At 70.2% G+C, this 104,127-nt stretch carries 97 protein-coding genes and 2 pseudogenes; 36 read left to right on the top strand and 63 right to left on the bottom strand.

Features of this window, described 5'->3' with window-relative positions:
* Positions 1-1,105: 1,105 nt before the first annotated feature.
* The 4 genes and pseudogenes from BM290_RS41580 to BM290_RS47795 all read left to right on the top strand — a co-directional run bounded on the left by BM290_RS41580 (position 1,106) and on the right by BM290_RS47795 (position 5,649).
* Complete coding sequence (locus BM290_RS41580) at positions 1,106-1,591, top strand: transposase (RefSeq protein ID WP_093621478.1); 486 nt, start codon at positions 1,106-1,108, stop codon at positions 1,589-1,591.
* A 16-nt stretch (positions 1,592-1,607) separates the two neighbouring features.
* A pseudogene (locus tag BM290_RS50425) lies at positions 1,608-2,652 on the top strand (IS256 family transposase); the annotation flags it as partial.
* Between the two features lie 1,613 nt (positions 2,653-4,265).
* Positions 4,266-4,859: pseudogene (locus tag BM290_RS41565) on the top strand (hypothetical protein); the annotation flags it as partial.
* 487 nt (positions 4,860-5,346) lie between these two features.
* Complete coding sequence (locus tag BM290_RS47795) at positions 5,347-5,649, top strand: hypothetical protein (protein WP_143134131.1); 303 nt, start codon at positions 5,347-5,349, stop codon at positions 5,647-5,649.
* A gap of 9 nt (positions 5,650-5,658) precedes the next feature.
* On the opposite strand, the gene BM290_RS41560 is transcribed toward BM290_RS47795, so the two are convergent.
* Together BM290_RS41560 and BM290_RS41555 are read right to left on the bottom strand one after the other, a co-directional pair.
* The gene (locus tag BM290_RS41560; RefSeq protein ID WP_373871109.1) at positions 5,659-6,621 is read right to left on the bottom strand and encodes a D-alanine--D-alanine ligase family protein; all 963 of its coding nucleotides are present in this window, start codon (positions 6,619-6,621) and stop codon (positions 5,659-5,661) included.
* 8 nt (positions 6,622-6,629) lie between these two features.
* Positions 6,630-7,943, bottom strand: a complete 1,314-nt coding sequence (locus tag BM290_RS41555; RefSeq protein ID WP_093621475.1) for an aminotransferase-like domain-containing protein — start codon at positions 7,941-7,943, stop codon at positions 6,630-6,632.
* Positions 7,944-8,097: 154 nt separating this feature from the next.
* On the opposite strand from BM290_RS41555, the gene BM290_RS41550 reads away from it, so the two are divergent.
* The gene (locus BM290_RS41550) at positions 8,098-8,760 is read left to right on the top strand and encodes a GNAT family N-acetyltransferase (RefSeq protein WP_093621474.1); all 663 of its coding nucleotides are present in this window, start codon (positions 8,098-8,100) and stop codon (positions 8,758-8,760) included.
* On the opposite strand, the gene BM290_RS41545 is transcribed toward BM290_RS41550, so the two are convergent.
* The 8 genes from BM290_RS41545 to BM290_RS41510 form a co-directional block, all read right to left on the bottom strand.
* Positions 8,757-9,905 (bottom strand): N-acetylmuramoyl-L-alanine amidase, encoded by a 1,149-nt coding sequence (locus BM290_RS41545; protein ID WP_093621473.1) that lies wholly within the window; start codon positions 9,903-9,905, stop codon positions 8,757-8,759. The two genes, BM290_RS41550 and BM290_RS41545, sit on opposite strands and share 4 nt — an antisense overlap.
* 90 nt (positions 9,906-9,995) lie before the next feature.
* A complete protein-coding gene (gene trxA, locus BM290_RS41540; RefSeq protein WP_093621472.1) occupies positions 9,996-10,319 on the bottom strand; it encodes a thioredoxin in 324 nt (107 codons plus the stop codon).
* A 15-nt stretch (positions 10,320-10,334) separates the two neighbouring features.
* Entirely contained in the window at positions 10,335-11,294 is a 960-nt protein-coding gene (gene trxB / locus BM290_RS41535) for a thioredoxin-disulfide reductase (RefSeq protein ID WP_093621471.1), read from the bottom strand.
* Between the two features lie 125 nt (positions 11,295-11,419).
* Positions 11,420-12,256 carry a hypothetical protein gene (locus BM290_RS41530; protein WP_093621470.1) on the bottom strand — a complete coding sequence of 279 codons (837 nt, stop codon included), beginning with the start codon at positions 12,254-12,256 and terminating at the stop codon, positions 11,420-11,422.
* Positions 12,253-12,933, bottom strand: coding sequence for an RNA polymerase sigma factor SigM (sigM, locus tag BM290_RS41525; RefSeq protein WP_239143887.1), 681 nt, complete (start codon positions 12,931-12,933; stop codon positions 12,253-12,255). The genes BM290_RS41530 and sigM overlap by 4 nt, the downstream gene beginning before the upstream one ends.
* Before the next feature lie 69 nt (positions 12,934-13,002).
* The gene (locus BM290_RS41520) at positions 13,003-14,544 is read right to left on the bottom strand and encodes a protein kinase family protein (protein WP_239143886.1); all 1,542 of its coding nucleotides are present in this window, start codon (positions 14,542-14,544) and stop codon (positions 13,003-13,005) included.
* Between the two features lie 223 nt (positions 14,545-14,767).
* Positions 14,768-16,498 carry a murein biosynthesis integral membrane protein MurJ gene (gene murJ / locus BM290_RS41515; protein ID WP_093621467.1) on the bottom strand — a complete coding sequence of 577 codons (1,731 nt, stop codon included), beginning with the start codon at positions 16,496-16,498 and terminating at the stop codon, positions 14,768-14,770.
* A 50-nt stretch (positions 16,499-16,548) separates the two neighbouring features.
* Positions 16,549-17,415, bottom strand: a complete 867-nt coding sequence (locus BM290_RS41510; RefSeq protein ID WP_239143885.1) for a hypothetical protein — start codon at positions 17,413-17,415, stop codon at positions 16,549-16,551.
* Between the two features lie 58 nt (positions 17,416-17,473).
* Here BM290_RS41510 and BM290_RS41505 point away from each other — a divergent pair, with 58 nt between their 5' ends.
* The gene (locus BM290_RS41505) at positions 17,474-18,907 is read left to right on the top strand and encodes a CCA tRNA nucleotidyltransferase (RefSeq protein ID WP_093621466.1); all 1,434 of its coding nucleotides are present in this window, start codon (positions 17,474-17,476) and stop codon (positions 18,905-18,907) included.
* On the opposite strand, the gene BM290_RS41500 is transcribed toward BM290_RS41505, so the two are convergent.
* The gene (locus BM290_RS41500) at positions 18,904-20,061 is read right to left on the bottom strand and encodes a WD40 repeat domain-containing protein (RefSeq protein WP_143134130.1); all 1,158 of its coding nucleotides are present in this window, start codon (positions 20,059-20,061) and stop codon (positions 18,904-18,906) included. The two genes, BM290_RS41505 and BM290_RS41500, sit on opposite strands and share 4 nt — an antisense overlap.
* Positions 20,058-20,570: a SigE family RNA polymerase sigma factor gene (locus BM290_RS41495; protein WP_093621464.1), complete on the bottom strand. Its 513-nt coding sequence runs from the start codon at positions 20,568-20,570 to the stop codon at positions 20,058-20,060. The genes BM290_RS41500 and BM290_RS41495 overlap by 4 nt, the downstream gene beginning before the upstream one ends.
* An 85-nt stretch (positions 20,571-20,655) precedes the next feature.
* Here BM290_RS41495 and BM290_RS41490 point away from each other — a divergent pair, with 85 nt between their 5' ends.
* Positions 20,656-21,111 (top strand): methylated-DNA--[protein]-cysteine S-methyltransferase, encoded by a 456-nt coding sequence (locus tag BM290_RS41490; protein WP_093621463.1) that lies wholly within the window; start codon positions 20,656-20,658, stop codon positions 21,109-21,111.
* Between the two features lie 50 nt (positions 21,112-21,161).
* Here the strand turns inward: BM290_RS41490 and BM290_RS41485 are convergent, their stop codons facing one another.
* Together BM290_RS41485 and BM290_RS41480 are read right to left on the bottom strand one after the other, a co-directional pair.
* The gene (locus tag BM290_RS41485) at positions 21,162-22,241 is read right to left on the bottom strand and encodes an inositol-3-phosphate synthase (protein ID WP_093621494.1); all 1,080 of its coding nucleotides are present in this window, start codon (positions 22,239-22,241) and stop codon (positions 21,162-21,164) included.
* Between the two features lie 23 nt (positions 22,242-22,264).
* A complete protein-coding gene (locus tag BM290_RS41480; RefSeq protein ID WP_093621462.1) occupies positions 22,265-22,885 on the bottom strand; it encodes a PadR family transcriptional regulator in 621 nt (206 codons plus the stop codon).
* Positions 22,886-23,043: 158 nt separating this feature from the next.
* Here BM290_RS41480 and BM290_RS41475 point away from each other — a divergent pair, with 158 nt between their 5' ends.
* The 3 genes from BM290_RS41475 (at position 23,044) to BM290_RS41465 (ending at position 28,004) form a co-directional block, all read left to right on the top strand.
* Positions 23,044-23,511, top strand: a complete 468-nt coding sequence (locus BM290_RS41475) for a DUF5318 domain-containing protein (RefSeq protein ID WP_093621461.1) — start codon at positions 23,044-23,046, stop codon at positions 23,509-23,511.
* Between the two features lie 451 nt (positions 23,512-23,962).
* Positions 23,963-26,329, top strand: coding sequence for a transglycosylase domain-containing protein (locus tag BM290_RS41470; RefSeq protein WP_239143884.1), 2,367 nt, complete (start codon positions 23,963-23,965; stop codon positions 26,327-26,329).
* A 142-nt stretch (positions 26,330-26,471) separates the two neighbouring features.
* On the top strand, positions 26,472-28,004 hold the full coding sequence (locus tag BM290_RS41465; protein ID WP_093621459.1) for a glycosyltransferase family 87 protein: 1,533 nt from the start codon (positions 26,472-26,474) through the stop codon (positions 28,002-28,004).
* 15 nt (positions 28,005-28,019) lie between these two features.
* On the opposite strand, the gene BM290_RS51165 is transcribed toward BM290_RS41465, so the two are convergent.
* Positions 28,020-30,716: a hypothetical protein gene (locus BM290_RS51165; RefSeq protein ID WP_425319654.1), complete on the bottom strand. Its 2,697-nt coding sequence runs from the start codon at positions 30,714-30,716 to the stop codon at positions 28,020-28,022.
* 154 nt (positions 30,717-30,870) lie between these two features.
* Here BM290_RS51165 and BM290_RS48845 point away from each other — a divergent pair, with 154 nt between their 5' ends.
* Entirely contained in the window at positions 30,871-31,581 is a 711-nt protein-coding gene (locus tag BM290_RS48845; RefSeq protein WP_177320114.1) for a hypothetical protein, read from the top strand.
* On the opposite strand, the gene BM290_RS41445 is transcribed toward BM290_RS48845, so the two are convergent.
* On the bottom strand, positions 31,555-32,331 hold the full coding sequence (locus tag BM290_RS41445) for a deoxyribonuclease IV (RefSeq protein ID WP_093621458.1): 777 nt from the start codon (positions 32,329-32,331) through the stop codon (positions 31,555-31,557). The two genes, BM290_RS48845 and BM290_RS41445, sit on opposite strands and share 27 nt — an antisense overlap.
* 128 nt (positions 32,332-32,459) lie before the next feature.
* On the opposite strand from BM290_RS41445, the gene BM290_RS41440 reads away from it, so the two are divergent.
* The 5 genes from BM290_RS41440 to rplI all read left to right on the top strand — a co-directional run bounded on the left by BM290_RS41440 (position 32,460) and on the right by rplI (position 35,432).
* Entirely contained in the window at positions 32,460-33,455 is a 996-nt protein-coding gene (locus BM290_RS41440; protein ID WP_093621457.1) for a hypothetical protein, read from the top strand.
* A gap of 294 nt (positions 33,456-33,749) precedes the next feature.
* The gene (rpsF, locus tag BM290_RS41435) at positions 33,750-34,040 is read left to right on the top strand and encodes a 30S ribosomal protein S6 (protein WP_014448192.1); all 291 of its coding nucleotides are present in this window, start codon (positions 33,750-33,752) and stop codon (positions 34,038-34,040) included.
* 65 nt (positions 34,041-34,105) lie between these two features.
* Entirely contained in the window at positions 34,106-34,687 is a 582-nt protein-coding gene (locus tag BM290_RS41430; protein WP_093621456.1) for a single-stranded DNA-binding protein, read from the top strand.
* A gap of 41 nt (positions 34,688-34,728) precedes the next feature.
* Positions 34,729-34,968 carry a 30S ribosomal protein S18 gene (rpsR, locus tag BM290_RS41425; RefSeq protein ID WP_007073789.1) on the top strand — a complete coding sequence of 80 codons (240 nt, stop codon included), beginning with the start codon at positions 34,729-34,731 and terminating at the stop codon, positions 34,966-34,968.
* Positions 34,969-34,982: 14 nt separating this feature from the next.
* Positions 34,983-35,432: a 50S ribosomal protein L9 gene (rplI, locus tag BM290_RS41420; protein ID WP_043529634.1), complete on the top strand. Its 450-nt coding sequence runs from the start codon at positions 34,983-34,985 to the stop codon at positions 35,430-35,432.
* Positions 35,433-35,615: 183 nt separating this feature from the next.
* Here rplI and BM290_RS41415 read toward each other — a convergent pair whose 3' ends face one another.
* On the bottom strand, positions 35,616-39,155 hold the full coding sequence (locus BM290_RS41415) for a hypothetical protein (protein WP_143134129.1): 3,540 nt from the start codon (positions 39,153-39,155) through the stop codon (positions 35,616-35,618).
* 366 nt (positions 39,156-39,521) lie between these two features.
* On the opposite strand from BM290_RS41415, the gene BM290_RS41410 reads away from it, so the two are divergent.
* On the top strand, positions 39,522-42,299 hold the full coding sequence (locus BM290_RS41410) for a replicative DNA helicase (protein ID WP_275413311.1): 2,778 nt from the start codon (positions 39,522-39,524) through the stop codon (positions 42,297-42,299).
* A gap of 338 nt (positions 42,300-42,637) precedes the next feature.
* Here the strand turns inward: BM290_RS41410 and BM290_RS50420 are convergent, their stop codons facing one another.
* The 5 genes from BM290_RS50420 to BM290_RS41385 all read right to left on the bottom strand — a co-directional run bounded on the left by BM290_RS50420 (position 42,638) and on the right by BM290_RS41385 (position 48,640).
* Positions 42,638-42,976 carry a YbaB/EbfC family nucleoid-associated protein gene (locus BM290_RS50420; RefSeq protein ID WP_239143883.1) on the bottom strand — a complete coding sequence of 113 codons (339 nt, stop codon included), beginning with the start codon at positions 42,974-42,976 and terminating at the stop codon, positions 42,638-42,640.
* A gap of 431 nt (positions 42,977-43,407) precedes the next feature.
* Positions 43,408-44,160 (bottom strand): nucleotidyltransferase domain-containing protein, encoded by a 753-nt coding sequence (locus BM290_RS41400; protein WP_143134128.1) that lies wholly within the window; start codon positions 44,158-44,160, stop codon positions 43,408-43,410.
* A gap of 301 nt (positions 44,161-44,461) precedes the next feature.
* Entirely contained in the window at positions 44,462-44,848 is a 387-nt protein-coding gene (locus BM290_RS41395) for a TFIIB-type zinc ribbon-containing protein (protein ID WP_093621451.1), read from the bottom strand.
* A 1-nt stretch (position 44,849) separates the two neighbouring features.
* Positions 44,850-46,151 carry a glycosyltransferase 87 family protein gene (locus BM290_RS41390; protein WP_093621450.1) on the bottom strand — a complete coding sequence of 434 codons (1,302 nt, stop codon included), beginning with the start codon at positions 46,149-46,151 and terminating at the stop codon, positions 44,850-44,852.
* Positions 46,148-48,640, bottom strand: a complete 2,493-nt coding sequence (locus BM290_RS41385; protein ID WP_093621493.1) for a putative bifunctional diguanylate cyclase/phosphodiesterase — start codon at positions 48,638-48,640, stop codon at positions 46,148-46,150. Before BM290_RS41385 ends, BM290_RS41390 begins: the two co-directional genes overlap by 4 nt.
* A 385-nt stretch (positions 48,641-49,025) precedes the next feature.
* Here BM290_RS41385 and moaC point away from each other — a divergent pair, with 385 nt between their 5' ends.
* The 4 genes from moaC to BM290_RS41365 are packed head-to-tail and all read left to right on the top strand — an operon-like array spanning position 49,026 to position 51,670.
* On the top strand, positions 49,026-49,517 hold the full coding sequence (moaC, locus tag BM290_RS41380; RefSeq protein ID WP_093621449.1) for a cyclic pyranopterin monophosphate synthase MoaC: 492 nt from the start codon (positions 49,026-49,028) through the stop codon (positions 49,515-49,517).
* On the top strand, positions 49,490-49,990 hold the full coding sequence (locus tag BM290_RS41375) for a MogA/MoaB family molybdenum cofactor biosynthesis protein (RefSeq protein WP_093621448.1): 501 nt from the start codon (positions 49,490-49,492) through the stop codon (positions 49,988-49,990). Before moaC ends, BM290_RS41375 begins: the two co-directional genes overlap by 28 nt.
* 16 nt (positions 49,991-50,006) lie before the next feature.
* Entirely contained in the window at positions 50,007-51,224 is a 1,218-nt protein-coding gene (locus tag BM290_RS41370; protein ID WP_093621447.1) for a molybdopterin molybdotransferase MoeA, read from the top strand.
* Positions 51,225-51,253: 29 nt separating this feature from the next.
* Positions 51,254-51,670, top strand: a complete 417-nt coding sequence (locus BM290_RS41365) for a molybdenum cofactor biosynthesis protein MoaE (protein ID WP_093621492.1) — start codon at positions 51,254-51,256, stop codon at positions 51,668-51,670.
* A 279-nt stretch (positions 51,671-51,949) separates the two neighbouring features.
* On the opposite strand, the gene BM290_RS49330 is transcribed toward BM290_RS41365, so the two are convergent.
* From BM290_RS49330 to BM290_RS41340, 4 genes are all read right to left on the bottom strand, one after another.
* A complete protein-coding gene (locus BM290_RS49330; protein ID WP_239143882.1) occupies positions 51,950-53,647 on the bottom strand; it encodes a glycosyltransferase family 87 protein in 1,698 nt (565 codons plus the stop codon).
* A gap of 181 nt (positions 53,648-53,828) precedes the next feature.
* Positions 53,829-54,338: a DoxX family membrane protein gene (locus tag BM290_RS41350; RefSeq protein WP_093621446.1), complete on the bottom strand. Its 510-nt coding sequence runs from the start codon at positions 54,336-54,338 to the stop codon at positions 53,829-53,831.
* 27 nt (positions 54,339-54,365) lie between these two features.
* A complete protein-coding gene (locus tag BM290_RS41345; protein WP_093621445.1) occupies positions 54,366-55,571 on the bottom strand; it encodes an AAA family ATPase in 1,206 nt (401 codons plus the stop codon).
* Between the two features lie 91 nt (positions 55,572-55,662).
* Positions 55,663-56,250 carry an LppU/SCO3897 family protein gene (locus BM290_RS41340; RefSeq protein ID WP_093621444.1) on the bottom strand — a complete coding sequence of 196 codons (588 nt, stop codon included), beginning with the start codon at positions 56,248-56,250 and terminating at the stop codon, positions 55,663-55,665.
* Positions 56,251-56,530: 280 nt separating this feature from the next.
* Between BM290_RS41340 and BM290_RS41335 the strand changes: the two genes are divergently transcribed.
* Positions 56,531-57,037, top strand: a complete 507-nt coding sequence (locus tag BM290_RS41335) for an A24 family peptidase (RefSeq protein WP_239143881.1) — start codon at positions 56,531-56,533, stop codon at positions 57,035-57,037.
* On the opposite strand, the gene BM290_RS41330 is transcribed toward BM290_RS41335, so the two are convergent.
* Positions 57,024-60,161 (bottom strand): UvrD-helicase domain-containing protein, encoded by a 3,138-nt coding sequence (locus BM290_RS41330; RefSeq protein WP_093621489.1) that lies wholly within the window; start codon positions 60,159-60,161, stop codon positions 57,024-57,026. The two genes, BM290_RS41335 and BM290_RS41330, sit on opposite strands and share 14 nt — an antisense overlap.
* Before the next feature lie 65 nt (positions 60,162-60,226).
* Positions 60,227-61,567 carry a metallophosphoesterase gene (locus BM290_RS41325; RefSeq protein WP_177320113.1) on the bottom strand — a complete coding sequence of 447 codons (1,341 nt, stop codon included), beginning with the start codon at positions 61,565-61,567 and terminating at the stop codon, positions 60,227-60,229.
* Positions 61,568-61,799: 232 nt separating this feature from the next.
* Between BM290_RS41325 and BM290_RS41320 the strand changes: the two genes are divergently transcribed.
* The gene (locus BM290_RS41320; RefSeq protein ID WP_093621442.1) at positions 61,800-62,600 is read left to right on the top strand and encodes a VOC family protein; all 801 of its coding nucleotides are present in this window, start codon (positions 61,800-61,802) and stop codon (positions 62,598-62,600) included.
* 37 nt (positions 62,601-62,637) lie between these two features.
* On the opposite strand, the gene BM290_RS41315 is transcribed toward BM290_RS41320, so the two are convergent.
* The 4 genes from BM290_RS41315 to BM290_RS41300 form a co-directional block, all read right to left on the bottom strand.
* Complete coding sequence (locus BM290_RS41315; RefSeq protein WP_093621441.1) at positions 62,638-63,198, bottom strand: DUF6939 family protein; 561 nt, start codon at positions 63,196-63,198, stop codon at positions 62,638-62,640.
* A gap of 113 nt (positions 63,199-63,311) precedes the next feature.
* A complete protein-coding gene (locus BM290_RS41310; protein ID WP_093621440.1) occupies positions 63,312-63,554 on the bottom strand; it encodes a MoaD/ThiS family protein in 243 nt (80 codons plus the stop codon).
* Between the two features lie 5 nt (positions 63,555-63,559).
* Entirely contained in the window at positions 63,560-64,579 is a 1,020-nt protein-coding gene (moaA, locus tag BM290_RS41305) for a GTP 3',8-cyclase MoaA (protein ID WP_239143880.1), read from the bottom strand.
* A gap of 67 nt (positions 64,580-64,646) precedes the next feature.
* Positions 64,647-65,531 carry a fructosamine kinase family protein gene (locus BM290_RS41300; protein WP_093621438.1) on the bottom strand — a complete coding sequence of 295 codons (885 nt, stop codon included), beginning with the start codon at positions 65,529-65,531 and terminating at the stop codon, positions 64,647-64,649.
* A 56-nt stretch (positions 65,532-65,587) separates the two neighbouring features.
* Between BM290_RS41300 and BM290_RS41295 the strand changes: the two genes are divergently transcribed.
* Positions 65,588-66,088 carry a GNAT family N-acetyltransferase gene (locus BM290_RS41295; RefSeq protein WP_093621437.1) on the top strand — a complete coding sequence of 167 codons (501 nt, stop codon included), beginning with the start codon at positions 65,588-65,590 and terminating at the stop codon, positions 66,086-66,088.
* Positions 66,089-66,200: 112 nt separating this feature from the next.
* Complete coding sequence (locus BM290_RS41290; RefSeq protein WP_093621436.1) at positions 66,201-67,181, top strand: DUF4192 domain-containing protein; 981 nt, start codon at positions 66,201-66,203, stop codon at positions 67,179-67,181.
* A gap of 8 nt (positions 67,182-67,189) precedes the next feature.
* On the opposite strand, the gene BM290_RS41285 is transcribed toward BM290_RS41290, so the two are convergent.
* Both BM290_RS41285 and fdhD read right to left on the bottom strand, forming a co-directional pair.
* Positions 67,190-68,818, bottom strand: a complete 1,629-nt coding sequence (locus tag BM290_RS41285) for an alkaline phosphatase D family protein (RefSeq protein ID WP_093621435.1) — start codon at positions 68,816-68,818, stop codon at positions 67,190-67,192.
* 38 nt (positions 68,819-68,856) lie between these two features.
* Positions 68,857-69,687 carry a formate dehydrogenase accessory sulfurtransferase FdhD gene (gene fdhD, locus BM290_RS41280; RefSeq protein WP_093621434.1) on the bottom strand — a complete coding sequence of 277 codons (831 nt, stop codon included), beginning with the start codon at positions 69,685-69,687 and terminating at the stop codon, positions 68,857-68,859.
* 82 nt (positions 69,688-69,769) lie between these two features.
* Between fdhD and mobA the strand changes: the two genes are divergently transcribed.
* The 3 genes from mobA to BM290_RS41265 all read left to right on the top strand — a co-directional run bounded on the left by mobA (position 69,770) and on the right by BM290_RS41265 (position 71,780).
* Positions 69,770-70,369, top strand: a complete 600-nt coding sequence (gene mobA / locus BM290_RS41275; RefSeq protein ID WP_275413310.1) for a molybdenum cofactor guanylyltransferase — start codon at positions 69,770-69,772, stop codon at positions 70,367-70,369.
* Positions 70,366-70,605 carry a DUF6457 domain-containing protein gene (locus BM290_RS41270; RefSeq protein WP_093621488.1) on the top strand — a complete coding sequence of 80 codons (240 nt, stop codon included), beginning with the start codon at positions 70,366-70,368 and terminating at the stop codon, positions 70,603-70,605. The genes mobA and BM290_RS41270 overlap by 4 nt, the downstream gene beginning before the upstream one ends.
* Before the next feature lie 92 nt (positions 70,606-70,697).
* On the top strand, positions 70,698-71,780 hold the full coding sequence (locus tag BM290_RS41265) for a T3SS (YopN, CesT) and YbjN peptide-binding chaperone 1 (RefSeq protein WP_093621433.1): 1,083 nt from the start codon (positions 70,698-70,700) through the stop codon (positions 71,778-71,780).
* Here BM290_RS41265 and BM290_RS41260 read toward each other — a convergent pair.
* On the bottom strand, positions 71,777-72,238 hold the full coding sequence (locus BM290_RS41260) for an Lrp/AsnC family transcriptional regulator (RefSeq protein WP_093621432.1): 462 nt from the start codon (positions 72,236-72,238) through the stop codon (positions 71,777-71,779). The genes BM290_RS41265 and BM290_RS41260 overlap by 4 nt on opposite strands.
* A gap of 68 nt (positions 72,239-72,306) precedes the next feature.
* On the opposite strand from BM290_RS41260, the gene ddaH reads away from it, so the two are divergent.
* Both ddaH and BM290_RS41250 read left to right on the top strand, forming a co-directional pair.
* A complete protein-coding gene (gene ddaH / locus BM290_RS41255; protein ID WP_093621431.1) occupies positions 72,307-73,137 on the top strand; it encodes a dimethylargininase in 831 nt (276 codons plus the stop codon).
* 52 nt (positions 73,138-73,189) lie between these two features.
* Entirely contained in the window at positions 73,190-73,753 is a 564-nt protein-coding gene (locus tag BM290_RS41250) for a bacterial proteasome activator family protein (RefSeq protein WP_093621486.1), read from the top strand.
* A gap of 614 nt (positions 73,754-74,367) precedes the next feature.
* Here the strand turns inward: BM290_RS41250 and BM290_RS41245 are convergent.
* From BM290_RS41245 to BM290_RS41230, 4 genes are all read right to left on the bottom strand, one after another.
* Positions 74,368-75,162: an HAD family hydrolase gene (locus BM290_RS41245; RefSeq protein ID WP_093621430.1), complete on the bottom strand. Its 795-nt coding sequence runs from the start codon at positions 75,160-75,162 to the stop codon at positions 74,368-74,370.
* Positions 75,162-75,971, bottom strand: coding sequence for an HAD family hydrolase (locus BM290_RS41240; protein WP_093621429.1), 810 nt, complete (start codon positions 75,969-75,971; stop codon positions 75,162-75,164). The genes BM290_RS41245 and BM290_RS41240 overlap by 1 nt, the downstream gene beginning before the upstream one ends.
* Before the next feature lie 108 nt (positions 75,972-76,079).
* Positions 76,080-77,333: a serine--tRNA ligase gene (serS, locus tag BM290_RS41235; protein ID WP_093621485.1), complete on the bottom strand. Its 1,254-nt coding sequence runs from the start codon at positions 77,331-77,333 to the stop codon at positions 76,080-76,082.
* Between the two features lie 55 nt (positions 77,334-77,388).
* Positions 77,389-78,057, bottom strand: a complete 669-nt coding sequence (locus BM290_RS41230) for a hypothetical protein (RefSeq protein ID WP_143134127.1) — start codon at positions 78,055-78,057, stop codon at positions 77,389-77,391.
* Between the two features lie 68 nt (positions 78,058-78,125).
* On the opposite strand from BM290_RS41230, the gene BM290_RS41225 reads away from it, so the two are divergent.
* From BM290_RS41225 to BM290_RS41215, 3 genes are all read left to right on the top strand, one after another.
* Positions 78,126-78,554, top strand: a complete 429-nt coding sequence (locus tag BM290_RS41225) for an OsmC family protein (protein ID WP_093621427.1) — start codon at positions 78,126-78,128, stop codon at positions 78,552-78,554.
* Positions 78,555-78,621: 67 nt separating this feature from the next.
* Entirely contained in the window at positions 78,622-78,963 is a 342-nt protein-coding gene (locus BM290_RS41220) for a metallopeptidase family protein (protein WP_177320118.1), read from the top strand.
* A 42-nt stretch (positions 78,964-79,005) separates the two neighbouring features.
* Positions 79,006-79,743, top strand: a complete 738-nt coding sequence (locus BM290_RS41215) for an AIM24 family protein (protein ID WP_093621425.1) — start codon at positions 79,006-79,008, stop codon at positions 79,741-79,743.
* A 6-nt stretch (positions 79,744-79,749) separates the two neighbouring features.
* Here the strand turns inward: BM290_RS41215 and pheA are convergent, their stop codons facing one another.
* From pheA to BM290_RS41190, 5 genes are all read right to left on the bottom strand, one after another.
* A complete protein-coding gene (gene pheA, locus BM290_RS41210; protein WP_093621424.1) occupies positions 79,750-80,691 on the bottom strand; it encodes a prephenate dehydratase in 942 nt (313 codons plus the stop codon).
* 45 nt (positions 80,692-80,736) lie between these two features.
* Positions 80,737-81,312: a hypothetical protein gene (locus tag BM290_RS41205; protein WP_093621423.1), complete on the bottom strand. Its 576-nt coding sequence runs from the start codon at positions 81,310-81,312 to the stop codon at positions 80,737-80,739.
* Positions 81,313-81,336: 24 nt separating this feature from the next.
* Complete coding sequence (locus tag BM290_RS41200) at positions 81,337-81,723, bottom strand: ACT domain-containing protein (RefSeq protein ID WP_093621422.1); 387 nt, start codon at positions 81,721-81,723, stop codon at positions 81,337-81,339.
* 83 nt (positions 81,724-81,806) lie between these two features.
* A complete protein-coding gene (locus BM290_RS41195; protein WP_093621484.1) occupies positions 81,807-82,268 on the bottom strand; it encodes a PAS domain-containing protein in 462 nt (153 codons plus the stop codon).
* 74 nt (positions 82,269-82,342) lie between these two features.
* Complete coding sequence (locus BM290_RS41190; RefSeq protein WP_093621421.1) at positions 82,343-83,059, bottom strand: hypothetical protein; 717 nt, start codon at positions 83,057-83,059, stop codon at positions 82,343-82,345.
* A 260-nt stretch (positions 83,060-83,319) separates the two neighbouring features.
* Here BM290_RS41190 and BM290_RS41185 point away from each other — a divergent pair, with 260 nt between their 5' ends.
* The gene (locus tag BM290_RS41185; protein ID WP_093621420.1) at positions 83,320-84,504 is read left to right on the top strand and encodes an arginine deiminase; all 1,185 of its coding nucleotides are present in this window, start codon (positions 83,320-83,322) and stop codon (positions 84,502-84,504) included.
* A gap of 54 nt (positions 84,505-84,558) precedes the next feature.
* Here BM290_RS41185 and BM290_RS41180 read toward each other — a convergent pair whose 3' ends face one another.
* The 9 genes from BM290_RS41180 to BM290_RS41140 all read right to left on the bottom strand — a co-directional run bounded on the left by BM290_RS41180 (position 84,559) and on the right by BM290_RS41140 (position 93,128).
* Positions 84,559-85,434: a DUF5926 family protein gene (locus BM290_RS41180; RefSeq protein WP_093621419.1), complete on the bottom strand. Its 876-nt coding sequence runs from the start codon at positions 85,432-85,434 to the stop codon at positions 84,559-84,561.
* Positions 85,435-85,504: 70 nt separating this feature from the next.
* Positions 85,505-86,629 (bottom strand): sensor histidine kinase, encoded by a 1,125-nt coding sequence (locus BM290_RS41175; protein WP_093621418.1) that lies wholly within the window; start codon positions 86,627-86,629, stop codon positions 85,505-85,507.
* A gap of 84 nt (positions 86,630-86,713) precedes the next feature.
* Positions 86,714-87,505, bottom strand: a complete 792-nt coding sequence (locus BM290_RS41170) for a glycerophosphodiester phosphodiesterase (RefSeq protein ID WP_239143879.1) — start codon at positions 87,503-87,505, stop codon at positions 86,714-86,716.
* A complete protein-coding gene (locus BM290_RS41165; RefSeq protein WP_093621416.1) occupies positions 87,502-87,837 on the bottom strand; it encodes a rhodanese-like domain-containing protein in 336 nt (111 codons plus the stop codon). The genes BM290_RS41170 and BM290_RS41165 overlap by 4 nt, the downstream gene beginning before the upstream one ends.
* Positions 87,838-87,858: 21 nt before the next feature.
* Positions 87,859-88,977: an LCP family protein gene (locus tag BM290_RS41160; RefSeq protein WP_239143878.1), complete on the bottom strand. Its 1,119-nt coding sequence runs from the start codon at positions 88,975-88,977 to the stop codon at positions 87,859-87,861.
* Positions 88,978-89,126: 149 nt separating this feature from the next.
* A complete protein-coding gene (locus tag BM290_RS41155; protein ID WP_093621414.1) occupies positions 89,127-90,311 on the bottom strand; it encodes an LCP family protein in 1,185 nt (394 codons plus the stop codon).
* A gap of 139 nt (positions 90,312-90,450) precedes the next feature.
* Positions 90,451-92,127 (bottom strand): solute symporter family protein, encoded by a 1,677-nt coding sequence (locus tag BM290_RS41150; RefSeq protein ID WP_093621413.1) that lies wholly within the window; start codon positions 92,125-92,127, stop codon positions 90,451-90,453.
* On the bottom strand, positions 92,127-92,486 hold the full coding sequence (locus BM290_RS41145) for a DUF485 domain-containing protein (protein ID WP_093621483.1): 360 nt from the start codon (positions 92,484-92,486) through the stop codon (positions 92,127-92,129). The genes BM290_RS41150 and BM290_RS41145 overlap by 1 nt, the downstream gene beginning before the upstream one ends.
* A gap of 117 nt (positions 92,487-92,603) precedes the next feature.
* The gene (locus BM290_RS41140) at positions 92,604-93,128 is read right to left on the bottom strand and encodes a flavin reductase family protein (protein WP_093621412.1); all 525 of its coding nucleotides are present in this window, start codon (positions 93,126-93,128) and stop codon (positions 92,604-92,606) included.
* Between the two features lie 72 nt (positions 93,129-93,200).
* On the opposite strand from BM290_RS41140, the gene BM290_RS41135 reads away from it, so the two are divergent.
* Positions 93,201-93,446 (top strand): hypothetical protein, encoded by a 246-nt coding sequence (locus BM290_RS41135; RefSeq protein WP_177320112.1) that lies wholly within the window; start codon positions 93,201-93,203, stop codon positions 93,444-93,446.
* Here the strand turns inward: BM290_RS41135 and BM290_RS41130 are convergent.
* Positions 93,422-94,165 carry a GntR family transcriptional regulator gene (locus BM290_RS41130; RefSeq protein ID WP_093621411.1) on the bottom strand — a complete coding sequence of 248 codons (744 nt, stop codon included), beginning with the start codon at positions 94,163-94,165 and terminating at the stop codon, positions 93,422-93,424. The genes BM290_RS41135 and BM290_RS41130 overlap by 25 nt on opposite strands.
* Positions 94,166-94,248: 83 nt before the next feature.
* Here BM290_RS41130 and BM290_RS41125 point away from each other — a divergent pair, with 83 nt between their 5' ends.
* Positions 94,249-94,500, top strand: coding sequence for a hypothetical protein (locus tag BM290_RS41125; protein WP_239143876.1), 252 nt, complete (start codon positions 94,249-94,251; stop codon positions 94,498-94,500).
* On the opposite strand, the gene BM290_RS41120 is transcribed toward BM290_RS41125, so the two are convergent.
* The 9 genes from BM290_RS41120 to BM290_RS41080 all read right to left on the bottom strand — a co-directional run bounded on the left by BM290_RS41120 (position 94,501) and on the right by BM290_RS41080 (position 104,039).
* Positions 94,501-96,102, bottom strand: coding sequence for an ABC transporter permease (locus BM290_RS41120; protein ID WP_239143875.1), 1,602 nt, complete (start codon positions 96,100-96,102; stop codon positions 94,501-94,503). It abuts the gene before it with no gap.
* Positions 96,093-96,875, bottom strand: a complete 783-nt coding sequence (locus BM290_RS41115; RefSeq protein WP_093621410.1) for an ABC transporter ATP-binding protein — start codon at positions 96,873-96,875, stop codon at positions 96,093-96,095. The genes BM290_RS41120 and BM290_RS41115 overlap by 10 nt, the downstream gene beginning before the upstream one ends.
* 57 nt (positions 96,876-96,932) lie before the next feature.
* The gene (locus BM290_RS41110; RefSeq protein ID WP_093621409.1) at positions 96,933-97,598 is read right to left on the bottom strand and encodes a hypothetical protein; all 666 of its coding nucleotides are present in this window, start codon (positions 97,596-97,598) and stop codon (positions 96,933-96,935) included.
* A gap of 61 nt (positions 97,599-97,659) precedes the next feature.
* Positions 97,660-99,282, bottom strand: coding sequence for a sodium/solute symporter (locus BM290_RS41105; RefSeq protein ID WP_093621408.1), 1,623 nt, complete (start codon positions 99,280-99,282; stop codon positions 97,660-97,662).
* Entirely contained in the window at positions 99,279-99,668 is a 390-nt protein-coding gene (locus BM290_RS41100) for a DUF485 domain-containing protein (RefSeq protein WP_093621407.1), read from the bottom strand. The genes BM290_RS41105 and BM290_RS41100 overlap by 4 nt, the downstream gene beginning before the upstream one ends.
* A gap of 31 nt (positions 99,669-99,699) precedes the next feature.
* Positions 99,700-101,124: a DUF4153 domain-containing protein gene (locus tag BM290_RS41095; protein WP_239143874.1), complete on the bottom strand. Its 1,425-nt coding sequence runs from the start codon at positions 101,122-101,124 to the stop codon at positions 99,700-99,702.
* Between the two features lie 162 nt (positions 101,125-101,286).
* On the bottom strand, positions 101,287-102,348 hold the full coding sequence (locus BM290_RS41090; protein ID WP_239143873.1) for a HAMP domain-containing sensor histidine kinase: 1,062 nt from the start codon (positions 102,346-102,348) through the stop codon (positions 101,287-101,289).
* The gene (locus BM290_RS41085; protein ID WP_093621405.1) at positions 102,345-103,028 is read right to left on the bottom strand and encodes a response regulator transcription factor; all 684 of its coding nucleotides are present in this window, start codon (positions 103,026-103,028) and stop codon (positions 102,345-102,347) included. Before BM290_RS41085 ends, BM290_RS41090 begins: the two co-directional genes overlap by 4 nt.
* 270 nt (positions 103,029-103,298) lie before the next feature.
* Entirely contained in the window at positions 103,299-104,039 is a 741-nt protein-coding gene (locus BM290_RS41080) for a LytR/AlgR family response regulator transcription factor (protein WP_093621404.1), read from the bottom strand.
* Between the last annotated feature and the right edge of the window lie 88 nt (positions 104,040-104,127).

The following is a 104,127-nucleotide window of genomic DNA, read 5'->3' as shown; positions in this document are numbered from 1 at the left end:
CGGGGCGACGGGGCGACGGGGCGACGGGGCGACGGGGCGACGGGGCGACGGGGCGACGGGGCGACGGGGCGACGGGGCGACGGGGCGACGGGGCGACGGGGCGACGGGGCGACGGGGCGACGGGGCGACGGGGCGACGAGGCGACGAGGCGACGAGGCGACGAGTTGTTGCCTCGACACGGATGAGCCCCTTTCCGGCGGTGCTAGCGAACCACGATTGCTCTACGCCTGGTCTTCGCAACAGGCGGGGCTGATCGAGCAGTGGGAGCCGACTAGCCGGCGGGTCTCGGGTAGTTCGGCAGTTGTCATGCATTAGTTCGGTGGCACAGCGGCTTGCTGGCTCTTGGCAGCTGCGTGCAGCCCTGCGTCAGGTTGACGAGGGATCGCGATCTCCTCGTTTCACGTGAAACGAGGACGTGCCCGGTGCTCGCAGGTTTCACGTGAAACGGAAGACTAGCGAAGTGGGTTCGATCCTCTCGCTCATTGCATTACGGGGACCCCAAGAACCAAGCGCGACCCAAGGGAAAGGGTGATCCTTGGCCAGCAGGATTCGAAGCCTTCTAGACGGACCAGAACTCCCTTCACTGGCAGGTGGGGCTCCTCGCCTGGGCGGGATCGGCGGGGCGGCGGAATGATGGCGGGTGAGCCCTACCGCGGCTGGCTATCGTGCTCCGCTGTCGTGGGCTCATAGCTTCGGCGTGATCCACTCGGCCGGTGTGAGGGCACCGGTTCGTACGGGGCGACCCTGGCCCGGTTCCGGCGCGGTGAGGGCGTGTCGGTGATCGAGGTCAACCGGCCGGATCGCGCCAAGCGGCGGCAACGGGGAAAGAGCGACACCGTCGACGCCGAGGCCGCCGTTCAGGCCGTCATCAGCCGGCGAGCAACTGCCGTGCTCCAAGAACGGCGACGGACCTGTCGAACAGATCCGCGTCTACAAGGTCGCGAAGGACTCGGCGGTCAAAGCCCGCCGCCACGCCATCAACCAGATCAAGGCGATCCTGGTCTACGCCGATCCTGCCCTGCGTGAGGAACTGGCGGGCCTGGGAAGGCTGGCGCTGATCACTCGTTGCGTGAGCCTGGACGAACGAGCTGCGGCACCGACCGCGGTGAGACGCACGCTGTCGCGGCTGGCCCGCTGGATCAAGGCTCTGGACTCCGAGATCGCGGGCCTGCTCGCCCGGATCACCATGCAGATCGAGCAGACCGCGCTGGCACTGCTGGAGCAGTACGGAGTCGGCGCCGACAGTGCGGCCGTGCTGCTGGTCACCGCCGGCGACAACCCTGACCGACTGACCAACGAGGCCGCCTTCGCAGCTCTCTGCGGGGTCAGCCCGGTCGAGATGTCGTCAGGGAAGACCAGCCGGCGCCGCCTCAACCGCGGCGGCGACCGACAGGCCAACGCGGCACTCTTCCGCGTCGTCATGACCCGTCTGCGCGACGAACCACGCACCCGCGCCTACCTGACCCGCCGCACTACCGAGGACCGCACCAAACGCGAGATCATGCGCTGCCTCAAGCGGTTCCTGGCCCGCGACCTGTTCCGGATTATCCATGCCGCACTCATGCCCGCAACACCCATGATCACCACTTGACGAACATAGGGGCTTCGGCTTCAGCCACCGCGAACTCGACACCCGTGTATCGGCACGATCGACGTGGCCGTGCCGAAACTGCGGTCAGGCTCATACTCTCCCGAATGGCTGTGCTCGAACGTCGTAAACGGGCCGAGGCTGCGCTGGTCAGCGTGGTCGCCCCTGCAACCGCTCGGTGTCTCGACCCGGCGGATGACAAACTCGTGCAGACGCTCGGCATCACCAGCCTGTCGAAGTCGCAGGTCTCCCGGATGGCCGCCGACCTCAGGTCCACGCCTTCCCAACGAGGCCGCTGGGCGAGTTCGGACAGTTCACGTTCGTCGCCGCCGACGCGCTGACCATGAAGGTCCGCGAACAGGGCCGGGTCGTCAACGCCGTCGTGCTCGTGGCGACCGGGGTCAACGCCGACGGTCACCGCGAGGTCCTCGGCGTTGACCCCGGTCGCCACCTGCGAGACCAAGCAAGCCTGCAACGCGTTCTTCGCCGACCTGGTCGCCCGCGGCTTGACCGGCACCCTGCTGGTCACCTCGGACGCCCACGCCGACCTGGTCGACGCGATCGCGGCGAACCGGCCCGGCACGTCCTGGCAGAGATGTCGCACCCACTTCGCCGCAAACCTCATGGCCGTGACCCCGAAATCGGCGTGGCCGGCAGTCAAGACGATGGACATTCGGTCTATGACCAGCCCGATCCGGAATCGGTGCATGCCCAGTTCGACAAACTCCTCGACACCACCACCGGTAGTCTTCCGAAGGTGGCCGCCTACCTCGATGCCGCCCGCGCGGACCTGCTGGCGATCACCGGCTTCCCGCAGCCATCTGGCGCCGATCCGGTCGAATAATCCCAACGAGCGCTTGAACGAGGGGATCCGCCGCCGCACCGACATCGTCGGTGCCGCACCGACGACGTCGGGGATCTTCCCCGACCGCGGCGCCGTCATCCGCCTCGTCGGCGGTTTGGCCGAACAACACGACGAATGGACCGACGCCCGCCGCTACTTCGCCCTCGACATCCTCGCCAGAGCCCGCGCCACCACCACCGGCACCGGCCAATCCGAACTGGAAACCGCCCACAACCTCTTACCAGCACAGCTTGAAGATCAGCCGCTAGACCACTTCCAGGGGCTTGACCTCGGCTGGGCCCTTACTCGCGCTACCGGAGTTACCGCGCTGCTGAGTGTGCACGACCCCGATGGTTCGTGACGGGTGCTTGTCGTATTGCGTCTGAGGCGCGTCCGGCACAACGGGAACAGGACGGCCATTGTTCGCGTGGCCGCTGACTGGCGTGTCGAGTCTCCCTTCGTGGCCATGCGGAGTAAAGGCCCGGATATCGGCTGCTGATGGATGAGGCGTCAGCTGACGCTAGACGGCGGTGTCCGGAACCGGGCGCGATCCGTAGGCAGGTGCGCGTCGCCTGGATCCGGGCCGAGTTTGCGACGAAGACGATTTGGCTCCACCGGTACGGGCGTGTGGGTGATGTCTCGGTCGCGATCATCGAGGTGATCTCCAGAGGGGGCCTTGCGCTTCAAATGCTGGAACCACAAGAGATGACGAGCCTTGCGGACGCCTCTCAGGCGGCCTTCTCGTTGCTGTGGTCCTGAGTGGCAGCGTGCCTGGCCTGATGGCGGGCGAGCGACAGAAACAAGTGGTGTCGGTGGTGAGCGCCGGTACTTCGGCTGCGTCGGCCGTGCTGGCGGCCCTCTGCACCTGGCTTGGCGGATGCGGCTCAAAGGCTGGTCTGGCCGAATTCTGGTGCCGCTTCAGGCCCCGGGACGATAGGCGAGCCGTTGAACGTGCAGCCGCAAGCACGGTGATACGCCGCCGTAGCCGCTGGTCGGAAGCAGCGACCGAGCTGAGCAGCGCGCCAGCTCGAGTCGATAGCCAACTTGAGTGAAGGTCGAGTTGGTTGAAAGGTCCACCGACTGGCGGTCGATCCGTCTTGGTCTTTAGGCCGGCGAGTCGGCCTATCCCTTGTGTGCGCCAGCCGTCGAGGGGGATGGCTCTCACATCGGAGTCGTCCTTCCCTCGGCGTTACGGAAACCATCCGGGTAGATGTCATACCTGCCGCTGGTAAGCCCGCTGACCCCGGTTGACGGCCGAGGTGAAGCGGCTTCGGCTTGGTCAGTGCTGTATCGGATTCGACCGCGGAGGATTGAGGCGAGACGGACTCGGTGTCCGGCAAGGAGTCGCGTGGCAGGGTGCGGCTACGACCGAAGACACGGATCGGATCGCGGGTTCTGTCACTTCGTAGGCCGGGCTCAGGCGAGGTTCGGAACGGGCGGGGCTGCCGGCCGATGAGCGCTCTTCGGCCGGGCGCTGCCGCTCGTGAGCTTGGATGGGTCATGGTGGCAGACATGCGTGAGGGCCACTATCCACAACCTGTGTGTTGCGCCTGTTGATTCTGGGGCCGCTGGTGTTTCACGTGAAACGACGCCGATGTTGTGAGGGCCGTCCACGGGTCTATCCACAGGGTGCGCAAGCGTTCTACGTCGTGTTTCACGTGAAACGAGGGGGGCTGTGGATAACTCCTGTGGATAACTTGGGGACGGGTGTGTGGAAGGACTCATTTTCATGGGTGTCGACATGGCGAGAGTCCCTCCGTCGTGCGAAATTGACCCGGGACAGCCGCTCCCGAGCTGGGCTAAGGTCACGTCGTGTCTGAGAACACCGCCTCCCTGCCTGACTTCACACGTTGGCCGTCGTTCCCCTTCGAGGGGGACATGCGAGTCAAGAAGCTCGCCCCGCCGGTAGATGTGGAGCCCCCGCGGAGCGGTGAGGACGGGTCCGAGTGTGTGGCGTGTGGGACGCCGGACAGCTCGTACATCTGGGTCAGTGAGCGATGGCGGGTTCGCGCCATGGACCGGCCCACCGGACTGCCGATGGTTTTGATCCTGGAGTGTCGCTCGCACCTCGATCTCGGTGACCTGCCGAACCTCCTGGCCGCTGAGCTCGGCGTCATGACGGTTCGGCTCGAGAGGGCCATCCGGTCGCTTGACGGTGTCGCCCGGGTTCACGTGAATCGCTGGGGCGACGGTTCGGCGCACCTGCACATGTGGTTCTTGGCTCGGCCGTACGGGCGCCTGCAGTTGCGGGGTACTTTCCTGTCGCTCTGGGATGACATTCTGCCGGTGATTCCCGAAGCTCAATGGCGCGAGAATCTGGCGCTCGTCGCCGCCTGGCTGGCAGATTTCGGGGGTACGGCCAACGCCGAGCCGGCGCACATCGAATGGGAGTCGCCGGCCACGATCAACGTCCCCGACAGCATGGAAGCGGATCCGGATGGTGGCCGGCGTCCCGCAACGCTCGGCGACGTGGAGGCGGCAGAAGCCTAGGGAACCGGTGGTTCTTGCCTGGACGGACGGCGGCGAGCGGATGCGGCCCGAGTCAGTCCGCGAGCTGTATGGGGCTGAGGCCCTGGAGGCGTTGGCCGCGAAAGGCACAAACCCCGGACCACGGGCGGCAAGTTCGGGCAGGACACGAACTTTGGGCCGCGTGATTCGGGAGGCGTGGACCGTGGGGCTGAGCCCAAGGAAGGTGGACCATGGGGCTGAGCTCAAGGAAGGTGTGAATCCAGGGGACATGAGGCGCAACACGCAGGGACTGGAAGCCGCGGGGCCATAGTGCGGGCCGCGAGACGGGCGGTAGCACGGTGGACGCGCACTGCGGGATCGGAAGCGGTGCGAGACGGAATCCGCGGGACCCCACTTGGAGAGAGGCGCGGACTTCGGGGCCATAGGCCGCGGAGAGCGAGCTGCAATGCCGCAGCAGAAAGTCGGAGGCGGGAAGTCAGGAAGCGCGAAAGCCACGGCCTACGAGAAGACGGAACCGCAAAAGACCGAAGGACGCGCCGGCCTTCCGGACCGCCGACCGAATGAGGGCCCGGCAATGATCCGCCGACCGAATGAGGGCCCGGCAATGATCCGCCGACCGAATGAGGGCCCGGCGATGATCCGCCGACCGAACGACGGCCCGGCGATGATCCGCCGACCGAACGACGGCCCGGCGATGACCCGCCGACCGAACGACGGCCCGGCGATGACCGCCGAGCCCGTCACGTGAAACCGTTGCTCAATCCCCCCGCCGGGCGACCGCCCGCTCCACCAGCGAACTCAGCACCGCCCCCAGATCAACCCCCGCAGCCTGCACCGCCAACGGCAGCAACGACGTCTCGGTGAGCCCCGGCGACACGTTGCACCCGAGCACGTGAGGCTCACCGTCAGCGGTGACGATCACGTCGATGCGGGACAGGTCGCGCAACCCGAGGGCTTTGTACGCCGCAACCGCCGTCTCCGAAACCCGCCCCGCGACCGCCGGCGACAGGCGGGCCGGCACGTGCCAGGTGGTCAGGCCAGCCGTGTACCGGGCCGCATAGTCATACACCCCGTCCCGCGGAACGATCTCCACGATCGGGAGGGTCACCGGCCCGTCGCCTCGGTCGATGATGGAGACCGCCACGTTGGTGCCGGTCACATACTGCTCGACGAGGGCTGTCGAGTCGTACGCGAAACATCCCACCATCGCCGCCGGCAGGTCACCGGCCTCCCGGACCACCGCGGCCCCCAACCCGGACCCGCCCTGCGCGGGCTTGACCATGAGCGGCAGCCCCAGCCGGTCGACGATCCGGTCGAGGACGGCGACGGCGCCGAGCTCGGAGAACCGGTCGTGCGGCAGCGCCACCCAGTCGGGTGTGGGGATCCCGGCTTCGCGCAGCATCGACTTGGCGGACGGCTTGTCCCAGGCGAGCCGGGCCGATCGGGCGTCGGCGCCGACATAGGGCACCCCGCACAGGTCGAGAACCCCGCGCAGCGACCCGTCCTCACCGGTGGCGCCGTGCAGGGCGATGACGACGGCGTCGGGCGGGTCGGCCTGGAGGGCGGGCAGCAGGGACACGTCGGCGTCGTGGAGTTCGGCGGTCAGGCCGGCGGCCCGGAGCGCGTCGAGCACCCGGCGACCGGACCGCAGGGACACGTCCCGTTCGTAAGACAGCCCGCCGGCCAGGACCAGAACTCGCAAGTCGTCACGCGTAGCCATGCTGGTGATCATGCCAAGTCGGGACCGGGAGCGTCCGCAGCGGCCGGGCCACGACGGCGCTGATGTCCCGGCTGAAGGCCGGCTTCGCCGAAGACGGCGCGCATCGCGAGCTCCTGCTCCATCACGCCGGACAGCCGCCGCACGCCCTCACGCAGCCGCTCCGGGGCGGAGAAGCTGTAGTTGAGCCGCATGTTGCCCCGCCCGGTCCCGTCGGCGTAGAAGCCCGTCCCGGGCACGTAGGCGACCCGCGCGGCGATGGCCCGCGGCATCATCGCCTTCGAGTCGAGGCCCTCGGGGAGGGTCGCCCAGACGAACAGGCCGCCGGTCGGCCGGGTCCACGTGGTGCCGGCCGGCATCAGGTCCTCCAGGGCGCTGAGCAGCGCGTCCCGCCGCTCCCGGTAGATCTCCCGGTAGACCTTGATCTGCTCGCGCCACGGCATCGTCGACAGATACTGCGTGACGGCGGCCTGCGCGAACGCGCTCGGGCACAGCACGTTCGCCTCGCTCATCATGACCAGCTTCTCCCGCACGGCGTGCGGCGCCAGGACCCAGCCGACCCGCAGGCCCGGTGCGAAGGTCTTGGAGAACGTCGAGCAGTAGAAGACCCCGTCCCGGCGGCGGGCCCGGAGCGGCAGCGGGGCGTCACCCTCGAAGGACAACATGCCGTACGGGTCGTCCTCCACCACCAGCAGCCCGGCGCGCTCGCAGATGTCGAGGATCTGCTCGCGCCGCTCCTCCGAAAGGGTGACACCGGCGGGGTTCTGGAAGGTGGGGATCGTGTACAGGAACTTCGCTTGCCTCCCTTCCCTCGCCGTGGCCCGGATTGCCTCCTCCAGCGCTGCCGGGATGAGGCCCTCGTCGTCCATGGCCACGTGCCGGACCTGTGCCTGGGCGGCCTGGAACACGCCGAGTGCGCCGACATAGGTCGGCCCCTCGGCGAGCACCACGTCGCCCGGGTCCAGGAAGAGACGGGCCAGGAGGTCGAGGGCCTGCTGGCCGCCGACGGTGACCACGACGTCGTCGGGGGACGCGTTCGTGATGCCGGACAGCGACATCACCTCACAGATGCGCTCGCGCAGGTCGATCGTGCCCTGGCCGATGCCGTACTGCAGGCTGGTGGCGCCCTGCTGGGCGGCCAGCTCGCCGAGCATCTCGCCGACGGCGTCCAACGGCAGGGCGGCGATGTACGGCGAGCCGCCGGCCAGCGACACCACCTCCGGCCGGCTGGCGACGGAGAACAGGGCCCGGATCTCCGATGTGGTCATCCCGCGCACCCGTCGCGCGTACCGATCGGTGTAATCGTCCTGAGTTGTACCGGTCATGCGAATCACCTCTTCAAGTTGAGACTGAGAGCGATCCTAATGCCGCCCGGCACTTGCCCGACCTGCTCCCGTTCATGGTGGTTCCGACGTAGGATTCGCCAGGGGCGCGGCGGCGTCCGGTCCATGCCCGTGAGCGAAAGCAAGGGGTCGGCATATGTCGCGACGCCTGGTCAATCTCACCCTCGACACGCTCGAGGACCTGCCCCGGCCCTGCCGGCAGTGTGTCTATTGGGAGCTTGACCCGGTCTCCGCGGAGCGGGCCTGCGCCACCGGCGATCCAGGGCTGGAGAAAGAGGCCTGGGTCTCGCAGACGCTGCTGGAGTGGGGCTCGTGCGGCAAGTTGGCGTATGTCGACGGCATGCCGGCCGGATTCGTGATGTATGCGCCACCCGCCTACGTGCCGCGGGGCATGGCGTTCCCGACGTCTCCGGTGAGCGCCGACGCCGCCCTGCTGACCACGGCCAAGGTGGTGCCCGCCTTCGCCGGCGGCGGCCTGGGCCGGATGCTGGTCCAGGGGGTGGCCCGTGACCTCACCAAGCGCGGGGTGAAGGCGATCGAGGCCTTCGGTGACGCCAAACCCGACGAGATCAGCGAGGAGCCGGCCTGTATCGCGCCGGTCGACTTCTTCCTGTCGGTGGGCTTCAAGACGGTCCGCCCGCACCCCCGTTATCCGCGACTGCGGCTGGAGCTGCGGACGGCCCTGTCCTGGAAATCCGACGTCGAGTATGCGTTGGAGAAGCTGCTCGGCTCGATGAGCCCGGAGACCCTGCTGCGCCCGGTCCGCCCGGTGACAGCAACGAGGTCCGCCGAGAACTAAACCTTGTCGGCCAGAGCGAGCCGCAGTTGGCGGACGTCGATCGAGCCGGTGGGGACGTCGCGCTCCACCGGGAAATACATCCGCTGCACCGCGGCGAGCAGCGCCTCGACGATCTGCTCGCGGAACATCGGGTCGATCAGCCGCTCACGGTCCGCCGGGGACGTGAGATAACCCAGGTCCACCCGAACCGTGGGCATGCGGGTGAGCCGCAGCAGATCCCAGGTCTTCGCATGTGTACGGCAATCGTGCATCCCGGTCCGCACCACGATCTCCCGCTGCACCAGATTGGCCAGCCGCTCGCCCACCGTGGAACTCAGCCCGTTGCCGGTGCCGTAGTGGTACGTCGCCACCCCCTCGGCCGCCTCGGACGTGTGCCCGTCGAGATGCAGGGAGATCAGCAGGTCCGCGCCGAGAGTGTTGGCCAGGGCGGCCCGCTCGGCGCCGCTCATCGGGGCGGCCGGCGAGGGGCCACGGGTGAGGTGCACCCGCATGCCGGCCGCGGAGAGCCGGCCCTCGAGCCGTGACGCCAGGTCGAAGACGAGGTCCGCCTCGTTCCACCGGAGAGGCCCGTCGGGCACCAGGACCCCGGTGTCGTCGCCGCCGTGGCCCGGGTCGATGACGATGGTCTTGCCGACCAGGTTGGGACCGGACTGGCGGAACGCCTCGGCCTCACGCAGCCACTGTGGGCGGCCGCCGACGACTTTACGGCCGAGGCGGCGCAGCGCCTTCATCGTCTGCGGGCCACAGGAGCCGTCCTGGACGAGACCGACCTCGCGCTGGAACTGGGCGACCGCACGCGCCGTCCGGGCGCCGTAGACGGCGTCGGGGCGGCCGGTGTCATAGCCCATCTCCAGGAGCCGCTCCTGCAGGGCGCGCACGTCCTCGCCGACCAGGGCGTCGGGAACCGAATGGAAGAGCGCCCGTGACCCGAGACGCCAGCGGGCCGCGTCGAGAGCGCCCCACGTCTCGTCGCCGACCAGGCCGTCGACGCCGAGCCCACGGCTCTGCTGGAAGGCCCGCACCGCGGTCTCCAGCGCTTCGTCGAAGACGTCGGGCTCAGCCTCGGCCAGCAACTCCAGACCGACCAGGATCGACCGGATCTCGGAAACTGCCACGCCGGTGTCTCCGCGTCGGATGGACCGCACTCACGACTCCCTAGGGCGAGAAAGGACGACCTCCCGGAGAGTACGCCCCGCGACCCAACACCGATCGCGGGGCGTTCACAAGAGAGGGTTCTACAGCGCCGACTCGATGAAGTTGACCAGGAAACTCTTCGGCTTCGCGCCGGCCACCGAGTTGACCCGCTCGCCGTCCTTGAAGATGGTCAGCGTCGGAACCGACATCACCTGGTAGGCCATCGCGGTCTCCGGGTTCTCGTCGATGTTGACCTTGACGATCTCCACCTTGTCACCCATCTCGGCCGCGATCTCGGCGAGCAGCGGGTCGACCTTCTTGCAGGGCACGCACCACTCGGCCCAGAAGTCCACGAGGACCGGCTTGTCGGACTTCAGCACATCGGTGGCGAAGGTGGCGTCGGTGACCACCTTGGTTGCTCCCACGAGGACCTCCCGGTCTTACAGCTCTACGAATGAAGCGATGAAGCGCTCGGCGTCGAGCGCCGCGGCACAGCCGGTGCCGGAGGCGGTGATGGCCTGCCGGTAGGTGTGGTCGACCAGGTCGCCGGCGGCGAACACGCCGGGGATGTTGGTCCGGGTGCTGGGCGAGTCGACCTTCACATAACCCTCGTCGTCCAGCTCGACCTGGCCCTTGAACAGCTCGCTGCGCGGGTCGTGGCCGATCGCCACGAACACGCCGGTCACGTCGAGAACCTTGGCCTCGCCGGTCTGCACGTTCTTGACGCGGGCGCCGACGACCTTGCCGTCCTGGCCGAGGATCTCCTCGACCACCGAGTTCCACTCGACCTTGATCTTCGGGTTGTCCAGGGCCCGCTTCTGCATGACCTTGCTGGCCCGGAAGCTGTCCCGGCGGTGCACGATCGTCACGGTCTCGGCGAACCGGGTGAGGAAGGTCGCCTCCTCCATCGCCGAGTCACCGCCGCCGACCACCACGATGTGCTGGTTGCGGAAGAAGAAGCCGTCACAGGTGGCACACGACGACACGCCGTGGCCGAGCAGCTCCTGCTCACCGGGGACACCGATCGGACGCCACGCGGAGCCGGTCGCCAGGATCACGGCCCGGGCGAAGAACTGCTGGTCACCGACCCACACCGTCTTCAGGCCCTCGGTGCCGGGCTCGGTCGGCCGGTCGCCCAGCTCGACGCGGGTGACGTCGTCGGTCAGGAACTCGGCACCGAATTTCTCCGCCTGGGCCCGCATGTTGTCCATCAGCTCGGGACCCATGATCCCGTCGCGGTGGCCGGGGAAATTCTCCACCTCGGTGGTGGTCATCAGGGCTCCACCGGAGTTCACACCCTCGATCACCAGGGGGTTGAGGTTGGCCCGGGCCGCATACAACGCCGCGGTGTAGCCCGACGGTCCGGACCCGATGATGATCAGATTACGGACCTCGTCCACTGCCGACTCCTCAATCTGTCTCGTCGCACGCTTTTAGGTCGGCGACACTGCACGCTAGAACGTCTTGCCAGGCATCCGCCATTCCCCGGGCACGGCGGGTGTCCGACCTCACGCGGGGATTCTCGTCAGCGTACCGGCACGCGCTCCAGCTCGTCCGCGCCAGCACCGGGTGTGCCGCACCGGGGGCCCACCGCCCACACCCAGACGCCGTTCGCCGCGGAGAATCGCACGATCAGCGCCGGAGAACCCTCGAACCGGGCATAATCCATGAACTCCACCGAGATCACCCCACCACTGTTGGCCCGGGTGATCTCGTCGACGCAGGCGGCGACGTCGGCCGGCATGACCGGGAGATCCTTCTGGGACGCCTGCGTCTCGGCGCCGGGAGCGGCCGCCGGCACCTGCGCCGACCCGCCCATGCTGCGTATCTGGCCGGGCGCGGCCTGGGCCAGCGTGCTCTCGGTGTAGTCGGCGTCGCTGCGGGTCGCACCGCCCATCGCCTCGCCGCCGGCGACCATCGGCGCGTTCTCCGAGGTCGCCATGTCGGCCCCGGCGTCCGACGCGTCCGACATGAGGAACGCGTTGACCCCGAAACCCGCGAACGCGACGGCTGCGGCGGCCACGGTCAGCGGCGCGACCCACCGCCGACGGCGCCGGGCCTTCTCCAAATCAACAACCTTCGACGGTACGGGCTCGGCCTCCCCGTCCGGCGCAAGAGGCGTCCTGAACAACCCCTCCAACCGGGCCGCCAGATCGTCGGGCATCGGCTCCGGCTCGAACTCACGCAACACACCGCCGACAGCGATCATCGCGGGCTCCAGCGCCTCGTAGGCGGCCCGCCAGGTCTCGTCGGTGGCCACCAGACCCGCCACACGCTCCTGATCCGGGGTGCCGTCCAGAGCGCCACCGACATAGTCGGCGAGCAGGTCGATGTCGACCCCCTCGAACTCGGCGCCCGTCACCGCGGCTCCCTCCGTTCGACTCCGGTCGGCAGCGGGCCCGCCGCGTCCGACCCGGATGGGACGGTCCCGCCGTCACTCCGGTTCCCCCGCAGATATCCCAGGGTCATCGCCATCCTGGCGCGACCCCGGGCGCATCGGCTCTTGATGGTGCCCTCCGCCACACCGAGCATCTCGGCCGCCTCGGCGACGCCGTAGCCCTGCACGTCCACCAGCACGATCGCGGCCCGCTGCTCGAACGGCAGAGCGGCCAGCGCGTCCCGGACGACCAGCACGGTGTCCTGGTCGGGGGCGGGCGCGGCCGGCTCCGGCCCGGTCGGGCGGTCGTCGTCACGGTTGCCGTCCGGCAACGGGACGGTGGGGTGGGCCTGCCGGCGGCGCATCCGGTCGAGGCAGGCGTTCACCACGATGCGGTGCAGCCAGGTCGTGACGGCCGCCTCGCCGCGGAACTTGGCCGCGTTGCGGTGCGCGTTGAGGAGCGCGTCCTGGACGGCGTCGGCGGCCTCCTCGCGGTCGCCGATGGTCCGCAGAGCGACCGCCCACAGCCGGTCCCGATGGCGGCGGACCAGCTCGGCGAACGCCTCCGGGTCACCGCCGACGTGGGCGCGGATCAGGTCGGCGTCGCTCGGCGCGGATTGTCCCGCCCCGAGCGGGCCGGCCGATGCGTCCCGAGAAGTCACGCCAGCAATCTAAGCCATCGGCAGGGCGCGGCGTCCTAGGGTGCGGACACGGAACCGCCCCGGAGCGGATCAGTACCCGGACAGCTTGATCTCGTTGACGCTGACCTTGTAGCCGGAGCCCTCGTCGCTCGGCGGCAGCGAGGTCAGGAAGACCAGCACGTACTGGTATTTCTCGTCCGGGTTGAAGCCGCTGAACGCCGTGGTGGTGCCGGTGCTCTTCTCCGGCTTCTCATCACTGAGCGACTTGAAATCCTTGACGAGTTTCTTGTCGCCCTCGCTGTTGTCACCGAAGTCCTTCGACCCGGTACGCACGTCGATCGTCGCGCCCGGCGCCGAGGTCAGCACCTGCACCTCGGACAGCGACCGCGGCTGACCCAGGTTGATCAGGATGCCCATGCCGTCCTTGAGCCGGCCGAACGGCGCGCTGTTGTAAGTCTGCGTCTCCCAGGCCGTGTCGGGATCGCCGTCGACGGTGTATTTCGCCTGCTCGCTGTCGGACCGGTCGCCGGTGGGCGGGTCGACCATACGCACCATGTCGGCGGTGAGCTTGATCTGCTGCGGCCGGGGCGCGGGCGGCTGGACCGAACTGTCGCCCGCGTTCGTCGGCTGGGCGGCCGGGTTGTTGCCCGAGTCGGTCGAGTTGCCGGTGTTGTTGATCGCCCGGATGCCGAAGATCAGGCCGATGATCGCGATGACGATCAGCGCGCCGACACCGACCAGGATCTTCGGGGCGCTGCGGATCGGCTCGCTGGACGAACCGGCGCCGGCCTGCACGAAGCGGAGCGGACCGACGTCCTCGTACTCCTCGTCCTCGGCGGCGGCGTCCAGCCGGCCCAGCTCGGCGGTGAGCGCGTCGGAGCCCGGCGCGGCCACCCGGCGGTCCAGCAGGTCCATGGTGAGGTCGTCGAGATACGCCGGGATGCCCGCGCGGATCTGGCGCGGCGCGGCCGGATTGCCGGCGCTGTCCCGGTTGGCGTCGGGCAGAGCGGAGCGGCCCACCTCGGTGTGCGGCCAGTGGCCGGTGAGCGCGAAGTAGAGGACACCGCCGACCGCCCGCACGTCGGACTCGGTGCTGTCGGCCGCGTCGGCCCGCGCGTCGGCCAGGACCACCCGGCCGTCGTCGGCGATCAGCGTGCTGCCGGGATGCACGTTGCCGTGCACCATGCCGGTGGCGTGCACCGCGGTCAGCGCGTCGGCCACCGAGTGGGCGATGGCGATCGCCCGGGCCGGGTCGAGCGGGCCCTCGGAGGCGACCAGGTCACGCAACGACTCGCCGTCGACCCACTCACGGACCACGTAGGCCCGCTCCTGCTCGTCGATCGCGTCGTAGACACCGACCAGATTGGGATGGATCACCCGGCTCGCGGCGACCGCGGCCTGCAGCATCTCGACCGCGGAGTCGCCGCCTGGATGCCGGAGCACCATGGCGACCGGGCGACGGAGGATCACGTCGATGCCGCGCCACACCTGCCGGCCGGCACTGTCATTGTTGACGTGCTCTTCCAGCTGGTAGCGCTCGGCCAGAACCTCACCGGCGGTGGGGGCACCGAAGGTCAAGACCGGTCCGGCCTCGTCGGCCGCGGTCTCGTGGCCTTCGCCGACCTGGGTCACCAGTCCTCCCTCGGTGGTGCATTCCTCGGTGCTGAACTCCCCGGGCAGCCTCGCGGCGCTCGGGACAGCGGGATCCCGCACATGCCGACACCGACCATACCCGTACAGGGCCATGCTCTGGCAGGTCGTCCCCCCGGCGCGGCATCGGCGCCCAGAGGCACGAACGGGACGAATCGGTGTCTGATCAGTCCGGAATCACCTGTTCAGGACGGGTGCCCGATGATCAGCGGCCGATCTTCCGGCGGACCATGCCGACCACCTGGCTCACTTCGGCGACACGCAGCAGCAGCGCCATGACCAGGTAGGCGATCAGGATCACCGTGCCGCCGACGGCGAGCTGCACGATCGCCTCGACCCGGCCGTCCGGCGCGCCCGCGCCCGGGAGCAGCCGCGTCACCAGGAACGCCAGCACGCCGGCGACACCGGCCGCGATCGCGACCCGCACCAGCGACGACGCCACCGAGCTCAGGTTGAGCCGGCCGATCCGGCGCCGCAGGACGGCCAGCGAGATCACCGCGGCCAGCAGGTACGACACGCCGTTGGCCGCGGTCATCCCGGCCGCCGTCAGCGACTGGTCGAGAAACTCGGCGAGCACGAAATACCCCGCGATCCGGACCACCACCACGGGCACGTTGATCAGCGCGGCCTCCTTGTTGCCCTGGAGCGCGTAGAAGACGTTGGTGCAGAGGATGCTGATCGACAGCGGCAGGATGGCGAACGCCGCCACGGTCAGGACCGTGCCCATGGCCAGCGCGTCCGCGTTGGTGATCCGCCCGCCCGCGAAGAGGATGACCGCGATCGGCCCGCCCAGCACGGCGTAGGCCACCACGACCGGGGCCAGCGCCGCGGAGACCAGTTTGATGCCCCGGTTCAGGTCGTCACTGACCTCGGCGAGCCGGCCCTCCGCGGCGGCCGCGCTCATCTTCGGCAGCAGGGCCGTGATCACCGAGACACCGATGATCCCGTGCGCCATCATCGTCAGCAGGAAGATGTTGTTGAACGCCAGAGCGCCCGGATTGTCCGTGCTGCCGGCGCTGTTCAACGCCCGGACCAGCGCGAAGACCGAGAGCTGATTGACACCGACGTAGCAGAGCGTCCAGCCGGCCAGGTGACCGATCTCGCGCAGCCCCAGCTCCCGCGGCGCCCACCGCCACGCCCAGCGGAAACCGACCTTGCGCAGAGCCGGCAGCAGGCCGATCGCCTGGACCACCATGCCGACCAGAGTCCCGGCGCCGATCAGGATCAGCTCGCCGGCGCTGATGTTCTCCGGGGTCAGGTCCTTGTCGGTGCCGAAGACCAGCAGGAACACCCCGCACACCGCGATCACCACGATGTTGTTGAGGATCGGCGCCCACATCGGCGCGGCGAAATGGCCGCGCACGTTCAGCACCGCGCCGATCAGCGCCGACAGGCCGGTGAAGAAGATGATCGGCAGGATCAGGTAGGAGAAGTTGGTGACCAGCTCACGGAAGTCCGCCGAGGTGTCGTCGCCGCTGGTCTGGATCGCAGTGATCAGCGGGGCCGCCAGCACCACCAGGACCGTCGCCACGCCGAGCGTGACCACGGCGAAGGAGAGCAGTCGCTGGGTGAACTCCTGGCCACCGTCCGGATCGGCCTTGCGCCGCCGGACCAGCAGCGGGATCAGCACGCTGGACAGGATGCCGCCGAGCAGCAGCTCGTAGATCTGCCCCGGCAGGAACTGGGCGCCGGTGTACGCGTCACCGACCGCCTCACCGAGAACCATGCCGATCAGCGCGTTACGGACGAAGCCGATCACCCGGCTGACCAGACTGCCGATCGCCATGATCGCGCTCTGCCCCGCCGTGCTGCCGACCTCGTCGTGCCCGGGCTGCTCCGGCGCCTGGTCCTCGACCGAGACGACGGTCACGCCCTCCTGGGCCGGAGGCCGGCCATCCGGTGCCGCGTGCGTGCTGCGGTACAGGCCGCCGTTCACCCAAGCCTCCAGAACCCTGCCGATGTTGCAGCCACCATAAAGCGCAAAAGTCACACGTGGTGACGCAGGAGGGTCCCTGGTTCCACACCGGCCAGGGTCTCCACCATCCAGCATGCCTCCAGCGGAACCAGAGGCTCACTCAACGCATCCAGCACCGTCGGGTGATCACAGCCGGCCTCGGTCAGCGCGCTGAGCAGAGCGGGCACCCCGGCCAGGTCACCGGAGTCGGCGATGCGCCTGGCCAGGGGGCGTGTGCCGGCATACGTGACCTGAGTCGGGATCCTTGTCAGCACGGAGCTCGTACGGCGTACCAGATCCGAAAGGTCCTCATGGGGGAACCGCTCGCCCACGCGAACCTGGAGCCGCGCCCGGGCCGGCGCGCTCAACGCCGCGACCGCGGCCTCGTCCAGCACCTGCGGCGACGGCACCGGAGGCGCCGGCCACCACCGATCGTCGGCGAAGAGCGGCAGCGGCGCCTGCTCGGGCCCGGAGGGCTCGGCCGCCGGGACCTCCCGGCGCAGGGACCGGTACGCCGCCTCGCGCACCGCGGCGATCTCGGCCGGATCGTCATCGTCGCCGGCCGGAGCGAACGGCGACAGCAGCGCCGTCACCAGCCCCGGATGCGGCAGCAACGGGTCGGCGAGCGCGATCACCCGGGCGAAGGACTCCAGCTCCCACCAGTGCAGCGCGGCCGGGAACGGGCCCTCGACCGGCGCCCAGCCCATCGACACCGGCTCGCTGGAGGCGGGGCGGCGCAGCCCCAGATATCGGTCGCCGCCGGGCAGATCGATATCCAGAGTCAGCGAGTAGCCGCCCACCACGGGGAAAGAGATGTGCAGCTCGCCGCTCTCCGCCACCTGACCGGTCCAGAAGTCGGGGTCCTGGGAGAGGCGGCGCAGGGCCTCGGAAACCGGCATGCCGCCCATCCTGCCCGGCGACAACACCTCGTGCCATTCCGGATACCCTGGTGACCCCATGTCTTCTGTGTTGAACGACGCCCAGCAGAAAGCGGTAGCCGAGTTGCTCCGCGTGTCCCCCGTCGCCGATGAGCTCGGGCGGCGGTTCGCCGACGCCGGGCACGAGTTGCACCTCGTCGGCGGGTCGGTCCGCGACGCGCTGCTCGGCGCCCTCGGCGATGACCTCGACTTCTGCACCGACGCCCGGCCCGAGCAGACCCTCGCCGTGGTGGCCGGCTGGGCGGACGCGATCTGGGAGACCGGGCGCGAGTTCGGCACGATCGGCATCCAGAAGAACGGCCTGCGGATCGAGATCACCACGTATCGGGCCGAGGCCTACGACGGGGTGACGCGCAACCCGGTGGTCTCCTACGGCACGTCGCTCACCGACGACCTGTCCCGGCGTGACTTCACCATCAACGCGATGGCCGTGTCGGTGCCGGGGCACGAGTTCACCGACCCGTTCGGTGGGTTGCGTGACCTTGCGGCTCGGGTGATCCGTACCCCGTCGGCGCCGTCGATCTCCTTCGGGGATGATCCACTTCGGATGCTGCGTGCTGCCCGGTTCGCGGCGAAACTCCGTTTCACAGTGGACGAATCGGTCGTCACGGCCATGCGGGACATGGCCGCTGATCTCGACCGGATCACCGCGGAACGGATCCGGGACGAGTTCACCAAACTGATGTCCGGCGCCGACCCGATCGCCGGCCTGCGCCTGCTGGTCGACACCGGGCTCGCCGACCGCTTCCTGCCCGAGATCGCCGGGCTCAAGCTGGAGATCGACGAGCACGCCCAGCACAAGGACGTCTACGAGCACACGCTGATCGTGGTCAGCAACGCGATGCGGCTCGAAGGCGACGAGGGGCCGGACTTCGTGCTCCGGATGGCCGCGCTCATGCACGACATCGGCAAGCCCGCCACCAAGGCGGTCGGCCGTGACGGGCGGGTCAGCTTCCACCACCACGAGGTGGTCGGGGCGCGGCTCACCAAGCAGCGCATGAAAGCCATGAAATACCCCAAGGACGTGACCTCCGAGGTGGTCGGGCTGGTCGCCCTCCACCTGCGCTTCTATGGGTACGGCCGGGGCGAGTGGACCGACTCGGCGGTGCGCCGCTACGTGACCGACGCCGGCCCGCTCCTGAGCCGGCTGCACAAACTGACCCGTTCCGACGTCACCACCCGTAACCGGCGCAAGGCCGCCCAGCTCGCCACCGACTACGACGCGCTCGAGGAGCGGATCGCCCGGATCGCGGCCGAGGAGGACCTGGCGAAGGTCCGCCCCGACCTCGACGGCAACGCGATCATGGAGCTGCTCGGGGTGCCGCCGGGCCCGATCGTCGGCCAGGCCTGGCGCCACCTGAAGGAGCTCCGGCTCGACCGTGGGCCGCTGGATCGCGACGAGGCCGAGGCGGAGCTCCTGAAGTGGGCCCGCTCCCAGGGCCACATCGCCTAGTTGCGGGCCACCTCCACGGTCATCTCAGCGGCGAACTGGGCCGGCATCCGGAACTCCTCCAGCAGCGTGCCGTCGGCCGCGTAGAGCTGGGCGAACGAGCTGCCGTAGCCGAGGATCCGGCCGTCGGAGAGGTAGATCGCCTTCGGCCCGGCCATCAGCTTGCCCCGCGGAACGCCGGTGACCGCGTCCACTACCCGGATTCCCTGCTCCTCACGGATGAGCACCGAGCCGCCATCCGGGAGCCAGGCCTGGTTGCCGACCGGCACACCCTTCATCGGGATGATCCGTACCCGGGCGCCGGTGTCCGCCGAGTAGACGGCCACACTCTCGATCCGGTCCGGGATGTCCTCGCCCCGTGGCTCATTGAGGTCCTCTCGCGGAACCGCGAACTCCCGGCCGTTCGGGAGCCAGCTGAACGAGCAGAGGTCGGAGCAGCGCGGCTCGATGCCAGGGTCCTGGAACTCGCGGAGCTTCCTGGTGCTGGTCTCGTAGACGGCGAAACCGTCCTCGGTGGGAATCAGCAGACGGGACCCGTCCGGCGACCACACCGGGTCGCCACCCACTCGTGAGTACGCGTCGACGTTCAGCGTATCCAGCCGCCTGCCTCTGGCATCCAGCACAACTATCTGGTTCCGGCTTGCCTCCGCGGCGAACCGTTCACCGTCGGGGGAGACCGCCAACACGTCGCTGTCGGGTGACATCGCCGCCAGGCTCCGGTCGAACGGAAGTTTCCGGTATCCGGCGGCGCCCCGGTCCAGCGACAGATAGGTGTTGGGACCCGAGGTCTCGGCGCCGTCCACGATGACCGTGCTCGGGATGGTGATCATGGTGACGACCGCGTCACCGGGAAGCCGATAGGGCTCCTTGATCGAGAAGTTCGGCAGCTGCGTGGCGCTCCGTCCGGCAGTGACCGTCGGAGACGGCTCGACCGGGGCCGGCTGCACCACCGGTGTCTGGGGCATCTGCCGCAACCAGGCGTACGGGACGGTGACCCCCGACAACAGGACCAGAGCGAACGCTCCAGCCGCGGCATGCCTGCGCCGGCGGATCCGGCGGCCCTGGGTACGGGCCGCGCCGGCGAGGTCGAAGGCGTGCGGAGCGTCGTCGGCGAGGTCGTGGACGGCGTCGCGCAAGGTCTTCTCCAAGTCCCTCATCGGGCTCCTCCCACCGACGTCATCCGATCGCCGACCATGTCGCGCAACTTCGCCAGAGCCCGGGACGCCTGGCTGGCCACCGTGCCGGGCCGGCAACCGAGGGCCTCGGCGGTCTCGTCCACCGAGCGGTCCTCCAGGTAGCGCAGCACCAGCACGGCCCGCTGCCGGGCCGGCAGCGAAAGCAGGGCGTCACGGACCGCCAGACGGTCGGTGACATCCTGGTCGTGGTGGCGCTCGGCGGCCCGGTCCGGTACGTCGGCCACGAACACCTCGTTGCGGCGGGCGGAACGGCGCCAGGCCGATGCCCGGTCGTTGTAGATGATCTTTCGTACGTACGCCTCGGCATCACTGTGAATCCGCGGCCATCGGGCGTACGCCTTGGCCAGCGCACCCTGCACCAGATCCTGCGCGGACTCCCGATCGCCGGTCAGCGCATGCGCGATCCGGAGCAGCGCCTGCCCCCGTTCCGCGACGAATGCGGTGAACTCGTCCTCGAGCGACTGCTTCACCGGTCACCTCCGCCGTACACGACGCCCGGGGGATCCAGATCTTTGCATGCCCGTACCGGCCGGTTTCCGGGGCAGACTGGAGCGCATGTTCGTCATCGAGTCGCCGATCGGGCCGCTGGGCCTCGTCGTCGACGGCCCGACCGTGGTGGGTGTGCGGTTCGCCGCCCGGCCCGGGCCGTCCACCGACCATCCCGCGGCCGGGCAGCTGCGTGCCTACTTCGCCGGGGAGCTGACCGACTTCAGTGTGCCGTTCGACCTGCGCGGCGGTTCCGAGTTCGAGCGGGCCGTGTGGGCGGAGATCGCGCGTATTCCGTACGGCGAGACCGTCACCTACGGGGCGATCGCCACCGCCCTCGGCGACCCGGGAGCGGCTCGCGCGGTCGGCACCGCCTGCAACCACAACCCGATCCCGGTCATCGTGCCCTGCCACCGGGTGGTCGGTGCCGGCAACAAGATGGTGGGCTTCGGCGGTGGCCTCGACCGCAAACGCATCCTGCTCGAGCTGGAGGCCGCGGTCGCCCTGCAACGGGCCTGGAGCTGAATCAGGCCGGCCCCTCTGCGGGAACCGGCCTGATATTCGCGATCAGCGTGTCAGCGCTCGATCTCGCCCTTGATGAAAGCCTCGACCGACGCGTGGGCGTCGTGGTCGCTGTACTGCACGGGCGGGGACTTCATGAAGTAGGAGGACGCCGAGAGGATCGGGCCGCCGATGCCGCGGTCCTTCGCGATCTTCGCGGCGCGGACCGCATCGATGATCACGCCGGCCGAGTTCGGCGAGTCCCACACCTCGAGCTTGAGCTCGGCGTTCAGCGGGGTGTCACCGAAAGAACGACCTTCGAGGCGGATGTACGCCCACTTGCGGTCGTCGAGCCACGGCACGTGGTCGGACGGGCCGATGTGCACGTCGCTCTTGATCATCTCGTGCGGGATCTGGGAGGTCACCGACTGGGTCTTCGAGATCTTCTTGGAGACCAGGCGGTTGCGCTCCAGCATGTTCATGAAGTCCATGTTGCCGCCGAAGTTCAGCTGGTAGGTGCGCAGCAGCTCGACACCGCGGTCCTCGAACAGCTTCGCCAGCGCGCGGTGCACGATGGTCGCGCCGACCTGGCTCTTGATGTCGTCGCCGACGATCGGCACGCCGGCGTCGGCGAACTTCTGCGCCCACTCCGGGTCGGAGGCGATGAAGACCGGCAGCGCGTTGACGAACGCGACACCCGCGTCGATGGCGGCCTGCGCGTAGAACTTGTCGGCCTCCTCGGAGCCCACCGGCAGGTACGACACGAGGACGTCGACCTCGGCGTCACGCAGAGCCTGCACGACGTCGACCGGCTCGGCCGTCGACTCCTCGATGATCTCGCGGTAGTAGGTGCCCAGGCCGTCGAAGGTCGGGCCGCGCTGCACGGTGACGCCGGTCGGCGGCACGTCGGTCAGCTTGATGGTGTTGTTCTCGCTGGCGACGATCGCCTCGCTGAGATCCATGCCGACCTTCTTGGCGTCCACATCGAACGCCGCGACGAACTTCACATCAGATACGTGATAGTCGCCGAAGGTCACGTGCATGAGACCCGGAACGCGGTCGTTGGGGTCGGCGTTCTTGTAGTACTCCACGCCCTGCACGAGGGACGAGGCGCAGTTACCCACACCGACGATGGCGACGCGGACGGAACCCATCGCGTTTGCCTCCTTGTTGTTCATCACGGCCGGTCCAGGTGCGGACGCGGTGGTTCTGGGTTGCTCTCCGCACGTTGACTCTCCGCACGCTGGCGGAAGGCGGGGGTGCGGCCGGAGCGCTCATTACTGATCAGCTCTTCCAGCCAGCGGACCTCGCGCTCGCACGCGTCGAGACCGTGGCGCTGAAGCTCCAGGGTGTAGGCGTCGAGACGGTCGGCAGCCCGGGCCAGGATCTCGCGCAGCCCCTCGCGACGCTCCTCGATGCGCCGGCGACGGCCCTCCAGGATCCGGAGCCGGGTGGCGCGATCGGTGCGCGAGAAGAAGGTGAAGTGCACCCCGAACCCGGCATCGTCATACGTCTCCGGGCCGGTCTGGGTGAGCAGGTCGGCGAAGTGCTCCTTGCCCTCCGCCGTGATCTTGTAGACAACCCGCCCCCGCTTGCTGGTCATCGGGGGAATGATGTCGCTGGCGGCCTCCGCCTCACTGATCCAGCCGGCGAGCTTCAGCCGCTTCAGAGTGGGGTAGAGAGTGCCGTAACTGATCGCGGCGCGCAGCGTGCCGAGTTTGGTGGCGAGCTCCTTGCGTAGCTCGTACCCATGCATCGGGGCCTCCTGCAGGAGACCGAGGATCGCCAATTCAAGCACTGGCCCTCCCTCGAACTGTGTCCCGATGTATCGGCTCGATACATCGCAACCGTAGATCGGCACGTTCAAGTCCGCAACTTACCCATCCTGTGGAGTCGCCACGCCACGCTGTGTGATGACTGTCGCCGTGGGAGCGGGGACCGCGTACTCTCTTCGCCATGCGCACGCAGCGGCAGGTTGTCGACTACTCGCTACAGAGGCGGGCAGTCCTGCGTGACGTCAAAAACGGCCGGATCGGCACGCTCGAAGTCTGTGACGCGTCTCCGTACTTGAGAAACGCCGCGACCTTCCATGGCGAGCCGACCGACGAACGGTGCCCGATCTGCCGCCGGGACAACCTGACACTGGTGCACTACGTCTATGGCGACGAGCTCAAGCAGTCCGCTGGTCAAGCCCGGAAATTGGCCGAGCTGCCCGTGCTGGCGATGACGCTGCGTGAGTTTCAGGTCTTCGTCGTCGAGGTGTGCCGCTCCTGTGCGTGGAACCACCTGATCGAGAGGTTCGTTCTGGGCCGTGACGGCCTCAGCACAGAAGAGATGTTGCACACCGACGTTATGGTCTCGTCCGGTGGAGGGGGATCCCATCGGACAGGTCAGTCGTCACACAGCGGGGAGGGCCGGCGATGAACCGGATCGATCTCGCTAACGTGTACGAGTTCGAGACCGGAACACGGTCATCGCAGACACATGACATGGGGGCTGCCGGGACCGCAGCCCACAACGCCCGCTCGTGGCGCAGCGTTGGAAAGGCTCGTCCGGGCCTTCTGACCGCGCCCCCGCGACCGGTAGGTGTGAGGGAATGAACGCGTACGGCGAATCGCAGTCCGCACGAGCCCGGGTACAAGTGCCCGGGCCGTCCGCTGCTTCCACGCCCGGCGACGGACCAGGTAACGAGGGCAAGCCCGGACCGGACGCCTACCGGCGTCCATCCGGCGCAGCCTCCGTTCCGGGGTCGTCGGGGCGGGCGTCGGTGGGCTCTGCCTCCGCCGCCAGGGCATCGGTCGGCTCGGCATCCGTAGGCTCGGCGACCCCCGGTCGTGCCTCCGTGGGCGCCGCCTCAGTCGGCGGTCGTGCCTCGGTGGGTTCGGCCTCCGTCGGTGGGCGCGCCTCGGTGGGCGCCGCCTCGGTCGGTGGCCGCGCCTCCGTGTCGCCGGGTGGACCCGGCGGCCCTGGTGGCCCGGGCGGGCCCGGCGGCGGTGGCGGATCGGGCGGCTCCGGTGGCAGTGGCGGCAAGAAGGGCCGCAGCAAGGCCGACAAGAAGTACCGGCGTGCCAACATCCTGACCGCGGCCGCGGCGGTGCTGGTCATCATGCTCGGCGTCGGCATCGTCGGTGGCACCTACTTCTTCGACGACGTGAAGCTGCCCCCGCCTCAGGCCGAGGCGCAGATGAACACGATCCTGCTGTCCAACGGCTCGGTGCTGGAGAAGACCGGCTCGCCCCGGATCAACGTGCCGTACCAGCAGATCAGCGAGAACATGAAGAACGCCGTCATCGCCGCGGAGGACATGAACTTCCGTAGCCACAACGGTATCGACATGAAGGGCATCGCCCGCGCCGCGTGGAACAACTTCACCGGCGGCGAGCTGCAGGGCGCCTCCACCATCACCCAGCAGTACGCGCGGTACGTCGCGAAAGAGAAGGAGATCAGCTACAGCCGGAAGCTGCGCGAGGCGGTCATCGCCCGCAAGCTGGAGTCGGAGTACTCCAAGGACGAGATCCTCGGCATGTACCTGAACTACATCGACCTCGGCCGTGGCAAGTACGGTGCCGAAGCGGCGGCGCAGGGCTACTTCGGCGCCTCGGTGATCAAGGGCTCGAAGAACGAGATCACGCCCTACCAGGCCGCGGTGCTCGCCTCGATCATCAAGCAGCCGTACCCGACCGACACGTTCCCGGGCTACGACCCGGAGACCAGCCGCGTGGAGTCCGAGAAGCGGTGGGAGTACACGCTCGGCAACATGCTCAAGCTGGGCGCGATCACCCAGAAACAGTGGGACGAGCGCAAGTTCCCGACCGCCAAGCCGATCAAGGGCAAGACACAGGCCACCGCTGAGAACAAGCCGGTGGGTATGGTCACCCGCCACGTGATCTATGAGCTGCACAAGCTCGGCATCACCGACAAGATGCTGGAGCAGGGCGGCTACACGGTCACCACCACGATCAACCCGAAGGTGCAGGCGGCTGCGGAGAAGGCCGGCTCCAAGGCGAGCAAGACATCTCCGATGTACAAGCAGAAGGACAGCTACCAGGCCGCGGTGGTCGGCATCGACCCGAAGAGCGGCGAGGTGCTCGGCTACTACGGCGGTGACAACCCGAACGGGATCGACTACGCCGGCTACATGGACGGGGAGGGCAACGGTGTCCCGGACGACGGTGGCCAGTCTCCCGGCTCGACCTTCAAGATCTACACGCTGGCCGCTGGTCTGAAGGCGGACTACTCCTTCGACACAGTCTGGGACGTGAACAAGGAGAAGCCCGAGGGCGGGAAGATCAGCAACGCCGGTGCGGACCCGGGCGCGATCTGTGGTGGCCGGGGTGCCTTCTGTGACCTGGAGACGGCGACGATCAAGTCGTACAACTTCCCGTTCTACTGGATTGCGGACGAGCTCGGCCCCAACAAGGTCATCGAGGCCGCTCGCGATGCCGGCGTCGAGACGATGTGGACCGACCAGGGTAAGAAGGTCGACCTGAACGGCAAGCTGGGCAGCCAGTTCCACACCGAGGTCGCCTTCGGCCAGTACCGCGTCCTTCCCCTGGAGCACGCGCAGGGTGTGGCCACGATCGTGAACTCCGGCGTCCGGCACGACGCGCACTTCGTCAAGCAGGTGAAGCAGCGCGACCCCAAGACTGGCGAGGAGAAGACCCTCTACACCGCTCCGCAGAAGGGCAAGCGGGTCTTCGACGAGGCCCAGATGTCGAACCTGCTCGGCGTCATGAAGGCGATCCCGAAGGCGGCCAACAACTCGATCAGCGGTCGCGAATCGGTCGGCAAGTCCGGCACCTGGGAGATCGAGGTCGACGGCCAGAGCCTGAACGGTGACACCTGGTTCGTCGGTGGCATCCCGCAGTTGGCCGCTACCGTCTGGGTCGGCGGCGCCAAGGGCCGCGTATCGCTGAAGGAGAAGGACGGCGGACCGATGTTCGGCTCCGGCACACCTGCCGCGATTTGGGAAGAGTTCATCGAGACCGCTGCCGAGGCGATGAAGTGGGACGCCGAGAAGTTCCCGGAGCGCATCAAGACCGGTGATGACAGCAAGGGCAACGGCACCAAGCCGGTCGTGAACACGCCGACCGGCCAGGACCCGAACAGCCTCTTCTGTCAGCTGCAGCCCACGAACCCGCAGTGTGCCGGAGCCGGCAACAACAACGGCGGCGGTAACAACAACGGACCCGGCAACAACAACGGGCCCGGTAACAACAACGGACCCGGTAACGGCGGATAGCGACCCTGACTGATGAGCGGCGTCCATCTCGTGGAGATGGGCGCCGCTTTGTCTTGGCTGCACCTGTGTGTCTGATGAAGATCGGTGTGCCGGACGTGGCCGGTCACCCTTCAGAGCCACGTATGCGGCATGATGCCAAGACATGAGCGCCCTACCGCCCACCGATCGGCCTGACGTCTCGAGCGCGACCTCGGACGGCTTCGTGCGCGGACTCTCCGAGGCGATCGGCGGGCCACTCGGCGCTCACGCCGTCCGTCCCGACGCCCGGCCCGGCCGCTTCTGGACCGCCCAGCGGATCGTGATGGCGCTGGCCTGCCTCGTCCTGGCGCTCTCCTGGGTGCAGAAGTCGCCGTGCATGGACGGCAACTGGCAGAAGAACGTCCAGTACACGCGGTACTGCTACACCGACGTGCTGGCCCTCTACTTCGCCGAAGGACTCAACGAGGGCAAGGTCCCCTATCGGGACCACCCGGTCGAATACCCGGTGGTCACCGGATACTTCATGGGCGCGCTGGGGCTGCCGGTGCATTCGTACGGGGAGACCCACCCCGACATCAACCAGGGCAGCTGGTTCTACAACATCAACGCCCTGGTGCTCTCGATCCTCGCGGTGCTCAGCGTCGGCATCATCCTGGCCCTGCGCCAGCGACGGCCCTGGGACGCGGCGATCTTCGCGGTCTCCCCGATCGTCCTGGTCACCGCGACCATCAACTGGGACTTCCTGGCGATCGCGCTCTTCGCCGTCGGTCTGTATCTGTGGGTGAAGCGGTATCCGCTGTGGGCCGGCGTCCTCTTCGGCCTGGGGGCGGCGGCGAAACTGTGGCCACTGTTCATCCTCGGGCCGATCCTCATCCTGGCGTTGCGTACCGGGCGGATCTGGGCTTTCGTCAGCTCGTTCCTGGCCGCCGGCGTCACCTGGCTCCTGGTGAACCTGCCGGTCATGATCCTGTGGCACGACAGCTGGCTGCGGTTCTTCCGCCTCAACGACGAGCGGCCGGTCGACTGGGGCACGTTCTGGTACATCGGCCGCTACATCGACAGCAAGTGGAACTCGGGGAGTCCCGGCGACCAGGGGCCGTTCCAGTGGCTCAGTGACCACGTCCCCACGCTGAACTACCTGTCGTACGGGCTCTTCGGCCTCTCCTGCCTGGCGATCCTGGTCCTCGGCCTGCTGGCGCCGCGCCGCCCGCGTCTCGGGCAGCTCGCGTTCCTCGTCGTGGCCGCGTTCCTGATCTTCAGCAAGGTCTGGTCCCAGCAGTACGTGCTGTGGCTGCTGCCGCTGGTGGTGCTGGCCCGCCCGAAGTGGGGCGCGATCATCGCGTGGACGATCGCCGAGATCGGCTACCTCGCCGCCTTCTACGCCGAGCTGATCGGCGCGAACGCCACCGCGGTCATCCCCGAGGGGACGTTCGTGCTCGCCTCGACTCTGCGCCTGGTCACGGTGGCCGTGCTCTGCGGTCTCGTGGTGCGGGAGATCTGGCGGCCCGAGCTGGACGTCGTCCGGGAGAGCTACGACGGCGCCGACCCGGATGCCGGGCCGCTGGACGGGCCGGAGCACCCTTGGATCACCGGGTTGCGGCGGTCCCTCGGCATGGGGCCCTCGGATGAGGCTCCGGCTCCGCCCGCCGTGCCGATCCACAAGGCCGAGCCGACGTCACCGCTGTCCGCCGGCTGATCCCCTTCCCGCCGGTCAGTTGAGGTAGAAGACGACGGCGCCGGGGACGTCCTCGCGCCGGATGTCGAGGTTGTCCACCGGCAGGTCGCCGGCGTCCTCCCACGAGGTGCCGGCGATGTGGTCGGTCAGCAGCACCACTCGGCGGACGCCGATCGAGTCCAGATAGTCGATGCTGGTGGCGTCGGGGAAGCCGGCGACCTTGGCACGTAGTTCGCTCTGTCCCTGTGCGCCGAAGCCGCCCCCACCGTTCGCCATGTCCTGGAACTTCGTGGTGCTCCAGAGCTGGACGGTCTGGTCGGTGAGTTCGGCTGTCGGCAGCACCAGCATCGGGCCCGCCACGGTACGCATGGCCTGCGGCTGGGGTGGCACGATCGGGTGCGCTGTGGTGTTCCAGCCTTCCAGCACCACCAGGAACAGTGGGATCAGTGTGGTCAGGCGCAGCCACGGACCCGGCCACGGTGGGATGCGCAGCGCCGCCATGTGCTCGGCACGCCGGACGAAGTCGTCGACCGCTCCGGCGGCGAGAATTGCCAGCAGCAGCGTCACCCACAGCATCAGGCGGCCCGGGATGCGCAGGTCGAACGAGGCCGGGAAGTGCCCGAAGAGCGGCAGGTAGGTCCAGCGGCCGTCGAAGAACGACGTGCCCAGGGTGAAGATGATCGCCACGGCCAGCCCGGTCAGCAGCACCAGCCGGTGCCGGAACCGCCAGATCGACAGGAAGAGGCCGGCGAGCGCCAGTGCGTACAGGACGAAGCCGGGCAGCAGTGACATCTCGGCCGCCCATCCGAGAGTGGAGCGGGGCGTCTCGTGAGCGGCGCCCCAGATGCGCGACTCGGCCGGGCCGATCAGCAGGCTGTGCACCGGCGGCGAGAAGAAATCGATCTCCTCGAGGCGGGAGCCGCTGTCGTCGACCCGGATGTACGGCACCGCGATCAGGATGGCGGTCGCCGCGAAGATCGTCGCACCCATGATGTTGATGTTGGTCAGCAGCACTCCGACGAGCGGATTCCAGCGGGGTTTCCGCCGCACCGGAACCGGCCGCCGGAAGAACCGCAGCCAGCTCTGCTTCCGCGGGGGGCTCGCCGCCCCCTCCGATTCCACAGCCGGCTGGATCGCGGTGTCCGTCTTGCCTGCCTTCGCGCCGGCAGCCTCCTTCACAGCCGTGTCTCCGGAGGTCGCAGCCGTGTCTCCGGACTTCACGGCCGTGTCTCCGGACTTCGCAGCGTCTGTCGCGGCGGACGCCGGCGCGCCTGCCTTCTCGCCAGGAGTCGGGGGGCCGGCGGGGACGGCGCCGTCCCGTGCGCCAGATGCGCCCTTGTCGGAGGTCGTCGTGCCGGGTGCGGTCGCCTTTTCTCTCTCGCCGGATGCCCCTGGGCCGGGTGTGGCCGTCGGGTCTTCCTTGCCGGATGCCGCTGCGCGGGGTGTGGCCGTCGGGTCTTCCTTGCCGGATGCCGCTGCGCGGGGTGTGGCCGTCGGGTCTTCCTTGCCGGATGCCGCTGCGCGGGGTGTGGCCGTCGGGTCTTTCTTGCCGGAATTTGCGGTGGTGACAGCGGCCGCGTCGGGAGTGCGGCCAGGCGGAGGCGATGCGAACGCCGCCGTCTCGTCCTTCTTGTCCGGCGTAGCGGCAGCGGGCGCGACTCCCACTTCTTTGTCGCCGGACGCCGAACCAGGGGCCGCACCGCTGGTGGAATCTTTTCCGTCAGCCGTGGCTGGTGCTGAGGGCCGGCTCTTCGTGCTGAGCGCGGCACCGCCTGTGTCGGGCGCGGCGGCTCGTATCGCCGCGTCGGCCTGCTCGCCGGGAGGTGTGGTGGTGAGCGCGCCCTTTGTGCCCGGCGCCCCGGTAGGGGCAGCAGTGCCAGGCTCTGCGCTGGTGGCCGCAGTGCCTGGCGCCGGAGCAGGGGTGGCAGCGCCCAGCGGTGGGCCGGTCAGGGTGGCGGCCGCGTCCTTCTCGCCCGGCACCGGGGCGGTCAACGCGGCCACCTCACGGCGGTCCTTCTTCTCGCGGCGGTAGCGGAGGAAACCGCGGACGGCATGGAACGCCGAGGCGATCATCAGGGTGATCAGGAGCAGAGCCAGGACGTACGCGAACGGGACACCCAGCGAGAAACCAAGGGTGAGTTGCCAGATCGCGACGATCCAGCCGCCGATCGCCCACAGGCCGCTGCGGCGCTCGGGGCGGAAGCCGTGCCGTAGTGAGTAGCCGTGGCCGCGCGCGAGCATGGCGAGCGCCAGGGGGATGCCGCCGGCCGAGATGATGTCGAGGTGGCCCTCCTGCGCCAGCCGCCACGGGGCGTAGGCGAACGCGACCGCCGCTACCGCCGCCCCCGTGCGCCGGGCGCCGAGCTGCCGCACCAGGGCGTAGGCGCCGATCACCAGCAGGGCGTGGGCCAGCACGAACAGCACGTTGTAGCGCAGAATGGCCGCGGCCGGGCCGGTGCCGATCATCCCGGCCAGCGCGTAACCGAGGAGGCTGTCGCCGAAGGCCAGGCCGTCGGTCGCCGGGAAGTAGGCGTTGGCCTGCCACAACCGCACCGGATCGGTGATCAGGATGTGCCCGATCCAGGACACCTGCCAGGCCTGCCGGGACGGATCGCCGAGGTCCTGCGGGAGGGTGTGCATCGGGTAGCGCAGAGCCGGCCATGTCATCGCCACGGCCAGCAGGCAGGCGGAATAGATCAGCAGGGCGTACTCATGGATGAAACCGCGTAGCACCGCCCGGACTCCACGACGGAGACGGCCCGGTCGCTGATCCTGGGTCTGAGCGAAAACGGTCCAGGGGTCCGGTGGGGCACCGGGCGGCCGGCTGGACGGGAGGGCCTTGCGTGGCCGGGACTCGGCAACGGTCTTCAGTGGACCGTCACCCGAGTTGTCGGAGGAGATTGTCGCACCGGAGCCGGCCGACGCTGATTTGCCGGGTTCGTTGATCTTCGAGCGGTCCGCCTTGACTTCTTCGCCTGAATTGTCCAGGTCAACAGCGGTCTTTGTGGTGCCTGAACTGTCAGTCGCCATCCGCGCCGACGCGCCGGACGCAGCGTCACCCGAAGCGGAAGGCATGGCCTTCGCCGAGCCGGCGCCAACGGCCGGCGGCACCGCCGACGTCTTCTTCCGCAGAAGTCCGAATCGGCGGCGCGGAGTCCCCGGTCGCGGACCAGGCGACGCCGACCCTGCGGCCCCGAAGCCGGTCCCGGACGCAGATCCGGAAGCGGACGACGGCGTGGATGAAGGAGAAGACCCCGACCCGGACGGCGGCGTGGGAGAGGACGCGGTCCCAGATCCGGACGGCGGCGTGGATGAAGGAGAAGACCCCGACCCGGACGGCGGCGTGGGAGAGGACGCGGTCCCAGAAGCGGACGGCAGCGTCGAGGAAGTCGCGGTCCCAGGGGCGGACGGCGGCGTGGAAGCAGGCGCGGTCCCAGGGGCGGACGGCAGCGTCGAAGAAGGCGCAGACCCGGAGGTGCCTGCGGGCGCAGGAGAAGAACCGGAAGTGGGCTCGGAAGCGGACGCGATCGGTTTCGGCTGCTCGGTCATGACCCTCCCCGGAGGCGGTGCGTCAGTTGCCCGCCCGCTCCCGCAGTAGGGCGATGTCAGCGGCCTGCCCGTCGATCCCGCCAGGCGTCTCCACAATGGCCGGAGCGCCGGACGCACGGATGGCGGCGACCACCAACTCGGTGTCGATCTTCCCATTACCGAGGTTGTCGTGACGGTCCTGACCCGAGTCGAATCCACCCTTCGAATCGTTGGCATGGATCAGATCGATGCGCCCGGTGATCGCCTTGACCCGGTCGACGATGCCCACCAGATCCTCCCCGCCGGCGAAGGCATGGCACGTGTCCAGGCAGAACCCGGCGCCGAACGAACCCACCGCGTCCCACAGCCGGGCCAGGGCGTCGAACCGCCGGGCGCACGCGTTGTCGCCACCCGCCGTGTTCTCGATCAGGACCGGCAACGGCAGGCCACCGTCGCTCTCCGCATACTCGAAGGCTTTCCGCCAGTTGGCGAAACCGGCCTCGAGGTCGGCGCCCGATCCGACGTGGCCACCGTGCACGATCAGGCCTTTGGCGCCCAGCTCGGCGGCCGCGCGGGCGTGGGCCATCAGCAGCTTACGGCTCGGGATGCGGATGCGGTTGTTGGGCGACGCGACATTGATGATGTACGGCGCGTGCACATACACCTCGATGTCGGAGGCCCGGATCCGATCGGCGTCCGCACGTGGCTTGGGCGAGTTGTATTTCTGTGGGTCGGTCAGGAAGAACTGCACGGCCTCGGCGCCGCGGGCGGCGGCCTCGGCCAGCGGGTCGGCGGAATCGACGTGGGCTCCGATGCGCATGGGACGAGCCTACGACGCGGGTACGACGCTTTCCCTCCGCGTCACCGCGCTCCACAGCGAGTCGTTACCTCCATTGATCTTTGCTGACGGATGCCGGCGCGAGCCGGTGTTGAACTGGGGGATGGCGCATGTCACGGCAGTTCCGATACCGGATGGCGGCGCTGGGGCTGAGCGCGCTGCTCTTCGGTGCTCCACTGCTCGCGAACGGGACGGCGAGCGCCGACCAGTTCGAGGCCGACGACCGGCAGGTGAGTTTCGGCGGTATCGGCATGTTCGGGCTGTCCTGCGGCTCCCGGCCGAGTGTCGAGGCGATGACGGTGCCGGCCAGCAGCGTGGTCCGGTTGATCAACCAGACCGGGCACGACGCCCAGCTGCGGCTCGCCGGCGCGCCCCGGGGCATCGTGCCGGCCGACGGGACCGCCGACGTGGTCTTCCGGCGGGGGACCACGGTGGTGCAGCTCACGCCGGAGTGCTCGTTCGGGGACGACGCGCTGCCGATCCTGATCACCGCGGCGCCGTCGGCTTCGTCCCAGCCGCCCGGCCCGATCCCGGCGCCGGCGAACGGTGGCGACTCGACGATGATGTCGCGCCCCGCGACCGGGTCCGGCTCGTCCGCGCGTACCTCCGGCTCGGTGCTGCCGGACTCGATCGCTCCGCTGGACGAGCCCACCCGTACCACCGCGAAGGACTCTCGGCGCGTAGCGCGCAAGGCCGCCGAACGACGGACCGCGACGGCCAGGCGGGCCTCGACCGCCGCGGCGCAGGCGCCGAGGGGCGTCAGCCCGAGGATCAAGAGCAAGAGCTTGCGGGGTACGGCCGGAGTCGGCGTTCCCGCGTTCGAGGGCATGCCTGCGGGCGGCCATGAGCCGGCGGTGCCGCCCGTGCCTCCGCCGGACGTGTCGGAGTCGCCGTCGGCCGCGGACGGTGGTGTGGCTGCCCCGTCGACAGCGGCCGGTCCGGGAAGTTTCGACGCGGCTCAGCCGGTGGCCTCGGTCGGGCGGATCGAGGACGGACATCCGCTGGGCCTGCTGGGGCTCACCGCGCTGGTCTGCATCCTCGGTGTAGCAACCGCGGCGATTCGGGCAATCGTGTCGCAACGTGCATCACGTACAAATCTGGCGTAAGCTCTTTTTTGAAAGCTCCGCGGGGCGTACGCGTCCAACCTCATCGGTGTGGTCGTTCCTCCCCAGGTCCCACCCAACGAATCGGGCCGGACGCCCCGCGGCTCTCTACCGGCGACCTCGTCCCACGGACGGGGTCGCCGTTTTTGGGTCGGAAGCCCGGCCTGGGTATGCTGGCTCGGTTCGCAGTGTGTCCGCCGTGGGCTCCTATCGCCTACGGCTTTCTTCTGCGAGCGACACAAGACCTCCTGCCACGGAGAGACCGTGGCCGCCTAGCCCACAGGAGGTGAGAACGTCTTGCGTCATTACGAACTCATGGTGATCCTCGACCCTTCGCTCGAGGAGCGCACCGTTGCTCCGTCGCTCGACCAGTACCTGAACGTGATCAGGACCGCGGGTGGCTCGGTGGAGAAGCTCGACGTCTGGGGCCGTCGCCGGCTCTCGTTCGAGATCAACAAGAAGGCCGAGGGCATCTACGCGGTCGTCGACCTGCAGGCGACGCCCGAGGCCGTGGCCGAGCTGGACCGTCAGCTCCGCCTCAACGAGTCCATCCTGCGCACCAAGGTCATCCGTCCCGAGACCCGCTGAGCCGTTTTTGTCAGAGGGTCCTGAGACCCTTTGCATCAACGACCCGAGCGGCGAGGAGAAGTTTCATGGCTGGAGAAACCGTAATCACGGTCGTTGGCAACCTGGTCAACGACCCTGAGATGCGTTACACCAACTCGGGCGCGGGTGTCGCCACGTTCCGCATCGCCTCGACGCCGCGGACGCTGGACCGGCAGAGCGGCGAGTGGAAGGACGGCGAGGCGCTCTTCCTCACGTGCAACATCTGGCGTGAGGCCGCCGAGCACGTCGTCCAGTCGCTGCAGCGCGGCGCCCGGGTGATCGTGCAGGGCCGGCTGCGTCAGCGGTCCTACGAGACCAAAGAGGGCGAGAAGCGCTCCGTTTTCGAGCTCGAGGTCGACGAGATCGGCCCGTCCCTGCGCTACGCCACGGCGACGGTGCAGAAAGCGGTCCGGTCCGGCGGCGGCGGTGGCTTCGGCAACTCCGGAGGCGGCTTCGGCTCCGGTGGCGGTGGCAACCGGCAGTTCGGCGGCAACGGTGGCAACAGCGGTGGTGGCGGTCGTGGCAACAGCAACGACTTCGACGACCCCTGGGCCACGGCTGCGCCGGCGTCCGGCGGCCGCTCCGGCGGTGGCGGCAACTCCTCGTTCGACGACGAGCCTCCCTTCTAAGCCCCTCAGGGCTTTCCAGATCACCAACAGGAGTTTGAGCAATGGCTAAGGCTGCGGCGCTTCGCAAGCCGAAGAAGAAGGTGAACCCGCTCGACAAGGACGGGATCACCTACATCGACTACAAGGACACCGCTCTCCTGCGGAAGTTCATCTCCGACCGCGGCAAGATCCGTGCCCGCCGCGTCACCGGTGTGACCTCCCAGCAGCAGCGGCAGATCGCCCGCGCGGTCAAGAACGCCCGTGAGATGGCGCTCCTGCCGTACACGGCGACGGCGCGCTGAGAGGGGGCACCGAGATGAAGATCATCCTTACCCAGGAGGTTTCCGGCCTCGGCACCCCCGGCGACATCGTCGAGGTGAAGAACGGTTACGGCCGCAACTACCTGCTCCCGCAGGGGTTCGCGATCCAGTGGACCAAGGGCGCCGAGAAGCAGGTCGTCGTGATCAAGCGGGCCCGCGAGGCTCGTGAGATCCGTGACCTGGGCCAGGCCAACGAGGTCAAGGGCCAGCTGGCCGGCCTCAAGGTCACGCTGAAGGCGCGCTCCGGCAACGGTGGCCGTCTGTTCGGCTCGATCACCCCGGCCGAGATCGTCGACGCCGTCAAGGCCGCCGGTGGTCCCGCCCTCGACCGTCGTCGTCTCGAGCTTCCGGGTCACATCAAGACCACGGGCTCGTACAACGTGCAGGTCAAGCTCCACCCCGAGGTGACCGCGACGTTCCCGGTGAACGTGGTGGCCGCCAAGTAGTCGTCGTACTACGCCGAAACGGCGCGCCGGGCCCTCGCCCGGCGCGCCGTTCTCGTTGCGGCTGCCGGCCACGGCCTGCGGCCTCGGGATGACCGCTGCGCCGGGCGGCTCGAAGTCCAGCGGGATGGATGCGGTGCTGGGTGGCTTACGGCGCAGGTGGATGGCTGCGGCGTGCCGGGAGGTTCAGCTCAGGCTGTTGCCGGTGATGGCCGAACTCAGCACGGTGGCCAGGCCGCCGCCGACCACGGCCGCGGCCAGGCCGACGCTCGCCGATTTCCAGGCCGTCGTGGCGGTCCGCAGGCCATACGCCACCAGCATGCTCAGCAGCAGCGCGATGCCGAAGCCGGGGGCGGCGTCGGCCAGCGTGTCGAAGGCATGACCGCTCTGACCGCTGTTGACCACGAAGATGCCGATCACGAAGAGGACGACCGGCACGCCGTACCACGCCACGGTGTAACCGACCGCGGCCAGCGGGCTTCCGGTGTCCTCCTGCTCCTCGTCCTCGTCCTCCGGGTCGAGCAGATCGTTCTGCTTGTTCAGGAGGAAGTCGCCGCCACCCATCGGGCGACGCTCGTAGGAACCGGTCCCCTGGAAGGCGCCGGCGCCCCGCCGAGGCGGCCAGGACGTGTCCTCCTCCACCGCGACGCCACCGGCGCCCGTGGCGCCCGGCGCGGCGATCACCGAGGTGGCGCTCAGGGCCAGGTTCGACGATCCATCGACCGCGGCTGAACCGCTTGGCCGAAAGGGAGGAAAGTCCGACGTGCTGTAACGGTGGGACTCGCCCTCGGCCAGCTCACTCTGGCGGGACAGCTCTCGGCGCCAGTCGGTCTCACCGTCCTGCCCGGCGCCTCGGTAATCGGCCCCGCGCCGGCCGGCGCGTTCGGCAGCGAGCCAGTCCGCCAGCGGCGGACGGTCGCCGAAGCCGCCACCCGAGGGCGGCGGAGGATCGTCACGGTCACCCCGGCCACGCCGGGACGAGGTGTCGGTCAGCGGGTCCGGCCAGCGACCGGAGAGGTCACCGGAGACCTGGGCGCTGCCGTACGCCGGTTTCTGCTGCTCGGCCCAGGCCGGCCCGGACGTCGGCGCCGAACCGCCCGCGGGCAGGGCGCGAGCCGACCCGAAACCGGGGCGACGCTGCGGCTCCGGCGGCTGGTCGTAAGGCGGCTGGTCGTAGGGTGGCTGGTCGTAGGGCGGCGGGTCGTAGGAGGACGGCTGAGTCGGGATCCCCTGACCGCCGCCATACGCCGGACCGCGCTGCGGCTGCTGCTGACGCTCCTGGTCGAGCCAGGACGTCTCGGATCCGGCGCCACCACCGTAGCCGGGCCGCTGCGGCGACTGCCGTTGCTGGCGCTCCTGATCCAGCCAGGACTGACCACCGGCGGGCCGCTGTGGGTCGGGCCGCTGCTGGCGCTCCTGGTCGAGCCAGGACGGGCCGCTGGCCGGCGCGGCGGGCAGCTCGCGGGCACCGTACGCCGGCTGTTGCTGTGCCGACGGACCGGCCGGAAGCTCACGCTGACCGCCACCGTATGCCGGCCTCTGGGGCTGGGCCGAAGGCCCGGCGGGAAGCTCCCGTGCGGCGCTGCCGAAACCACTGCGCGGCGCCTCCGCGCGCGACTGGCCGTAGCCATCGACCGGAACGTCACGCCGGCCACCGCCGTACTCCGGCTCCTGCCGGCGCGGCTCGTCCCGGTAGGCGCGGCGGCGCGGCTCCGGCTCGCCCGGCTCGGACCACTGCTGTGGCCCCGGCCGGCCGTCCTCACGCGGATGGCCCGAGGCGGCGTAACCCGAGGCGGGATAGCCCGGCCCGGAACGGCCGGTGTCGCCGTAGCCCTCCGGCTCGCCACCGGGGCGACGGCTCTGCCGGGACTGGCGCGGCTCGGGCGGAACCTGCCACGCCTGCGGGCTCAGCGGCTCCTCAGCGGGCCGGGAAGGCTCGCCGGCCCGTCGGCGGCCACCGGAGTACCCCTCGGCGCGGAACTCCTCCTCAGCGCGGCCACGACGCCCGGGACGGCCCTCGTCGATCGGCGCGCTCCCGGCGGACCAGCCGCCACCGCTGGTGTTGCCGGCCGGGATCGAGCTGCTCGGCAGCGGCCCACCCGGCACCCCACCGGCCGGCTCGTCCCGCCGCGGCATGCGGGCGGGCGGCTCCGACTGGTCTTTCATCGACTCCCGACGGGCCGCCTCGGCACGCCACGCCAGGACTCGCGGATCGTCCTCGGCACGGCTCCATTGCCCGGTGTCCGGGTCGCGGGTCCAGTTGCTGGTGTCCTGGTCGGCATCCCAGGAAGCGGTGTCCTCACGCCAGTTCGTCGTGTTCGCGTTGTACCGCCGGCGATCCGTGCCGCCGCCACGCCGGGCGCCCGGCTCCGGACGGCCCGGCTCGGGGCGGGACTCCTCGGCCTGCCGCCGCCGGTCACGCCGGGACGGCGCCTCGGATCGTGCGCCCCAGGCGGGCTGCTCGTCCTGATCCTGGACGACGGGGATGCTGCCGGTGTCGGTGTGGTCGGCCCAGTTGTCCGCCGCCGACCCGCTCGACCAGCCACTGCCGCCGGACGGCGCCGGATCGGCCTCCGCAGCACGCCGGCGGCCGACCCGGGTGGGCCGGTCACCGTAGCCCGCGTCACGACGCCAGGCCGCCCGATCGTCCTCACGGACCAGGTGACGGGCGTCGTCGGCGGCGGAGCGCTGCCAGCCGGGCGCGTCGGCGCGCTCCCAGCGGGTCATGCCGGTGGTGTTCTCCCCGGGGCCGGGGCGGCCGGGATCGCTCCAGGTCGAGCCGGTGGAGGCCGCGGTCGACCAGGTCCCGGCGCCGGTGTCGGCGGCGCGGCGGCGCGACGGGGTCTGCGGCTGCTGCCAGGAGGGCGCCTGCGGCGTCGGCGCGGACGGCTGCTGCCACGAGGGTGTCTGCTGCGGCTGCTGCCAGGACGGCGTCGAGGCGGCCGGGGTCTGCGTGGACGGCTGCTGCCAGGTCGGCATCTGCGTGGACGGCTGGCGCCACGACGGCGTCTGCTCGACCGGCGTGGTCGCCGCCGGCAGATCGGGGCGGCGCTGCCAGGACGACGACGTCTCCGGGTCGGTGCGCCGCCAGGACGGCGTCTCGGTGGCCGGCTGCCGCCAGGACGGCGTCTCGGCGGCGGGCTGACGCCACGAGGGCGTCTCGGCGGCGGGCTGACGCCACGACGGGGTGCCGCCGGACTGGTCGGTCGGGGGTGACTGACGCCACGACGGGGTCTCCCGATCGGAGCCGGTCTCCCACGCGGTGCCGGGGATCGACGGTTTCTCCCGCTCGGCGGCCTCGTCCTCGGCGCGCCACGCCTCGGTGGTGGACCGCCAGACGTGCGAGCCGGTCGACGAGCGCCACTCGGTGGTCTGCCGCCAGCGGGCGCCGGTGGCCCGCCACTCGGCGGTCTCGGTGCGCCAGCCCACACCGTCGGCCGGGAAGGTCGGGCGACCGGCGGGGGTGACCTCGGAGGACCACCGGTTCACCGGCTCGATGGCCTGGCCACCACCGCCGTAGGGCTCGACCTCGGACTGCTGGGCCCAGTCGTCGGCCCGGCGCTGCCAGGCCAGGGCCTCGTCACTCGGCGCCATGCTTCCGGTGTCGGTCAGTGAGGCCCAGCGCGACTCCGGCTCCTCGATCTCCGGCTCCCGGGTGGGCCAAGAACCCGCAGCGCGCCGAGGGCGCGACATGCGGGTCCCGTAGTCCCACTCCCGTTGGTCCACCTGGAAAGGGTGACGTGCCCGAAGCGGAACCGCAACGCCTCAGTGCGACTGCTTGCTCACCCGACTAGCTATTTCCGCAGATCCTGACTTGTTTCTGCCCTCCACAGGTGGGGACGACGAATCCCCTGCTCGGGTTCGTTGCTCCGAGAGTTGTCCACACCGTGTGCACAGGGCTACCCACAGAGTCACCGGAGATGTCCACAGGTTGTCCCAAGACTCGTCCACCACGGCAGTTGGGCTGGTGGCGGCGGGGTTCGTACAGTGGTCCAGCCTTACGAGCCGACTTCGACCTTCTGCGAACCACTGAATCCCGTACGGGATCAGTCGAAGGGGTTGTAACCGAGACGGTTCGACCGTGAGGCGGCCATGGCCGAGTGGAGGGGGAGACCGGTGTCGATCACCGACGACGCGAGGCCCGAGTCACGGCCGCCGTCCCAACCCGGCTCCGGTGGTGGCAACTCCAGCGGAGGCGGGGGCAACAAGGGCGGCGGCGGCAACAAGGGGGGCGGCGGTGGATTCGACGGCGGATCCTTCGACAAGGCGCCACCGCAGGACGTCGCGGCCGAGCAGGGTGTGCTCGGCGGCATGCTGCTGTCCAAGGACGCGATCGCCGATGTCGTCGAGATCCTCAAGGTCAACGACTTCTACCGGCCGGTGCACGCGACGATCTTCGACATCATCCTCGACCTCTACGGCCGCGGTGAGCCGGCCGACGCCCTGACCGTCGCGGCGGCCCTGGCCGACCGGGGTGACCTGCAGCGGATCGGCGGCGTGCCCTATCTGCACACCCTGATCGAGAGTGTGCCCACCGCGGCGAACGCGTCCTACTACGCCCGGATCGTCTCGGAGCGCGCCATCCTGCGCCGTCTGGTCGAGGCGGGCACCAAGATCGTGCAGCTGGGTTACGGCACCGGAGGCAACGGCGGCCGTGACGTCGACGACATCGTCGACCTGGCACAGCAGGCCATCTACGAGGTCACCGAGAAACGGGTCAGCGAGGACTTCGCGGCCCTCGGCGACATGCTGCAGCCCACCCTCGACGAGATCGAGGCGGTCGGTGCGGCCGGCGGTGTGATGACCGGCATCCCGACCGGCTTCCAAGACCTGGATCGTCTGCTCAACGGTCTGCATGCCGGCCAGCTGATCATCGTGGCCGGTCGTCCCGGTCTCGGTAAGTCGACGGCGAGCATGGACTTCGCCCGCAATGCGGCTATTCAGTACGGTCACGCCAGCGCGATCTTCTCGCTCGAAATGAGCAAGATCGAAATGGTCATGCGTCTGCTCTCCGCCGAGGCGCGTGTGCCGTTGCACACACTGCGTTCCGGCCAGCTCTCCGACGATGACTGGACCAAACTCGCCCGGCGCATGGGCGAGATCAGTCAGGCGCCGATCTTCGTCGACGACACGCCGAACATGAACCTGATGGAGATCCGGGCCAAGGCGCGCCGCCTCAAACAGCGGCACAACCTGCGCCTCCTGGTCATCGACTATCTCCAGCTGATGTCCTCGCCGAAAAAGACCGAGAGCCGTCAGCAGGAGGTCTCCGAGCTCTCCCGTGGTCTCAAACTGCTGGCCAAGGAGATCGAGTGCCCGGTGATCGGCGTCAGTCAGCTGAACCGTGGCCCCGAGCAGCGGACGGACAAGCGCCCCCAGCTGTCCGACCTGCGTGAAAGTGGCTGCCTCACCGCCGATACCCGCGTATTGCGTGCCGACACCGGTGCGGAGACGACGATGGGTGAACTCTTCGCGACCGGGGCCCGAGACGTGCCCGTCTGGGCGCTCGACGAGCGGTTGAAGTATGTCCGTCGCCACCTGACCCACGTCTTCAGCACCGGAGAGAAGCCGGTTTTCCGTATGCGGCTCGCGTCGGGTCGAGAAATTCGTGCGACCGCCAACCATCCGTTCCTGACCTACGACGGCTGGACTCCGCTCGGTGAGCTGTCCGTCGGTGGCCGGATCGCAGCCCCCCGTCATGTCTGCGCACCCGAGCAACTCACCCAGTGGGACGACCGGCAGGTGATCCTGCTCGCCCACATGATCGGTGACGGCTCGATGGTGGCACGGCAGCCGATCCGCTACGCCAGCATCGATGAGGCGAACCTTCAGGTGATGACCGACGCCGCTCGGTATTTCGGGATCACCGCCGTCCGTGATGAGTATGCGGCTGCGAGGTGCACCACCCTCCGGCTGCCGGCTCCCTACCGGTTGACTCATGGACGCCGGAACCCGATTGCGGCTTGGATGGATGGTCTCGGGCTTTTCGATAAACGAAGCCACGAGAAGTTCGTCCCGGATGAGGTCTTCGCCCTGCCGAAAGAGCAGATCGCGCTCTTCCTGCGTCACCTGTGGGCGACAGACGGCTCGGTCTGGGTTCGCCCACCAGGCAAGAACGGCCCGGTGGGACAGGTGTATTACGCATCCACCAGCCGGCGCCTTGTCGATGATGTTGCGCGGCTTCTGTGGCGGTTCGGTATCCAGTCTCGGATCAAGACGGTTCGCAAGAGCGGCTACCGCGACGGCTATCACCTCTATGTGTACGGCGTCGCCGATCAGGAGGCGTTCTGCCGAGTCATCGGTGTGCACGGCGCGCGAGGTGAGACAGCCGAAGTGCTACGCCAGAAGTTGTTCGACATGAAGGCGAACACCAACGTCGACACGATTCCGCGTGCGGTCTGGGAGCGGGTCAGGGACATCATCGACGAGCGCGGCATGACGCACCGCGAATTCGCTTCCGCGATGGGGACCCAGTTCGCTGGAAGCGCTATGTGGAAGAGCAACCCGTCCCGGGACCGTATCGCGCGGGTCGCCCGGCTCCTGGAGGACAATGAGCTGGAGATGCTCGCCACCAACGATGTGACTTGGGACGAGATCGTCGCCATCGAACCGGATGGGGTCGAGACGGTCTATGACGCCACGGTCGCCGGCGCGCACAACTTCGTGGCCAACGGAATCGCCGTGCACAACTCGATCGAGCAGGACGCCGACGTCGTGATCCTGCTGCACCGTGACGACTACTACGACAAGGAGTCGCCACGCGCCGGCGAGGCCGACTTCATCGTCGCCAAACACCGAAACGGCCCGACCGACACCATCACGGTGGCGGCGCAGCTGCACCTCTCACGGTTCGTCGACATGGCGATCTGAAAGCCCTTTTTCGTACGGTCGGGAGCGTTCCACAACCGCATCCGAGTCCGTTTCGGGCCTACCCCGCGGCGTCTGCGTAATGCGTGGCCCCAAGGCGGCTCACGCGCGTACAGGAAACGGCGACATTTCCGAAAGGCACAGGTTCGTCGTCACTGAATGCCGGAAAAAGGGATTGTTGCCGGGCGCGGCATCGAGGGTGGGAACCGCGGCCCGGCGCGGGAGCGTGGACCGGTGACCCTGGGATGGGGGCCGGCGGTCCGAAGACTGGTTTCTCGGTGAAGGTCGAGCTGAACAGACGTATCGAGCCCGGTTTCACATGGGGGATCGTGCCGGCGTGATCAGGCGCCGTCGGTGGAGCGGTGGTTGGCGACCAGCTGCTCGATCTGGCGGGACTTGCCGGCCGAGGCGTGCTGGACGGTCTCCACGATGATGCGGGCGAGGGTGTCGACCGGCCATTCCCGGCAGGCGTCCTGGTTGAGCCGCAGGTCGACGAGGCGGCCGTCGGCGTCCACAGTGGCGCGGACCTCGCCGGTCTCGGACTCGGCGCTCACCTGCATGGTGGCAACACTGCGCTGAAGTTCGTCCACTCCGGAGCGGAGTTCCTCGTATCGGCCGTAGATGTCTTCCAGATCGGTGCGCAGAGTGGGGTCGGACGCACGATCAGCGGTTTCAGTCACGGTTCTTCCTCCGTTCGCCGCGACAGGGGGCGGACGTGAGAATACCCAAGATCGGCGACGTTGCGTATTCCGGTAACTTCGTAACGCACACGAAAAGAGAGGCTTATCGAAATAGCTCACTTTTAAGTGACGATACGGTTCCGCCTTGTGACTACCAAGAGTGAGTAAGAACACGTCCTCGAGGTGGGCTTCACGGAGACGCACGCGAGTTCCCGCAGCTGGACCCGGCACTGTGGAGCTTCGGTCCGAACGGAGACATGACGCTGCGTATCGGAGGCGCGGGTTGTGGGCGCAGAAAATTATGGGTGGACCCGGCTTCCCACGGTGGAGATGAGCCCGCAGGGGAGCCGCTCCGGCGGTCGGCCGGGGGCCGCTGTCGGTCATGGCATCAGCCGTTGACCTGGTCGGCCGGGAAAGAGCCGGCGGCGAGGTCAGTTCGTGGGTCGAGCCTTCGGCGGTGAGGGCGCGGCGGGGTCCTCGCCCTCCAGCCGAAAGCCTTCCTGCAGTGGGCCGCCGGTGTGGTTCAGGATGGCGAGTATCGCGGTCACCAGTGGTTCGCGGTTGCCGTCGGTGAGGGCGGACTGCTGGGCGGACATGAGCTGAGCCGGTAGGGCGGGGTCGAGTTCGGCCAGTCGGCGGGGCAGCCACTTGCCCCGGGCTGACCAGCGGTTCTCGGCCAGGAGCAGCAGGTCTGAGGCGGCCAGGACGAGGGTCGCGGCGAGGAAGGCGATCTCGACCGGGTCGGCGCAGCCGCGCAGGTCGTCGAGCAGATCGGTGACCAGGTAGCGCTGGAAGGCGAGCGTGTCGGCAGCCGGTGCGGGCGGGCCGGCGGCGAGAAGCTCGGTGGCCTCCGCGCGGTAGGCCCCGGCCCGGCCGTCGGCTTCGATCAGCGTCACGCCCTCGGCGACCATCCGCAGAAGTGGGGTGCGCCGGTGGGAGATGTTCTGCTGCCAGTAGTGCCGGAGAGACGTCGGCGTGTACACGAACCACTCGACCAGCTGACCGTCGTGTCGCAACGTCTCCCGGAACGAGGCGGGCCTTCCGTCCAGGACGACGACGATGTCCAGATCGGACCACGGGGTTCGGCGGGCGGTCGGCGAACTGCCGCCGAGGAACGCCGCGTGTGCTTGTGGGAACCGGTCCGCCACGAGCCGGGCAGCCAGGGCAGCAGGATCATCCGACACGGATCACACCGTGCCACATCACCGAGCGCGAGAGGCCGGTGGCCCGGCGCGGGGTGCCGCAGAGCCGGCAGGCACACGGCCCGGCCGGCGGCGACCCGAGGGTGCCGGGCAGGCCACGACGCCGTCGGTGAGGAGACAAGGTGACTGCCTCCTCACCGACTGCACGGCCTCGTCACGCAGCCCGGTGCCTGGGCCGGTTCCGTTTCGTCACCGCTGCACGACGGGGCCGGGTGGCTGGGCCTGGTCCGGTTCGTTGTCGGCTGCGCGGAGGAGCGAAGCGGAGCTGGGTGGCGTCGCAGGCTCAGTCGAAGAGGTCGTGCAGGAAACTGCGACGGCGGTAGTGGCCGTGGTGGCCGTAGCCGCGCCGGTAGTGGCCATGGTGGCCGTAAGCCGGGACGGGCGGCGGGTAGGCGTGCGGCTGCGGAGCCCCATACGGCGGCGGGGGCGGTGGGGGCGCGTAGCCGGGCTGGTGCATCGGTGGGGCCGGGGGAGCATGGGGGGCGGGCGGCGGCGGGGGAACCTGGCCACCGGACGGGGCGCGGTTGTAGCTGGCCTCGGCAGCAAACAGCTTCTCCAGCTCACCACGGTCAAGGAAGATGCCGCGGCACTCGCTGCACTGGTCGATCGTGACGCCGCTGCGCTCGTAGACCCGCATCTCGCCGTGGCACTTGGGACACGTCATATGCATTTCAATGACGGTACAAGGCCGTGTCATGCCGTGGGGCCGAAGAACCTGTGTCCTTGCTGAGTGCCGGGGCGAAAAGCAGCAGAGCGGCGGGGTAGAGCAGGTAACCGAAACGTGTCGTCGGCATCAGCAGGATCGCGGTGAGGAGCCCGTAACCGCAGAAGAGGGCGGCGGCGCGGGCCGTTCGTGGCGGGCGGCGCAGCAGCAGGATGCCGATCACGGCGGCGGCGAGGACCAGCAGGCCGGCGGCGATGTAGCGGCCTCCGGGGAGCGACTGGGAGATCAGGTATCCGGGGAACGGGGACTGGGCGGGGCTGGTGACCAGGCCGTGTCCCATCGGGAAGCGGAGGACGTTCTCGATCAGGGCGTCCGCGTCCACCAGCAGCGGCGGCAGCAGGGCGAGCAGTGGCAGGCCCAGGGCGCCGGGGAGCAGGCGACGCCACGATCCGGTGACGACCGCGTGCACGATCAGGACGGCGACCACGGGCAGGGCGAAGAGCTTGCAGGCGGCGGCGGCGCCCACGGCCACGCCGGACCAGCCGGGACGGCCGGTCGCGGCCAGAGCCAGGGCCAGCAGGCACAGGGCCAGGACGGGGATGTCGTCGCCGCCGGTGGCGAGGGTCAGCGCGGTCACCGGCAGGACGGTGGCGGCCTGGATGGCCCGCACCAGCGCGGGCGACACGGGCACGCCCGAATCGGGGCGAGGGGCGGCGGGGGCCTCGGCCTGGGATACGGGGGCGGTCGTGCGGGCCGGCTGGAAAAGGGGGCGCGTGGACCGTACCGCTGAAGGGGTTGGCAGAGACCGGACGAGGGTGACGGCCGCGGCAAGGGTGACCACCGCGGTGATCGCGAACCAGACGCGGGCGTCGGTGAACCAGTGGTCGCCCGTCAGGGCGCGCGGGACGCCGAAGAGCGACATTCCGGGCTGATAGGGGCGATAGCCCAGCAGGCGCTCGTCGAGCGGGATCGCAGCGATCTCGGTACGGCTGAGGTAGGGCGTGCCACTGTGCAGCAGCGATTCGCCCATCTGCTCGACGACCAGCACCTCCTCCTGGGCCCGGTCGGTACGCCCAGCGGCCCGCTGCACCGACTGGATCACCAGCGGCAGCAGGGCCACCGCACCCCAGGCCGCCCAGGCCAGCAGGTCGCGACGCCGCACCAGATAGACCAGCAGAGCCGCCGCCAGATAACCCCACGCCGCCACCGCACCCCACGCGCGATGCGGCAGCAGTGTCGAGGTCAGTGCGGTGACCAGCGCGAAGACCGCAGAGAGGGCGTAGAGGGCCAGGTCCAGCTTCTTGGTCACGCGGGCAAGTTTGGCAGACGGCGCGCCGACAGGCGGACCACCGAACCCTCGTCGTGCAGAGCCGCCGCGAGCATGCCGGGCCGGCCGCCGGAGCCGCGTTGCAGCATGCCGGCGAAGCGTGCCGCGGAATAGGGCCGGGCGAACAGGTGACCCTGGCCGGCGATGCAGCCGAGGGCCCAGAGCGCGCGGCGCTGCGGCTCGCTCTCCACACCCTCGGCGACGACCGTCAGATGCAGGTTGCGGGCCAGGTCAACGGTGGTCCGGACGACCGCGGCGGCCTCGGCGGACGTCTCCACCGCGGCCACGAACTCGCGGTCGATCTTGAGTTGGTGCACTGGGATGCGCGACAGCACCGAGAGCGACGAGACGCCGGTGCCGAAGTCGTCGATGGCCAGCCGCACGCCGGCGTTGCGCAGCTCGGCGAGGGTGCGCTCGACCACGTCGAGCTGACTGACGGTGAGGGTCTCGGTGAGCTCCAGGACCAGCCGGTCGGCGGGCGTGTCGTGGCGGGCGAGCCGGGCCAGCACCGCGCCGGGGAAGGTCGGGTCCAGCAGGCTGCGCGGCGACACGTTCACCGCGATCGGCAGGTCGAACCCGGCGTCGCGCCAGGTCTGCCGGGCGATCAGCGACTGCTCGAGGACCGCGTCGGCGAACGCCGGCAGCTGACCCGACCGCTCGACCGTTTCCAGGAACCGGACCGGGCTGAGACTGCCCTGGTCGGGGTGGTGCCAGCGGGCCAGCGCCTCGGCCGCCAGGACCTCGCCGGTGCCGAGATCGACGATCGGCTGGAAGTCGACGGTGAACTCGTGCTCGGCGACCGCCCGGCGCAGCTCACCGGTGAGCATCAGCCGTTCCAGATCGGCGGTGTCCCGGGCGTGCGCGTAGACGACGATCGGCTCGCCGGCACGTTTCGCCTGGTACATGGCGATGTCGGCGCGGCGCATCAGCTCCTCGACACTGCCGGTGCCGGCCGCCAGCGCGATGCCGCCGGCCGCCTCGACGGTCAGTCGCATGCCTTCGACCTCGATGGTCGCGTCGAGGGTGGCGAGCATCCCGGTCGCGCGGTGCCCGGCCAGCGCGGGTGTGGGCAGGCCGGTCAGCAGCACCGCGAACTCGTCACCGCCGAGCCGCGCCACCAGGTCGCCGGGATCGGCCGAATCCCGCAAGCGGGCCGCCACCTCGCGCAGCACCTGGTCGCCGGCGGCGTGGCCGAGCGTGTCGTTGACCTCCTTGAAGTGGTTCAAGTCGATCAGCAGCAGGGCGAACAGCCCCTGGCCGGTGGAGCGGAACACCTGCTCGGCCTGCTCGTACAGCCGGCGGCGGTTGGCCAGGCCGGTCAGCGGGTCGTGGGTGGCGGCGTGCGCGTTCTCGGCGGCGATGCGAGCGAGTTCGGCGTACGCCTGCGCGTTCCGGATGGCGGTGCACACCGCCGACGCGAACGTCCGCAGCTTGTACTGCTCGACCTCGGTGAGCCGGACCGTGCCACCGAACCGCAGGCGCAGCACCCCGACCCGGACGCTGCCGTCATGCGCGACCAGGTCGACCGACGTCTCGTCGGGCGGGGTGACTCCGCCGGGCGGGCGCGGGCCGTCGGCGAGGACCTGGGACGCGGTCGCGCGAACCGTCCGCCCGGCCAGGTCGATCGCGGACTCGGCGGCCGAGAAGATCTGCGCTGCCCGGGTGGTCGCCGAGTGCAGGACCTGGGTGAGGTCGACAGCGTTCAGCTCATCGGTCGCCTTGGCGAGGCGCTGCCAGGACTCCCGTTCCTCCCGGGTGCGGACACTGCGGGACTGCCACAGGTGCATGCAGAGCACAACGAGCGGGACGACCAGCAGAATCCAGGCGCTCGCCCCGGTGGCGAGGACGCCGACGACGAGCAGAGCGGCGGCGAGCTCACCGAGATAGCAGATGACCTTGCTGGTCCAGTGGTGGAAGGCGACCTTCCACACGCTGGTGCCGGTCGCCAGCGACAGCACCGGGGCGAAGATGACGTGGTCGACGACGACGAAGGTGACCAGCGCCAGAACGATCGGCAGGGCCGGAAGATCGGGGCGGGTCAGGTCAGGCTGCACCCCGCAGGCGAGGAAGACAGCGGCCGCCGAGCCCGAGGTGAGCGCTTCCTTGGCCACCGCGAAGGTCGATTTCTGCAGGCCACGCCAGTCGAGGATGCGGATCAGGGCCATCGCGGCGACGGCGCAGAGGATGACCCAGGGCGCGGGGAAGAGCACCAGGCCGATCAGGACCGGGATCTCGCCCCAGGTGGTGCTGTCGCCGCTGGACAGGACCCGGACGTAGACGCGGACCCGATTGGCGACCACCAGCGAGCCGCAGAGAACGGCCAGGGCCAGGGGATGCGGCGGAGGGCCGGGCAGGAGCGCGGCGTAGACGGCGAAGCCGGCGGTGGTGCAGAGCCCGGAAACGACGACGAGACCGACGAGTGGCCGGAGCCACTGATCGGTCACGTTGTCGTCGCTTCGGTCGCGAGTCATGGGGTCCTTGTCGTAGCCGAGCGCGATGGTCTCGTCGCTCAAGGCACAACGTAATTCATATCCGTCTGTCCGCGCATCTGTCGGTTTCAGAGCCACTCTTGGTTGTTGGCCATGGCCATTTCCTCCGTTTTTGTCCGTGCCGTCCTGACACGACAGAAGTTAGGCTTAGACCGTGCCGGTTTCCAGTGGATCGTGTCGCTATGCGCAGAATGCGACAATAGCGTGACGATTCGTTACGGACAGTTTCTGAATGGGGACTCAATGCGATGGGAATCGCTGCGGCCGGGCATCCAGAATTCCATTTTCCATAGCCGCCGCAGCATCGCTGAGCAGTGTGGACGGCGTGTGAAGCGAATGCGGCAGCGTTGCGAACTAAGCTCCCGGTATGCCCCAGGAAAGCCAGCTCACTCATGTCGATGAGACGGGCGCCGCGCGGATGGTGGACGTGTCCGCCAAAGCGGTGAGCGACCGCCGCGCCGTCGCCGCGGGCCGGGTCCGCACCACCACCGACGTCGTCGATCTGCTGCGCCGCGACGGCCTGCCCAAGGGGGACGCGCTCGCGGTCGCCCGGCTCGCCGGGATCATGGGTGCGAAACGGACACCGGATCTCATTCCGCTCTGTCACCCGATCGGTCTCCACGGCGTGAAGGTGGAACTGGAGGTCACCACCGACACCGTGGAGATCACCGCCATCACCAAGACCGCCGACCGGACCGGCGTCGAGATGGAGGCCCTCACCGCGGTCGCGACGGCCGGCCTGGCGATGATCGACATGATCAAGGCGGTCGACCCCGCGGCCAGCCTGGAAGCCGTCCGGGTGCTGCGCAAGGAGGGCGGCAAGACCGGAGACTGGGTACGCCCGGAGGACCGCCCGTGACCATCAGGGCCAGAGTCGTCGTCGCCTCGAACCGGGCGGCCGCCGGGGTCTACGCCGACACCAGCGGCCCCCGCCTCGTCGCCGGGCTCCGCGAGCTGGGCTGTGATGTCGACGACACACCGGTGGTCGTACCCGATGGGGAGCCCGTCGCCGAAGCCCTCCGTGCCGCGGTCGCCGACGGTGTCGACGTCGTCCTGACCAGCGGCGGAACCGGCGTCACCCCGACCGACCGCACCCCCGAGGCGACCCGTGGCCTGCTCGACTTCGAGATCCCCGGCATCGCCGAGGCGATCCGTGCCCACAGCCGTGACCGGGTGCCGGCCGCCGCGCTGTCCCGTGGGCTCGCCGGCGTCGCCGGGCGCACCCTGATCGTCAACCTGCCCGGCTCGACCGGCGGCGCCAAGGATGGCCTGGCCGTGCTCGGCCCGCTGCTCGCTCACACGGTGGACCAGATCCGTGGTGGCGACCACTGAGCGTTAGGCTTTCCCGGTGACCGAGTCGACCCCTGTGGACTGGGAGCTGGCGCGCACACTCGCCTATCGGGCGGGCCGTGACGCGGCCGGTGGCGCGGAGGAGATTCCGCTGGCCACGGCCGACGGCCGGACCCTTGCCGAGCCGCTGCGTGCCCTCACCGACCTGCCCGCCTTCCCGACGTCGAGCATCGACGGATGGGCGGTGCGCGGGGCCGGGCCGTGGCGGCCGGTCGGCCGGGTGCTCGCCGGCGGGACCCCGCCACCGCTCACCGCGGACGGCGAGTGCGTCGAGATCGCCACCGGCGCGATGGTGCCGGACAACGCGACCGCTCTGATCCGGATCGAGGATTCGGTCACCGCCGCTGACGGGCGCGTCTCCGGCGAGCCGCGCGCCATCCCCGACTGGCGGCTGCCCGGCGAGGAGGCACACCGCGGCGAGGAGCTCTTCCCGGCCGGCGCCGCGGTGGATCCGGCAGTCATCGGCGTCGCGGCCACCTGCGGTTACGAGACCCTTGCGGTACGGTCGGCGCCCCGAGCGGCCCTGCTCGTCTTCGGTGACGAGCTGCTCACCAGCGGACCACCCGGCGCGGGCCGGGTCCGCGACTCCCTGGGGCCACAGGTGCCCGGCTGGCTGCGGCGATACGGCGCGACAGTGGAGTCGGTGCACGGCCCGGTCAAGGACACCCTGACCGCTCATCTCGACGCCATCCGTGCCGCTCTGGACACCGCCGACCTGGTCTGCACCACCGGCGGCACCATGCACGGGCCGGTCGACCACCTGCATCCGGCGCTGACCGAGCTCGGCGCGGAGTACATCGTCAACACCGTCGCGGTGCGACCCGGCTTCCCGATGCTCCTGGCGCGCGTGCCCGGGCCGGACGGGCGGCCCCGTTTCCTCGCCGGTCTGCCGGGCAACCCGCAGTCCGCGGTGATCGCCCTGGTCACGCTGGTCGCGCCGCTGCTCGCCGGGCTCCAGGGCCGGGAGTTGCCCGCGCTGCCGTCGGTCACCGCCGGCGCCGAGGTGGCCGGCCGTGGCGGGTTCACCCACCTGGCCCTGGCCGCTCTCGACGCCTCCGGGCGGACCGCCACTCCGGCCGGTCATGTCGGGTCGGCAATGCTCCGAGGGCTCGCCAACTCGCACGGTTTCGTCGTGGTCCGGCCCGGCACCCAGGCCGCCGCCGGAGACACGGTTCCCTTCCTGCCTCTTCCTCTGATGCCCGGGGAGCGCCCGTGACCACTCCTGCAGATGTTTCCGTCCCCGGTCTGGTGGCATTGACCGCGGTCGTGGACGAGCCACTCGACCTGGCCGCGCACGAGGCGGCCGTCGCCGACCCGCGGGCCGGTGCGGTCGTCTCCTTCCAGGGCGTGGTCCGCGATCACGACCACGGCCGGGGTGTCACCCTCCTCGAGTACGAGGGGCACCCGACCGCCGCCGCGATCCTGCGCGAGGTGGCCGAAGAGATCGCCGCCGACCCGGCCGTCTACGCGGTCGCCGTGTCGCACCGGATCGGCACGCTGCAGATCGGTGACGTGGCCCTGGTCGCCTCGGTCAGCACGGCCCACCGGGCGGCGGCGTTCGCCGCGTGCGGCCGGCTCGTCGACGAGGCCAAGGCGCGACTGCCGATCTGGAAGCGTCAGGTCTTCCGCGACGGCACCGAGGAGTGGGTCAACTGCCCCTGACCAGGGTCAGCCGCCTGGGGTGGTGGGATGGTCGGCCGCTTCGGGGCTGGGAGAGGCCGCCGGTCAGCCGCCTGGGGTGGTGGGATGGTCGGCCGCTTCGGGGCTGGGAGAGGCCGCCGGTCAGCGGCCTCCGGGTGATGGGACGGTTGCCCGGTCGGTCGCTTCGAGGCCGGGAATCGCTGCCGGTCAGCTGACTCAGGAGGGGATGCCGCGCCGGTCGGTCGCCTCGGGGCCGGGGGAACGCTGCCGGTGAGCTGACTCGGCAGGGGATGCCGCCGGTCAGCCGCCTCGGGGTAGGGGGATCGCGGCGCGGCGGTGTGGTGCGGAGCGGCCCGCCGGCAGGGCGGCGGGTGCTCCCTGGCGCCACGGCAAGGCGTTGACCAGCAGGATCAGGGCAAGGGCCGGCACGTTCCAGCGCAGCGCCCAGCCCGGCGCCGTGACCAGGAGCAGGTAGCCGACGGCGGCCGCGGCCAGATGCCCGGTTCCGGTGCGGCGGATCCAGCGTGACGGACGGGCCGGGCGCAGACTCAGCCGCCGGCGCAGACCGGTGTCGGCGAGGATCAGGACGGCGGGGAGCAGCCACAGGCTCTCGGCGGGGGTGGTCACCGGGCCGGCGACGGCAGCGGTCAGGCCGATCAGGGTGAAGGCCGCGACCTCGTCCCCGTCTTTGTGGGCGGAGCGGGCGCGGATCAGGCCGACGGCCACGATTAGGATGCCGAAGGCGAACCACACCAGGACCGGTGGGGCGGGGAAGCCGTACAGCCGGGCCATCATCCCGGCCAGGGACTGGTTGTCGACGTCGCTGACGGGGGCGGGGCGGGCCAGCTCCCACATCGTCGTGCCGTACCAGGTGAGGGTCTCGGTGGGCGCCACGGCCAGCATGCCGACGATGACCAGCGCGGCGGTGGCCAGGGCGGTGAGGGCGGCCCGTCGCTGACGTGTGACCAGCAGATATCCGACGAAGAGCAGGGCTGTCGCGCTGAACGTGACGGCCAGGCCGGTGCCGACGCCGGCCCACGATCCGCTCGCCGCGAGCCGTTTCCACCAGTTTCCGGACGGTTCGATCTCGCGGCGGGAGCGCTTCGACGATTCGCCATGACGGGCGTCGCTGGAGACGTGACGAGCGTCGCTGGAGACGTGTCGAGCGTCGCTGGAGACGTGGAGGGCGTCACCGGGGACGTGGAGGGCGTCACCGGGGACGTGGAGGGCGTCACCGGAGGCGCGAGGGGCGTCACTGGACAAGTGCCGAGCATCACCGGAGAAGTGCTGGGCGTCGCTGGAGAGGTGACGGCCCGCGTTGGAGGCCTGATGGGCGGCGCTGGAGGCGTGATGGGTGATGCCGGAGAACAGCGCGGCGCGGAAGGCGTGGACGATCCGGGCGCGACGGGGGCGCTCGCCGCCGCGGGAACGCGACGATCGGCCCCGCGGGGAGCGGCGGGATCGCAGCAGGGCGGCCAGTGAGCGGTCGCGGACGCGGGCCGCCCGGCGCAGGCCGACCAGATCGGCGGCGAGCAGGGCGAGGATGACCAGCTCCGGGCGGCCGAGCCCGATGGCGGCGCGGACCGGTTCGGCGAGGAGCGCGAGACCGGCCGCGGCCAGCACGAACAGGCCGCGCCGGCGACCGTGCCGGCGAGCCACCGGACCGGCGATGATCATGGTGCTGAGCAGCAGGGCGGCCAGCCCGGCGAGGGCCAGCAGACCGCCCGCGGCGGGCAGCGGCAGCAGGGTCAGGGGCGCGACGATCAGCGCGAGTGCGGGGGGCAGGGCGGCGCCCGATTCGTTTTTCGGGGAGCGGTACGCGTAGAGCCCGTCCCCCGCCAGCCAGCCTCTGATCGCCTCATGTTCGACAGCGAGGGTGCTCAGGCCGTACCGCCGCAGGTAAAGGGTGATGATCGCGGCCGTGACCAGCACGCTCACGGCGACCAGCCCGAACCGCGTGCGCGCAGCGCTGAGCCTGATGTTCCTGATTGCCGGCATGGCGCGACCCCCGTCTCGTCCCCGGGCACGGCACGTCCTGCCGGTCGGCCCGGCCGCTCGCGCCTGGAGCGCAGCGGTCGGAGACGGCGGCAGGGCGTTGCCGAGCGGAAGCGAGCTTAGAAGGCGCTGACCGACCGCGCGGCCCCTCGTCCGCTTTAACGCAAAGGCCGCAAGAAGGTTGTTATCCGGGCAATCTGCGCGCGGCCACGGCCGAGGCAGCAGCGATCTTGGCTTCCCGACGGGCGGTACGGACAGCGCGCCGCACCGAGCGCTGGCTCCGATCGACAGCATGCGACGTCCGATAACGAATACCCGGACGGCCCTCCGTGTCGACCGCCGCGAGCAGCAGCCCGCCGAGCAGCCCGAGGTTGCGCAGCAGGGGCTCGCGGCCGCCCTTCTCGGTCAGCGTGTGCGGCACGAGCCCGGCCGCCAGCACCGCTGCGGCCGGCCTGGTGAACCGCCCGGTGGCGAGGGCGAGCCCGGCCACCACGTCGGCGGCCGCCTTGACCCGGACCAGTGTGAGCGGGTCGGTCGGCAGGCGTGGATCCGTCCGCTCGAGCAGCGGGGTCACCCGGTCGGTGAGCGGGCGGACCGCATCGGCGCGGGACTCCGGCCGGGTCAGGGTGCGGATGCCCTCGACGATGAAGATCGATGCGAGCATCGCGCGGGCTGCGGTGCGTACGGGCCTCATCACCCGGTTATACCCGCAACCGCGCCCTCATACCGGTTGCGTGCGGAGGTAGCGGCCGAAGTGCGGGACGGTGAACGCGACGGTGCCGCGCTCGCCCGAGTAGATGAGTCCCTTTTTGATCAGCGCGTCGCGTGCCGGCGACAGGCTCGCCGGCTTACGGCCCAGCGAGATCGCGATCTCCGAGGTCGGCACCGCGGCGTCCATGTCGTTGCCCGGATCGTCGGAGAGCGCCGCCATGGCCCGCATGTACTCCCGTTCGGCCGGGGTGGCCCGCTCGAACCGCGAGCCGAAGAATCCGACCGCCAGCTCACCCTCCGCCTCCGGCGCGGCCACCCGCACGTCGTCGGCGGTGATCGGCGTCTGCGGCGCGTGGTCCCAGGTCGCCTTCCCATAGGCCTGGACGAAGTACGGGTACCCGCCCGACTTCTCGTAGAGCAGGTCGAGCGCCTCCTGGTCGTACTCCACGCCCTCCCGCTCGGCGGGCACACCGAGCGCCAGATCGGCCGCGTCCCGGTCGAGCCGGTCGATCCGGGCGTAACGGAAGAGCCGTTCCGAGTACGACTTGGCCGCCGACAGCACGGCCGGCAGGTGCGGCAGCCCCGCCCCGACCACGATCAACGGCGCGCCAAGCTGGGACAGCTCGTGACAGGCCGCGCAGAGCGCCGACACGTCGGTGGCGCTCAGGTCCTGCATCTCGTCGATGAACAGGGCGATCCCGGTGCCCACGTCGGTGGCCAGCGACGCCGCGTCGGTGAAGAGCTCGACCAGGTCGATCTCGATGTCGCCCGAGTCAGCACGCCCGCGCGCCGGCGGCACGTCGATGCCGGGCGCCCACCGGTCGCGCAGCTTGGCGTTGCCGTCGTTGGCCCGCAGCGCGAAGGCCTTGAGCACCCCCAGCACCTCGTCGACCCGGTCCGGGTCACGGTGGTGGGGCGCCAGCTCGCGGATCGCCATGTGCAGTGCGCCCGAGACCGGACGGCGCAGCGACTGGTCCGGCCGGGCCTCGATCTTGCCGGTGCCCCACAGCCGGCCGATCGCCGCCGAGCGCAGAGTGTTGAGCAGCACCGTCTTGCCGACGCCGCGCAGACCGGTCAGGACGAGGCTGCGCTCGGGGCGACCGCGGGCCACCCGCTCCAGGACGACGTCGAAGACATCCAGCTCACGGCCGCGCCCGGCCAGCTCGGGTGGGCGCTGACCGGCGCCGGGAGCGTACGGGTTCCGCACCGGATCCATGACGTAGCACCGTATCGGGCTGTCTAGCGTCAGCGCTAGAGTCCGCTCGATATCACCCTCTAAGAGGGTCTAGCGTCACGGCTAGAAACCGCTAGACGGGTTCATACTCGCGCAGGCACAGGACGAAGTCGACATCGTCGTACTCGGTGTCGTAGTAGTACCACTTCGTGTACTTAGGGACGGTTTCGCACTTACGGACGGCATCCTTCTCGCCGGTGGTGCGACCGTCGATGCGCTTCAAGATCTCGTAGGTGTTCGCCGTGCACACCACGATCCGCAGCTTCGGCTCGGTGTTCGAGCCCTCGTTGCGGACACACTGGCCCTTCGCCGCGAACCGCGCGTCAGCGCTCGGCTGCGGCCGGACCCCCGGCGGGGCCGGCGCCGTGGCCGCGGGGCCGGCGGCCGACGGCTCCTTCTTGCCGCCCAGCGTGAACCACGCCGCGGTGGCCACACCCCCGCCGATCAGCACGCTCAGCGCGGCGACGGTGGCGCCCATCGCGAACCCGCGCCGGGCCGGCGGCTTCTTCCACTCCGGTTTCTGCCACTCCGGCGGCGGCGCGAACGCCTGCTGGGGAATGTCCTGCGCCTGACCGACCCACGGATCCGAGGGCTCCGAATATGGCTGATCAGGACCACCGCTCGGCCATGACTGACCGGGGTAAGGCCCGTTCTGCGACATCGGGGGTCCTTCCAGAAGCGGTCTACGCCGCCTGACACCGTAGCGTGCGGCGGACGATCGGATACCTTTCACCTTCGTGTCGTCACAACTAGTGATCTTGTCGATGCTCTTCGGTGCCGCGGCCGGCGCGTTCCTGCCCCGGATCGCACACCGGCTGACCGTCCCCTTCGGATCACCGGCCCGCTCCGCGTGTGGCCGGTGCGGGCGGGCGTACCCATCCGGAGCAGCGGGCTGGATCCACGCCGGACCGGCCTGCGGTGCCGGCGGACACTGGCCGCCGGTGACGTTCGCCCTGATCGCCGGAGTACTGGCGGCCGCTCTCGGTCCCACGCCGCAACTGCCGATCCACCTGCTCGCGGTGATTCCCGGGCTGCTGCTCGCGATGATCGACCTCGGCTGCCTGCGCCTGCCCGACCGGCTGGTCGGCACGATCGCCCTGGGCGTGGGCGCCCCGCTCGCCCTGCTCGCGCCGGACCGGATCGTCCCGGCGCTGGCCGCGGGCCTGCTGGTCGGCGCCGCCTATCTGGCGATCGCCCTGCTACCCGGGCACGGACTCGGCCTCGGCGACGTGAAACTGGGCGCGGCACTGGCGTTCCTGCTCGGGTTCGCGGGCTGGCCGGCGGTGGCCGTCTGCCTCGGCACCGCTCACCTGCTCAACGGTGTGGTCGCCACCTGGTTGCTGGTGATTCGGAAGGGACGGCCTCTCCCGTTCGGGCCGGCCCTCCTCGTGGGCTTCCTCCTGGCGACCGTCACCCCAGCCCTCACCGGAGCTCTCACAGCAGCCTGAGCTGGCGATCCTTCGGGCGGGCGGGGGCGGCCTCGCCCAGTTTCTCGAACAGTCCGGAATCGATCACGTCGAGGAACGGGGTGGGTGACTGCTCCCGCTCGCTGCCGTGCCGGAACCGCTTCGCCGAGCTGCTGACGTACAGCCGATCCTGGGCCCTGGTCAGGCCGACGAAGAACAGCCGCCGCTCCTCGGCGACCTCCTCCTCCGACGGCGTCGAACCGGGCCAGCGCAGCGGCAGCAGCCCGTCCTCGCACCCGACCAGGAACACCACCGGGAACTCCAGGCCCTTGGCAGCGTGCAGGGTGAGCAGGTTGACCGCCTCGGCCCGCGGGTCCAGGGCGTCCACCTCGGCGCCGGTCGCCAGCTGCTGGAGGAAGAGCGGCAGATCGTCGCCGGTCCGGTCGGCCAGCGGCAGCAGCAGCTCGGCGGCGAGCCGGACATCCTCGGGGGCCGGCTGATCCCCGTCCAGGGTCGGCGCCGCATAACGCTGGGCCAGCGCCTGACCGGCCGCCTTCACCCGGACCCGCAACGGTCCGCTCGCGCCACCGGCATGCCGCAGCTCCCGGGCGATCTCGGCGACACCGCGACGGTCCCGCAGCCGGTTGTGCGAGCGCTTCTGCACCGGGATGCCGGCGCGGGACAGCGCGTCGACGATCGGGCCGGATTGCGCGTCGGTGCGGTAGAGCACCGCGATGTCCGAGAACGACAGGTTGCCGACGGCCGCGGCACGGGAGTCGACCCGGCCCGAGTCGAGCGACCGGTGGGACAGGCCGCCGACCAGCTCGTCGATCGTGCGGACCACGAAGTCGGCCTCGTCGGCGACGCTGCGGGCCGCATATCGCCCGACCAGCGAGGCCTCCGGATCCAGCCGGGCCGGGTCCAGGCGGCGGCCGCTGACCAGGGTGGTCGGCGCGATCGCCTGCACCGCGGCGGCCAGGATCGGCGCCGACGACCGGTAGTTACGGGTCAGCCGGACCAGCCGGGCGTCCACGAAGTCGGTGTTGAACCGGAGGAAGTACTGCACGTCGGCGCCACGGAACGAGTAGATCGCCTGGTCCGGGTCACCGATCGCGCAGAGGTTGCCGTCCGGCGGGCTGAGCAGGCGCAGCAGCTGATACTGCAGCTCGTCGACGTCCTGATACTCGTCCACGAAGATCCACTGCCAGCGCCTGCGGTACTTCTCGACGAGCGCCGGATCCTCGCTCAGCAACGACACCGGCACGCTGATCAGATCGTCCAGATCCACCAGGTCCTGCTGGCGCAGCAGCTTCCGGTACGCCGCGTCGTCGTCCCCGGCCTGCTCCCGGGCCTGCGTCTGCTCGTGCTCGTCGGCGATACGCCAGCCCGAACCCAGCCCGGCGGCCTTCGCGTTCTCCTTCAGCACGGTCAGGCCCAGCGAGTGGAACGTACCGACGGTGATGTCCTCGGCCACGTCCCCGAGCAGCGCTTCCAGACGCTCCTTCAGCTCGGCGGCGGCCCGCCGGGTGAACGTGATCGCCAGACAGCGCTCCGGGAAGACACCCAGCTCGGCACAGAGGTACGCCATACGGTGCGTCAAAGTCCGCGTCTTGCCGGTGCCCGGCCCCGCCACGATCAGCAGCGGCCCGCCCGGCGCCGACGCGGCCACCCGCTGCATCGCGTCGAGGCGGTCCAGCAGGCCGGTGCCGACCTCCTCCATCCCGGCGAGCATCGGCTCGAACGGCTCGTGCGGGCTCGGCGGCGGAGCCAGCGGCGGCGGGGCCGGCTTCTCCTTCACCGGTCTCGCCTTGGCCTTCTCCTTCACCGGCTCCGCCCTGGGCTTCGGCGCCGCCGCGAGAGCGTCTGCCGCGGGGAAGTCGAAGAGCGTCTCCATCTGCGGCGCGCTGTTGCGGTTGCGCAGCTCACCCGGGTCGAAGAGGGTGATCACGCCATACTCGCCGTCGTAACCCGGCACCCGCCGCACGTCGCCGCGCCGCAGCCGGGTGATCGCCTCCCGCAGTTCGTCGCCGCCGGCCTTGCCGATCTCCTCGACCGGCACCTTCCGCAGGATGTCCAGCTCCGCGCCGAGCGTCGCCACCAGATGGTTCATCTGCGACTCGACCGTCTTCGACTTCGGGCCGACACCGTGGATCTCGCCGAGGATCTCGTGCAGCTGGATCAGGTGCTCGACGTGGTCGTCCCGGTGGAAGCCGACCGGCCGGTCGGCGAGGTCCTCGACCCGGCTCAGCACACCGACCGTCAACGGGCGGCCGCACTCCGGGCAACGGCCGTTGGCCGCGCGGGTCTTCGCCGGCTCCCAGTTCACCCCGCAGGCCCGGTGGCCGTCGGCGTGATACTTGCCCTCCTCCGGGAAGAACTCCAGCGTCCCGGCCAGGCCGAGGCCGTCGCGCACCGCGAAGTAGTCCGGGGTGCCGGTGAACAGGGTGGCCTCGCGGGCCAGAGCGGCCGGGGAGTGCGCGTCCGAGTTCGAGACCAGGCGATACCGGTCCAGGCTGGAGACGCGCCAGTTCATCTCCGGGTCCGACGAGAGGCCGGTCTCCACCGCGGTGATGTGGTCGGCCAGGTCGGCGTAGCAGTCGGCGATCGCGTCGAACCCGGACTTCGAGCCGAGGGCGGAGAACCACGGCGTCCAGATGTGCGCCGGGACCAGATAGCCGCCCGCCTCCAGAGTGATCTCCAGGAGGTTGCGCGAGTCGAGCCCCAGGATCGGCCGGCCGTCCGCGGTCAGGTTCCCGATCCGGGACAGCGCGGTGTTGATCTTCTCCACCGACGCGAAGTCGGGAGCGTAGAGCAGGTGGTGCACCTTACGGGTCTTGTCGTCGCGCTTGTAGATCGTCGAGATCTCCACGCTCAACATGAACCGGGCCGGCAGGGTGCCACGCAGCGAACCGGGAAGACGCTTGGTGACCGGCTTCTCGTCGGCGAGCCGGAACAGGCCCGGCTCGGCCGGCTCCAAGCTCTCCCGGAGATGCTCGAACCACGCCGGATGGGTGAAGTCGCCGGTGCCCAGCAGGGCGATGCCCTTACGACGCGCCCACCACGCCAGGTTGGGCAGCGTCAGATCACGACTGCAGGCCCGTGAGTAGCGCGAATGAATGTGCAGGTCCGCGACATATGTATCCGTGCTGACCTCCACACCCCGCATCCTGTCACGGCCGTCGGTCTCGCCATGCTTCGCCACGCTCAAACACACTTACCGATCTTGATGGGTTATGCCACACGCAATTCGATGACCGTGACCTGCGGGGGTGCGCCCACGCGCACCGGTGGCCCCCAGAAACCCGCGCCGTTGGTCACGTAGACCGGCACGCCGTCGACCTCCCCGAAGCCGGAGACTACCGGCTGCTGGAGTTTGACGAGCAGGTTGAACGGGGCCATCTGACCACCGTGCGTGTGACCCGAGACCTGCAGATCCACCCCGTAGGGAGCGGCCTCGACGACGGCCACCGGCTGGTGGGCCATCAACACGACGGGACGGGCGGTGTCCCGGTCGCCCAGCGCGCGGGCGAAATCGGGGGCGTCGCCGTGGTCCTCGCCGCTCAGATCGTTCACACCGGCGAGGTCCAGCCCGTTGATCGCCACCCGCTCGTTGCGCAGCGGCCGGATACCCAGCCGGGCCACCTCGTCGACCCACTCCTCGGCGCCCGAGTAGTACTCGTGGTTGCCGGTCACGAAGAACGCCCCGTGCCGCGACTCGATGCCGGCCAGCGGCGCGGCGAACCGGCCCAGCTCGGCCACACTGCCGTCGACCAGGTCACCGACGACGCAGACCAGGTCCGCGTTCACCGAGTTGATCACCTGGACGATGCGCTGCGCGTGGTTGACCCCGGTCAGCGGGCCGATGTGGATGTCCGACACCACCGCGAGCCGGGTGCCGTCCATCGCCCGGGGAAGCTTGGCCATCGGAAGCTGAACCCGATCGATCTGCGGCGCGCCGGTCGCCGTCTTCACCCCGTAGCCGGTGATGCCCGCGGCCGTCAGCCCCGCGAAGATCGCGGTGCCACGCGCCAGGAGCAGCCGTCGCTCGATCCCGCGCCGCTCCTCCGCGGCGTCGTCCGTCGTGCCCGCCGCCGTCTGCGCCCCGGCCGCCGTCCCCGTCGGCACCGTCCCGGCGCCTGCCGCCTGCCCGGCGCCGTCCGCGCTCAGGCTCACCACGCCGACCGGCTGCGGCTCACTCGTGCCGGGCCGCGTCTCATCAGCGATGCGGACCGGTGCGGGCACGTCGCCGGTCGCGGTCGGTGACTTCACGGTGGTACGCCGGGAGCCCGCCCACAGACGCATCAGCAGCAGTCGCGGGATCTCCAGCACCGCCAGCACCACGAGCAGGTAGAACATCACGGCGATCCACAGATAGCCGGGCCACGAGAGCCAGGTGAAGTAGCCCGCGCGCACCCCGATCATCGTCAGCGGAGCGAGGACGCAGAGCAGCACGGCCACCACCGTCCCGGCGCGCCGTCCCCACCCCGGCCGCAGTGGATCCCGAACCAGCCGTTTCCACAGGTAGTAGTGGATCAAACCGATCCCCACCAGAACGACTGCGAAGAACACCAACAACCCAGACCCTCCCCCGCCGCCCACTCCCGTGGCCGAGCCCTCGACTTGCCCGACCAAGTGTCCCCGACCGCCGAGCCCTCCCGACAACGGCAGCGGACCCCGCCCTCAGCGGTGTCTCAGCATCGATGTGCCTCCGCGGCAGCGGTCACCCGTCCGGTGGCGCGTTGGGCTCGATCCCGCCGCACCGGGCTCCGCGACACGGAGGCGGCCGATCTGAGAGCCTGGCGGCATGGAACGGTTTCTGAGCCGCACCGAAGCCTCCGCGGCCGTCGGCGACCAGGGCTGGCGTTTCGTGCTGGGCACCCTGCGAACGTCGGTGCAGGTCGACTCGCTGGCCGAGGCCGCCGCGGTGGCCGCCGGCGCTGTCGGGGCCTGCGGTGTCGGCGCGGACGAACACCTTCGCCTGGATCTCCGGCCGACCCACGTCATTCTGACGCTCCGCCCGCGCGCCTTCGGCGGAGTGACCGCCCGCGACACCGAACTGGCACACCTGATCACCGCAGCCGTCCGGACGCTCGGCCGGAGAACGACCCCCGGCCGGCTCTCCGCCTCGTCGCCGTCGGGCGCGGCGCCGCAACCCGAAGCCGACCCCTCGGACCCGCTGGATCTCCGCGGTCCGCCGACGACCCGGTCCGCCGCGGACACGGCGGGGGCAGGCGGGAACCGCTCGGTGCAGGAGTGGGAGGTCGCCATCGACGCGCTCGACATCCCGTCGGTGCGGCCGTTCTGGAAGGCGGTCCTCGGATACACCGACGAGCCAGGAAAGCACGGCCCCGAGGACCGGCTCGTCGACCCGCTGCGCCAAGGGCCGACTGTCTGGTTCCAGCGAATGACCGAGCCGCGCCCACAGCGCAACCGCATCCACTTCGACATCAGCGTCCCCCACGATGAGGCAGCGGGCCGCATGGCCGCCGCTCTCGCGGCCGGTGGCCACCTGGTCTCCGACGAGTGGGCCCCGTCCTTCTGGGTCCTGGCAGACCGCGAGGGCAACGAGGTCTGCGTGACCACATGGCAGGGCCGTGACCCCTGAGCCACGCCCCAGTCCGGGATCCGGGCCTGCTCGGCGCTCAGGACGGTGCCTCGGCCGGCCACCGGTCGGCGAGATGACGGGCCAGCAGCGCGGCGTGCGAGAGCGGGCTCGAAGTGTCCGAAGGGTCGCCGTTGGTGGTGTAGTCAAGGAGCACCACGCCGTCACCGGCCAGCCCACGAAGCCGGTCGACCAGGTCGGACAGCCTGTGCTCCAGCACCCATCGGTAGGCCGGCAGGTAGATCTGCCGCCGAGCGGCCGGATAGTCGAGCAGTGTTTCGCCGTGCAGCCCAGCGCGATGCCCACGGACCGGCCCGTATCGCCGGACCGTGCGCTTCAACCCGGTCATCGAGGTCACCGACAGCTTGCCCGGGTCGACATCAGCCTGATCGAAGACCTTGAGCGCCTGCCAGATGCCCTCCACCGAAGCGGCGACGACCCCGGGAGTGAGCGGCACCGGAATGTCGCCGTGCGGGTAGAACGGGCTGAACCGCACCCATGGCTCCGGCCCCCGCGAGGTCACGTCGATGACGGTGGCGCCCGGGAACGCCGCCCGCACCGACTCAGGCTTACGCCGACGACTCGCGACATGAACCAACATCGCCAACCTCCCTCAGGCCTCGCCGAATATGCTGCCCGAGGGGTACGACAAAACCGTCTGACCTGGCGTGAGCGAACCCGCGTGCTGCGGCCTCAGCCGCCGAGGCCGTCTACTCAGCCACCAGCAAAGGGCGGCAGCACATCGACAGTGGCCTCAGCCGGCAGAGCAGCCCTCCGGTCATGGCAGTTGAGGCCGTCGACGAGAAAGCTCGCAGCCTTCATCACCAACGCCAGCCGCTCCCCGTGTCGTCCACTCAACACCTGAGTCAGCTCATCCAGGTTCGCGGCCTCGACCACCTCAGTGGAGATGCCACCGGCAGCCGCACGGGCCCCAGCGAAATATCGGACCGTAAGCATCGTGCTCAGCCTCCGATCGCGGACATGGGACGAGCGGGCTGAAGGAACGTCGGGTCATCGATGCCGTGCCCCGCTCGCTTCCCCCACATGGCGGCACGCCAGGCCTCGCTGATCGCCGAGTCCGAGGCCCCGTCACGAAGCAGTTTTCGCAGGTCGCTCTCCTCGGTGGCGAAGAGGCAGTTGCGGACCTGACCGTCGGCGGTCAGCCGGGTCCGGTCGCAGTCGCCGCAGAACGGCCGGGTCACGCTGGCGATGACCCCGACCCGGGCCGGCTCGCCGGCAGCGTCGACATACCCCGGCACCAGCCACGTCTCGGCCGGCGCTGTTCCACGTGAAACATCGTCGGGCTGCAGCCCGAACGGCTCGAGCGCGGCCAGGATCTCCTCAGCGGTGACCATCTCGTGCCGGTCCCACTGATGCTGGGCGTCGAGCGGCATCTGCTCGATGAACCTGAGCTGATAGCCGTGATCGAGCGCGAACTGCAGCAGCTGCGGCGCCTCGTCGTCGTTGACCCCGCGCATCAGCACCGTATTGATCTTCACGGGGGTGAGGCCGGCGGCCGCCGCGGCGCGCAGACCGGCCAGCACGTCGGAGTGCCTGTCACGCAGGGTGAGCTTGTGGAACCGGGCCGGGTCGAGCGTGTCGAGCGAGACGTTGACCCGGTGCAGGCCGGCCTCGCGCAGGGATACGGCGATCCGGTCCAGCCCGATCCCGTTCGTCGTGACCGACAGCTTGGGCCGTGGATCGAGCCGTGCCGCGTCGGCCACGATGTCCACCAGGCCGCGCCGGATCAGCGGCTCGCCGCCGGTGAACCGGACCTCGGTGACGCCCAGCTGCTCGACCGCGATCCGGACGAGCCGTTTCACCTCGTCATCGGTGAGCTGCTGGGGCTGCGGCATCCAGGCCAGGCCCTCGGCGGGCATGCAGTAGGTGCAGCGCAGATTGCACCGATCCGTGAGTGAGACACGAAGATCGGTGGCGATGCGACCGAATCGGTCGGCGAGCACGGTCACGCGTGCCGCCACTGCGGCTCTGCTGATCTCCGGGAGATGCGCACCAATCGAATCTAGCCGCTCGTCATCCGTACTGCCTCTAGGCATATCGTCCTGTGGACAACGTGGCGACCGCGGCCCGTACTCCGGATCGATATGCGCTGCCGAAGGCGGCGGTGTGGACGAGCCACAGATGCAGCTGATGCAACGGGATCCGCTCCCGCCAGCCGTCGGCCAAGGGCCATTCCTCCTGGTAGGCGGCGAGGATCGTGTCCAGGTGCGGGGCGCCGCCGAAGAGCGCGAGCGTCGCCAGGTCGGTCTCGCGGTGGCCGCCGTGCGCGGCCGGGTCGACGAGCCACCCACGCCCGTCGGCCGCCCACAGCACATTTCCCGGCCACAGGTCTCCGTGAATGCGTGCGGGCGGTTCATCTCCACCGTACAAATGCATGGTTTTTATGACCTTCTCGACCGACGCCGAGTCGGACTTTTCCAGCGCTCCCCGATCAACAGACGTTTTGAGGTACGGAATCAGGCGCCGTTCCGCAAACCACGACGCCCAGGACTCCCCGGGCGTGTTGTCCAGTGGCAGCGGCCCGATGTATCCGGGCAGCTCAGCGCCGAACGCATCGGCTCCGGACCGATGCAGCCGGGCCAGCTCGTGCCCGAATCGCGCAGCAGCTTCGAGGGTCGCTTCGCCCGGTTCGACCCATTCCATCGCGAGGATCCCGGGCAGCGCGACCAGCACCTCCGGCACGGCAACGGCGCCCACTTCGCGCAGCCATCGGAGCCCGGCTGCCTCGGCCGCGAACATGCCGGTCGGAGCTGGTCCGGACGGCCACGTCTTGGCGAAGATCGACACGCCGTCGTCGAGGGTCAGTCGGCTCGCGGCGCAGACCCCCGAGTGCACGGGAGTCTCACGAATGCGTTGATGTGTCAGAAATGTCGGGAGATGCTCGGGATGAGCGCGCAGGTACTCCATGTCCACCCGGTTATCTTGCGCTTCCCGTGACGTACGTCTCCATTTCGAGGCAAGATGGCGACATGACCCCTGTCGTAGTGCGCTCGTACCGGCCGAGTGATCACTCCGCGTGCCGGCGTCTGTGGGCCGAGCTGTCCCGTCAGCACAACGAGATGTACGGCGAGCACAGGGATGACGGCGGTGCCGGGTTCGAGGAGTACCTCACCCGGCTGGACCTCTCCGGGCTGTGGGTCGCCGATCACGCCGACGACGCGGTGATCGGGATGGTCGGGCTGATCATGCGCGGCCGGGCCGGCCAGGTGGACCCGGTAGTGGTGACCATCACACATCGGCACAAGGGCGTCGGCCGCAAGCTGCTGCAACACGTCGCGGCCGAGGCGAAACGCCGCAACATGACCGCGCTGACCATCTCGCCCGAGTCCCGCAACATCGACGCGATCCGCAGCCTGCACGCGGCCGGATACGACGTCGTCTCGTCGATCGAGCTGACGATGGATCTCGAACGGCACACGCACCCCTGGCATCACGGCCTGGAGCTGCACGAGTTGCCCTTCCGGTCGTGAAACGCCGCTAGCTGCGCGTTCCCGATCGGCCGCTGTGGACAGACCGGCGTGTCGTCCACAGGAAGCGCGGGAGGCACGCGGCGGAGGCCGCCGGACGGCCACGCTGGCCGGCATGAGAGCCGACACCACCCTCGTCGTCAACAACTCCGCCGAGCTCGTCGCGGTCCTGCCGTTCCTGATGGGTTACCACCCGCACGAGACCGTCGCGCTGGTCGGCATGCGCGACGGCCGGATCGATTTCGGCGCCTGCTTCAACCTGCCGCCGCCCGACATCGCCGAGCCCGACCTGCGGAGCCGGACCCGCGAGGTGGTCGCCGGCATCCTGCGGCAGGAGCCGGACCTGCTCGTCATCGTCGGCTACGGCCCGCCGGCGCGGATCACCCCGGTGGTGCTGCGGATCGCCGAGGTGCTCCAGACGGTCGGTGTCCGGATCGACGACGTGCTCCGGGTCCACGAGGGCCGCTGGTGGTCGTATGCCTGCGAGGATCGCGAGTGCTGTCCGGCCGAGGGCACGCCCTGCCTGCCGCCGGACAGTGTGATCGCGGCCGAGGCCACCTATCGCGGCCAGGTCGCCCTGCCCAGCCGCCGTGACCTGGTCGCTCAGGTGGCGTCGCTGGACGGCCCGGTCCGGGTCGCGATGACGGCCGCGACCGAGCGGGCCCGCAAGCGCTTCCATGGCCTGCTGGAGGGCGACGGGGCCACCAAGAGGATCCGGCAGGCCGGCCGTCTCGCCGTCCGCGAGGCCGAGAAGCGCTACCGCTCCGGAGGGGTCCTCACCGACGCCGAGACGGCCTGGCTCGGGGTGCTGCTCACCGACCTCGCGGTGGAGGACTACGCCGTCGACCGGACCGGCGAGCACGAGTGGCGGGCCAGCCTCTGGACCGACGTGCTGCGCCGGGTCGAGCCGGTCTACGTGCCGGCGCCCGCCTGCCTGCTCGGCTTCACCGCCTGGCAGCTGGGGCGAGGGGCCCTGGCGCGGGTCGCCGTGGACCGGGCCCTGGACGTGGAGCCCGGCCACGAGCTCGCCGGCATGCTGCACCAACTGCTCGGGTTCGCCATCTCCCCGGCCGTGGTCCGGCGATGGCGCCGATGAGCGGCCGGTCAGGGGCGCTCGGTCTCCTGCCGGACGGTGTCCTCGGCGGGGGCCGCGGAGCGCTGAGCGACACCCGGCGTCGGGTTGTCCGCGATCTTGTGCAGGCCCGGGACCCGGTCCTCGATCACGAAGGTGGCCCGGGTGTGTGCCGCGGCGCCCGGCCTGGTGACGTAGGGCAGCACCACGAAGTCGGCGGTCATCGACTCGGCGGTGATCCGCGTCCGGACGTAACCGCGCTGGTTGTTGTAGAACCGCAGGTGCGGGTTCCAGGCCGCCCAGCTGTGGTTGCCGCTCGCCACGTCGGCCCCGTCACCGCCGGAGGTGATCGACGAGCAGACCAGCTCGGTGCCGACGGTCCGCGAGGTCGGGTCGTTCCAGTCCAGCTTGAGATCGTCGGCCCAGTGCGCGTGCACGTCGCCGGTGAGCACCACCGGGTTGCGGACACCGGCATCCACCCAGCCACGGGTGATCCGGTCCCGCGAACCCTGGTATCCGTCCCACGAGTCCATGCTCAGCACCTTCTGCGGGCCCGAGTTGTTGTCCCGCTGCCCGAAGAAGACCTGCTGACCGAGGATGTCCCAGCGCGCGGTCGAGCGGCGGAATCCGTCGAGCAGCCACGCCTCCTGCTCGGCGCCGGTGATCGTACGGGCCGGGTCGGACGCGGCCGGGCAGTCCTTGTAGCCGTCGTCGCAGCCCTGGTCGTCCCGGTACTGCCGGGTGTCGAGCATGTGGAAGGTGGCCAGCCGGCCCCAGTGCAGCCGCCGGTACAACTGCATGTCGATGCCCTTCGGGACCGAGGCGCGGCGCAGCGGCATGTTCTCGTAGTACGCCTGGAACGCGGCGACGCGGCGGGCCAGGAAGTTCGGGTCGGGCTGCTCGGGCACCTCGTCGGCCCAGTTGTTCTCGGTCTCGTGGTCGTCCCACACCACCGCCCACGGCGCGACGGCGTGTGCCGCCTGCAGGTCGGGGTCGGTCTTGTACTGGGCGTGCCGCTGCCGGTAGTTCGCGAGCGTGACGGTCTCCGGGCCCTCGTGGTCGCGCGGGTTGCCGCCGGGGATGTTGTAGGTGTCCGGGGCGTACTCGTACTGGTAGTCGCCCAGGTGCAGGATCAGGTCCGGCGCGTCCTCGGCCAGCCGCCGGTAGGCCGTGAAGTAGCCGTGCTCGAACTGGGAGCACGAGACGAACGCCATCGCCAGCTCCGGCTCACGGGCCCAGCGCGCCGGTGCGGTACGGGTCCGGCCCACCGGCGAGATCCAGCGCTCGGCCCGGAAGCGGTAGAAGAACTCCCGGCCCGCCGCCAGCCCGTCCAGCTCGACATGCACGCTGTGCGCGCGATCCGGGCGGGCCGGGGCGACACCCCGGCGGACGACCTTGCGGAACCGTTCGTCGGCGGCGAGTTCCCACACCACCGGCACGGTGCGGTACGGCATGCCGCCCAGACCGTCCTCGGCCAGCGGCGACGGGGCGAGACGGGTCCACAGCACGAAACCGTCCGGCGACGGGTCACCGGAGGCGACGCCGAGGGTGAACGGGTCGGTCCGCAGCGGACCCCGGTACGGCGTGGCGGCTCCGGCCAGCGGGATGACGGTGGCGGCGCCGGCGGCCGAGGTCAGCAGGGCACGGCGAGAAATCGGCATACGTCGAAGCGTTGGCGATCCGGGTTAACGACAACTGATCAGACGGTGACGCGATGAGCCCCGGCGTAGATGTTCATCTTCGGTTCGCGAAGGAATCCGACAAGTGTCATGCCGGATTCCTCGGCCAGCTCGACCGCCAGCGTGCTGGGCGCGGAGACGGCCGCCAGCAGGGGCAGCCCGGCCATCCACGCCTTCTGCGTCAGCTCGAAACTGGCCCGCCCGGACACCAGCAGCACGTGACCGGTCAGCGGCAGGCGACCCTCGCGCAGCGCCCAGCCGAGCACCTTGTCGACCGCGTTGTGCCGGCCCACGTCCTCCCGCAGCACCAGCAGCTCGCCGGCAGCGGTGAAGAGGCCGGCGGCATGCAGGCCGCCGGTGCGGTCGAAGGTGCGCTGAGCCGCCCGGAGCTTGGCCGGCAGCGCGGCCAGCGTCGTCGCCGGGATCGCCAGCGGATCCGCGGCGACATCGAAACGCGACTTCGTCCGCACCGCGTCGATGCTGGCCTTGCCGCACACCCCGCACGAGCTGGTGGTGTAGAAGTTGCGGCTCGGATCGGTCACCGGCGGCGGCACGCTCGGATCGAGGACCACGTCCACCACGTTGTATGTGTTGGGGGTGTCCGTGCCGGCGCAGAGCTGTGCCGTCGTCACATCCGAGGCCTCGCCGATGACACCCTCGCTGAGCAGGAACCCCATCGCCAGATCGATGTCGTGCCCCGGTGTGCGCATGGTCACTGCGAGCGGCCGCTTCCGCACCCGGATCTCCAACGGCTCCTCGGCGGCGAGATGGTCCTGGCGGCTCCTGCTGCTGCCCGACGGCGCGGTGACATCGACGGTCACCACCGAGCGACGGCTCGCGGTCCTGCTCATAGCGGGAGCTTACGGGGTCCCCTGAAGGCGTCGAACCGAGCGCGTGGTCACACCCGCCACCCGCTCGGGATACGGTACTCGGGTGGGGGGATTCGCGGCGGTGGTCTTGGCCGGTGGTGCGGCACGGCGGATGGGCGGTGCCGACAAGCCGACCCTGACGGTGGCCGGCCAGTCGATGCTCACCCGGGTGCTGGCGGCGGTGCACGACGCCGACCCCCGTGTCGTGGTCGGGCGAATACCCACCGACTTCCCCGTCCCGGTGCACGTCACCCGGGAGGACCCCGCTGGTGGCGGGCCGGTTGCGGCCGCTTCGGCGGGCCTGGCCCTGGTGCCGGCGCACGTGACCTACACGGCGCTGCTCGCCGCCGATCTGCCGCTGCTGACCGGCGAGGCGGTCGATGTGTTGCGCCTCACGCTGGAGTCGGCGCCGATGGAGGGCGCCGTCTATCGGGACACCGACGGGCACCTGCAGACCCTCTGCGGCGTGTGGCGGACGGCCGGGCTGCGGGCCGCGCTCACGCGGGTCGCCGAGTCCCGGGGCGGTCTGCACGGCGCGCCGGTGCGGGCGCTGCTGGAGCATGCCCGGGTGGCCGAGGTCTCCTGGCGCCGGCCGGGGCCGCCACCCTGGTTCGACTGCGACACCGACGACGACCTGCGGACGGCTGAGGAGTGGGCTCGATGAGCGAGATGGACGACTGGGTCGCCGAGGTCAGCGCCGAGCTCGGGCTGGACGGGTCGGTGGTGCCGGTGAAGGAGGTTCTCGACGTGGCGCGGGATGTGGCACACAACGTGCTGCGGCCGGGAGCGCCGGTTTCGGCCTACCTTCTGGGCCTCGCCGTCGGAGCGGGCGCCGATCCCGCCGAAGCCGCTGCCAAGATCAGCGCGCTGGCTCTGCGCCGTGCCACGCCCGCCGGCTGAAGCGCTTCCACCCTGGACATTCCGGATAGGGATGGGACGGGCGTCCACGGCCCGCCGTCGCTCGATAGGGTGACGGGAACGGAGGTGCGATCATGACGGCAGAAGGCGCCGCGGGCGAGACATACGAGGGCGTGCTGCTCGACGAGCCGACCACGGCCGACCTACGGGCCAAGGTCACCCAGGCCTGGCGTGAGTTCGCCAGTGCCCTGGCCGGGCTGTTGCCGACGCTGGCCCCGGGGTCGTATGTCGATCTCACCCTCGATCCCACCGCCTCCGGCACCGGCACCGCGGTCTACTCGGTTAGCATCCGGGTCCTGGCCGACGGCGTCGTCGAGGCGCTCGCGGTCGGCAACGCGGCGCTCCCGCAGGAGTATCGGATGGATCGCGCCGCCGTCGCCGACCTGGTCGCGCTCGGCTGGTCGCCGCCGGGGGTGCTGGCCGGGTCCGGTGACTCGTTCGGCATGCGCACCGCTCAGGACAAGGTCGGCGCGCTGGCCACCGCCGTCACCCGGACGCTGCGTGACGTCTACGGCGCCCCGCACCCCGCCTTCCTGGTCTATCTGGTGCACGACGACGAGGACGAGCCGATCGACGCGAGTCCGCTGGGTACCGCGCGGCACGAGCCGAGCATCGAGATCGCCCTCGACGCGCTCGACGACGAGGACGCGCTGAACCGTGCTCTCGCCGGCGTCACCGAGGACGTGGTCCCGCTGGACGAGCGGGTCCGCACGGTCGTCGCCACCATGTCCAAGACCACGATCGACCAGCTCCAGGTGGACGCCGACGGTGACATCGGCATCCGGGCCGGCTCGGCGATGGTCTTCGTCCGGGTGCGCGACAACCCGCCGCTGGTCGACGTCTTCTCGCCCATCCTGACCGAGGTCGAGCCGACCGAGCAGCTCTACGTGAAGCTGTCCGAGTTGACCAACCGCATGCCGATCGGCCGCCTCTACTGCGCGCAGGACACGGTGTGGGCGTCGATCCCGGTGTTCGGCCGCAACTTCCAGGCGATCCACCTGATGCTGGCGGTGCAGGTGATGACCGGGCTCGCCGACGAGCTCGATGACCGGCTGCACGGCGAGTTCGGTGGCAAGCGCTTCTTCGGTGAGGGCGACAAGCCGGCCGCGCCGAAGGCCGAGGAGGACGAGGGCCACCGCCCGGGGATGTACCTCTAGGGGTTGCCCGCGGGGATCGCGGCCGGGGTCTCGACCAGCCGCGACAGGACCACCATGCTGCGGGTCGAGGTCACGAACGGCTCGGCCCGCAACCGCTCCAGCGCCTGCTCCAGGTGCCCGATGTCGGCCGCCCGCAGGTGCACGAGCGCATCCGCCTGCCCGGAGACCGTGTAGGCGCCGACCACCTCGGGATGCCGCCGGGTGGCCACGGTGATCTGTGCCGGTGTGGTCCGCCCGGTGCAGAACAGCTCGACGAACGCCTCGGTGGTCCATCCGACCGCGGACGGCTCGATGACGGCCGTGAATCCCTTGATCACGCCACTGGATCGAAGTCGGTCGACACGCCTTTTCACCGCGGGGGCGGACAGCGAGACCTTGGCGCCGATCTCGGCATACGAAGCGCGGGCATCGGCGACGAGTAACGCAACGATTCGCTGGTCGACGGCGTCCATCTGCAACGATTCGCCTCCGAGGAGCAAGATTTAGAGCTGTTTGCTGCAACGCAGCCTACCTACTCTTTAACCTCATGAGCTACACGGAGCGCTTGCCGCGAAACAGGACATATCTGATGTGTCCCCCTGAGCATTTCACGGTCGAGTACGCCATCAACCCCTGGATGGACACCACTGTCGCGGTCGACTCCGGCCTCGCGCTGAAGCAGTGGGAGCAACTCCGCACCACGCTCGTCAACCTCGGTCACGTCGTGCACGTCCTCGACCCCGAGCCCGGCCTGCCGGACATGGTCTACTCGGCGAACGGGGCCTTCTCCGTCGACGGCACCGTCTACGGCGCCCGGTTCAAGTACCCGCAGCGGTCCGCCGAGGCCCTCGCGCACCAGGCGTTCTACCTGGCCGCCGAGAGTTGGCGGTTCGTGGCTCCGGAGCAGGTCAACGAGGGTGAGGGCGACTTCGCGTACCTGCCTGGCGCCTACGGTGGCATCGTCCTGGCGGGCTACGGGTTCCGTACCGACCCGGCTGCGCACGCCGAGGCCCAGGAGGCGCTCGGCCGGCCGGTGGTCTCGCTCCGGCTGGTCGACCCGGCTTTCTACCACCTGGACACCGCGCTCGCCGCCCTCGACGACCGGCACGTCACCTACTACCCGGGCGCCTTCTCGCCGGCCTCTCAGCGGGTGCTCGCCCAGCTCTTCCCGGACGCCGTTCTCGCCGACCGGGAGGACGCCGAAGCCTTCGGCCTGAACCTCGTCAGCGATGGCCGGCACGTGATTCTCAACACGGAGGCAGTGGCCATGGGACACAAGGTGCGAGACGCCGGATATCTGCCCGTCCACGTGGATCTGTCCGAGCTGAAGCGCGGCGGTGGGAGCGTCAAGTGCGCCGTCGCCGAACTACGGCCCTGAAGCGCACCGACCACACGAGCATCGCTCGAAGCCGTGCGCAAAGATGGATCGCATGACCGACGACACCCGCACCACTGAGCACAAGGAAGACGGCTCCGTCATCGTCGTGGGCCCCGACGGCCGCCCGATGGGCACGGTCGAGGCGGACGGCTCCCTGACTCCGGAGGAGCCGGGCAACCTCATCGAGCAGCCGGCGAAGGTCATGCGCATCGGCAGCATGATCAAGCAGCTGCTCGAAGAGGTGCGGGCCGCTCCGCTCGACGAGGCCAGCCGCGGCCGGCTGCGGGAGATCCACCAGCGTTCCATCACCGAGCTCGAGGACGGTCTCGCCCCCGAGCTGCGCGAGGAGCTCGAGCGCCTCTCCCTCCCGTTCGAGGGCGAGACCCCGCCGAGCGAGTCCGAGCTGCGCATCGCCCAGGCCCAGCTGGTCGGCTGGCTGGAGGGGCTCTTCCACGGCATCCAGGCCGCGCTCGTCGCCCAGCAGATGGCCGCGCGCCTCCAGCTCGAGCAGATGCGCGGCGGCGTCCCCGGACGCCCGGCACTGCCGATGGGCGGCGTCATCCCCGGCAAGCAGGGCCAGTCCGACATTCTGGGAAATACAGGACAATACCTCTGATTCGGTACGGACGACACCGCCCTTCGCCGATTCCTCCCGTCCCGTAGCTCCCCCGCGACGTCCGCGGCGGTCCCGACCGCAGCGCGCCCGCCGGGCTGATGCGTCGGCCCACCGCAGCCCACTGCCGCCAAGGCTACGCCAGCCGTAGGAGCTGTCCTCGCCGAGCCGAAACAGCCGGTCGCGGTGCTGTATCGAGCCGAGACCCCGGCCGGCTGTGAGCGCTGTGTTCGGCCCGCTGGGACAGTTCTGAAGGGGCAGCCGAATACCGGGTTGCCTGCGGTCCGGGAGCGCGGGGCGCGTTGCGGTCGGAACGGCGTGCGCAGGCTGCGGCTGTCGCATGAGCCCGGCGGGCGCGCTGCGGTCGGGACCACAGCGGACGTCGCGCGGTAGCTACGGGACGGCGTGCGCAGGCTGCGGCTGTCGCATGAGCCCGGCGGGCGCGCTGCGGTCGGGACCACAGCGGACGTCGCGCGGTAGCTACGGGACGGCGTGCGCAGGCTGCGGCCGTCGCATGAGCCCGGCGGCCGCGCTGCGATCAGGACCGCCGCGGACGTCGCGCGGCAGCTACGGGACGGGGTAGTGCCGCGAAGGGCGGCCCCACCCGTACCGAACGGTCAGAGGTTGAACAGGGACGAGAGGTATTCGGCGACGCCGTCGGCATCGTTGGTGCCGGTGACGTCGTCGGCGACCGCGCGGAGCGCCGGATGGGCGTTGCCGACCGCGACGCCGCGACCGGCCCAGCTCAGCAGCGGAATGTCGTTGGGCATGTCGCCGAAGGCGACGACCTGGTCGGCGGTGATGCCTTCCTGCTCGCAATACCAGGCGAGGCCGGCCGCTTTCGTGACCCCGGCCGCCGAGATCTCGACGAGCGCGGACGACGACGACCGGGTGGCCTCGGCCCGGTCACCGAGCGCATGGCTGACAAGCTCCAGGAAGTCGTCGGGATCGGCGGTCGACGAGCGGGCCAGCAGCTTGACCGCTGGCGCCGAGGTCAGCTCCTCCGGCGCGGCGATCACCCGGACCCGGTGGTCGTGCTCCCACCGGATCGTCCACGTGTCCTCGTGGAGGAAGGCGCGCCCGTCCTCCACCTCGACGGCCAGGGAGATGTCCGGCACGGTGTCACGCAGCGTCTTGGTGACCTCGAGCAGCAGCTCGACCGGGAGGGGCGACGCGCGCACGACGGAGTCGGTGTGTGGGTCGTAGATCACCGCGCCGTTGGCGCAGACGGCGGGCAGCGGTGCCGGCAACTGGTCGTAGAGCTGGCCGAGCCAGCGCAGCGGACGGCCGGTCACCACGACCACCGGGACCGGAACGCGGCCGAGGACGTCGAGCGTGCGCGGGCTGAGAACCCGCTCGCTGGTGATCAGCGTGCCGTCGATGTCGGATGCGACCAAACGAAAGGAACCCATCACCGCGACAATAGCCGGTCCAGATAGACCGCCACCCCGTCCTCGTCATTGGCGAGCGTCACATCGTCGGCCACCGCCAGCAGCGTCGGGTGGGCGTTGGCGACGGCCACCCGGCCCCAGCCGGCCCACGCGAACATCGGCAGGTCGTTGGGCATGTCACCGAAGACCAGGACGTCCGACGGGTCGACGCCGACGGACTCGGCCACCACCGACAGGCCGGTGCCCTTGTCGACGCCGGCCGGGCAGATCTCCACGTAGTCGAGGCCGGCCTGGGTGACGGTCGCCAGGTCCGGCGGCACCACCCGATGTGCCAGCTCCAGCAGCGTGTCGACGTCGAGCGCGAACGACCGCGCGAACGCCTTGATCACCTCGCCGGACAGGCACTCGGCGCGGGTCTTCGACTCGACGGTGACCGGGTAGCGCCAGGTCGGGTCGTAGTCGCCCCAGAGCGGGGAGTCGTCGTGCTCCAGAGCCTCGAACATGACCGACAGCGGGCCGGCCACCGACTCCAGCGCGCCGAGCGCGTCACCGAGGGCCCGGCCGGGCAGGCGGGCCTGGCGCAGGTAGCGGGAGTCCTCGAGGTCGAGCACCCAGCCGCCCTGGGCCAGCACCAGGAAGTCGGCGACACGGATGTCGTTGCGGGTGAGCGAGGTGAGACGCGGGCCTCGGCCGGTGGCGGCGACGATCCGGATGCCGGCGGCCCGGACCCGGTCGAGGACCTGATGGGTGTACGCCGAGACGGTGTCGTCACTGCGGACGAGAGTGCCGTCCAGGTCGGTGGCGATCAGCTTGGGGAGCCCAGGCTTCATCGAGACCTCCGTGGGTCGACTGACCCCCGCGGAGGGCGGAAGGAGAACGGTACACCCGATCGGCTACCAGCATCTATGACAACTGGTAGCCGATCGGTAGCCGCTCGATTAAGCCGGTTCGAGCACGTCCCGGCCGCCGAGGAACGGCTGGAGCGCCTTGGGCACCCGCACCGACCCGTCCGGCTGCTGGTGGTTCTCCAGGATCGGGATCAGCCAGCGGGTCGTCGCGAGGGTCCCGTTGAGGGTCGCGGCGGTCTGCGGCTTGCCGTTCTCGTCCCGGTACCGCACGTTGAGGCGCCGGGCCTGGAACGTGGTGGTGTTCGACGTCGAGGTGACCTCCCGATACCGCTGCTGCGACGGCACCCACGCCTCACAGTCGAACTTGCGGACCGCGCTCGACCCGAGGTCGCCGGCCGCCACGTCGATCACCCGGTATGGGATTTCGACCTTGGCCAGCATCTCCTCCTCCATGGCGAGCAGGCGCTGGTGCTCCTCGGCGGCGTCCTCCGGGCGGCAGAACGAGAACATCTCCACCTTGTCGAACTGGTGCACGCGCAGGATGCCCCGCACGTCCTTGCCGTGCGACCCGGCTTCCCGGCGGTAACACGACGACCAGCCGGCGTAGCGGCGCGGCCCGTCCAGGTCGAGGATCTCGTTCGAGTGGTACGCCGCGAGCGCTACCTCCGACGTGCCGACCAGGTAGAGGTCGTCGGCCTCCAGCCGGTAGACCTCACTGGCGTGGGCGCCCAGGTAACCGGTGCCCTCCATCGACTCGGGGCGCACCAGGGTCGGCGTGATCGACGGGATGAACCCGTGCTCGACCGCCTGTTGGATGGCCAGCTGCAGCATGCCGAGCTGGAGCAGCGCGCCCACCCCGGTCAGGAAGTAGAAGCGCGACCCGGACACCTTCGCGCCACGCTCGGTGTCGATCGCGCGCAGCGCCTCGCCGATCTCCAGGTGGTCTTTCGGGTTGTCGATCCGCGGGATGTCGCCGACCTCGCGGAGCACGACGAAGTCGTCCTCGCCCCCGGGCGGCGCGCCCTCCACCACGTTCGACACGGTGAGGTGTGCCCGCCGCAGGGCCTGCTCCGCCTCGCTCGCGGCGGCCTCGGCCGCCTTCACTTCAACGGCGAGATCCTTGGTACGGGCAAGCAGCGCCGCCCGCTCGTCCCCGGAAGCCTTCGCGACCTCCTTGCCGATGGACTTCTGCTCGGCCCGGACGGTCTCGAACCGCTGGGTGGCGGCCCGGCGCTCCTCGTCGGCACTCAGCAGAGCATCCACGAGCTCGGTGGACTCACCGCGCAGCCGCTGGCTGGCGCGGATCAGGTCGGGGTCTTCACGAAGCAGACGCAGGTCAATCACGGTTGTCGAGCCTACCGGCGTCCGGGTCCGGTCATCACCCGGATATCCCCCGGTGTCACGATCGGTGCGGCTGGTCCAGCTCACCGGGGTGGCCCGCGAACGGCGTGGCCGGTGTGATGGTCATCTCCAGCACGTCATCGGCCACGGTGGCCGGCGGCTCCCGGTAGGCCGGAAGGGACCGCGCGGACATGCCGAGCGCGCCGAGCGCGAGACCGGCGGCAGCCGCCGCGCACCACAGGCCCCGGCCGAGCGTGATCCGAACCACCTCCACGCCGGACGACTCGACGAACCCGAACGGGTCCGCGAGCTGCAGACTGGCGCCGCTCAACCGGTGCGTCAGCGAGAGGACCAGCGCGAGCAGGACGCCGCCGACAGCGAAACCGGCGACCCTCGCGTACGCCCGGCCGGGCGCCGGACCGGACAGGGTGAGCGCGACCGCCACCGCCAGGAGCAGCAACCCGGCCAGATAGCCGGCCCCCATCGGGCCGAGGGACATCAGGTCGGCCGTGAGCACCCGGTCCTCGGCGAGCGTCTCGCCCTCGGTGCTCACGACGTTCATGTATTTGACCGTCGTCGCCTGCCACTCGGAGACCAGCGAGCCGAAGGCCGCGACCCCGCCGAGACCGGCGGCCAGCCACGGCAGCCGCCGGTCTCGCCCCAGGTCACGAAAGATCGCCCGCCGGGGTTTCTCCGTGCCGCCGAAAGCGATGACCGACTCCTCCATGCCGTCCATGATGAACCCCTGGCCCGGTCTGCGAACCAACGGGCGGCATATCGGATAGCGTTCTGCACATGCCTATTCGTTCTTCTTCAGCCCGCTGGGAAGGGAACCTCACCGAGGGTTCCGGCACCGTCAAGACCGGCAAGGGTGGCCTCTCCGGCGCCTACTCGTTCAAGTCGCGTTTCGAGGAGGGCGAGGGGACCAACCCCGAGGAACTGATCGCGGCCGCGCACGCCGGCTGCTACTCGATGGCCTTCTCCAAGGGCCTCGCCGACGCCGGCTTCACGCCGACCTCGGTGGAGACCGTGGCGAAGGTCCACCTGGACAAGACCGACGCCGGGTTCGGCGTCTCCCGCATCGACCTGGAGACCGTCGGCGATGTCCCCGGCATCGACGACGCACAGTTCCAGGAGCTCGCCGAGGCGGCCAAGGAGAACTGCCCGATCTCGCGGCTGCTGAAGCCGGGCGCCGAGATCAGCCTGGTCGCGAAGCTCGCCTGACCCTCGCCCGGCGCGGCCGGGAGTGGCCGCGCCGGGACCCGGGCACAATGGTTGTGTGCCGGTCGATATGAGTCCTGAACGCTTCGAGGAGTTGGTGGGCGAGGCGCTCGACGAGGTGCCCGTCGAGCTGATGTCGCTCATGAACAACGTGGTCTTCCTGGTCGAGGATCTGCCGCCGGGCGGTGGCGACGACCTTCTCGGGCTGTATGAGGGGACCGCGCTGACCGATCGCGGCTGGGACTACGCCGGCGCGCTGCCCGACCGGATCACCATCTTCCGGCTGCCCACGCTCAAGATGTGCGACTCCGAGGAGGACGTGGTCGACGAGGTGGCCGTGACTGTCGTCCACGAGATCGCCCACCATTTCGGCATCGACGACCAGCGTCTGCACGACCTCGGCTGGGGCTGATTCCGGCGCCCGTGCTTGTCGGGCGGTCCTACCCTCGACGGCATGCGCAGCGAACTCTTCTCAGCTGACAACTTGGAGAAAGAGCACAGCCAGCCGGGTCTGCGGCTGCAGAACTCCAAGCTCCTCAAGGCCGAGCTGAACGGTGAATTCCTGGCCCGGACCGGGTCGATGGTCGCCTACCAGGGGCAGGTGACGTTCGAGGCGCTCGGCTCCGGCGGCCTCGGGAAGTTCCTCAAGCAGAAACTGACCGGCGAGGGTGTCCCGCTGATGCGGATCCGCGGCAACGGCGACGTCTTCCTCGCCGAGAACGCGGCCGACATCCACCTGATCGACCTGGAGCCCGGCGACGCCCTCTCCATCAACGGGGCGAACGTGCTGGCCTTCGACTCGACGCTCAACTACGACATCAGGATGGTCCAGGGCGCCGGCATGTTCTCCAGCGCCGGCCTGTTCAACTGCGTCTTCAGCGGGCACGGCCGGATCGCGGTCACCACCCGGGGCACGCCCGTGGTGCTCAACGTCGACCAGCCCACCTACGTCGACCCACAGGCCGCCATCGCGTGGTCGGCGAGCCTGCAGACGGGTTTCCACAAGGCCGAGCAGTTCAACCTCGGCACCCTGCTGGGCCGCAGCACCGGCGAGCGTTTCACGATGAGTTTCGCCGGTCAGGGCTTCGTCATCGTCCAGCCGTCCGAGGAGCCGCCCGGCGGCCTGGTCCGCGTGGCCGAGAAGAAGTCCGGTGGCGGCGGCAGCATCCTGGGCGACCTCTTCGACGACTAGGGTCCCTTAGCCTCCGGTGCGCAGGCCCTCCAGCCAGGCCGCCGAGTCGGCGAAGTCGCGGTCGGACAGGCCCGGCGGCGCCGGCACCGGTGGCTCCGGCTGGAGGCGGTGCTTCGGGTAACTGCCGAGGAACCGGACCTCCGCGCAGATACGCCGCAGGCCCTGCAGGGCCTCGCCGACGCGGGCCTCGGCCACGTGCCCGGTGCAGTCGAGGAAGAAGACATACGTCCCCAGCTGCTCCCCGGTCGGCCGGGACTCGATCCGGGACAGGTTGACACCGCGCACGGCCAGCTCGGTGAGCACCGCGAGGAGCGCGCCGACCTGGTCGTGCCGGATCGACACGGCCAGCGAGGTGACGTCGTCGCCGGTCGGCGTGGTCGGCGGCCCTGGCCGGGTGAGCAGGGCGAAGCGGGTGACCGCCTCGGCGCGGTCGGCCACCTTCTCGGCCAGCACGGTCAGATTGTTACGGCCCACCCCGATCGGCGCGCACAGGGCCGCGTCGTGCTCGCCGGCGGCCGCGCTGATCGCCGCCGCCGCGTTGGAGAGCACGTCGACGACGATCGCGTCCGGCACGTTGGCCTGCAGCCAGCGCCGGCACTGGGCGGACGCCTGCGGGTGCGCGGCGACCGAGCGGATCGCGGCGAGGGGCGTCAGGGCGCGGGCGGCGAGCACGAACTCGACGGGCAGCAGCACCTCCCGCGTGATCATCAGCGGGCTGCCGGTGATCAGCTCGTCGAGGGTGACCGGGACGGCGCCGCCCACCGAATTCTCCAGGGGGACGAGCGCGGCGTCGGCCTCGCCGGCCCGGACCGCCTCGAGGGCCTCGGGAACACTGCGCGCGGGGGTACGGACACCGCGCTCAGCCGCGGGAATGGTGCGCAGGGCCGCTTCGGTGAAGGTGCCCTCGGGACCGAGGTAGGCGAAGCGCGTGGGCGGCGTACCGGGCATTCCCGGAAGTCTAGTCAACCGGCGGTCCCGAGAGTCCGGTCGACCTCAGGAACCGCAGGCCATCGCCCTGATCCCGGCGGGCGCACGCGTCTTCACCGTCGGGTTGCACACGTCGGTGCCCACGGTGACCAGCGTGAGCGTCGCCCCGGTGCCGGTGGCGACCACGAACAGCGGCTCGGCCCCGGTCATCCCGACCGTGGCGAAGCTCCAGCCGCTCGCACAATACGGCCCGTCCAGCACGCTGACGTTCTCGTCCGGCACGGCGGGACTGCTCTCGGCCAGGGTGACGATCTGCGCGGCGGTCGGCTCCCCGGAGCAGCGGGGAGCGTAGGACGGCGTCGGCCCGGTCGTGGTGGTCGGCGGTGTGGTCGTCGGCCGGACCGTCGGGGGTGTCGGATACGTGTACGTGCTCGTCGGATACGGGTACGACGGGGTGGCCACCGGCGGCGGTGAGTAGATCGACGGCGGCGGCAGGCCACCGGCCGGGACGCTGCCCGCGGGCAGGCTGCCACCGGCGCGCGGCAGCGGCGGCGAGGCCGGCAGTTCCTCGGGCGGGGCGCCGCAGGCACTCAGCAGCAGCAGGCCGGCGGCCAGCGGGAGCAGACGTGTGCGGGGGGACACGCGCTCATGGTAGGAGCGAAATCGTCAGCTGGCGATCCGGTGCCCGGCCGCGGTCAACGTGTTGACCGCCTCGGTCAGCCGCACCGTCGGCACGAGCAGATAGTCGGTGTCGAAGGTCGAGAAGGTGACGATGTTGACCCGAGCCTCGGCGAGCGGCCCGACCAGAGACGCGAGCACGCCGGTCATGGCCAGCGTGAGGTCGGCCACGCGCAGACATCGCCACGCCGTGTCGACCTCCGCGTCCGCCGGCACCCGGTCGTTGGGGCAGATGACCGAGAGCTCGTCGACACCCCACGTCACCGAGATGACGCTCTTGTCGTCCGGACCTGCGGTCAGCGAGGCGGGCAGGGTGGAACCGGCCGGAAGCCGACACACCGCGTATTCACCCGGTAACAGGTCTAGATCGAGCATGTTCGCAGACTACGTTGCGGATCTGTAACGTCCAACGGTTGCCACGTGCGGCAAAGGACACACCGTACGGAACAAAAGGGACGTCAGTACCGTACCGGGGACAGGAAGGTCAGTGTCCCGCCGACCCGGTCGCCGGCCATCAGCGGAGTCGAGATCGCGTCGACGGTCAGCGGGGCCTCACCCTCGCCCGGGACGACCCGGATCAGGCCACGGGCCAGCCGCTCACTGCGCAGGGCGAGCAGTGGCGGGATGTTCTCCGCCTCCGGGTCCTCCAAGCGGCCGGCGCCCGCGGTGAAGTCGATGAGGTGCACCGCGGCGTTCAGCCGGCGGCCGACCGCGTCGGCGGGCTTGCCCAGGCCGAGCAACTCGCTCCCGGATGGGGACACCGCGACTATCGAGCCCTCGACGTCGATCACCAGGCAGGGCTCGTCGGCCGCCGCGACCGTCATCGTCCAGCGCTCGACGCTGGTGATGAACTCGGCCTCCGACGGTGTCCGGGCCTGGGGGACGAACGCTCCCGAGAGGGAGAGCTCAACATGCGCCACCGGCTCCTCCTCGCTCCTCTTCACATCGCAGGGCCGGCGCAGAACGCCGGCCCGCGATGGCGTCGCAAGGAACGTTACCGGCGGCTCAGCCGCTTGTCAGCGGCCGTCTGTCCGTTGCTGTACGAAGAGTAGTTCGACCAGGTGCCCGGATGGTGGGCGACGGCGGACAGCTTGTTCGCCGTGGACGGGGAGATCTTGGCGCCACCGGCGATGAGCAGGCGGTCGAGCTCCTTGTCGGTGGAGACGAGGCAGTCCTTGGGCAGGCCGTGGACGCTGATCACGCCGTTGCCCACGAAGGTGAGCACGGCGGTCACCGGCACGTTGAGCCCGACCACGGAGGTGAGCGCCTTGGCGGCACGGCGGGCGTCCTTGCGGGCCTCCACCACGTACTCCGGGCGCTTCCCGTTGATCTGGACCACGTCTCCGGCGATCAGGACGCGGGACCGGCCGTGGTCGACCACGGTGACGGCGTAGACGCCGCCGGGGCCGATCGCGAGGAATCCGGCACGCTCGTCGGCCGGGTTGGGCTCGTAGTAGGCCTGCGAGACATCGGTCCGCGGCCAGTCCACGATGTGCCAGTTGGGCCCGAGACGGTCGAGCCTGGTGAGAGCGCGGGCTCCGGCGGCCTCGAGGCGGCGGACGCCACGCTCGGCGCGACGGCGGCGCGCCCACTCGGTGGGTGTGATGATGCGCGGCGGCTCGTCCACGAGAGAGGACGGATGCCTTCGGTCCACGGCTGTGGACGTTTGTGACGGCATGGGCAGCGCGGGGCGGGCGGGGAAGACAGTCACTGCGACCTCCGGCAAAAGGTCAATCGGGCTCTCTTTTCCAACTACCGTACGTGCTCGCGTCCCTACGGAACAGGGCGGTGGGTGGGAAAGAAAGGGGAATGAGTATGGATGAATGCCGCATTCACGACAACATCTTCTTTCGGATGGTGCATGTGCACCTTCCCAAGCTATCGCCCGCCCTCTGCCGATGCATGGCCGTCCCAAGATCTAGTCACAACGTCACGGCCCGATAGCGCTCGGTACGGACTAACGTCTGGCGTGTGTACGTCGACAGTGAAGTCAGCCGCCTCCGTACCGTACTGCTGCACCGTCCGTCAGGGGAACTCGCACGGCTCACACCACGGAACAACGATTCGCTCCTTTTCGATGGAATTCCATGGGTGAGCCGGGCACAGGAGGAGCACGACGCCTTCGCCGAGGCGCTCCGGAGTCGTGGGGTCGAGGTGCTCTACCTCGCCGACCTGCTCGCCGAGACCCTCACGCTGCCCGAGGCGCGGGCCGAGCTGACCGCCGGTGTCCTGTCCGCCCGCCGGCTCGGTGACTCGCTGCGTGCGGTCGTCGCCGGCTATCTGGCCGATCAGGAGCCCGGCCGACTGGGTGAGATCCTGGTCGCCGGCCTGGCCCACGAGGAGATCAAGTCGAGTGGCGGTCTGGTCTACGAGATGATGGACCGGCACGAGTTCGTCATCGATCCGCTGCCCAACCTGCTGTTCACCCGTGACTCGTCGGTGTGGGTGCGCGACCGGGTGGCGGTCACCAGCCTCGCGATGCGGGCCCGCCGCCGGGAGACCACCCTCACTCACGCGATCTACCGGCACCATCCCCGGTTCGCCGGCGCCGAGCTGCTCTTCGACCCGTCGCTGGAGCACGTCGAGGGCGGTGACGTGCTGGTCCTCGCGCCGGAGGTGCTCGCCATCGGCGTCGGCGAGCGGACCACCCCGGCCGGCGCCGAGCGGCTCGCCCAGCGGGTCATCGCGGCCGGCCTCGCGCACACCGTGCTGGCCGTGCCGATCGCGCAGGAACGCGCCACCATGCACCTGGACACCGTCTGCACCATGGTGGACGTCGACGCCGTGGTGATGTATCCGAATCTCGCCGACAGCCTGCGGGCGTGGACGATCACCGGCGACGGTGACGAACTGCGGGTCCGGCCGCCGCGCCCGTTCCTGGAGGCGGCCGCCGACGCGATGGGCATCGACCGGCTCCGGGTCATCGACACCGGCCTGGACCCGGTCACCGCCGAGCGGGAGCAGTGGGACGACGGCAACAACACCCTCGCCATCGCGCCCCGGCTCTGCGTCGCCTACGAACGCAACGTCGAGACCAACGCCCAGCTGGAGCGGGCCGGCATCGAGGTGGTCCGGATCAGCGGATCCGAGCTGGGCTCGGGCCGCGGCGGGCCACGCTGCATGAGCTGCCCCATCCAACGTGATCCACTGCGATGAAGATCAAGACCGGTTCGCGGGGTACGGCCGGAGCACCCGGCCGTACCCACGAAATCAACGCAGCGTGAGCTGGCGGCCGATCAGGCCCTGCTTGGCGCGGCGGGCAGCGGCGTCCAGCGGCTCGTCGACGGCGAGGATGTCCGAGTAGCGCTTGGCGAAGTCGGCCAGCGCCGCCTCGAACTCGGCGCCCTCCGGCTCACCCGGCACGTCCCACACCGGGACGAGCAGGCCGTGCGCCCGGAACATGCCGGCGAACTTGGTGTCCTCGCCGAGCAGCAGGTCGCCCGCGGCGGACAGCCGGGACAGCGCGTTCAGCGCCTGGTCCTCCGGCTCGCCGAGCACCCAGCGGACGTGGCTCTTGTCCGGGGCGACACGGCACCAGTACGCCGCCTTGGCCGAGGACAGCCGCACGGTCGGGTAGATCGAGGCGTTGGCCCGCTCCAGGGACGCCTTCACGGTGGCGTCCTGCATCTGCTCCGGGTCCAGCCAGTACTCGAAGCCCTCGTGCATGGTGATCTCGAGCGGGCTGTCGACCAGGATGTCCTGCAGGCGCAGGCCCTCGCCGGGCAGGGCGGGCACCGACACCGTGTTGCCGGGCTCCGTCTGCAGTGCGCCCAGGATCGCCACGGCCAGGTCACGGGACACGTCCCCGGACTGGACGTGCCGCTGCAGGCCGATGAAGACCTTCCCGTCGCGGCGGGACATGGCCGGCCACGCCATCGGCAGCACCGTCGACAGGGTGACCGAGCGGTCGCCGTACTCCTCGACGATCTCCGGTTTGAGGGTCAGCGGCGCGGACGCGGCCGGAACCAGCTCGCGCAGAGCGATCCATTCCGTCTCGTCGGCCAGGCCCTCGAACGGGCGGGCGACGAAGATGTCGCGCACCTTCGTCTTCGGTGCGGTTTCGCGGGACTTGCGACGCTTGCTCACGGGGAACCAGGGTAAGCGGTCATTCCCGCGTTGCGGTGACGTGGGCCACCCCAAGTCGCTCCGCCGTGGCTCACGCGCGGGGCAGACGCACCTCGGCGACCGTGCCGCCGCCCTCCCGCGGGCGCAGCGACACCCACCCGTTCTGCCGCTCCACCAGCCGCCTGACCAGGTAGAGGCCGAGCCCGGCGCCGGCGCGGTGGTGCCCCGAGTCGGCCTGCCAGTAGCGGTCGAAGGCGTGCTCCACATGCTCGGGGGCGATCCCCGCGCCCCGATCGGAGACCCGGAACCGCAGCGTGTCGTCGTCGACCCCGGCGCACACCTCGACCGTGGCGTCCGGATCCGAGTACTTCTCGGCGTTGGTGGCCAGCTCGGTGAGGATGGTGGCGATCGAGTCGCGTGACCCGTACGCCTTGGGCAGCCCGTCCGGCAGGTGCGACAGCACCAGACGCTCCCGCAGATCGCCGGGCAGCGTGGCCACCGCCTCCCGCAGCGCCTCCACCAGGTCGAACGGGCCGGCCGGAGCGGCGCCCACCGCGCCGTCCTCCTCGCTCGCCGCGGAGAGCAGCCGGTCCACCAGGCGGGCCAGCTCACCGGCCCGGGCGCCGATCACCCGGACCGCCTCGCGCCGGCCCGGCTCGCCCAGGCTCTCCCAGTGGTTGGTGAGCGTGTCGGCGTATCCCTTGATCACGGTGACCGGGGTGCGCAGCTCGTGGCTGGTGACCGCCACCCACAGGTCACGGTCGGCGTCGGGCTCGGGATCGTCGTGTGCCGGGAGCCCGGTGTCGAGCCCGTAGAGCCGGCCGACCAGACCGGCGAGCAGCCGGAGCACGATCTCGTACTCCTCGGTGGGCTCGGCCGGCAGGCAGACGTGCAGTGAGCCGACCGCCCGGCCGCGGTGGTCGCACCCGACCGCGAGCACATGGGTGGCGTCGACACCCTCGACGAGGTCGGCGACCGGGTCGGGCCCCGGACCCACCCGGCGACCCAGCGCGGGCGCCCACACCCCGGTGGCCACGATGATCCGGCCGTGGTCGGCCGCCGCCTCGACGAAGGCGGCGCCGCTCGCGCCCAGCGACTCCCCGGCCAGAGCGACCAGTTGCTGGAGCACCGACAGGCCCGCCTCGCCGGAGTTGAGGCGACCGAGGATCGCCACCTGACCGCGGGTCAGGGCCGCGAAATCGGGGCGGTCCGGCATGCCTGCGAGTTTGCCTCGCCCGCCCGATTTTCGGCAGACGAACCTGAGCGAATCCTGGCATTGACCGGCGCTCAGTGGTGTACGTCACATCCGATCGAGGTGGTCCAGCACGAATCGGGGACGGTCAGTGATCACACCGTCCACGCGGTGCTCCAGCACCAGACTCAGATCCGCCTCGTCGTTGACCGTCCAGACGTACACCCGATGCCCTGCGGCCCGGAGTGCCGGCAACAGTGACGGACGCGCCCTGATCAACTCGACGCCCGGCCCGGCGGTCCGGGCGCCGAACGGCAGCCGGCCCCGGCCGGCGCCCGGAGGCGCCAGCTCCATCAGATAGACCGTGGGCAGACCGGGCGCCTGGGCCCGGACCCGGCGCAGCGCGAGCGCCGCGAAGGACATCACGGTGACCTGTACGTCATCGTCCGGCTTCGGATCGGCCAGGCCGTGGTGCCGCAGCATCCGGATCAGCCGGCGCTCCACCTCGGCGCCGTAGCGCGACGGGTGTTTCGTCTCGATCAGCAGCCGGACCGGACGACCGGACGACCGCACCGCCTCCAGCAGACGCTCCAGCGTGAGCAACCGGGACAGGTCGGGCAGCTCGGCGTCGGCCGGATAGCCGGGGTGCCACGAGCCGAAGTTCAGCTCGTCGAGCTCGGCCAGCGTCTTGGAGCTGACCCGGCCCCGGCCGTCGCTGGTGCGGTCGAGCTTACTGTCGTGCACACAGACCAGATGCCCGTCACGGGTCAGCCGGACGTCGCACTCCAGGCCGTCGGCGCCCTCCTCGAGAGCGCGAAGGTAGGCGCCGAGCGTGTGCTCGGGCAGCGCGTCGGCTCCACCGCGGTGGGCGAAGACGAGTGGGCGATACCCGGTGGTCACAGCACGCGGGCCGGCTGCCCGTTGTCGGTCACCATGTCCTTGCCGAGAGCCGCCCACGACTGCATGCCGCCGTCGAGGTTGCGCACGTTGTCCCATCCGTTGTTCATCAGATAGGCCACGACCTGGCCGGATCGCCCGCCGGCGCGGCACACGACGACCACCTCGCCGTCGGTGGGCACCTCGGCCATCCGGGCCGGGACCTCCATCATCGGCAGGTGGTGGGCGCCGGGCGCATGGCCGGCCTCCCACTCGTCGGGCTCGCGCACGTCGAGCAGGTAGACGCCGGGGTCGACTTGGTCAGCGGTGACGCTGGGAACCTGAGGTCCGAACACCTGATCAGCGTACGGGGCAGGCTACTTCTCGTTCGCGACGACCTCGGGATGGTCGAGCACGAACTGGCCCAGCTGATCCTTCTTGGCCGCCTGGAACATCTGCAGACTGATCTCCTGGAACTGCTCACGCCCGTTGCCGTTGCTGGAGAACGTGCCGCTGTTGGTCCGCAGCAGCACCATGTCGTTGGCGGCCACGTTCTTGAGGCCCAGCGCGAAGTCGGGCAGTTCGATGTCGCCGATGTCCAGGGTGAAGGCCTTGCCCGCCGACTTGATCAGCGAACTGATCTTGATCGGGTTGGTCATCACGCCACTGTCCGACGCCTTCTTGGCCATCGCCTTGAGCAGCTGCTGCTGGTGACGCTGCCGGTCGTAGTCACCGTTCTTGAGCCCGTAGCGCTGGCGGGCGTAGTCGAGCGCCTCCCAGCCCTCCATCTTCCGGCAGCCGACCTTGTGCACCACCGGCTTCGGGCTCAGGCCCTCCTTCCGGGCGTCGGTGAGGTAGACCGGCTTGCCGTCGATCAGGCCCAGGTGCTTCGAGGTGACCTGCTGGTCGACGCACATGTCCACGCCGCCCAGCTCGTCGATCACACCCTTGAAGCCGTTGAAGTTGATGATCGCGGCGCCGTCGAAGCTGATGCCGGTCATGTTCTTCAGCGTCTTGGCCAGCAGCTGCGCCCCGCCCGCCGCGCCGGCGCCGTTCTGCGCGCCCCAGTAGAACGCCTCGGTCGCCTTGACCGTGCCGCCCTCCCACCTGCTCGGTGCGAAGGCCGGCGTCTCGACCTCGGTGTCCCGCGGGACGGAGATGAGGAAAGCCTGATCGTGGGTGGCCGGGATGTGCAGGATGATGATGGTGTCCGCGTGCAGGGTGTCGTCGGACCAGCTGGCCCGCTTGTCGACGCCCATCAGCAGCAGGTCGATCGCGCCGTCGATGGTGGCGCCGCCGCCCTCCTCGACCGTCTTCTTCGCGTCGCCGGTGAGGTTCTTGACCTCGATCGTCTCGGTGGTCTGGCTGATCAGCATCTTGCCGCCGACCAGACCGCCCCCGCTGGCGATGACGAGCACCGCCCCGGCCGCGGCGGAGAGCCGCGCCCAGAGCGGTGACCGGCGCTTGCGGATCGTCTCGGGGGGTGACGGAGGCACGACAGGAGGCGACGGCCGGTTCGCCGTGACGGTCATGCAGCACTCCAGGGGGAGAGATCGGGGGCTGCATCACCTTACGGACGGCTCATACGCCAGCTGAAGATCTTTCTTGTTTCAAGATGAAGTCATAGCTCTCGGACAGCCGGCGCCTACTTCTTCACCGGGTTGGCCGCGAGCCACTCCGCCATCTTGTCGTCGGCCACCGCCTTGTAGAGGGCCAGCGCCTTCTCCCGGTCGGCGACGACGACCGACTGGCCGTCGATGGTGTCGCTGCCGCTGTTGGGGCTGGTGAGGAAGGTGAGATTCTCGCCACGCAGGTTGCGGAACTGGACCGCCATGTCGGTGAGCGAGAACGTCTCGTCGACCGTGACCGCCTTGGTCACCGAGCCGAGGAAGGCGTCGAGCTTGGTGGGGCTGGTCAGCGTGCCGCTGCTCGCCGCCTTGTCCATGATCGCCTTCAGGAAGTCCTGCTGGTGCTGCATGCGGGCGAAGTCACCCCGGGCGAACTGCTTGCGCTGCCGCACCCAGTCCAGGGCCTGCGCCCCGTTCATGTGCATCATGCCCTTCTTGAACTCGCGGAAGGGCTTGTGGATCGAGGTGATGTCCTGCTCGACCTTGAGGTCGACGCCGCCGAGCGCGTCGGTGACCTCCTTGAAGCCACTGAAGTCGATGGTCATCACGTGGTCGATGCGCACGTCGGTCATGCACTCGACGGTCCGCACGGCGCGCGGGATGCCACCGAAGGCGAACGCGGCGTTGATCTTCGCCCGGCTGCTGGTGCCGCACGGCGCGTTGTCCTCGGTCGGGATGCTCACCCACAGGTCCCGGGGGATCGAGATGAGCTGGGCGGACTTGTGGTCCGCCGGCACGTGCATGAGGATCAGCGTGTCGGCGCGCCACTGGTTCGCCTTGTCCTGCACGGCGTCCGGGTCACGCGAGTCGGTGCCGATCAGCAGGATGTTGAAGGCGCCCTCGACGGCCTTGTTCGGCCGGTCCGCGGTGATCCCGGAGAAGGCGTTGGTCCGCTTCAGATCGTCGTCGAGGCCGGAGAAGTAGCCGTACGCCGAGATGCCCGCGACGATCGCGAGAACCAGGACGATGCCGCCCGCGACGAGGGCGATGCGTCCCCAGCGGGGACGCGGCCGGCGGCCGCCGCCACCGCCGTAGGCGCGGCCGGTGGCACCGGGAGGCCGTGGCCCGCGCGGGCCGGCCGGCTGGAAGTCGTCACCACCGTAGGGCGTGCCGTGCGGGGGCTGACCCCGGTCGGGACGTCCCGGCCCGGGCACGGACGCGCGTCCGGAGGAATTGCCGCTGGGAGAGGTGGTGGCAGACATGTCACCCAGGTTACGTAGTGCCGGGCGTTGATCCGGGCGGTCGCCGCGCCTTCGGCACGAAGGTGGGAGGAGTGACGACACGGACACGGACCGGCGCTGGCGACTGCGCCGGTCCGTGGCACTGCGAGGAAAGCTCAGGTCAGTGCGCTCCGTGGCCGGTCAGGGCCCGGACCTCGAGCTCCGCGTACTTCTCCGGGTCGGTCTCCTTGGAGAGGATCGTGCCGAGCCAGCCGAAGAAGAAGCCGAGCGGGATCGAGATGATGCCCGGGTTGGACAGCGGGAAGAAGTGCCAGTCCGAGTTCGGGAACATGGCAGTGGCCGAGCCGGACACCACCGGCGAGAAGAACACCAGGACCACCGCGGAGATCAGGCCGCCGTAGATGGACCAGAGCGCGCCCGCCGTGTTGAACCGGCGCCAGAACAGGCTGTAGAGGATCGCCGGCAGGTTCGCCGAGGCCGCCACCGCGAACGCGAGCGCCACCAGGAAGGCGACGTTCAGGCTCTGCGCGAAGATCGACAGGGCGATCGAGACCGCGCCGATGAGCAGGGCGGAGTATCGGGCGACCCGGACCTCGTCCCGCTCGGAGGCGTTGCCCCGCTTGATCACGCTGGCGTAGAAGTCGTGCGCGAGGCTCGACGACGAGGCCAGGGTGAGACCGGCGACCACGGCCAGGATGGTGGCGAAGGCGACCGCCGCGATCACGGCCAGCATGATCGCGCCACCCGTCTCGCCACCGAGGTAGTCGAGACCGAGCTTCTGGGCGAGCTGCGGGGCCGCGGTGTTGCCGGCCTTGTCCTGCGCGGTGATCTCCTTGCCACCCACCAGAGCCGCCGCGCCGAAGCCCAGGGCCAGGGTGAACAGGTAGAACGTGCCGATGATGCCGATCGCCCAGAGCACGCTCTTACGCGCGATGCGGCTGGTCGGCACGGTGTAGAAGCGGGTCAGGATGTGCGGCAGGCCGGCGGTGCCGAGGACCAGCGCGAGACCCAGCGAGAGCAGGTCCATCTTGCTGTAGAACGTCTTGGCCGCGTCGCCCGCGGTCTCGACGCCGTAACGCAGGCCCGGCTCCAGGAACGCCGAGCCCTTGCCGGAGCGGGTGGCGGCGTCACCGAGCAGCGCCGACAGGTTGAACTTGTAGTGCGCCAGCACCAGCAGCACCATGATCAGGGCGCCGGTCATCAGCATGAACGCCTTGACGATCTGCACGTAGGTGGTGCCCTTCATGCCACCGACCGTCACGTAGATGATCATCAGGGCGCCGACCAGGATGATCGTGGCGACCTTGGCGGTGTTCGCGTCCATGCCCAGGAACGTGGCGCCCGGCTTGATGCCGAGCAGCAGCGAGACCAGGGCGCCCGCGCCGACCATCTGGGCGATCAGGTAGAAGATCGACACCACGATGGTGGAGACGCTGGCGGCGGTACGGACCGGGCGCTGGCGCATCCGGAAGGCGAGCACGTCGGCCATGGTGAACCGGCCCGAGTTGCGCAGGAACTCGGCGACCAGCAGCAGCGCCACCAGCCAGGCGACCAGGAAGCCGATCGAGTAGAGGAAGCCGTCGTAGCCGTACAGGGCGATGATGCCGGCGATGCCGAGGAACGACGCCGCGGACATGTAGTCGCCGCCGATCGCCATGCCGTTCTGGAAGCCGGAGAACTGCCGGCCGCCGGCGTAGAAGTCGGTGGCCGTCTTGGTCTGGCGGCTGGCCCAGATGGTGATGCCCAGGGTGATCGCCACGAAGACCAGGAACAGCGTGATGGTCAGCGAACGGGAGCCGGCGGCGTCCGCCTCGGCCGCGAGGATCTGCGGTGCCATCAGGCCTTGCCCCCGTCGGTCGTGGTGGCCGCGGCCTCGGCCGCCGGGCCGCTCTCTAGGGTGCTGTGGATCTCGTCGGCCAGCGGGTCGAGCTTCTGGGCCGCGTACCGCGAGTAGTGCCACGCGATCAGGAACGTCGAGACGAACTGGAGGACGCCGAAGATCAGCGCCACGTTGATGTTGCCGATCACCTTGATCGCCATGAAGTCCCGCGCGTACGCGGAGAGCAGGACGTACAGCGAGTACCAGACGATGAACGCGATCGTCGTGGGGAAGATGTAGCTGCGCAGTCGGTGACGTAGTTGAGCGAACTCCTCGGAGCGCTGCACTTCGAGGTATCTCTCGGCGGATGCCGGCACGGGATTCACCACCTTCGTGGGGGATGACTTTCCGGCACCGTACGAAGGAGTGAGCCGTGTCACCGTCCGCCGGTCGGGGTCTGCGCTGAGTGGTGGTCTGACTGCGCTGAGCGGCAGTCAGGCCAACCCGGTGTACCTACCCCGATAGTGGACCAGAGGGGAGCCGCCGGAGCCGGCCCGGACCGTCTCGATCACCCCGTCGAGCAGCATCGCCCACCCGCACGGGCGGCTGTCGGTCAGGGCGCATCCCGCCCAGGTGGTGGCATGGGCGGGCACCGGGCCGTACGCGGTCTGCTCCCACTCGCCCGACGCGAACAACCCGCCCGGCGCCGGGAAGAGGCCCGCGAACCGGTCGGCCAGTTGCCGGTCGTCCGGGGTGAGCGGGGTGACCGCGAACCGGCCGGCCGCCGACGCCGCCTCCCAGAAGTCGCTCTCCTCGTCGATCAGGCCGAGGACCCGGCCGGGCTCGCCGTCGGCGATCATCGCGGAGGACACGGTGAGGCCCGCCGGACCGGGCGCCGTCCACAGCGTCACGGTCGCGGCGAACCGCCCACGCAGGCGCCGCACCTGGGACTTCTCGGTCTCCGGAACAGCGAACGGATCGGTGGAGTGGATGCGGCCACCCGGCTCGTCGGACGTCATCCGATCATTCTCCCGATTACAGATTGCGCATGCCGCTATCCGATTCAATAGATCAACAACTATTTTCGAGGGATGAGCCAGGTGATGCTGCGCCCCGGGGACGTCGTTCACGTCGGCCCGGAGGCGAGCGTCCAGTTCTCCGGCGACCGCGCGCTGACCTTCCGGATCATCCGGGTCGACCCGCGCGCCACCTATGACGGCTGGATCTGGCTGGAGGGTTACGTCCTCGACGCGACCGGCACCGCGCTGCAGCGCCGTCGCATCTTCGTCCGTGAAGTGGGCCTGCGGCGCGGTCAGCCCGGCGCCGGCAACTCGTAACGGATCTCGAACTGCTGACCGGCTTTGATCATGACGGTCACCTCGATCGGCCGGCCCCCGTCGGTGTAGGCGATCCGGAACTGCCGCAGCACCGGGATGTCCCCGGGCAGCTGCAGCGCCAGGAACTCGGCGACCGTGGCCGGCCGGACCGAGACCTGGTCGACGGCGTGCCGCAGCGGATGCCCGAGCGCCGCCAGCACGGCCGGTGAGCCGCCCCGCAGCCGCCGGCTCTCGGCCAGCTCGGTGCCCCGGGCCAGGCCGGCCGGATAGTAGGTCCAGACCAGCTCGGCGGGCTCGCCGTCCAGCACGAGCACCTGGTGCCGGACCGTGACCGGCTCGCCCGCGGCGATGCCGAAGGCCTGCGCCACCTGGGCCGGCGCACCCGTCTCGCCCACGTCGACCAGGTGGGTCACCGCGTCCCGGCCGGGTGTCACCGGCGCCGGCCAGTGGCCGGCGCGCACCACCGCGGGCCGCCGGCCGGTGGGCACCACCGCACGTCCCTTGTGGCCGGTGATCAGGCCCTCCGCCTTGAGGATGGCGAGCGCCCTGGTGACGGTCTGATTGTTGACCGCGTAGCGTCGGGTCAGCTCGGCGGTGCTGGGCAGTCGCTGATCCGGGCCGATGTCGCCGGCGAGGATCAGTGCCCGCAGGTCACCGGCGAGCTGGCGCTGCCGGGATCGATGCCGATCGTCGGGTATCTCGGGGTCGCGCCCGTTCATGAGAGATCATGCTGCCCCATCCTCGCTCGAAAGTGGACGATCCACGGGCTGTCACCGGATTACACATTTTGTGTAATGTCGGGGTGCCGAGTGATGGGAGGCGGACCATCAGCGACGCGTTGCCCCGGGCCGGGGAGGTGCTCCACGTGGGCGCGCCGGCCAGTGTCCAGTTCGCCGGGGCGAGGGCGCTGACCTTCCGGGTCATCCGGGTCGACCCGCGAGTCACGTATGACGGCTGGCTGTGGATCGACGGTTACGTGCTCGGGCCGACCGGTGAGGCGACCGAGCGGCGGGTCATCTTCGTCAAACGCGATGGCCTGCGGCGACTGCGCTGATCAGCGTGGGGTGACGGCGGCCAGCAGCTCGGGCATGCGGCGGTCCAGCATCGTGCCGGCCAGGTGCGCGCCGAGCAGGTAGGCGCCGGCGCCGTAGACCAGTCCGGCCGGCAGGCCCAGCCACGGCCAGAACGACGTCAGCACCAGCACCGGGACACCGGCGATCAGGGCACCGAAGAGCGCGGCCAGACCCGGCAGCGTCTTGCTGAACCCGCCACCCGACGACAGCGAGAACGGGCCGGTCGTGTCCGGCAGGGCGTAGGCGGCGCGCACCGAGATCGGCAGCACCAGCGCCAGGCCCGCGCCGTAGGTGGCGAGCAGTGTCCCGAACTGCGTCGCCATGTCCCCCGGGCGGTCGGTCAGCAGGCCGGTCACCACCGCCACGAGCAGCAGCAACGGCACCGTGAACAGGGCGTGCGCGGCGGCCCGCGAGTGCACCTCCAGGCGTCCCGGAACGCCGGTGGCCAGGTTGGTGGCGTACGCGCTGCCCTCGTACCCGAACTGGTTGGCCAGAGCGATCGGAGCGATGGCGCCGACCACGAACGCCAGCCCGGTGGCACTGCCGTCGCCCCCGGCGAAGGCCGTGGAGATCGGCAGGAAGATGCCGGCCATGCCGAGCGTCACCAGCGCCGCCCGCCGCCGCGTCTCTCGCCACCAGTAGCGGACCTCCCGCGCGGTGAGCGCGCCGAACCGGCTCCGCGGCGACCAGCGGAACAGCAGCTGATCCACCGGCCCGCGAGCGTCGGTGGTCCCCGTCCGGCCGCGCGAGCCACCGGCCGTGCCGACCATCGCCTGCTCCAGCGTGCGACTCCACCACCAGAGCAGACCGCCGACGGCGGCGAGGACGATCAAGACCTTCAGGGGTACGGCCCAAGCCCGGCCCGCGGCGACATCGAGCCCCAGCGTGTACGGGGCGCCGAGCGGCGTCCACCCGGTCACCCGGGCGATCACCTCCACCGAGTCCCAGTCCGCCCGGTTCAGCACCCCCAGCAGGGTCAGCTCCAGCGGCCCGATCGAGGCGGCCACCACCGCGAGCATGATGGTGGCCAGATCACGGGCCCGCCGGGAGCGCAGCGCGGTGGCGAAGGCGCTGATCACCGCCCGGCTGAGCGCCACGCAGAACACCAGCCCCAGGACCACCCCGGCCAGCCCCGCGAGCGCCGCGGCCGGACCGCCGAGCTGGGCCGCCGACGTCACCATGCCGAGCGTGGCGGCGAACGTCGCCAGCGCCGGAAGACCGGCCAGCGCGGCCACGCCCATCCCGGCGATCAGTGTGCGGCGGCGCAGCGGGAGCAGCGCGAACTGTGCCGGATCGAGGGTGTTGTCGACGCCGAAGAAGAGCAGTGGCAGGAACACCCAGCCGAGGATCAGCACCGCCCCGCCGAACGGGAAGAGGATCTCGCCCACCTCCGGCCGGTCCAGCAGGCCGGGCACGGCGAAGATCGTGTGCCCGAGGACCGCGAAGAGACCGGCGGCGATCAGGCCCAGCACGAACATCACGATCCGGGCGGGCCGTCCGCGCAGACCGTTTCCGGTGATCCGCAGCTTCAGCCGGACGAACGGCCACACCCCGACCCGGACCGGCTCGGGGGTCAGAGCCACGCGAGCTCCGACCCGGTGGCCACCCGGCCGCCTACGACCTGCACGAACACGTCCTGCAGCGGCCGCTCGCCGCGCACCTCGGCCAGCGGTCCGCACAACCGGAGCACGCCGTCCGACATGATCGCCACGTGCGAGCAGAGCCGCTCCACCACCTCCAGCACGTGACTGGAGAAGACGACGGTGCCGCCTCCCGACACATACCGCTGGAGGATGTCGCGGATCAGCGCGGCCGACACCGGATCGACCGCCTCGAACGGCTCGTCCAGCACCAGCAGGCGCGGCGCGTGCAGCAGGGCGCAGGCCAGGCCGATCTTCTTCTTCATGCCGGCCGAGTAGTCGACCACCAGGGTGCGGTTGCCGCTGCCGAGCTCCAGCACGTCGAGCAGGTCACGGGACCGCTGGTCGACGACGTCGGCGGGCATGCCGCGCAGCAGGCCGTGATAGGCGAGCAGCTCCGGGCCGCTCAGCCGGTCGAACATGCGCACACCGTCCGGCAGGACCCCGACCAGTGCTTTCGCCTCTGCCGGGGAGTGCCAGACGTCATACCCCAGAAGGACGGCCTGGCCCGCGTCGGGCCGCAGCAGGCCCACCGCCATGGAGAGCGTGGTGGTCTTGCCGGCGCCGTTGGGGCCGAGCAGGCCGAAGAACGAACCGGCCGGCACCTCCAGGCTCACCCCGGAGACCGCCAGCCGTGTGTCGAAGTGTTTGACGAGCCCGCGCAGCGACATCGCCGCCGAACCGCCCTCAGGCGGGCGCTGTGCCGGAACACTCATGAAGAGAACGTATCGGGCCGGCGGGCGGTCCGGAAACCTCCGGACCGCCCGAGCCGATCAACCGACCCGCTCGATGACGGCCCGGCGGATCAGGAACTTGCCGGGCTCCCGGACCTCCTCGAAGGCCGCGTTGTTGAGCAGGATGCAGCTGCCCGAGGTGCTGGCCACCTTGACCGTGATGCTCTTGTTGTTGTCCAGGTTCCGGACCCGCAGCGTCGTGCCGATCGGGAAGGTGCCGCTGGACGCGGCGGGAGCGCCGCCCTCGCCGGAGAGCGTGACGGTCGAGCCGGGGCAGACGACCTGCCCGGCCGCGCCGCCGCCGTTGTTCGCCGGCGGGGTCGTCGCCTGCGCCGGCGGCTTGGTGGCCTGCGCGGGAGGTTTCGTGGCCTGCTGGGCCGGCGGCTTGGTGGTGGCCTGCTGGGCCGGTGGCGCGGCCACGGCCCCGCTGCAGCCGGCCTGCTTCTTCTGCACGTTGATCAGGTCGATCACGGCCTGCCGGTTGGCGACGATGGCCTCGGTCTGCGAGTTCGGGTTGGCGCGCTGGGTGGCGATGAACTCCTGGTTGTTCCGGATCGCCTGATCCATCCCGTCACAGACGGACGAGGCGTTGCTCAGCCCGGTTCCGACGGCGATACCGCCACCGACCACGGCGGCCACGACGAGCCCGATCACGATCTTGCGGTTGCTCCCGGTCCGGCCCGGGCGGCGGTAGGTGCGTCTCATGCCCGTGATTACGAGGACGTCACCGCCTCCGGTCGGGGGTCGAACATTAAAGATCCTTAAATCAGGTTCGGAGCGCCTCGGGGGCGTGCAGGCGCAGCATCGTGGCGCCCACGTCCGGCGGGACCCGGCGGCCGGTGGCCAGGGAGACGGTGACCATCACCAGGAACGCCAGCGGCACCGTCCAGGCGGCCGGCTGGCCGACGACCTCGGCGTGCCAGCCGGACAGCGGCGGGCCCAGGACGGTCAGCAGCACGGCCGCCATCGCCGCGCCCCCGCCGGCGATCAGCCCGGCGATCGCGCCGACGTCGGTGAGCCGCCGCCACCAGATGCCGAGCACGAGCAGCGGGCAGAAGCTCGACGCCGCGACCGCGAAGGCCAGCCCCACCACCCGGGAGACGTCCATGTCGGACACGTAGAGCGCCAGCCCGGTCGGCACCGACGCGGCCAGCAGGGTGGCGATCCGGAAGTCGCGGATCGAGCCGCTGCGGCCGGGGCGCAGCACATCCGTGAAGATCACCCCGGCGACGCTGGTGAGCAGGCCGGACGAGGTGGAGAGGAAGGCGGCCAGCGCGCCCGCGGTGACCAGGGCGCCGAGCAGCCGGCCCAGGTGGCCGTCACCGAGCGCGGCCTCGGGCAGCAGCAGCACCACGGCGTCGGTGTTGCCGGTCATCAGCAGCTGCGGGGTGTAGATCCGGCCGAGCACGCCGTACATGGTCGGGAGCAGGTAGAACAGGCCGACCATGGCCAGCACGACGAGGGTGGTGCGGCGGGCCGAGGCGCCGTCCGGGTTGGTGTAGAACCGCACGAGCACGTGGGGCAGCCCCATGGTCCCGAGGAAGGTGGCCAGGATGAGGGAATACGTGGAGAAGAGGCCACCTTTGTCCGGGAGGAGCCAGTCGTCACCCGACTCGGCGTCCACAGTGCTCACCTCGGGCACCGGCGCTCCGGCGGCGAAGTGCAGCTCCTGCCCCTCCTTCACCGGCCGCACCCCGTCGAGGACCGCGTCCTGCTGGATCACCACCGTCGTCGCGGCCGGGAAGACCGCACCCGGCGGCGGCGTCACCTCGGGCCGGCCGTCGGCCTGCCATTGCAGGATCAGGAAGATGATGGGTACGGCCAGAGCCGTCAGCTTCAGCCAGTACTGGAACGCCTGCACGAAGGTGATGGCCCGCATCCCGCCGAACGCCACGTTCGCCGTCACCACCACGGCGACGACCAGGGCGCCCCAGGCGTACGACCCACCGGTCAGGGTGGCGAACGTGAGGCCCGCTCCCTGCAACTGGGGCAGCATGTAGAGGCAGCCGATGAACAGCACGAACGCGGTCGCCAGCCGGCGCAGGGCGGTCGACCGGAGCCGTACCTGGCAGAAGTCGGGCAGCGTGAAAGCCCCGGAGCGGCGCAGCGGCGCCGCCACGAAGAGCAGCAGCGCCAGATAGCCGGCGGCGAACCCGACCGGATACCAGAGGACGTCGACGCCGTAGCGCAGGACCAGCCCGGCTACACCCAGGAAGGACGCCGCGGACAGGTATTCGCCGCTGATCGCCGCCGCGTTCCAGGACGGGCTCACCGATCGGGAGGCGACCAGGAAGTCCGATGTGGTCCGGGCGAAGCGCAGGCCGTACGCCCCGATCGCGACCGTCAGCAGCACCACCACGACCAGGCCGGGCGCCAGGTACGGGTTCACCGTTCCGGCCTGCGGATGAGCGCCGTGAAGTCCTGCTCGTTGCGTTCCGCCCAGCGCACGTAGAGGGCGCCGATCAGCACCAGGAACGGGAACGACAGCACCCCGAGCAGCAGCCAGGGCAGATGCACCCCGAAGACCTTGACCGCCCCGACGGCCGGCGCGACCGCGAAGAGCAGCGGCAGGGTGCCCAGGGCGGCCGCCACCACCAGGGCGAGCCGCAAGGCGAGGGCCAGTTGCGCGCGCATCAGGCCCTTGACGAGCGCCTCACCGATCGGGGTCTGCTCGGTGAGGTCGGTGCTGCCACGGTCGGCCGCGCCACGCCGGGAGGCGGCGTCGGCGAGCACGACCGTCACGCGTGGGCGCGGGGGCGGATCGTCGACGGCCATGTCCGGCAGTCTGTCCGCCCCCGGCCGAATGTCAAGACCGCCCGAGCATCCGGGAGCAGGCGCCCGGGTCGGCCGGCCGATACCGCGCCACCAGATCGCGGGCGCTCTCCCGCGCCGTGTTGAACTCCCGCCAGTCGTCGGCCGGCATGTCCGCGCCGATCGCGTCCAGCAGACAGGCCCGGGTGGCCGGCTCGTCGAGGCCGGTCAGCGCGGGCACGGCGTCCGGCGAGAGGTCCGCGAGATAACCGGCATCGATCGTCTGGGTACGCTCGAAGCGCTGGACGTGATTCGCCGCGATCAGCCCGTCCGGGTTCGCCGCGGCCAGCCCGAGCAGGGCCAGCACCCCCACCCCGATCGCGACCCGGGGCAGCCACGCCGCACGGATCCGGATGCCGGCGACCAGCACCATCAGCAGCACCAGGCCGAACCAGGCCTCGCAGCAGGCGACCAGCAGCCGCAGCCGGGTCAGGCCGTAGGTCTCGGTGTAGACGTTCATCCGGTGCAGCGCCGAGGCGACGATCACCAGGGTCAGGGCGGCCAGCGCGCCGAGCACCACGCGCAGCAGCATCCGGTCGGCGCGCCCGGTCCGCGGCGCCCAGCGGGCCGCGCCGGCCAGCACCACGAGGGTCAGCGCGGTGACCATGCAGAGCTGCCAGAAGCCGCTGCGGGCGTACTCGGCGTAGGTGAGGCCGTCGGTCTCCACCACGTGCCGGTCGCCTCCGAAGAGGACGGCGAGCTGGATCGTCACGAACGCGGCGAACAGCAGCACCAGCAGGCCGAGCGGGACCGCCCACTCCATCCGGCCGACCTTGCGGCCCTCGGTGCGGTCCAGCCGGCCGGGCGCGGGCGGGGCGGCCCGCAGGTAGGCGGCGGCGGTCAGCAGCGGGGCGGTGACCGCCGAGACGAAGATCCAGCGGATGATCGTGATCGGGCGCAGGTCGGGGATCGCCGCCTCGAAGACCCGGGCGAACGCGGCGTCGGCCGAGACGAAGAGCGCCCCGAAGACGGCGAGCAGCAGGATCGACACCGCCACGGTGGCCAGGACCCGCAGCGCGCTGCCGCTCCGGCTCCGGCCGCGCAGTCGTCCCGCGCCCCGGGCCAGCCAGAGCCCGCCCCGTGTGGCCGCGGCCGGGACCAGCACGTACGTCAGGGCGACCGAGCGCAGCGAGCGGCCGGAGGAGAGGGCCAGCGCGGTGGTCAGGGTGGCGGTCAGCAGGCACAGCACGAAAAGCCAGCCGGCCGCCCGGAACGTGCCGACGGCGAGCAGCGCGACCGTGGCCGCGGCCCAGGCGAACCGGTCCGGGCCGCCGTGGTCGACGCGGGTGGGGACCAGGGCCGGCACCGCCGGTGGCGTGCCGATCACCCGGGCCGCGACCAGGGCGCCGACACCGGCCACCGCGGTGACGAGCCAGCCGAGCCCGGCCCGGTCGAGCGGGACGCTGAGGGCGGCGATCACGGTGGCGGCGAGGACGGCGACGACAGTGGCGGGCGAGGCCGGGCGGCCCGGTCCCGGCCAGTGCCGGCTCCACGGGCTCGCGGCAGGCCACGGTCCGTGTATAAGTCCTATTTGTCCGTTCGTAGGCTGCATGATGGCCAGGGACATGGGTTATCGCTCTCCTCAGACCGCTCGGAGCGGAAGGCGTACCTGGATGTGGCACCCGCGCTGGTCGTCCGGCTCGACCACGGCGATGGTGCCCCGGTGCAGCTGCACCACCCAGCGCGCGATCGCCAGGCCCAGCCCGGTGCCGCCGCCGGTGGCGCGCTCGCCCCGGGTGAAACGCTCGAAGACCCGCTCGCGCTCCTCGACCGGGATGCCGTCGCCCTGATCCACGACGGCCAGCACCACATGATCGTCGTGGCGCTCGGCCCGGACCGTGACGAGACCGCCGGGCGGGCTGTGCCGGGCCGCGTTGTCCAGCAGGTTCGCGAAGACCTGGTGCAGGCGCTCCCGGTCGCCGGGCACCACGAGCCGCGGCGACGCCACCTCGAACCGCACGTCGTGACCGGTGCCGCCGGCGTTCACCGTCGCCTCCCGCGCCACCCGCTCCAGGAAGGCCGGCACGTCGATCGGCTCGCTCCGCATCGGCACCACCCCGGCGTCCAGCCGGGACAGGTCGAGCAGGTCGGTGACCAGGCGGCTGAGCCGCTCGGTCTGGGCCAGGGCGGTCTCCATCGTCTCCGGCTCGGCCGCGGCCACCCCGTCGACGATGTTCTCCAGCAGGCCACGGAGGGCGGTGATCGGCGTACGCAACTCGTGCGACACGTTCGCGATCAGCTCCCGCCGCTGCCGGTCGGAGGCTGCCAGATCCGCCGCCATCTGGTTGAACGCGGTGGCCAGCTCACCGACCTCGTCCTGCGAGCGGGTCCGGATGCGCCGGGTGTAGTCGCCGCGGGCCATCTCCCGGGCCGCGACCGTCATCTCCCGCAGCGGCACCGTCGCCCCGTGCGCCATCACCTGCAACGTGACCAGGCCGAGAGCCGCCGCGATCGCTATCCACAGCAGGTCGACCCGGTAGAAGTCGATGCTCCACAGGAACACCAGCAGACCCACCCCGCCGGCGAACCCCAGAGCCAGGGAGAGCTTCGCCTTGATCGACCGGACCGGGTCGAGCGGCCGGGGCAGCCAGGCGAACAGCGGCGCCACCAGGTTGTGGACGCGCAGGATCAGCCAGTTGCTCACCGGTCCACCTCCAGGGCGTAACCGACCCCGTGGACCGTACGGATGAGGTCCGCCCCCAGCTTGCGCCGCAGACCCTTGATGTGGCTGTCGACCGTACGGGTCCCGGACGTGTCGGCCCAGCCCCACACCTCGGACAGCAGGCGCTCGCGGGGCACGACGGTACGCGGGCGGCCGGCCAGATGGGTCAGCAGATCGAATTCGGTCGGCGTCAGATGCACCTCGACACCGCCGCGCAGCACCCGCCGCTCCGCCTGGTTGATCTCCAGATCGCCGAGTCGCACGCCGGGCGACGGAGCCGGGGCCGCCGCCTTGTCGGCCCGCCGCAGCAGCGCGTGCACCCGGGCCGTGAGCACCCGCATCGAGAACGGCTTGACCATGTAGTCGTCGGCGCCGACCGCGAGGCCCACCAGTTGGTCGGTCTCGTCGTCGCGGGCGGTCAGCATCAGCACCGGCACCCGCTGGTCCTGGATCCGGCGGCACACCTCGAGACCGTCGAAGCCGGGCAGCATGACGTCGAGGATCATCAGGTCCGGCGGGGCCTGGCGGACCGCCGCGACCGCGCTGGGCCCGTCACCGACGACCTGGACCAGGAAGCCCTCGGCACGCAGGCGTACCGCCACCGCGTCCGCGATGGCGCGCTCGTCCTCCACGACGAGAACCCGCCGCTCGACAATCTCCATGCTTCTGGCACCTCTCCGACGACCCTGGTCCCCGGACGGTGCGCCCCCGTGGCTCACCGGCCGGTGGCCAGAAGCCTATTGATCGCCTGCGCAGAGCCGGCGGTGGAGATGTGAACAACCTGTGGAGATGCATCCTGTGAGGGGCCGCGCCCGGGCAGAGCGGCCCGGACCCACGTTGGCACTGATCCGGGAGGCTCGAACCAGCCGGCGCTCCCGGCCTGTGGATAACTCTGTGGACAAGCCTGTGGGGCTGTGGACAACGGTGTGGATTCAGCGAGTCCAGTCGTTTTTTGCGGCTCTGATCAGGCGATCCTTCAGCTCCCGCGTGTGCCGGCGACTCACCGGAAGCTCCACACCGTCCACCGCCACCACATAACCCGAGCCGGTCAGCCGTAGCTCGGTCACCAGGCGTAGCTGCACCAGATACGAGCGGTGGATCCGGACGAAACCCGCGTTGGCCCACCGCTCGGCCAGGGTCGCCAGCGAAACGCGTACCAGATGGGAGGCCTCGCCCGTGTGCAACCGTGCGTAATCGCCCTGCGCCTCCACCCACCGCACCGACGACCGCGGCAGCATGCGGGTCGTGCCGGCCAGCTCCACCGGGATGGCCGGCTCGTCGGCCGGAACGGACGGCGCCGGCGCGGCCCGCAGACCCGCCACCCGGCGCAGTGACTCGGCCAGCCGCTCGGCACGCACCGGCTTGCGCACATAATCGGTCACACCCAGGTCGAAGGCGTCCACAGCGCCGTCGTCGTAGGCGGTCACGAAGACGATCGCCGGTGGCTGGGCGAACCGCCGCAGGATCCGGGCCAGCTCCATGCCGTCCAGGCCGGGCATCCGGATGTCCAGGAACACCGCGTCCACCTCGGTGTCCCGCAGCACCCGCAACGCCTCGGTCGCGTCACCGGCCCGGTGCACGTGCGCCACCCGGCCGTCCGCGTTCAGCAGGTAGGCCAGCTCGTCGAGGGCCGGCGGCTCGTCGTCGACGGCCAGGACCACGAGGCTGCTCATTGGTGCACCCTTGTCTCACTCGAGCTGATGGTGGTTCGAGTGCACCGGTGACCGTCGGGCCATCGCCCTGCTCGCTCGACCTTCGAGG

Source organism: Actinoplanes philippinensis, from assembly GCF_900113015.1.
GTDB lineage: Bacteria > Actinomycetota > Actinomycetes > Mycobacteriales > Micromonosporaceae > Actinoplanes > Actinoplanes philippinensis.
Note: the sequence above shows the minus strand (reverse complement) of the source record. Positions and strands in the feature narration are given on the sequence as shown.

Coding starts and splice junctions, on each gene's coding strand:
- BM290_RS47795 (WP_143134131.1), top strand. CDS start 5,347: ATGCCGCAGCAGAAAGTCGGAGGCGGGAAGTCAGGAAGCGCGAAAGCC.
- BM290_RS41560 (WP_373871109.1), bottom strand. CDS start 6,621: ATGGCTACGCGTGACGACTTGCGAGTTCTGGTCCTGGCCGGCGGGCTG.
- BM290_RS41555 (WP_093621475.1), bottom strand. CDS start 7,943: ATGACCGGTACAACTCAGGACGATTACACCGATCGGTACGCGCGACGG.
- BM290_RS41550 (WP_093621474.1), top strand. CDS start 8,098: ATGTCGCGACGCCTGGTCAATCTCACCCTCGACACGCTCGAGGACCTG.
- BM290_RS41510 (WP_239143885.1), bottom strand. CDS start 17,415: ATGCCGGTTTCCGAGGCCCTGCGCCGCCTCTCCCAGGACCCCGACTTC.
- BM290_RS41505 (WP_093621466.1), top strand. CDS start 17,474: ATGTCTTCTGTGTTGAACGACGCCCAGCAGAAAGCGGTAGCCGAGTTG.
- BM290_RS41500 (WP_143134130.1), bottom strand. CDS start 20,061: ATGAGGGACTTGGAGAAGACCTTGCGCGACGCCGTCCACGACCTCGCC.
- BM290_RS41490 (WP_093621463.1), top strand. CDS start 20,656: ATGTTCGTCATCGAGTCGCCGATCGGGCCGCTGGGCCTCGTCGTCGAC.
- BM290_RS41485 (WP_093621494.1), bottom strand. CDS start 22,241: ATGGGTTCCGTCCGCGTCGCCATCGTCGGTGTGGGTAACTGCGCCTCG.
- BM290_RS41475 (WP_093621461.1), top strand. CDS start 23,044: ATGCGCACGCAGCGGCAGGTTGTCGACTACTCGCTACAGAGGCGGGCA.
- BM290_RS41465 (WP_093621459.1), top strand. CDS start 26,472: ATGAGCGCCCTACCGCCCACCGATCGGCCTGACGTCTCGAGCGCGACC.
- BM290_RS41445 (WP_093621458.1), bottom strand. CDS start 32,331: ATGCGCATCGGAGCCCACGTCGATTCCGCCGACCCGCTGGCCGAGGCC.
- BM290_RS41440 (WP_093621457.1), top strand. CDS start 32,460: ATGTCACGGCAGTTCCGATACCGGATGGCGGCGCTGGGGCTGAGCGCG.
- BM290_RS41430 (WP_093621456.1), top strand. CDS start 34,106: ATGGCTGGAGAAACCGTAATCACGGTCGTTGGCAACCTGGTCAACGAC.
- rpsR (WP_007073789.1), top strand. CDS start 34,729: ATGGCTAAGGCTGCGGCGCTTCGCAAGCCGAAGAAGAAGGTGAACCCG.
- rplI (WP_043529634.1), top strand. CDS start 34,983: ATGAAGATCATCCTTACCCAGGAGGTTTCCGGCCTCGGCACCCCCGGC.
- BM290_RS41410 (WP_275413311.1), top strand. CDS start 39,522: ATGGCCGAGTGGAGGGGGAGACCGGTGTCGATCACCGACGACGCGAGG.
- BM290_RS41395 (WP_093621451.1), bottom strand. CDS start 44,848: ATGCATATGACGTGTCCCAAGTGCCACGGCGAGATGCGGGTCTACGAG.
- BM290_RS41385 (WP_093621493.1), bottom strand. CDS start 48,640: ATGACTCGCGACCGAAGCGACGACAACGTGACCGATCAGTGGCTCCGG.
- moaC (WP_093621449.1), top strand. CDS start 49,026: ATGCCCCAGGAAAGCCAGCTCACTCATGTCGATGAGACGGGCGCCGCG.
- BM290_RS49330 (WP_239143882.1), bottom strand. CDS start 53,647: ATGCCGGCAATCAGGAACATCAGGCTCAGCGCTGCGCGCACGCGGTTC.
- BM290_RS41350 (WP_093621446.1), bottom strand. CDS start 54,338: ATGAGGCCCGTACGCACCGCAGCCCGCGCGATGCTCGCATCGATCTTC.
- BM290_RS41345 (WP_093621445.1), bottom strand. CDS start 55,571: ATGGATCCGGTGCGGAACCCGTACGCTCCCGGCGCCGGTCAGCGCCCA.
- BM290_RS41340 (WP_093621444.1), bottom strand. CDS start 56,250: ATGTCGCAGAACGGGCCTTACCCCGGTCAGTCATGGCCGAGCGGTGGT.
- BM290_RS41330 (WP_093621489.1), bottom strand. CDS start 60,161: ATGCGGGGTGTGGAGGTCAGCACGGATACATATGTCGCGGACCTGCAC.
- BM290_RS41320 (WP_093621442.1), top strand. CDS start 61,800: ATGGAACGGTTTCTGAGCCGCACCGAAGCCTCCGCGGCCGTCGGCGAC.
- BM290_RS41315 (WP_093621441.1), bottom strand. CDS start 63,198: ATGTTGGTTCATGTCGCGAGTCGTCGGCGTAAGCCTGAGTCGGTGCGG.
- BM290_RS41310 (WP_093621440.1), bottom strand. CDS start 63,554: ATGCTTACGGTCCGATATTTCGCTGGGGCCCGTGCGGCTGCCGGTGGC.
- BM290_RS41295 (WP_093621437.1), top strand. CDS start 65,588: ATGACCCCTGTCGTAGTGCGCTCGTACCGGCCGAGTGATCACTCCGCG.
- BM290_RS41290 (WP_093621436.1), top strand. CDS start 66,201: ATGAGAGCCGACACCACCCTCGTCGTCAACAACTCCGCCGAGCTCGTC.
- BM290_RS41285 (WP_093621435.1), bottom strand. CDS start 68,818: ATGCCGATTTCTCGCCGTGCCCTGCTGACCTCGGCCGCCGGCGCCGCC.
- fdhD (WP_093621434.1), bottom strand. CDS start 69,687: ATGAGCAGGACCGCGAGCCGTCGCTCGGTGGTGACCGTCGATGTCACC.
- BM290_RS41270 (WP_093621488.1), top strand. CDS start 70,366: ATGAGCGAGATGGACGACTGGGTCGCCGAGGTCAGCGCCGAGCTCGGG.
- BM290_RS41265 (WP_093621433.1), top strand. CDS start 70,698: ATGACGGCAGAAGGCGCCGCGGGCGAGACATACGAGGGCGTGCTGCTC.
- ddaH (WP_093621431.1), top strand. CDS start 72,307: ATGAGCTACACGGAGCGCTTGCCGCGAAACAGGACATATCTGATGTGT.
- BM290_RS41250 (WP_093621486.1), top strand. CDS start 73,190: ATGACCGACGACACCCGCACCACTGAGCACAAGGAAGACGGCTCCGTC.
- BM290_RS41245 (WP_093621430.1), bottom strand. CDS start 75,162: ATGGGTTCCTTTCGTTTGGTCGCATCCGACATCGACGGCACGCTGATC.
- BM290_RS41240 (WP_093621429.1), bottom strand. CDS start 75,971: ATGAAGCCTGGGCTCCCCAAGCTGATCGCCACCGACCTGGACGGCACT.
- BM290_RS41230 (WP_143134127.1), bottom strand. CDS start 78,057: ATGGAGGAGTCGGTCATCGCTTTCGGCGGCACGGAGAAACCCCGGCGG.
- BM290_RS41225 (WP_093621427.1), top strand. CDS start 78,126: ATGCCTATTCGTTCTTCTTCAGCCCGCTGGGAAGGGAACCTCACCGAG.
- BM290_RS41220 (WP_177320118.1), top strand. CDS start 78,622: ATGAGTCCTGAACGCTTCGAGGAGTTGGTGGGCGAGGCGCTCGACGAG.
- BM290_RS41215 (WP_093621425.1), top strand. CDS start 79,006: ATGCGCAGCGAACTCTTCTCAGCTGACAACTTGGAGAAAGAGCACAGC.
- pheA (WP_093621424.1), bottom strand. CDS start 80,691: ATGCCCGGTACGCCGCCCACGCGCTTCGCCTACCTCGGTCCCGAGGGC.
- BM290_RS41200 (WP_093621422.1), bottom strand. CDS start 81,723: ATGCTCGATCTAGACCTGTTACCGGGTGAATACGCGGTGTGTCGGCTT.
- BM290_RS41175 (WP_093621418.1), bottom strand. CDS start 86,629: ATGCCGGACCGCCCCGATTTCGCGGCCCTGACCCGCGGTCAGGTGGCG.
- BM290_RS41155 (WP_093621414.1), bottom strand. CDS start 90,311: ATGTCTGCCACCACCTCTCCCAGCGGCAATTCCTCCGGACGCGCGTCC.
- BM290_RS41150 (WP_093621413.1), bottom strand. CDS start 92,127: ATGGCACCGCAGATCCTCGCGGCCGAGGCGGACGCCGCCGGCTCCCGT.
- BM290_RS41140 (WP_093621412.1), bottom strand. CDS start 93,128: ATGACGTCCGACGAGCCGGGTGGCCGCATCCACTCCACCGATCCGTTC.
- BM290_RS41135 (WP_177320112.1), top strand. CDS start 93,201: ATGAGCCAGGTGATGCTGCGCCCCGGGGACGTCGTTCACGTCGGCCCG.
- BM290_RS41130 (WP_093621411.1), bottom strand. CDS start 94,165: ATGAACGGGCGCGACCCCGAGATACCCGACGATCGGCATCGATCCCGG.
- BM290_RS41115 (WP_093621410.1), bottom strand. CDS start 96,875: ATGAGTGTTCCGGCACAGCGCCCGCCTGAGGGCGGTTCGGCGGCGATG.
- BM290_RS41110 (WP_093621409.1), bottom strand. CDS start 97,598: ATGAGACGCACCTACCGCCGCCCGGGCCGGACCGGGAGCAACCGCAAG.
- BM290_RS41100 (WP_093621407.1), bottom strand. CDS start 99,668: ATGGCCGTCGACGATCCGCCCCCGCGCCCACGCGTGACGGTCGTGCTC.
- BM290_RS41085 (WP_093621405.1), bottom strand. CDS start 103,028: ATGGAGATTGTCGAGCGGCGGGTTCTCGTCGTGGAGGACGAGCGCGCC.
- BM290_RS41080 (WP_093621404.1), bottom strand. CDS start 104,039: ATGAGCAGCCTCGTGGTCCTGGCCGTCGACGACGAGCCGCCGGCCCTC.